The sequence below is a fragment of the Pantoea sp. nfd-35 genome, assembly GCF_056892255.1.
In genome coordinates, this window is the sequence record NZ_CP122403.1 from 230,686 (window position 1) to 346,028 (window position 115,343).

Sequence of the window (115,343 nt, forward strand, 5' to 3'; positions counted from 1 at the left end):
AGCGTTGTGATGAGGGGCTCTAAAAGGCCGCTTACGCCATCGCAGATGCAACGGAGATGTCTGGCTCAGGCTGGCGATGGCGGCGCACTCCAGGGCTTCCTGATCGCTTAACGGCGGCATGATACCGGGTAAGCGTGTGGCGAGCATGGTCTTACCGGTTCCCGGCGGACCGATCAGCAACAGATTATGTCCACCTGCAGCGGTAATCTCCAGGGCACGCCGTCCCTGCTCCTGACCCACAATATCGCGAAGATCTTCGGTAATGCCGTCATCATCTTTAACATGAGCGGTTGCGGTCGCTAACTCACACTTACCGTGCAAAAAGGCACAAATCTCGATCAAATGTGCGGCGACTAAAGTCGCGCCCTGACGTATCAATCCCACATCAGGCTGGTTTTCAGCAGAGAGCACCAGCTGCCGGCCGGCTCCTGTCGCAGCCAGTGCCGCCGGAATGGCGCCTTTAACGCCACACAGGCCACCGTTAAGCGCCAGCTCACCCAGAAACTCGTAGTGGTTGAGCCTGTCCGCAGGAAGCTGCTCAGAGGCCACCAGAATGGCGATAGCCATAGGCAAATCATAGCGGCCGCCTTCTTTGGGTAAATCTGCCGGGCCTAAGTTGATGGTGATACGTCGGGCAGGGAAGTCAAAACCGCTGTTGATAATGGCACTGCGTACGCGTTCACGCGCCTCTTTCACGGTCGTTTCAGGCAACCCTACCAACGTGAGGGCGGGCAATCCGTTACTGATATGCACTTCAATCGTCACCAGCGGCGCTTCAACACCGATGGCTGCCCGTGTCAGCACCTTTGACAATGACATAGCGGCCCCCAAATGCGGCCATTCTGTACGCGGAATTCAGGTGTAGCGAAGCCCAGAACAAGGAAATGTATGTCGCCCCGCAAACTTTTTATCTGCCATACATCGGGTTTCACATTTTGCAGAAGCAGAGTGTGAAATCGTCAAAATGCAATGAGCGGCCTTTTTTTTGTCCGGAACCCCGGATGATAAAATAATCTTTTAATAACAATTCGATAATGAATACGGTAAACCTGCGTGATTAAAAAACCTGATAAAAAATATTGTAATTAGAGAGGTAACTATGATAACTCTGTAGGCATTACTTCGAACGAGTCAAAGAATCGAATACGTTATGAAAGCCCTTCTACTAGTGATTAGCCTTGTCGTGATTAGCGTGGTGGTGATTATTAACCCACTGTGCGGGGCAACGCTTGGAGCAAGAAAGGCTTAAAAATCAAGCCAGAACTCTAAAAAACCCCCCGCACCGAAAGGTCCGGGGGTTTTTTTTTGACCTGGCAAAAACTTAGTAAATCTGCAAGGAACAAACAATGAACAGTAGCATAAAATTCTGTTGTTCCCCTCGGAATACAGGAGAATAGCGATGACAGGTGCACAATGGGTAGTTCAGGCTTTACGCGCACAGGGCGTTGATATCGTATTTGGCTATCCTGGTGGCGCGATCATGCCAGTATACGATGCGCTATACGACGGCGGCGTAGAACACCTGTTGTGCCGTCATGAGCAGGGCGCGGTAATGGCCGCAATCGGCTATGCCCGTTCAACCGGCAAAACCGGCGTTTGCATCGCAACCTCTGGCCCCGGCGCGACGAATCTGATCACCGGTCTTGCCGACGCCATGATGGACTCTGTTCCGGTCGTCGCCTTAACCGGGCAGGTCGCCTCTGCGTTCATCGGCACGGATGCATTCCAGGAAATCGATGTTCTTGGCCTGTCATTAGCCTGCACGAAACACAGCTTTATGGTTGAGTCTCTGGACGAGTTGCCTTCCGTCATGGCCGAAGCCTTCGCTATTGCCCAGTCAGGCCGCCCCGGTCCTGTATTAGTGGATATCCCGAAAGATATCCAGATGGCAAAAGGCGAGCCTTCGCCGCAGTTGATGCCGGTCGAAGAAGTGATGTCGATGCCGCACCAGGCCATTGTTGAAGCGCGCGCCATGATGGCTCAGGCTAAAAAGCCGATATTCTATGTGGGCGGCGGTGTAGGGATGGCGCAGGCCGTGCCGGCGCTGCGCGCGCTGATGCAGGAGACCGGCATCCCTGCTGTCGCCACGCTGAAAGGCCTGGGAAGTGTTGACGCCCACAGCGAAGGCTATCTGGGCATGCTGGGCATGCACGGTACTAAGGCCGCAAACCTTGCCGTGCAGTCCTGTGACCTGTTGATTGCCGTTGGCGCGCGTTTTGACGACCGCGTCACCGGTAAACTGGATACGTTTGCCCCGCTGGCCAGCGTGATTCATCTGGATGTTGATCCCGCAGAACTGAACAAGTTGCGCCGTGCGCATGTTTCACTGCAGGGCGATCTTAACCATGTCCTGCCAGCCTTGAGCCAGCCTTTACAGATTCAGACATGGCGTGACGAAGTCGCCGCCCTGAAAGCCCAGCATGCATGGCGCTACGATCATCCCGGCGAAGCGATCTATGCGCCGTTATTATTGAAACAACTGTCCGACCGCAAGCCTGCTAACACCGTGATCACGACCGACGTCGGCCAGCACCAGATGTGGGCGGCCCAGCATATCTCCTGTGACGCGCCTGAAGATTTCATCACCTCCAGCGGATTAGGCACCATGGGCTTTGGGCTGCCCGCGGCGATCGGTGCGCGGGTTGCGCGTCCCAACGATACGGTTATCTGCGTCTCGGGCGATGGCTCGATCATGATGAACATTCAGGAGCTGGGCACCATCAAGCGTGGCAAGCTGCCTGTAAAAATTCTGCTGCTGGACAACCAGCGTTTAGGCATGGTGCGCCAGTGGCAGCAACTGTTTTTTGATGGTCGCTACAGTGAAACCATCCTGACCGATAATCCCGACTTCCTTACGCTGGCCAGCGCGTTTGATATCCCTGGCCAGCGAATCACCCGTAAAGATCAGGTCGACGCCGCACTCGATGCTTTGCTGAGCAGTGAAGGACCTTACTTCCTGCATGTTTCAATCGATGAGCATGAAAACGTCTGGCCATTGGTACCGCCTGGTGCCAGCAACGCCAACATGATGGAGAAAACCGTATGAACCAGCATCAATTGTCTATCGAAGCGCGCTTTCGACCTGAAATATTGGAACGTATTTTACGTGTGGTACGCCATCGTGGTTTTCAGGTGTGTTCCATGAACATGGCCACCGTGGCTAACACTGAAAACATTAATATCGAAATGACCGTTGCCAGCCAGCGCTCTGTCGATTTACTGTCTTCCCAGCTAAGAAAACTGATGGATGTCGCCTGCGTCCAGACTCAACAACAGACATCACAACAAATACGCGCGTAGTCGCTATAGGAAATAATAATGAGCACGAAGAAAGCAGACTTTATTTGGTTCAACGGCGAAATGGTTAAGTGGGAAGAGGCAAAAGTCAGCGTGATGTCTCACGCTTTGCACTACGGCACATCGGTATTTGAAGGCGTTCGCTGCTATGACTCCCATAAAGGGCCGGTTGTATTCCGTCACCGTGAGCACATGCAGCGCCTGCACGATTCCGCCAAAATCTACCGTTTCCCAATCAAACACAGCGTTGATGAACTGATGGAAGCCTGCCGTGAAGTCATTCGCGTCAACAACCTGAAAAGCGCCTATATCCGCCCGCTGGCTTTCGTCGGTGATGTGGGACTGGGCGTGAACCCGCCGGATGGCTTTACGACCGACGTGATCATTGCGGCCTTCCCGTGGGGCGCTTATCTGGGTGCTGAAGCGCTGGAAAACGGTATTGATGCGATGGTTTCTTCATGGAACCGTGTTGCGCCCAATACGCTGCCAACCGCGGCGAAAGCAGGCGGCAACTACCTTTCCTCACTGTTAGTGGGCAGCGAAGCGCGCCGCCATGGTTATCAGGAAGGCATTGCACTGGACACCAATGGCCTGATCTCAGAAGGCGCAGGCGAAAACCTGTTTGAAGTGAAAGACGGTGTGCTGTTCACCCCGCCGTTTACCTCATCTGCACTGCCGGGCATCACCCGCGATGCCATTATTACGCTGGCGCGTGATATGGGCATCGAAGTACGTGAACAGACGCTGTCCCGTGAGTCGCTCTATCTGGCTGATGAAGTCTTTATGTCTGGCACCGCAGCTGAAATTACCCCAGTGCGTAGCGTTGACCGCATTCAGGTTGGCGCAGGCAAATGCGGCCCCGTTACCAAACGCGTTCAGCAGGCCTTCTTCGGCCTGTTCACCGGCGAGACTGAAGACAAATGGGGCTGGCTGGACCCGGTTAACGCATAACCAGACCTGCGCGGATGTCGCTGGATGTCCGCGAACTTATTTTCACTGGAGTAAAGAGCATGCCTAAGTACCGTTCCGCTACCACCACCCACGGCCGCAACATGGCCGGTGCCCGTGCCCTCTGGCGCGCAACAGGAATGACCGACGATGATTTCGGCAAACCGATTATCGCCGTCGTGAACTCCTTCACCCAGTTTGTGCCGGGCCACGTTCACCTGCGTGATCTGGGTAAGCTGGTTGCCGAGCAAATCGAAGCGGCTGGTGGCGTGGCCAAAGAGTTCAACACGATAGCGGTGGATGACGGTATTGCCATGGGCCATGGTGGCATGCTGTATTCTCTGCCTTCCCGGGAACTGATTGCTGACTCCGTCGAGTACATGGTGAATGCGCACTGTGCCGATGCCATGGTCTGCATCTCTAACTGCGACAAAATCACCCCCGGCATGTTGATGGCGTCACTGCGCCTTAACATTCCGGTTATCTTTGTGTCCGGCGGCCCGATGGAAGCCGGTAAAACCAAGCTCTCCGATCAGATCATCAAGCTGGATCTGGTGGATGCCATGATCCAGGGCGCTAACCCGAACGTCAGCGATGCCGACAGCGAGCAGATTGAACGCTCCGCCTGTCCGACCTGCGGCTCCTGTTCAGGCATGTTCACTGCAAACTCCATGAACTGCCTGACCGAAGCGCTGGGCCTGTCGCAACCGGGTAACGGTTCCCTGCTGGCCACTCACGCCGACCGTAAAGAACTGTTTATCAACGCCGGTAAGCGCATCGTGAGCCTGACCAAACGCTATTACGAGCAGGACGATGCCAACATGCTGCCGCGTAACATTGCCACTAAGGCAGCGTTTGAAAATGCCATGACGCTGGATATCGCCATGGGCGGCTCCACCAACACCGTGCTGCACTTGCTGGCTGCCGCGCAGGAAGGCGAGATCGACTTCAATATTTCTGATATCGATCGCCTGTCGCGCAAAGTGCCTCAGCTGTGCAAAGTCGCACCCAGTACCCCGAAATATCACATGGAAGATGTGCACCGCGCCGGTGGCGTGATCGGTATTCTCGGCGAGTTGGATCGTGCCGGACTGATTGACACCAGCGCACGCAACATCCTGCAGCAAAGCATGCGTGAAACGATCGATCAGTACGACATCATGCTGACCCAGGACCAGGCCGTGAAGGACATGTTCCGCGCGGGCCCGGCCGGTATCCGCACCACCCAGGCGTTCTCACAGAATTGCCGTTGGGATACGCTGGATGATGACCGTACTGAAGGCTGTATCCGTACGCGCGAAAACGCCTATTCTCAGGATGGCGGTCTGGCCGTGCTGTACGGCAACATCGCCGAAGATGGCTGTATCGTGAAAACGGCGGGCGTCGATAAAGAGATTCTGACCTTCAGCGGCCCGGCCAAAGTGTATGAAAGCCAGGATGACGCAGTAGAAGCCATCCTCGGTGGCAAAGTGGTGGCAGGTGACGTGGTTGTGATTCGCTACGAAGGGCCAAAAGGCGGACCGGGCATGCAGGAAATGCTGTATCCCACCACCTACCTGAAATCGATGGGGCTGGGTAAGAGCTGTGCCCTGATCACCGACGGTCGCTTCTCTGGCGGTACCTCTGGCCTCTCCATTGGTCATGCCTCACCCGAGGCAGCTAATGGCGGCACCATCGCGCTGGTTAAAGATGGCGATACCATTGAAATTGATATTCCTAACCGCGGCATCAAGCTGGCCGTGCCGGATAATGAACTGCACGCGCGCCGTGAAGAGCAGGAAGCACGTGGCGATGCCGCTTACACGCCGATGAACCGTCAGCGCGAAGTGTCGTTTGCCCTGCGCGCCTATGCATCGCTTGCCACCAGTGCCGACAAAGGTGCCGTGCGCGATAAGAGTAAGCTGGGAGGCTAAAATGGCTGAGGCTCAACCGCTACCCGAGGCGCCCTGCGGCGCCGAGTATTTGCGCGCTGTATTGCGTTCACCGGTATACGAAGTGGCACAGGTTACCCCACTGCAGAAGATGGAAAAAATCTCTGCGCGACTGGGCAATACCATTCTGGTCAAGCGAGAAGATCGCCAGCCGGTGCACAGTTTTAAACTGCGCGGTGCTTACGCGATGATTGCCGGACTTAACGAAGAGCAGAAAGCACGCGGCGTCGTCACCGCGTCTGCGGGTAACCATGCTCAGGGCGTTGCCTTATCCGCCACGAAGCTGGGCATCAAGTCGCTGATCGTGATGCCGCTTGCCACTGCCGACATTAAGGTGGATGCCGTGCGTGCATTTGGCGGAGAAGCCTTTCTGTTTGGTGCCAACTTTGATGAGGCAAAAGCTAAAGCTATCGAGTTAGCGACGCAGCAGGGTTACACCTTTGTCCCACCGTTTGACCATCCGGCGGTTATTGCCGGACAGGGTACGCTGGCGATGGAACTGCTGCAGCAGGACGCCCATCTCGATCGGGTCTTTGTCCCGGTGGGCGGCGGCGGTCTGGCTGCCGGTGTGGCCGTCCTGATCAAACAGCTGATGCCGCAAATCAAAGTGATTGCCGTAGAGTCAGAGGATTCAGCCTGCCTGAAGGCAGCGCTGGACGCCGGTGAGCCGGTAGATTTACCGCGCGTGGGATTATTTGCCGAAGGTGTGGCGGTGAAACGCATCGGTAATGAAACCTTCCGCCTGTGTCAGGAATTTCTCGACGATATCGTCACCGTGGACAGCGATGCGATCTGCGCGGCCATGAAAGATCTGTTTGAAGATGTGCGCGCCGTGGCGGAGCCTTCAGGGGCGCTGGCGCTGGCAGGCATGAAGAAATACGTTCAGCAGCATGACATCAAAGGCGAGCGCCTGGCGCACGTGTTGTCGGGTGCTAACGTTAACTTCCATGGCTTGCGCTATGTTTCTGAACGCTGCGAGCTGGGTGAACAACGTGAAGCGCTTCTGGCCGTCACCATACCGGAACAGCAGGGCAGTTTCCTGAAGTTCTGCCAGACGCTGGGTGGTCGCTCGATTACCGAATTCAACTATCGCTATGCCGACACCGACAAAGCCTGCATCTTTGTGGGGGTGCGCCTGACGCGCGGGATGGAAGAGCGAGCAGAGATCATTAGTCAGTTAACGGAAAACGGCTATCAGGTGGTGGATCTGTCTGACGATGAGATGGCGAAGCTGCATGTGCGTTACATGGTGGGCGGACGGCCTTCCAAGCCGCTGCGTGAGCGTTTGTTTAGCTTTGAATTCCCGGAAGCGCCCGGTGCGTTGCTCAAATTTCTGCAAACGCTGGGCACGCACTGGAATATCTCGTTGTTCCATTACCGCAGCCACGGCACGGATTATGGTCGGGTGCTCACGGCGTTTGAGCTCGGCAGCGATGAGCCACGTTTTGAAGAGCACCTTACCGACCTGGGCTATGATTTCCACGACGAAACCCATAACCCGGCGTTCCGCTTTTTCCTGGCCGGTCAGTAACTACAACTGATGCCAGAACGCACTGATAAGCGGCTCCCCGAGCCGCTTTTTTTGTACGCAAACTCCCAGCTCCAGTGGTGCAACGGACTCCACGTTCTCCAGCGGTAACACCCGGTTACGTACCGGCTCAGGGCTGTTTTCCAGCACCACATCCGGCAACAGGGCAATGCCACAGCCAAGCGCCACCATGGAAACGATCGCTTCATGGCCCGCAACCGTGGCGTAAATCAACGGGTTAACAATGCGGTGACGACGAAACCACAGCTCAATGGCCCGACGAACCGGCCCCTGCTCGGGCAAAATAAACGGAATCTGCGTCCAGTCAGGTGCCTCTTCCGTTGCCTGACTGCGTACCGGGCAGGGCAGCGCAGGCGCAATCAGCCCCAGCGGCAGCAGCCCCAGCGTGGTGAAGTCGATGCTGGCCGGTAGCGACTCAGGCCGGCCCGCGATAGCCAGGTCTGCATTGCCCGACTGCACCGTTTCAATCGCATCCGCCGCATCGCCGGTGGTGAGTTTGATTTCGACCTGAGGATGCTCGGCGCGAAAGCGATCCAGAATAGGGGGCAGATGGCTGTACGCGGCGGTCACCGAGCAAAACAGGCGCAGTTCACCACTAAGTGAAGGACCATTGAGATCCATAGCATGGCGCAATTGTTGATACTGCAGTAAGGTTTGTTGGGCAAACAGCTTAAGTCTTTCGCCCGCTTCGGTGAGCGCCACGGTGCGGTTATCGCGCAGAAATAAGGCGTGGCCCACATCCTCTTCCAGGCGTTGGATCTGGCGCGACAGCGTGGAAGGGCTGACGTGCATGGCGCGTGCGGTGCGGCCAAAATGGCAGCTTTCTGCCAGATGCAAAAACAATTTGAGATCGCGTAAATCCATAGGGGGTCCACCTCAGGACGGCATTGCAATTATTGCAATGTAACGTTGTTAATATATCAATTTAAGCAACAGAAATCCTGTCATATGATGGGGTCATTCGCGGCGCTGAACCTTATGCCGTCATCAGACAAAAGCAAACACAACATTTAACCGGAGTACCCATGGCTAATTACTTCAATACACTGAATCTGCGCAACCAGTTAGCGCAACTGGGCAAATGTCGTTTTATGGGGCGTGACGAATTCGCGGATGGCGCCAGCTTCCTGAAAGGCAAAAAGATTGTGATTGTGGGCTGTGGTGCTCAGGGTCTGAATCAGGGCCTGAACATGCGTGATTCGGGTCTGGATGTGTCCTATACGCTGCGTGCAGAAGCCATCGCTGAAAAACGTGCCTCATTCCGTAAAGCGACAGAAAATGGTTTTAAAGTTGGCACTTACGAAGAACTGATTCCACAGGCGGACCTGGTGGTCAACCTGACGCCGGACAAACAGCACTCCGCCGTTGTTCAGGCTGTACAGCCACTGATGAAAGACGGTGCCGCGCTGGGCTATTCACATGGTTTCAACATTGTTGAAGTGGGCGAAACCATCCGTAAAGACATCACCGTCGTGATGGTTGCGCCGAAGTGCCCCGGCACCGAAGTGCGTGAAGAATACAAGCGTGGTTTCGGTGTTCCGACGCTGATCGCGGTTCACCCGGAAAACGATCCAAAAGGTGAAGGCATGGCGATCGCCAAAGCCTGGGCTTCTGCCACCGGTGGCGACCGTGCTGGCGTGCTGGAATCCTCTTTCGTTGCGGAAGTGAAATCTGACCTGATGGGTGAGCAGACCATTCTATGCGGCATGCTGCAGGCCGGTTCTCTGCTGTGCTTCGACAAGCTGGTGGCAGAAGGTCACGATGCGGCATACACCGAAAAACTGATTCAGTTTGGCTGGGAAACCATCACCGAATCCCTGAAGTTTGGTGGCATTACGCTGATGATGGATCGCCTGTCGAATCCGGCCAAACTGCGTGCTTACGCGCTGTCTGAGCAGCTGAAAGGCATCATGGCCCCTCTGTTCCAGAAGCACATGGATGACATCATTTCCGGCGATTTCTCTGCGGGCATGATGGCCGACTGGGCTAACGACGATAAGAAACTGCTGACCTGGCGCGAAGAGACCGGTAAAACCGCGTTCGAAACCGCACCTCAGTTCGATGGCAAAATCGAAGAGCAGGAGTATTACGATAAAGGCGTTGTCATGGTTGCGATGGTCAAAGCGGGCGTTGAGCTGGCATTTGAAACGATGGTTGATGCAGGCATCATCGAAGAGTCGGCTTACTACGAATCGCTGCATGAGCTGCCGCTGATTGCCAACACCATTGCCCGTAAGCGCCTGTACGAAATGAACGTGGTGATTTCTGATACCGCTGAGTACGGTAACTATCTGTTCTCCTTCGCGGCCGTTCCACTGCTGAAAGAGTTCATGACCACGCTGCAGCCGGGCGATCTGGGCAAAGCCATTGAAGGCACTCAGGTGGATAACGCACAGCTGCGCGACGTTAACGAAGCCGTTCGTCAGCATCCTATCGAGCAGGTAGGCCGCAAACTGCGTGGCTACATGACGGATATGAAACGCATCGCGGTTGCGGGCTAAGCCGCACCGCCACTGTTTTCAGCAAAACAGCACATGCAAAAAGGGCGCAGCCATCTGGCTGCGCCCTTTTTATGTATTAAGCCTGCGGCTTGTTATGAAAATTCAGGTATGAAAAAAGTTAACAGGATGGCTCTGACACGATCACTGGGGGTAATAAACTTTTATAGCCAAAGACACGGCGCCCGAAGAAAATCAAAAGCAAGCCAAACACTAATGCGGCAACCAGAATAATGCTAATGATTTGCAGCGGCATAAAATGCCCGGACAGCAGCGATACCACAGCCCCACTCGCCGGTACTGAACACATGTTCATCAAGCCAATAATTCCCATGGTTTTCCCTAAATGTTCTTTAGGAATGACCTGGCTTCTCAACGTGCGCAAATAAACACTGAATGCACCGTCAAAAGCCATCAGCACAGCATAGCCTGCCAGATACATTGCGTAATCAACGGACAGCGACATTATGGCACCCGCAAGAATCATGGCGCAAAACGAAAATGTTCCCAACGTGGACAAACCAAAGCGGCTGGCAAACCTGGGAACAAAGAAGAATGCCACGATAGTGACGAGAGCTGCTGTTGTCTGCAAGGCGCCAAAGTAGCGATCGGACAGGTTGAACTCTTTTAAAATGACCGCTGCGCTCACGACCAGCGCCGCGCCGTAAACCAGATTCACGACCCAGGTCAGGGCGCAAAGATGCAGCAGTATTTTGTTTTTCTTGAGCACGTGCAATGCCGTTCGGTTAGATGCCAGTAAGGTATGAAACCCTAGCTTTTCTGTCACCTCTAGATCGTGTGTTTCCAAAAAAAGATAATTAATAGCCGAAATGGCAAACAGAACAGCTGCGACGATCAAAATGCTGTCGATGCCGCCCCACGAAGAAATCGCAACCGCGATAGCAGGCCCCAATACCATAGTGATTTGATCGACGCCCTGGAGCATGGAGTGGGCTTTCGGCAAGGCTTCACTGGACAAATGACGAGGCAAGAGGGCATCCGTGGCCACAAAGTTGAGTACATAGGCTACAGACAACAAAGCCATCATCGCGGCCAGGGCCGGAAAAGTTGACCCCGGATACCAGTAAAGAAGGGCGAAGACGGCCCCCATCAGTAAGGCACGAAGAGCATCGACATTGAAAAAGATGAAACGGGGCTTGATGCGGTCAGCCATAAATCCCGATAACGGGAAGAAAATAATGCGTGGCAGCCATTCAATGACAAAGGCCAGGGATGAAAGCGTAAGCGACCCTGTCGCCTTGAGAATAGCCAGAGGAACAGCAAACAGTAAGAACTGATCGCACAACGCGCCGACAAAACGGGAAAAAACGAAGCGCTTTAAACCGAAGTTTTCAGCAGACATAAGGGTACTCCTGCTTGAAAGCCGCTTTGCAGCGGCTCAAAAATAATTACGCCTGGCGTAAGGTAAAGAGCGTAGTCGCCAGGTCATCCGCTGTGCGTAGATGCTCATTAAAACCGGTTTCCGGTTTCCGGCTGGGCCAAAAAAACTCTACCGATCCCTCACGTGTTTTCCAGGACTCGAGCTTCTTCGATGTATCCAGCGGTTTTGCGGTGATCTGCATATTCACAATGTGATCAGGAAGGCTGGCAGGAAGCGTCACTTTCTCAATTGTGCCGACAGGCGCTTTTATAAAGGCCACTGCACTCAGGCCTTTCGGCACTAAAGGTTCTGCAAGGGGTTTAAGCGCGTTTAAATGGCTTGCTACATGCAGCTCATAAGGATTAATGCCATAGCTCCGTTCAACCAGATCCATAATCGTGTCGCCGCCGGTGCGGGCACCCACTTCAATGATTTTGATCTCTCCGGCGGGGGTAATTCGCGCTTCAAAATGCGCCACGCCATAATGAATGCCCAGGGCATGACAGGCGCGCTCCGCGATATCCCGCAACTGTGGGTTACTGGCATGAACGGAAGGGACACTGTGCCCCACTTCAACAAAATGAGGTTCCTCGCCCAGGTATTTATCCGTTACCGCAATAGCTTTGTGGTAGTCACCTTGATTTATTACCTCGACGCTGACTTCCTGAAGGGAGGGAACGTACTCTTCCACCTGGAACAGGTCTTCGGGAGCATAGGATTCACCGTTAAGTGAGATGACGTCAGCCACACTTCTGGCAAAGCTCGGTTCAATCTCCTCTTCACGGGTAATCTTCAGAACACCAAGACTACCTGCCATTTCACGGGGCTTAATAACGACAGGCAGCCCAATATCACGAATATGGTGTCTGAGTTCTTCCAGCGTACTGAATGCGGCAAAACGTGGCACCGGTAATCCGGCCTTCTCCAGCAGTTGCTTCATGACAAACTTGTCACGGCAATTATGAATAGTCTGACGACTATTGCCATGAAGCTGATAATGTTCAGCCACCAGACTGGCGGCGCGGACAGTGAAATCATTCATGGGGATAGCCGCGGCGGGTTTGCATCCGGTTGAGGCTTCATGGGCTTTTACTGCATCCAATACGGCGTTTTCATCGGCGACATCACCTGACAAATAGCCGTCAAAAAATTTGATTGCGGCATTGGTACGATTTTTTGCCATGGTGAGCACCTGCATTCCGCCTGCTGCGCGCAGTGCACCTGCTAATACACGTTCACGAAGGGAAAACTCACCGCCTAAAATTAATATATAACGCTTATCCATGTTGCTTCTCCTGCAAAGAGGTTGGGCCGTTTATCTGACCCAAGAAAGTTAAAGATCTTTTCCCAGCGTCCAGCCACCATCGATGACCAGTGTTGAACCTGTGACAAAACGATTCTCCGGGGCGGTCAGATAAAGTGCCGCTTCGGCAACGTCACCTGTCTCACCCAGTACCGGTAAAAACTGGCCACGCTTAATTTTTTCAAGCTGCGAGTCATCGTGGTAATAAGACTCCGTCAGTGGCGTACGAATAACGCCGGGCGCAATCGCATTGACACGAATACCGTGTTTGCCGTATTCGAGTGCCAGTTGTTTCGTCAGTCCAATGACGGCATGTTTCGATGAGACATAAGCCGTTCGATCAGGCTCGCCCATCAATCCTGAAACGGAGGCCAAATTAACCATATTTCCGGGGCGGTTCTGGTTTACCAACTGTTGGCAAAAAGCACGACCTGCTATAAAACTGGCTGTCACGTTAAGGGCAAAAACGGATTCCCACTGCGCCAGCGTTAAATCCGCGATACTGCAAATTTCACGCGTACCGGCACAGTTAATCAGAACATTATTAGCCTCGCCGTACTCCAGAGTTTCGAAAAGTGCAGCCAGGCTGACTGAGTCAGTCACGTCCAGCTGATGATGGCGATAGGCTGACGTATCGTTAAATTCCGATGATGAACGATCGATACCCTCAACCTGATAACCTTTGTCCAGGAAAGCCTTGACCAGCGCGCGGCCAATTCCGCTGGATGCCCCCGTGATAATGGCTTTAAGCTTCAGACCGGACATGCTGTCTTCTCCTCGTTTTTCTGAAACGTGATCAGAATGATGTCGCGTTGAGCAGGGCCACTGTTTTCACGTGCGCCAACGGGAGTGACGGCATGAAGTTTGTCGTGATTAACCACTAAGGTGTCAAAAAGCTGTTCCAGACGCAGCACGCGATCAATGCTGCGAGGATGGCTGGCAATCAGACTGTCTCCGCCCAGCATATTCGGTGAGGCATTAATCATATGCACAAACACCACGTCTTCATCGTCTTTATGCAGCCAGACGGGCGAGCTATAAGCAGGCTCATTTTCCGTGGCCTGATAACGAAAAAAATGAATGCCAATGGTCAGGCTGTCGACAGGGCCAATGCTTTCATAAGCGTCTACTAACGATAAATCATCGTGCAACAGCGTTTGAAACAGACGATTGCGGGTGATCGCTTCAGGCAATAGCGGATAATCGCGAACAATATCACCAGTATCAGGATTAAAAGCTTTTGTTTGTTTATAAGGGTTGAATTTTCCAAAGGTTAATTCGCCCTTTTCATTTTTTTTGCATTGAGCATAACCGCGCCAGCGGTTTCCTGGCGAATAAGGATCAAGAAGTAAATTCTCATAGCCTTTTTTTAATTCTTCCAGCTCATCTAAGAAATCTTCTTTATTCGAAAACTGCATGGCTTCAGTTGAACGATAATAATCACCGGGAATAAAGGCATAGCCTTGCCTGGAGAGATGCGTTGCATATTCCATCATTTATTTATCTCTGCATTAAAAGGATAGTTTTAAATACATTCCATAAGCTATGTCCAGTAAACCACCTTACGGTCATTCAGTTTTCCAATAAATCGTCCAGCAGTAAGTCGGCTTCCTTCACTTACACTGCTTACGCCGTGTAAGTGACAAGCATTCATAAAGTAAAGATCGCCAGCATTAAGCTGAACAGAAAGGGATTCGGTTTCATTTAACAGATGGGGTGGATAAGGATAACCTGTTCGTGTTACGCCAAGTGTTTCACGGCACACCTGGTCGGGAATGAGATTCCAGATTTTAAGTTGGCCACCACCCTGCGCAGCTTCCAGACAAACATTATAGGCTGTTACAGTTTGAGTATTCGCAATCTCAAAGCCGTCTTCTTTTGCAAAGTCAACCTGTGCCATATCTTCATGTGGCATAAGTGACATCACACCGTTATCAAGCCAGCGACGAAAGGTTGCAAAACAGGCATAGCCGTTTTTGAATCGTGCCGGACCAAAATGAATACCTCGTTCTAAAAATTCTTTTTCCAGCGTCAGGTTGAGGAAAAGTGATTCACTATCTTCTGCGCTGGTTGCTTTCATCAGGTCGGCGACGCTTTGGTTCACACGATTGACCTCATGAATATATTGTTCACCATTACGCGAAAACTGCGTTGCACCGATCTGATTGGTTAAAACAAAGCCATCGTCAGCGCGATTCCCTCCACTTTGGGTGACCCTGTAATCAAAGTTTTTTGCAAGTTTTTCGCACACGGCTTTTGATGCGTAATTACGAATAACATATAAAACATTGCCATGATGATGGCCGTTAAGAATAATGTTTTTAACAATGGAGAAGTTAATAACGCCATCTGTTGATTCCAGATAGCCAAAGTTTGTTTTTTTTGAACCCGTTAATATTGTTTGCGTAGGTTCTAAGGTCAGTAAATCAGTCATAATGTTTCCATGCCATTGAATTTAAGAAATCAAATAAAAAGAGGTGACCAGAGCATTCCGCCTTCCGCCCAAGGTTTATTGTCGCGGCGCTGTTGTTTTAATTCTGAGTTTTTACCCAGGTTACGCTCAAAAATCTCACCATAGTTGCCAATTTTACGTATTATCTCTCTAATAAAGTCAGGTTGTAGACCGAGTTGCGAACACAAATTCACATCGGGATAGAGAAACGTTTTTAAATAACCCTCAGGATTATCACTTTTTTCTAAAATGTTTTTTTGGGTAATACCCAGATTCTCAGCTTCAATCAGTGCGCGCATAACCCATTTTGTCGCAATATACCACTGTGAATCACTGGCGCTAACGGCGGGTGCCATTGCCTCAAGTGAAATGCGATCGTCCAGGATAAGATGTTGGCTGCTGTCTGTTAACTGGTGATGTTCACCCGCTAGCAGATAACCATCCAGACAGTAGATATCACATTCTCCTGATTCGTAGGCTTGCCTCGCTTGCTGCGGAGAGTCAAATAGCAGAATCTCACAGGGCAGGTTAAGTTCATCAAAATAGCGAGTGAGGTTCTCTTCAGTTGTTGAGCCACGCATCGCAGCAATACGACGCTGACGAGTGAACCTGGCTTGTGGCGTTTCTTCAGTGAGGTTACTGCGCGGAGTCATCAGCACTTCCCCATCAAACAACATCGGATGTAGGAAATTAATGCCGTACTCCGCTTCGCGCTGAAAGGTCACGCTAGCGTTAAAGGTGCCAAGATCGATGACGCCATCACGTAGGGCCTGGAAGCGATCAGCCGATTGCAAAGGTATAAAATGGATTTTGCCGCCGTCTCCCAGTACGCTGATAGCCACAGCGCGTGCCAAATCAATATCAAATCCATTCCAGCTGTTGTTGAGGGGGTCGCGCTGCGAAAGGCCTTTAAAACCTAAACTCACACCAACATTTAATACGTCATGTTGTTCAATGCGTTTGATTACTGCATGTTCAAACATAGCTAGCCTGTAATTAAAGTATTAAGAATAATAAGGTTTCACGGATGTAAACCTCTGTTGAACATCATACTGTTCAGTGCTAGCTTGGCTAGATAGTTGAGATGCAAAAGAGCTGTGCGTGAAGAACATAAATGAATTAACGGAAGTCTTGCCTGGATTGGTTTTGTTTGTTCAGGTGGTTGAAAGTGGTAGCTTTTCCTCAGCTGCCAGAGCGCTATCCATGACGCCGTCTTCAGTGAGTCGTATGATAGACAGGTTGGAAAAAAGGCTAAATGTTTTACTCTTTACCCGCTCGACGCGCGCGCTCGCTGTGACCGAGGCCGGGCAGGAAATATATCACCAGGCTTTATCAGTTATCGCCGCAACTAAATCCCTGTTTTCTCAGGCAGACAGTTACAGCGATGTCCCTAAGGGGTTACTGCGTATTACTGCGCCGACAACGCTTGGGAAGATTTTACTGACGCCGTTCCTGCCTGGTTTTCTGCGACGCTATGCTGAAATCAATATTGAGCTCAATCTCACTGACCATCTGATTAATCTCACGCATGAGTCGTACGACCTGGCATTGCGCGTCACGGATACGCCACCCATCAATATGGTAGCGCGGGCATTAATGCCTGTTGACTATGTTTTAGTATGTGCAGAGCACTACGATCAAAGGCTGCCTGATATGCCGGGCGACCTCAAACAGCATAATATTTTCTTCCCTGACGACGCACAGTTTCGCGGTGAATGGCGTTTCTGGTTAAACGACACGATGGAGAGCGTTACACTTACGCCCCGGCTGATGATAAATAACAGTGATGCCATGATCGATGCGATATTGCAGGGTGTGGGTATTGCGTTAATCCCCACCTTTATTGCAAATGGTTATTTGCTCAACGGGCAGTTACGCCGCGTGTTACCAGACTGGCGGATTGAAAATACGCTCTCAATGACCACTTACGCCATTACCTTACCCAACCGTCTGTTACCACTAAAAACCCGTGTCTTTATCGACGATTTTATGGCCTGGCTTAAAGCGAAATAGCGTGATCGGAAACGATAAAAAACCCGGCCTGAGCCGGGTTGAGTGTCTTTAACGTTATCGGGTATCACACTTCATACAGCGTTTGATGCCGGGTTTCTTTGCAGGCAATCAGTGCAATCAGCGTCAGAAAAGCCATGGAAGCCAGGTACAATCCGACAGCATATAGGCCATAGTGCGCGTTCAGCCAGGTCGCAATATAGGGCGCAACCGACGCACCTAAAATCGACGACAGATTATAGGAGAAGGATGCGCCGGTATAACGCACTTCCGTCGGGAACAGCTCAGGCAGCAGCGCACCCATCGGGCCAAACGTCAGCCCCATAATGCTCAAGCCCAGCAGCAGGAACGCCATCACCAGCGCCTGAGAGCCGGATCCCAGCATGGCCGGAAACAGGAATGAAAAGCCAATAATCATCAGCGTAATGACGATCATGGTTTTACGGCGACCAAAGCGGTCAGCAAGCAGGCCCGCAATCGGCACCATCACGCCAAATCCAATCACCGCCATCATCAGCATCCACAGCATACTGTTACGGGATATCCCCAGTCCGGCTGGCGCGGCGGCGGTGCCGTAACTCATTGAGTAAACGGTCATGATGTAAAACAGCGTATAGGTGGCAAGCATGATAAAGGTGCCAAGTATCGTTGCCGTCAGATGTTTGCTCAGGAGCGAGGCAATCGGCACACGTACCTGTTTCTTCTCTTTCTGTACTTTGGCGAATACCGGGCTTTCATGCAGCGATACGCGTACGTACAGACCAATCAAGACCAGTACGGCAGACAGAACAAAAGGGACGCGCCAGCCCCATTGCATAAATTGCTCATCGGTCAGCAGCCAGGAGAGCAGTAGAAAGGTGCCGTTGGCAAAGAAAAAGCCAATCGGTGCGCCCAACTGCGGGAAGGAGCCGTACAGCGCCCGCTTTTTGGCAGGTGCATTTTCCGTCGCCAGCAGGGCTGCGCCGCCCCACTCACCGCCCAGGCCCAACCCCTGACCAAAACGCGCCAGCGCCAACAGCAGCGGAGCCAGAACGCCAATGCTCTGGTAGCTGGGTAATAAACCGATAACCACGGTCGAGATCCCCATCGTCAGCAGTGAGGCAACCAAGGTGGCTTTACGGCCTACGCGATCGCCAAAGTGACCAAACAGGGCAGAGCCGATGGGACGGGCGATGAACGCAATCGCAAAGGTGGCCAGCGACTGCAACGTCGCGACGGTCGCATCACCCTGAGGAAAGAAGATATGAGGGAAAACGATGACGGCTGCGGTGGCATAAATATAGAAATCGAAGAATTCGATAGCGGTGCCAACCAGCGAGGCGATAACCACTTTACTTCGTGAGTTTACTGGCGTGGGATCGTTTTGCTGATCGAGCGGTTCTGAGATGGAGGCTTGCATAAATGTTTCTTATTTTTAATGACAGATAGGGAATCTTACGCACCTGTATAACGGCATTCAATGGCGGAAAGCCGCGTGGTTAGCGACGTTGCGCCGGCAAAAGTGGAAAATTTTTGTGATGTGTTAAATGCCGGAGAATGGCAGCGTTAAGTGACGCAAATATGGCGAGATACTCTAAGAAAGCGCTGAAGAAAAGTGACCCCTCAGTTATTCATCCTGTAAGTTGATGAATAAATAACCGGAGGGGGATATTTTACGCTGGTTTAACGCAGTATTGTCATTTGTGAGTGGTTAGCGCGCCTTTTTCCGGCATACGCGGATCGTCTTTGTATTTCGCGGTGGCAATCCATGCGGCGCAAAACAGCGTCAGACGAGCAAAGAAATAAAAGAAGGCCATTAATCCCAATACCGACCCAAATGCGGCACCTGAGGGCGAGGTGGCCAGTTTTGGTAAGGTCAGCGTCATGACAAACTTGATGATTTCGAAACCCACTGCCGCCAGCAGCGTACCGCGCAGCAGCGCCTTCTTACGGGGCTTATGGCGAGGCAAAATCCAGAAAATCCACAGGAACAACAAATAGTTTGCCATTACGGAAATCGAGGTCGCGATAATTGTCAGCGCAGGACGTAACCATTCGATGCCATCCAGACCTAACGCGCTCACGATCATCGCCTGGGCAGAGCCTGCGACAGAGGTTAACGACAGGGTAATGACCAGAGCCAGCATCAATCCTGTCAGCGATAAGAAGTCGCGAATATAGCGTTTCCAGATTTTCTCTTTATCGTCGGGCTGGCGTTCCCAGACGTCACGCGACTGAGCGCGAATCGCTTCCCGCAGGTTGCCCATCCAGTTCAGGCCCGAATATAGCGCCAACAGCAGACCCGTAATCCCCACGGTCGCGCGCTGTTGAATGGCCGTGTTGACGGTATTTTTCAAGGTCGTTGCCAGTGAGGGATCGCTGATGCTGCTGACGATTTTGTTGATGATATCGGTCAGCAGATCCTGATTCGATGCCAGCACAAAACCCACGGCGGCAAAGGACACCATTAAAATCGGGATTAATGATAAAAATGAAAAATAGGTAATGGCTGCGCCAAACTGGCTACCGAGACGATCGTTAAACCGGTCAAGCGCACGAATAAAATGGGCAACGGCGGGTATGGCCTGAAACCAGGTGGCAAAACGTGAAACCCGCACGATCGAACGATCGACAGACTTGTTACCTGTTTTGATATCAATCAGTGGTTTGGGTGACTGTGCGTCTTTTGCGTTGTCCTGTTCGTCTGTCATAGACATTCACTTCCTGTTAAACGTAAAAAACACATTATAGCCTCTCAGGTGACATACTCCTGAAGCACCTGACTTAACCACTCCATAAATACCCGAACGCGACGGGCGACGTTACGGCGATGGGGATAAAGTAAATGAATCGGCATCGGTTTTGCCGGGAAGGCATGCAGCACCTCCACCAACTCACCGCTTTCCAGATATTTGTGAATCCCCACGGTCGGCACCTGTATAATGCCCAGCCCCGCGAGGCAGGCCGCGCGATAGGTTTCGGTGCTGTTGACGGTGACAACCCCGCCGGTGTGCACATAGTGGCACTGCTTGCCATCGAAAAACTCAAAGCCCTGGGCAGGCTGGCCGAGCTGCTGACTGTAATGCACCATGGCATGCTGCGACAGCTCTTCAAGCCGAATCGGCCGGCCAAAACGTGAAAGATAGCCAGGGCTGGCGCAGTTAATTAAGGTGTGGGTGCCGATACGGCGGGCGATGAGGCCCGAATCCTTCAGCTCGCCAACGCGGATCACGCAGTCAAACCCTTCGCGGATAACGTCAACCTGGCGATCGTTGCTGCTGAGCTCGATTTCAACGCCGGGATAATGCTGCAAAAATTCTGGCAGGCGGGGCAGGATCAGATCGGTCGCCATCGCGGCGGACATATCCACCCGTAGCTTACCGCTTAAAGTGGCGGGATCGTGCTGGAACAGGCTATCCATATCACTAATCATCGACAGCAAATCCAGACAGCGGTCGTAATAAACTAAGCCATCCTGGGTAAGTTGCACCCGACGAGTGGTGCGGTGCAAAAGACGCGTTCCCATCTGATTTTCCAGCGCCTGAATTTGTCGCGAGACGCTTCCTTTTGGCAGCCCAAGACTTTCTGCTGCTGCCGTAAAACTGCCCATCTCTGCAACTCTGACGAAAACCTGCATTGCATGAATTTTATCCATATGGCCTGCCGATTGTTGTTGTAAGTGGAACAGTGCTGCTCGTTCTTAAGCGTTTATAGAACAATTATTAAAGAATATCTTCAACCTGTGTTCAATTTTGCAACAGGAAATCAACATGAATAGTAAAATCGTCTTGATCACGGGCGCTAATCGCGGTTTAGGCCGGAATGCAGCGGTAAAACTGGCGGCTAAGGGCCGGGATATCATTCTGACCTACCGCAGTCATCAACATGAAGCGCAGGACGTGGTAAGGGAAATTGAAAGCGCAGGCGGCCGCGCAGTGGCGCTCCAGCTGGATGTCGGCGACCTGAGCCAGTTTGATCGTTTCATGTCTGAAGTGAAAAATGCACTGCAACAGCACTGGCAGCGTGAGACATTTGATTATTTAGTGAACAATGCCGGCCATGGGCACTATAAACCTTTTATTGAGACCACCGAGGCTGAATTTGATGCGCTGATGAATGTGCATTTCAAGGGGCCTTACTTCCTGACTCAGACGCTATTGCCTGCGATAGCAGACGGCGGGCGCATTCTGAATATCTCCAGCGGATTAACCCGCCTGACGTACCCCGGTTCCGGAACCTATGCCTCAATGAAGGGCGCGATGGAAGTGCTGACGCGCTATCAGGCTAAAGAACTGGGCGAGCGGCGCATTCGCGTTAACATCCTGGCGCCGGGTGCCATTGAGACCGACTTTGGCGGCGGGCGCGTGCGTGATGATAAAACGGTCAATGACACTATCGCCGCATTAACCGCCCTGGGCCGGGTGGGCCTGCCAGACGATATCGGCGATGCCGTTTGCGCCATCCTCAGTGAGGAAACCAGCTGGATCACTGCGCAGCGTATCGAAGCATCGGGTGGTCAGGCGCTGTAATTTTAGGGCGGCTTCCGGGTTAGCGCCTGATGGTGCCCTCTATCACCGTCACGGTTTTCCCCCCGATCCAGATCGTATCGCCCTGATATTCCACCGTCACGCGTCCCTGTCGGTTTACCTGAGTACCCTGACGGACGCGATAATCCTGCGTTTTGCCCTGAGCGGCGAAGTAACGTGCCAGACAGGCATTGGCGCTGCCGGTGATCGGATCTTCGGTCAGGCTTCCATGCTCAATTATCAGGCCGCGAACCTCGTACTGTTCCGCTTCTCCTGCGGGCAGTGGGCCGAATGGCATAATGCCAGTGACGTTGGCGTGATGGACAAGCCGCTGTAAATCCGCAATATCAGGCTTAATTGCCAGGACCGCATCGGCACTGATCATCGGGATCAGCAGCCAGCGGATGCCCATATCGACCACCACGGCATCCTGCGCGGTATCGAGCGCATGGCTGTTGAGCGCCGCGCTGATAAGCGCATCATGAAACGGTGTTAAGGTGGCTTTTGGCGCGGCAAAGGCCAGCGTGCTGTCGTCGGCAATTTTTATCTTCACGTTGCCCACGCCGCATTCCTGAATTATTACCCCCGGCGTTTTTGTCTGGAAGCCCGCTTCCAGTAAAGCATGAGCGGTACCGAGCGTCGGATGGCCGGCAAAGGGCAGTTCGCCCTCTACGGTGAAGATACGCACGCGGTAGTCGGCCTGATTATCCTGCGGCGGCAGGACAAAGGTCGTTTCAGATAAGTTAGTCCAGCGTGCGATGGCCGCCATCTGGCTGTCGTCCAGACCTTGTGCATCCATGATGACGGCCAGGGGATTGCCGTTAAACGCGGCCGAAGTAAATACATCTACTTGTTTAAACGCAACGTGCATTTTGACTCCTTGTGAATGAGGTAAAGATGTTTTTTCTTGCTCCGGCAATTGCTTATGTCAGTTAACAGGGCTATGAATAAGTTAAGCAACTGGATGGAGCCTGCTATGTTAAAAATTCTTGGACGCGCCTCCTCAATCAACGTGCGCAAAGTACTTTGGCTGTGTGACGAACTGGACCTGCTCTACGAACGTGAAGAGTGGGGAGAAGGGTACAAATCCACGCACTCTCCTGAATTTATCGCGCTTAATCCTAACGCCATGATCCCGGTGTTGATTGATGAAGACCTGACGATGTGGGAGTCCAACGCCATTCTACGCTATCTGGCCACCGCCTACGGTGGCGACTGGCTCTATCCCGACAATCCGCGTGCGCGTGCGCCGGTGGATCAGTGGATGGACTGGCAGTCGACGGAACTTAACACCTCATGGCGCTATGCGTTTATGTCACTGGTGCGTAATTCGCCCGCCCATCAGGACCCAAGACTGTTGGCCGCCGCCTGTAAAGGCTGGTCCCACACCATGGGCATCCTCAATCAGCAGCTGGAACATACCGGTCGCTACGTTGCCGGGCGTAACTTCAGTCTGGCGGACATCCCTATTGGGCTGGCCGTTAACCGCTGGTTTGAAACGCCGCTTGACCATCCTGATTTACCGGCCGTGCGGACCTACTACGAACGCCTCACTGAACGGCATGGCTATACCATTTGGGGACGTAATGGCACGCCCTGATCCTGGCCCGGCGGCAGGCCAGCGAGTTCGCAGGCAACCGCCCCCGCGCGGATGATGGCGCGAACATAGCGCTGATCAAACGGATAGCAGCATGAGAGGCGCAATGCATGGTTATAGCGCTCGCTCAGCGAATACAGTGCACCTGGCGTGACACAAATCTGCTCTTTCAACAGACGGGTAAACATCTCTGTGGTATTCACATTGCCGGGCAGTTCGACCCAAAAAACGAAGCCGCCGCGCGGTAACGTAGCCCGGGTACCCTGAGGAAAATGCTGCGCAATCAAACCGCGCGCTTCATCCAGATTGCTGGCATAGCTACGGCGCAGGCTGCGCAGATGGTGGTCATAGCCTCCGTTGGCAAGAAATTCTGCCAGCGTTTCAGACAGCAGGGCCGATTCCGCCATGGATGACACGGCTTTAAGGCGTGCAATGGAATCATGAAAGCGGCCGGCTGCAATCCAGCCGATGCGAAAATCGGGTGCAACGGTTTTCGTGAAACTGGTGCAGTAGAGCACCCAGCCATGCTGATCGAATGACTTCACCGTAGGAGACAGCGGCCAGTCAAACTGCAACTCATCGTAAAGCCCGTCCTCAATCAAAGGAACGTTGTAAGTGTTCACTAACTTTGCGAGCCTTTTCTTGTCGGGCAACGACATTCCAAAGCCCAGCGGGTTCTGCGCAGAGGGCATGGCAACCAGCGCCTGAATACGCTTTTCCTGGAGCAGCATCTCAAGTGCATCCAGCGACAGGCCGCGCTGAGGATCGGTAGGAATCTCCAGTGCCTTTAGGCCCAGCGATGCCAGCAGGGGAAACAGGAAGAAATAGGTGGGGGATTCCAGACCGACACAATCACCCGGCCGGGTCACCGCCCTGAGTGCCAGCTGAAGTGCCTCCATGCAGCCATGGGTAAGGGTGATCTCATCGGCGGCGAGCGACTGGCCACTATGCAAGGCACGTCGCGCAATCTCCTCCCGTAAGCGCTCACTACCCGGCGGAAGCGCGTAGCGACCAATAAGTTGTGGATCGCGACGTAGCAGAGAGGCCGTAATGCGCGCCAGTCTGGCTGACGGAAACAGGTCACTGTCCTGCGGACAGGCCAGCGAAATATTGGTGTAATCCGGATGATTTTGTGCGGCGAAAACCTTATCAATCAAGTCCAGCTTCTCGTTGCCTGGATCGCGAACCACCCGGGCAGAGTGCTGGGCATCTCGCGTCACCACCGGCAGCACGCCGCGCACGTAGTAGCCCGATTGCGGGCGCGCCTCAATCAGACCGCGATTCTCCAGCAGCTGCCAGGCATTCAGCACGGTGTTCACGCTGACCTGATGTGACTGAGCAACGCGCCGGATGGCGGGTAAGCGCTTGCCCGGTTTTAGCGTGCCCTTGTGAATGGCCTCGGCAAAGCTGTCGGCCAGTTGCTGATAAAGCCTGTGCTCGGACTGAGTTTCAGGGGACACAATTGCCTCCGCAGGTAACAGGTACAGTTGGAATCAGTTCTGATTGTACCCATCAAAATAGCGATTTCTTGTCTCTGTTACCATAGCTTTTCTGATCGTAGCATGGTGTTCTCTCTTTCATCAGGAACGCCACTATGCTCGATCCTTCCTTCTTTAGTTATGTCACCGTGATGTCGATTACGCCGGGGCCAAATAATCTGTTGCTCGCCACTTCCGGTGTTAACTTTGGTATGCGCCGGACGTTACCGATGGTGTTTGGCATTTTGATTGGCTGTGCGCTACAAACCGTCATTGCGGGGCTGGCGCTGGAAGTCCTGCTGCACTGGATGGCATCTGTGCGTCTGCCGCTGACGCTGGTGGGATGTGGTTATTTGTTATGGCTGTCATGGAAAATATTTCGGGCGAATGCCCCCGAAGCGCGTGCAAAGCCGCAGCCCATGACCCTGGTGGGTGGGGCCTGTTTTCAGGCTATCAATCCAAAAGCCTGGTTAATGGCCAGCAACGTGGCACTGCTCTACAGCGCCAGCAGTGGCGTGCTGACCGTGATGGGGGCTTTTATGTTGCTCAATCTGCCGTGCATTTTATTGTGGGCTGCGCTGGGTGACCGCCTGCGCGGTCACCTGCAAATCAACTGGAAACGCCAGCTGTTTAACAGCCTGATGGCGCTGTCGTTAGTGGCGACCACGATCTGGATGCTGGTCGATGCCTTCAGGCTTCTCTAGTCCGGTGGGCCTGACGCGGTCGTCAAGGGCGACGTTTCGTTCTGGATTTCCGGCACATCATCGCCACGAATGCGCACGTAGCGATGATGTTTTGCGAGCTGCCGTGGGTTATTTGCCTATGACATAGGCGGTTTCACGGCCTTCATCGTTGGCAGCCACTGGCGTAACCGGCGTATATTTGAGCTGCAGGATACGGCTGGTTTCTGCCAGTACTTTTTCAGTCAGCGCCACATCGCCATTCAGCTTACGGCCCCAGGACGGCACCACGGCACGGATTTTATTTTGCCACTCCGGCGACGCCATCTGCTCCGGATAGACCTTATGCAGCAGCTCCAGCATAATCGGCGCGGCGGTCGAGGCACCTGGCGAGGCACCCAGCAACGCAGAGACAGAGCCGTCTTCGGACGACACCACTTCCGTGCCTAAACGCAGCACTGCGCCTTCTTTCTCATCTTTCTTGATGATTTGCACGCGCTGCCCGGCCGTCACCAGGCGCCAGTCTTCCTGTTTCGCCTGTGGCACATAAGCACGCAGTGCATCCATACGATCGCGGTCACTTTGCAGCACCTGATCCATCAGGTATTTCACCAGATCAAAGCTTTTCAGTCCGACCTTGATCATGGGCATTACGTTGGTGCTGTTGAGTGAGGCAAACATATCCAGCAGCGAGCCCTGCTTCAGGAATTTGGTCGAGAAGGTCGCAAAGGGACCAAACAGCAGCACCTGCTTGCCGTTCAGCACACGCGTATCGACATGGGGCACGGACATCGGTGGCGCGCCCACGCTGGCTTTGCCATAGACTTTCGCCATGTGCTGTTTTACGACGTCTGGATTCTCGGTGACCAGGAAGGAACCGCCAACCGGGAAGCCCGCATAGCCGTTGGCTTCCGGAATGCCGGCTTTCTGCAGCAGCGGCAGCGCCGCACCGCCCGCGCCAATAAAGATCTTTCCAGCCGTCAACGTGCGGCGTGTACCCTCTTTCATGCAGACGAGCGTCACCTGCCAGCGGCCATCATTAAGGCGGGTAATCTCGCGCACTTCCTGATGCATCCGTAAACGGAAGTTGGCTTTTTGCTCCAGGGAAGCAATCAGCTGGCGCGTTACTTCACCGAAATCGACGTCGGTACCCATGTCTGTCCAGGTTGCTGCCACTTTCTGATTCGACGCACGGCCTTTCATGACCAGCGGAATCCACTGTGCGATTTGTTGCGGATCTTCAGAGTAAGCCATGCCGCGGAACAGCGTGCTTTTCTGTAAGGCAGTAAAGCGCTTGCGCAGGAACGAGACATTATCATCGCCCCAGACAAAGCTCATGTGCGGAGTACTGTGAATAAAGCTTTTCGGCGTATGCAGGTTGCCTTTCTGAACGTGATAAGCCCAGAACTGGCGAGAAATTTGGAATGACTCGTTAATCGCAACGGCTTTGGCGATATCGATACTGCCATCGGCTCGCTGAGGCGTATAGTTCAACTCGGCCAGCGCCGCATGGCCTGTACCCGCGTTGTTCCAGCCATTTGAAGACTCTTCCGCTACGTGTCCCAGCCGCTCCACCATTTCGATGGACCAGTCAGGTTCCAGATCCTGAAGCCAGGTTCCTAACGTAGCACTCATGACGCCTGCGCCAATAAGCAGTACATCAACGTCTTTACGCTCCTGCGCCCTGGTGGTGTCCTTTCCGCTAACACTCATCATGAGCGCAAGATTTACAGCTGATTTGCACATGAGGCGACATCTCCTCTTCTGTTGACCTGAAGCTCAACAGCGTTGCAGGCGAAATAGTCACGCTTCTGATGAGCGCGTTGCGCTATTTCCGGGTTAAGACTCAGGTATGGGTTAAAGCGACGATAACGAGTTAACTCAACGTTATGCTTTGTTGCCCAAATATAACATTCTCGTATCGGATTTAAACATTTGTTTATTTTTTAAATGCAGAAATGATTCAGCATAAGAAATAATCATAATGCCTGGCTGGGTATAAGGGAGATTTTTCTTTTAACTCAGTGAGTTAAGTTAAAATGGATGTTGCGAGATTGCCTCTTTATGGTGCAGGGTGAAAATGTCACCCAAGGGAAGGAATAATTTAAACTTATGAAAAATGGCGTTTATTTAATTTTATTCTTTGAGGTGAATTTTTAATCGTTGGTGTATCTGGCCCATTTGTGTAAAACAAATGTTACATTTTTGTGACCTCAGGAGTTGCCCCATGCAGGATGCCAGCACGGTTGCGACGCCTCAGGAAATACGCGTGACAGCGCAATTTTAAGATTTTCTTCAGAACAGAAAACCGGCCAGGGCCAACCGCCCGGCAGCCCTGTATCCAGGCCGCTTTTGCAGGACAGCGTTGTCACACCTTGAACCAGCGACGCCAGACAAAGCGGATAACAAAAAACTCCAGCGCGCCCAGCACCAGGAACCACAGGCAGAACACCAGGGTGTACAGCTGGCTCAGATCCTGTAAATGAAACAGCTGCTGCAAATGCTGCGCCACCGTCAGGCTAAAAGCCGGTGCGGGTAGCAGCAGGGCAGACAGAAAGCCCAGCAGTAAAATGCCACCGGGAAGGATTAAGGACTCGAAAGGGTTATTCATGAGCAGTGTTCTCTGTTTATCAGCCGGACATTTTCCGGTATTCCGTGCAGAGGTTCAATCATGCTCTGCCGCTACCTGTCATTCCCGGAGGAAAGCTGTCGAGAAAAGGCTTAAATGACATTAACTTAGCGGCATTCATAGCGACTGTTATGAGTTATAGCCTTTGCTATACTTAAATCCCTGATTTTATTGTCTTTTTATATCTATTATCGCGTGATAGACTGCGCGCACTTTTTAAATAACCGAGCAAATTGTGTGATGGATTTAGCATGAAGCCGTGCTTTTTCATCCCAAGTGAACGAATCATGACCTTTATTGCCACGCTTATTCTTGCTTTTGGAATGTCAATGGACGCGTTTGCCGCCGCACTGGGCAAAGGTGCAACCTTGCATCGTCCTGGCCTGAAGGAAGCCGTGCGGACCGGTCTGATTTTCGGTTGTATCGAAGCCCTGACGCCGCTTATCGGTTGGGCGCTGGGCCTGGCAGCCAGCCAGTACGTAGCGGCATGGGATCACTGGATTGCCTTTTTCCTGCTGGCCTTTCTTGGCGCGCGTATGATGATGGAAGGCTTCCGCAAAACAGCCACAGAGCCTTGTGAAGCACCGCAGAGTCACGGCTTCATGGTACTGGCCACCACGGCGGTCGCAACCAGTCTTGATGCCCTGGCCGTCGGGGTTGGACTGGCGTTCCTGCAGGTAAATATCGTGACCACGGCCCTGACTATCGGTGCGGCAACCACCGTAATGGCCACCACCGGCGTGCTGATTGGGCGTTTTATCGGACCGGTGTTGGGCAAATGGGCTGAAGTGCTGGGCGGCCTGGTCCTGATTGCTATTGGGTCAACCATTCTTGCAGAGCACCTGGCCCTGTTTCAGTAACGCAGTTAAAAGTGAATTTTGTGATCTGGTTCAAAATTTATTGATGCTTTAAACAGCAGGAGCTATACTTTTGCTGTAGATATTCAACAAAATTTTAACCGGATGATGTATGAAACGTTTTTTTAAGTACGTGTTCCACGCTTATGTCGAAACCTTTAAACACGTACCGCCAGGCGCGCTGAACTAAGCGCCCACCGAATACCCTCGATAGTCGCGGTCAGGGATTGACCGGTGATTATCACCTCGTTATCTCGCCCCCCCTTTTGATTGTCCCCTGTCATAACGACACCCTTATCTGCGTGACCTTCCTGACATCCTCCTGTTGACACAACGTGATACATCTGGACATCCGATGTGCCAAACGAGGTACGATTTTCATCGCTATTTTTGCTACTCTGCGCGCCAATTTCTTGTAAAACATGCGGTTATAACCCGTAATCATCATGAGGCGGTCATGCAGCTATGCAGTTTTTACCTTCCTGAACAGGGGAAGAAAAGCTTTGGTATCGTTAAGGCTCAGGGCGTAGTGGATGTCGGTATGCGCCTGGGAAAAGCCTGCCCGGATTTAAAAACCTTCCTGACGCGCTCGTCACTGGCCGACCTGACTGCTTTTGAGGCGATGCCCGCCGATCATGTTTGGTCAACTGTGCAGTTTCTGCCCGTCATCGAGCAGCCTGGTAAAGTGTTTTGCGTGGGCATGAACTATGCCGATAAACGCCAGGAATTCGCCGCCACGCTGGATGCCCCCACGTTATTTGTACGCTTTGCTGACTCCCTGGTCGGCCATGAGCAACCGTTGCAAAAACCCACCACCACCCAGGAGTTTGATTACGAGGGGGAACTGGCGGTGATCATCGGCCAGCCTGCGCATCAGGTTAAGGCGGAAGAGGCGCTGAGCGCGGTGGCAGGATACAGCTGCTTTATGGATGCGACGGTGCGCGACATGCAGTTTACCTGGTTTACCGCAGGGAAAAACTGGCCGCAAACCGGAGGCTTCGGGCCCTGGATGACTACCGCCGACGAGATCCCTGATCCGCAGCAGTTGACCATTAAAACGGTGCTGAACGGTCAGGAAGTACAAAACGATACCACCGGCAGCATGGTGCATCCGGTAGCCAACATTATTGAATACGTTTCCGCCTTTAGCCCGCTGTCGCCAGGCGATGTGATTATCACGGGTTCACCGGGCGGCGTGGGTAAAAAACGCACGCCGCCGCTGTTCATGTTCAGTGGCGATGTGGTTGAGGTTGAGATCGAAAAAATCGGCCGCCTGCGCCATACCATTGCCTGACCCAATGCATTAACCGCCTGCCTCTGCCATTCCCGTCCTACACTCAATGGATACCCAGGAACAGGAGCAGCTGATGAGGCGTACCATCCAGTGTAGAAAGCGGCAGGGCATGGCGCTTGCCGCCGGGATCGGCTTAGGTGTCGCGGCGGTCATGTGGGGCACGAAACGCTGGCAGCAAATGAAGCAAACGCCGCCGGTTTCACCACGCAGTCATCACGCGGGATTGGCGGGTTATTATCAACAGATCGGTGACTGGCGCATGTTTACCCGCGTCACGCCTGAGGAACCTCAGGGGTTGCCCGTGGTGCTGATTCACGGCCTGGTAATGTCGGGGCGGTCGATGGAATCACTGGCACTGGCGCTGGGACGGGATTATCACGTTCTGGTGCCCGACCTGCCAGGCTTTGGCGGTAGTGCGTTGCCCGCATCCGCACCGGTTCTTTCGGTGAAAGCGCTGGCCGATATCCTGTGGCAATGGTTACAGCATAACGGATTTCAGCGGGCGATCTGGGTTGGGAGCGCTTTTGGCTGCCAGGTGCTGGCGGCTCTGGCGGATAAATACCCCGAAGCGGTGGCAGGCCTGGTATTACAGGGGCCCACCGCCGATCGCCACGCGCGCAGCGTGGTTCGTCAGATATGGCGAGGCTGGCGTAACAGCCGAATGGAAGCGCATCGATCGCCCGACTCGCTGGCCCGAATTGACTGGGCGAAAGCCGGTTTGCCGCGAGCCTTTGGCACCCTGCGCGCCATGCTGAACGATCCTATCGAACACCACCTGACCTATCTCACCGCGCCAACCCTCTTGCTGAGAGGCTCGCGCGATCCGGTTTGCCCGGCGCGCTGGCTGGATGAGCTGGCGGGGCTGCTGCCGCACAGTGAAAAAATCACCCTGCGCGGCGGCACGCACCGGCTGCACTATGTCTATCCGTGGAGTTTCTGCCACGCCATCCGACCTTTTTTGGCGCGTATTCAGCAGGAGAGCCAGCATGAGTAAACCTCCCAAGGGCATTGCCCGGTTTGATTCAGCCGCCACGATGCTGCTGGCCTTAGCGAATGCGCTGCACGATCGGCCTTTTGCCAGTCCAGGCCAGTCGCCCATGTTAGACCGCTTACTGCCTTCACTTGATCGGTTACCGACCCGGCTGCGTGAGTGGGGCTATGCGGTCAGTGGCCTGGCCGAGGGCATCAGTCACAAACAGGCCAGTGAACTGGACGTCGAAGGCATCGCCGAATGGATGGTCAGTACCTATCCGCAGCGCGATTATCCGGCTGCGTTTGTCGGTGCCACTAACGGTGCCATGGTGCATCTGGCCGCGGCGATGGGAACGCCGTGGCTACCGCAAACGTTTTTGTGCCCGGTGCGGGTACAGCAGAGCGATCCGGATGACGCCCAGTCCGAATTTGAAAACGGCAAGGCCGTGGCAGCAGCGTTGCTGGCGACCTGGCCTAAGCTTGCCGTGCACCACATGCAGGATCCGAGTCAGGATCGCCTCCTGCTGGAAAAAATGCACTATTTCCGCCTGAAGCTGCGCGACATGCCGCTGGCCTTCAATGAGTTTCTGCTGGGAGGATTACCGGCGGGATCAACACTGTTCATTAATCACTGTACGCGACAGTGGCCGGTAACGCGCACCAGTGACCGCTCTTTCTTTCAGTTTGGCGCCCCCGGCGGCGCAACCGAAAAGGAGTATTTGCAGGGCGGGCCGAGAGTGGCGGAATATCTGGCGCGGGCAGGCGTGGATCGGGCGCGTTGGGAACCGCCTGCTATCACCGACCACGTCCCTGAAGCCGAATGGGGGCTGGATGGCTACCTGATTTCGCCACTGAAAAAGCTGGCAGAAGCCCAGCGCTGGCGGCTGATGGAGATTCGCTACGACCATCCCGAAGCGCTGAGTTTCGTGGTCGCTGAAATTTATCGCGACTGGTATCTGGCGGCGGGCATATTGCCTGCCCGGCTGACGGTAGACAGCTTTTTACTTATGGATCCCTGGTGCAGCATGCAGCAGCACGCAATTCCGTTCTGGCTGATGTTTCCATCCGTGCCGTCGGCTGATGCGCTACAGCGCTTTCTTGAAAAGCAGCCGCCTTTCAACCATATCGATATGATGCTGTATTCGCACGGCACCGACAGCATTGGCCTGGCGGACGTCGATCGCTGGAAACAGCTGTTGGCCTTCGCCAGGGAAGAGGGCGCATTAGTCGGGGTAGATGAAACGCGCTTCCCCCACGATTTTGCCACCTTTTCCCGGTTCGATTCGGCGCTCCGGGAGCGCGCCCCGCTACTGCCTGCGCCGCCGCCGCTCAGTATTGATAAAGCGATTGCGGGCATTCAGCGTTATGGTGCGCGCCATGGCGTGACCCTCCACCCGCTGACCTGAATCGGGGATATCAGGCGCCGTCCGTGATGGGTTTGCGCACCAGCAGCAGGTACGCCAGGGCGCCAACCAGGGTGACGCAGGCGCAAATCATCAGCGCCAGGCTGAATGATTTGGTGGTATCCAGCACCCATCCGGTCACGACCGGCGCAAACGAGGCAAAGATAAAGCTGGCGAAGTTTTGAATGCTGCCCACGGACGCCGTCATACGCGCGGTGACGTTGGCATGAATCAAACCCCAACAGGAAGTACCGGCAAAGTGGATGCAAAACAGCGCCATCCCAATCAGCGTCACGGCGCTGGTGGTGTCGGTCGCGCGCGTCACGATAGCGGTAAACCCGGCAGACAGAATCATACCGCTGACAATGCAGACTTTACGGGTTTTTACCGCATCCCAGCCGCGCCTGACCAGCGCATCAACCACATAGCCATTTAACAGCATGCCTGCGGCACCGAACAGGAAGGGAATGGCCGCCAGTAATCCCGTGCTTTTCAGGTCGAGATGATAGGTGGATTGCAGATAGCCCGGCAGCCAGGCGATATACAGCCAGGCGGTATAGTTGATGCCGCTGAAGCCAATCATCATGCCCCACATGGTGCGTTGTTTAAACAGCCCACGCCATTCTTGAAAGCTGATCGGCTCTTTACGCGATGCCACGCTGCCTGCCTGCAGGTAGTGGATCTCTTCAGCGCTTAGCTGTTTGTTATCGCGATCGCGGTAAACCAGGTACCAGCCGATGGCAAGAAACACACCCAGAATCCCGATGGTGACAAACATGCCGCGCCAGCCCAGAACCAGCATCATGGCCGCCAGGATGGGCGGCGCGATGGATAAGCCAATCATCGAGGCGGCGTTAAACATCCCCATCGGCATACCGCGATCTTTAATGTTAAACCAGTCGTTGATGACCTTGACCCCGCACGGATTCATGGGGGCTTCACCAATGCCGAGCCCAATACGCACCAGGACAAACTGCGTAAAGTTATGCACCAGTCCGGACGCGGCCTGGAACAGGGACCAGATAAACATTCCCAGGCCCAGCATAATGCGCGGTCCTTTACGGTCCAGCAGCGCACCGGCGGGCAACTGCGCCAGCCCATAGGCCAGCGAAAACGCAGACAACAGCACGCCGATCTCGGTGGCGCTCAGCCCCATTTCATCACGAATGGTCATGTTGGCCACAGACAGCGAACTGCGATCCAGGTAGTTAATGACGGCAGCAAACAGCAGCAGCAGCATGGCGGTAATCTGGACTTTACGAATGCGCGGCGAGCGCACGATATCACTGCGCCACGGCACAAACGCCTCATCGGGCGAAGTGTCGGACGGGTTCGCGTGATCAACAACCGATCTGTGTTCCATGGCAATCTCCCCGGGCAGGCGATTCATCATTATTGTGAGTATTACGGTCGCCCGGCGGTACAAGGCCGTCGGGGCGTTGCGCTGAGAGTAGGGGGAATGAACAGGATATGTTGTAAAGTTGTTTCAAAATCGTGCGGGAGCTAATGCTTTGTGGTTTTTAATCGGGTTTTAATTGTACTGATTAATGCTCCGTACCATAGAGCGCTTGGCGGTAGCCAGGTGGTTATGCAATGCGCACAGCGCATCCACATCCCGGCGGCCAATCAGGGCGGACAGAATCGCCATATGCTCTTCCAGCGCGACGATATTGCGCTGCTTAAGATCGCTTTCATCCCACTGATAATGCGAATGAAAAATCACTGAAATAATCTCCAGCGACTGATTAAAAAAGGGGTTGTTGGCGGCAGACAGGATCAGCCAGTGCAGCTCTTTATCGAGGGCAGCAAAATGGCGATAGTTGCTGGCGATCGTTTCGCGCATCGATCGGTGGCGATCCAGTAGATCTCTGGCCTGGATCCAGCGTTCATCCTCTCTGGGCAAATTTAGAAAGCGGGTAAGCGCATGAGTTTCCAGCATCTCGCGCAGCTCAAATAACTTTTCGGCGTACTCCTGTGAAAACTTTTTCATCTGCCAGTGGCCGCGTTTAACCGGTTCCAGCAGGTTATAACGCATAAAATGCAGCAGGAATTCCCGTACCGCTACCGGGCTGACGTTGGCCTGTTTTGCCAGTTGCAGTTCGCTGAACGTGTCACCGGGCTGCAGCAGTCGCTGATTAATCATATCAAAAAAGCGTTTTTCCACCTGGCTGGCCTGCAGCTCAATGGCTGGCGTGACGGCGCTGAGGCTGTCTTGCTCTTCAGGCTCGCGCACGATGACCCAGCTCTCTTTTACGTTCTCCAGCACGCCGCGTTGGTGCAGATAACGCAGAGCATGCCGCACCGTAGTGCGGCTGATATTAAACATTTCAGCCAGGGCGGCCTGTGGCGGCAGGGGCGACTGAATATGACCCTGGGCAATGCTTTCCAGCATATGGTTGATCACGTTATGACGTAAATTCTGACTACGGCTCATGAGCGGCTCCGGTTTTTTATGCATTAAAAACCATTGAAGGCCCAAAAAAACCGTCACGCTTCACAGAACGCGCAAAGGAAATGCCTTGTCACGGCAAGATTAGCCATAACTGCGCTAACGATAACGGGAGTCTTACCATGACAACAATGAAAGCATTAGTCATCGCCGAACCACGCAATATGGTCTGGACCACGCGCGCAACGCCTCAACCCGCGCCAGGGGAGGTGCTGATTAAAATTGTCAGCGCGGGCATCTGCGGCACGGATATCCATGCCTGGGCGGGAAACCAACCTTTTTTTAGCTATCCACGGGTACTCGGGCATGAACTCTGCGCAGACATTGTTGAAATAGGCAGCGCCGTGGAGGGGTTTGCCGTTGGCCAGCGCGTGGCGCTGATCCCCTATCTCTCCTGTTATCAGTGCGATGCCTGCCAAAGCGGTAAAACCAACTGTTGTGAACATATCTCAGTTATTGGCGTACATCAGGATGGCGGCTTTTGTGACTATCTGAGCGTGCCTGCGTCAAACCTGTTGGCCGTGGACGCGCTGGCACCTGAGGCGGCGGCGCTGATTGAACCCTTTGCGATTAGCGCCCATGCGGTAAGGCGTGCGGCAGTGGCACAGGGCGATGCCGTGCTGGTGGTGGGCGCTGGCCCTATTGGGCTGGGGGCGGCGGCCATCGCGGCGGCCAATGGCGCGCAGGTCATCGTGGCGGACACCAGTGAATACCGCCGCCAGCACGTCAGTCAACAGCTGGGTCTTCCCGCGCTTAACCCGGCTGACGCCGATTTCATCGCCAAGCTGCGCGCTGGATTTAACGGTCAGCTGGCGTTAACCCTGATCGATGCCACGGGCAACCCGGCGGCCATGAACGCGGCGGTTAACCTGATTCGGCATGGCGGTACGGTGGTTTATGTAGGCCTGCACAAAGGCGACCTGGTCATCCCCGACAGTGAATTCCACAAAAAAGAGAGTACGTTGATGGGCAGCCGGAACGCTACGCGCGAAGATTTTGACCGGGTGCGTGAACTCATGGCCGCCGGGAAACTGCGAGCAGAAATGATGCTGAACCGCCATTTCGCCTTCTCTACGCTGGCAGAGCACTTTGAGGAAGCGGTTATCAACAATCGTGAGTTGATTAAAGGCGTTATCGATTTTGATCGCTAACGGTGGATGACAGGAGCCGTCTCGCCGCCAGGCTTATCGGCTGAGCAACTGAAAAAAGTGTTTCCGCACGGCCTCCGCATCAACCCCCAGTGCGATGCGCTGTCGAGGCAGATTGCGGAAGGGATCATGCCGGGACGCCAGGGCACTCAACTGACGCACCGTCTGGCCGCAGGCAATGCCTTCCGTAATGACACGAAGCGGGCTTTCCACCAGCGTGAACGCGTCAGGCAAACACAGCCAGGATATCGTCAGCGTGTCATGCAGCGCCATACCAGAAAAGCCTTCCTTCTCAAGGCTGTATGCCAGATAGGGGCGGCAGATCGCATGCAGGACGGGTTGATGAAGTCGATCGACCTCATCGCTGTGGATCAAGACGTTATGCGTGACATCGAGCGGGATCACCACGATCGGCAAGGTGGAAGAGAGAACCTGATCGGCGGCGTGAGGATCTTTCCAGATATTAAATTCGCTGAAGGGCGTGACATTCCCGCTGTGCCCATCCGTGCCAAATGCGCCGCCCATTATGACCAGCTCTTTCACCAGCGGAATAATATCCGGCGCCTGATTGATTGCGCTGGCGATATTGGTCAGCGGACCTATCGCGACAAGCGTGATTTCACCCGGACGGGCCCGCACGCTGTCGATAATAAACTGAACGGCACCGGGTGCCTCATCGCTGAAGGGATTATCAAACGCGTCCCCTAAACCATCTTCGCCATGCAGTCGGGCAGGCGCGCTCGGCGCCTGGGCTAATGGACGTGAACAGCCCCGGTATACCGGCACCTCAATCGCCATTTTGTGGCAAAACAGCCGGGCGTTTTTCACGGCCTGTCCCACGGCAACGTTGCCAAACACCGTAGTAATGCCCAGCAAATGTTGGGTGCGGGCGGCATAAGCCAGAGCAAAGGCATCGTCTACGCCGATATCAGTATCTAAAATGACAGTTCGCACAGGCCGCTCCAGAACAGGCTCATCCCTTCGCTATGCGTGAAGGGCATTAAACGGCCCTTTAAGGCCGCTGGCAGGTCACCATTTAAGCGGAAAACGGCTCAAGAGGAAACCTGAATTGTGTGGCCCAAAACCGTCTGCTTTGCGGCAGCCTGAGCGGGGGCATCTGTCCAGACGGCGTCGGTTGGCATTGCTGATTTCCCCGCTCAACTGTGGTTGCCAGTCAGAAAAAGGCGTCGTATTATGGCGCGCATAAGGTGATGGCGTTCCACCTTTCCCAACCGCCTGCAGGCGTAACCTGCGGCTGATGACGCCTGACATTATCCTTAATCCTTTCGCGGGAGCTGGAGTGTCAGGTGCATGCATTTTTTCTGGCCCTCCACCCTCTTCTGCGCAAATCCTGAAATGGAGTCTGTGATGTTAAAACCGCTATTGGCTGTGATTTTGGGCGGCAGTGTGGGCTGTGTACTGCGTTGGTGGTTCGGTATGCGTTTTAATGCGTTTTTCCCCAATCTGCCACCGGGGACTTTGCTGGTGAATTTGATTGGCGGATTCGTGATTGGCGGTGCAATGGCCTGGTTTATCAAAAATCCCTCACTCGATCCCGCCTGGCGGTTACTCATCATTACGGGCTTATGCGGCGGGCTTACCACGTTTTCCACGTTTACAGCAGAGTTAATGACCTTATTGCAGACCGGCAAATACCTGTGGGCGATGAGCAGTGCGCTGGTGCATGTCATTGGCTCGTTACTGATGAGTTTTGCCGGTTTCGCGCTCATTAACCTGTTGGGCTAGCCTGAGGGCCAAACCGGCATGTCTGCGGTTTAGTCCTGCAAGCACTGAGCAATAAACCCGGCGGCGTGCATCGCGCCCTGACCCGAAATCGTGTGACCGGTCTGCGGCTCAAATACCGCTTCGACCAGGACGCCAGCCGCCTTCAGGCGAGTGGCCGCCGACTCGCTTTCACTGGCCGGTATGACCGTATCAGCACGACCATGAATTATCAGGGCTGGCGTGTGAGGTGCTGGCGTCAGCGGGCCGTCAAAGGCCAGGCGTCCGGAAAACGCCACCACGCCCGCGAGCGGATAACGCCCGGAAGCCAGCAGATCCAGCGCCATAATTGAGCCCTGCGAAAAGCCCACCAGAATGACGTTTTCCCAGCGATCTGCCATTCCGTGCTGCGCCATCAGATGACGAATAACGCGGTCAAAGGCCTCGCGGGCTTCACGCACCCGACCCGGGCGATTTTCCGGCGTAATCCCGGCCAGGCTAAACCACTGATAGCCCGCGCCATGCTCAAAGACGTAAGGCGCATCCGGTGAGGCAAAGGCCACATCCGGGAGCAGGGTTGCCCAGTCGTCGCCAATGGGGGCCAGATCGTCGCCGTTACTGCCCACGCCGTGTAGGAAGATCACCAATGCTTTTGCCATGTCCGTTCCTTCGCTGTTTTGTCAGATTCTGCAGGCATTTGAACAGCTGGCGGGATTAACGTCAAAACCTAACGACGCTTCAGGTCGCGCGTTGGCATGAGGCATTCCGTGCCGTTCTGCTTTCCCTGAACCCTAAAACCTGCTTGACTGACGTGTCATCGGTTGCTGTCTGGAGTTATGCATGTCGTTGTTCCACCTGAGTTCGCTTTCAGATATCTCTGCCGCTGAATGGGATGCGCTGTTACCCGATCAACAGCCTTTTTTACGCCACGCGTTTTTGCTGAGCCTGGAAGAAAGTGGCAGCGTCCGGCCGGAAAGGGGCTGGCAGCCCGATCACCTTCTCTGGCGTGAGGCCGGTGTGCTTCGCGCCGCGCTTCCCGGTTATCAAAAGTTTCATTCTCAGGGTGAATACGTTTTCGATCACGCCTGGGCAGATGCCTGTCAGCGCGCCGGGATTCCGTACTATCCGAAATGGCTGGGCGCGATTCCTTTCAGCCCGGTCACAGGGGCACGCGTACTCGGCGCAGCGGATGCCGCCGCCCGACTGCTTGCTGCTCTCCCGGACGCGCTGGCTGAACAGGGGCTGAGTGGTGCGCATATCAACTTCACCGACCCGCAAGCGAACGCCTTGCTGGCGGCGCAACCTGACTGGCTGTCACGCCTGGGCTGCCAGTATCACTGGCACAATCGAGGCTATCGCGACTTTCAGGATTTCCTGGATACGCTGATGTCGCGTAAACGTAAACAGCTGCGAAAAGAGCGCGAGCAGGTGGTGCAGAGCGGTTTTGAATTTGACTGGTATCGCGGCGATCAACTGCGCGAGGATCAGTGGGACTTTGTCTATACCTGCTACGCCAATACTTATGCAGTGCGCGGCCAGCGGCCCTATCTGACCCGCGCCTTCTTCAGCCTGCTGGCTGAGAGGCTGCCGGACAATATTCGCGTGGTCATTGCCCGTCTGCAGCAACAACCGGCGGCGATGGCCTTTTACCTCAAGGACGGCCAAAGCCTGTATGGCCGCTACTGGGGCTGCCTGGCGGAATTTGACCGGCTTCACTTCGAAACCTGTTTTTATCAGGGGATGGATTTCGCCATTGCGGAAAGGCTGCAACGCTTTGATGCGGGCGCGCAGGGCGAGCACAAACTGGTACGTGGTTTTGAACCCCAGATGACCCACTCCTGGCACTATTTGTGCCATCCCGGCCTGCGCGCGGCCGTGGATGACTTTCTGCAGCAGGAGCGGCAAGGCGTCCATCTCTGGGCCGAAGAAGCCCGTGACGCCCTGCCATATCGACGCGGCGATTAATCTGCGCCAACAAATCCTCCCGTCTGATGCTGCCACAGACGGGCATACAGGCCATTTTGAGCCAGTAGCTCAGAGTGACTACCGATTTCCACAATCTGGCCTTTTTCCAGCACCACCAGACGATCCATTTTGGCAATGGTGGACAGGCGGTGGGCGATGGCAATCACCGTTTTGCCCTGCATCAGGGATTCCAGGCTTTCCTGAATCGCGGCTTCCACTTCGGAATCGAGCGCGGACGTCGCTTCATCCATAATCAGGATCGGCGCATCTTTCAACAGGACACGGGCGATAGCTACGCGCTGGCGCTGCCCGCCTGACAGTTTCACGCCGCGTTCACCCACATGTGCATCCAGGCCAAACCGGCCCTGAGAATCCGACAGCAACGGGATAAACTCATCGGCGCGGGCGCGATGAATGGCTAACTGGAGTTCTTCTTCGCTGGCATCTGGCCGCCCGTACAACAGGTTTTCGCGAATAGAGCGATGCAGCAGCGAGGTATCCTGGGTGATCATCCCGATTTGGCTGCGCAGGCTCTCCTGCGTCACTTCAGCAATATTTTGACCGTCAATCAGGATACGACCGCCGTTGAGGTCGTACAGGCGCAGCAGCAGGTTCACCAGGGTGGATTTACCCGCACCGGAAGGCCCAATCAGGCCAATTTTTTCACCGGGTTTGATGGTCAGGTTCAGGCCATCAATGACCTGACGGCCGCCGCCATAGTCAAAACGGATAGCGTCGAAACGAATCTCGCCCTGCGTCACCTTTAGCTGTGTTGCCTTTGAGGAATCCTGCACGCTAAGCGGTTGTGAAATGGTATTCAGTCCGTCCTGCACCATACCGATGTTTTCAAAAATCCCGTTTACCACCCACATCACCCAGCCGGACATGTTGACCAGGCGGATCACCAGGCCGGTTGCCAGGGCAATGGCGCCAACGCTGATCAGCGACTCGCTCCACAGCCACAGCGCCAGTCCTGACGTTGAGACAATCAGGATTCCGTTCAGCGTTGATAAGGTGAGGTCCATGCTGGTCACCATCCGGTTAGCATGCTGCGTCTTATCCGTCTGCTCCTGAATCGCTTCGCGGGCATACTGACGTTCAAGATCGCTGTGCGCGAAAAGCTTGATGGTGGCGATGTTGGTATAGCCGTCAACAATGGTGCCCATCAGCTTCGAACGGGCCTCCGATGACACCACCGAACGGGCTTTTACCCGGGGGACGAAAAAGCGCAGCGCGGCAACGTAGGCCACAATCCAGATTATCAGCGGAATCATCAAACGCCAGTCGGCTTCTGCAAACAGGACCATCGCCGTTGCGGCATAGATCAGCACATGCCAGATCGCATCCACCAACTGTACTGCCGAGTCGCGCAGCGAATTACCGGTTTGCAAAATACGTTGCGCAATCCGCCCGGCGAAGTCGTTCTGAAAAAAGTTCATGCTCTGCCGCAGGACATAATTATGGTGCTGCCAGCGGATCATACTGGTCATGCCGGGGTTAATGCTCTGATGGACCAGCATATCGTGCAGTGCAATAAATACCGGGCGCAGTATTAGCGCAACACAGCCCATCCATAACAACGTTTGCCAGTTATCCCTGAACAACGTTGCTGGCGTAGCGTGATTCACCAAATCGATAATGCGGCTCAGATAACTGAACAGTGCAACCTCAATCAGTGCGCCAATTAATCCCACCACCAGTAGTGCGGCGAAGCTCGGCCACACCTGACGCAGATAGTAAAAGTAAAATGGCCAGACCCGTGAAGGCGGCATATCGGTTGGCGCATCCTGAAAAATATTGATAAAACGTTCGAAACGACGATACAACATAGAGTCACTCTTTCCGTTCGGGAAGAGTTACAGCTTAGTGCATGTGTACGCCCGATTAAAAAGGATTAAATATGGATATCACTCTGCGCGGCCGCGAGCCTGGCGATGCTGCGGCATACCAACGTCTTTACGGTCATCCGGCGGTTTATCCCTGGACGCTTCAGTTGCCTTTCCCCAGCGTCGCGACCTGGGAAAAGAAGTTTGCAAAGATGGATGCGGAAGGCTTTATCAATTTTATCGCCGAAGTTGAGGGGGAAATGGTGGGCGAACTCACGCTGTTTACCAATCATAATCCGCGTACCCGCCACTGCATCAGTTTCGGTATTGGCGTCGATCCCGCCTTCTCTGGTCGGGGAATCGGAGAGCATTTGATTCGTAACGCCATGGATTATGCGCGCAACTGGCTGGGCATCACCCGTATGGAACTGGAGGTGTTTCACGATAATCACCGGGCGCTGGCGCTGTATGAGCGACTGGGTTTTGAACGCGAAGGCATCCGCCGCCAGGCGTCACTGCGTGAAGGCAAATTTCACGATGTGGTGATGATGGCAAAATTGCTCACTGAGACAGCCTGACCACGCTCTTTTTTACCGGTTAACAGGAAAAATCTCCCTTCGACGGCTAAAATTTGTGCTGTGCCACAGTTCGCACAAAATGACCTGCACAAAACCGAGTGCCTGCCGATATCACGATATCACCCGCTGATACTCTGGAGGGAGATTGTGATTAAACTCATCACCATTGACGAACTAAAACCGGGTATGTTCGTCCACAAGCTTGAAGTCTGGTGGTTTAAAGACAAACGCATTCGTAATCAGATGTTGATCACCGATCAACGTCAGGTTTCGATGTTTCGTCATGAGGGCATACAGCGTTTATGGATCGATATGGAGAAATCGATTTCAGTGACGCCATCTGTGCCGAAAAAGGTCGATTCAGGCCTGCGTGCGCCTTTTTCTCAGGAAATGGAGCAGGCGCAGCATATCTTTGAACAGGGAAAGCCAAAAGTGCTGGCCATGTTCAGCGAGGCACGCCTGGGCCATGGTCTGAATCTCAATGATATGATTGCCATTGTCGATCAGATTGCGGGCTCTATTGAGCGTGAGCCCTCCGCGCTGTTACGCGTTGCGCAGCTAAAGGATCATGACAATTACACCTACCTGCACTCCATGGCGGTCTGTGGGCTCATGATCGCCTTTGGAAAAAAACTGGGGCTGGATGCTCAGCAGCTTCAGCGGGTGGGGATGGGCGGATTACTGCACGACCTGGGTAAGGCAGCCGTACCACTCGCTATCCTCAACAAACCGGACACGCTCAACGACGAAGAGTTTAAGATCATGTGTGAACATCCGATTGCAGGTGCGCAAATGCTGATGGATGCACAGGCAGGCGATGATCTTGTGGATATCGCGCTGCATCACCATGAAAAATATGACGGTAGCGGCTATCCCTATGGCCTGAAAGGCCATGAGATCAGCGTGTATTCCCGCATGGCGACGATTTGTGACGTTTACGATGCGCTGACCTCAACGCGGCCTTACCGTAAAGGCTGGACCCCAGCCAAAACCCTGCAAATGATGTTGAGCTGGCCGGGGCATTTCGACAGTACCTTACTGCACGCTTTCGTCAGTACGATAGGGATGTATCCCGTCGGTTCCCTGGTTCGCCTGGCGTCTGGACGCATTGCGCTGGTGGTGAAGGGCGGCGATAAGTCATTACAGCGACCTACGGTGCATGTCTTCTGGTCACTGCATGCGCAGCGGGAAATCAAACCTGAGGTGCTGGATCTGGGCGACAGTTTTTGTACTGACAGCATTGTGTGTGCCGAAGATAACGGCCGTTGGGACAACGTCGATCTGCGCCGAATCTGGTTGCTGGACGCCGCCTGATATTGCGGGTCGTTTTTATACATTTTTTACATCCCTGACCCGCATTTTAACCCTTTCTTTATGTGCGCCAGCGCAAGCTACTCAGCAAATCCAATCCTCTGGAGGTTGCTGTGAGTGCAGGCGTAATAACCGGCATTGTGCTGGTAGTGTTGTTGCTGGGCTATCTGATCTATGCCCTGTTAAATGCGGAGGCTTTCTGATGGCGGCCAATGCGTTTTTACTGATCGCGGTTTATCTGCTGTTGCTGATGGTGATGGCGCAACCGCTGGGGCGTGGGCTGGCCGCGCTGGTTGCCGATAAACCCCTCTTTGCACGTGCTGAAGCCCTGCTGTGGCGTTTTTCGGGTGTACAAGAAGGCGGTATGCGCTGGCAGCACTACCTGCTGGCAATTTTGGTGTTCAACCTGCTTGGCTTCGTGGTGCTGCTCGCCATCCTGATGTTTCAGGGAGCGTTGCCGCTCAATCCGCAACATCTTCCCGGACTGAGCTGGGATTTGGCGCTGAATACCGCTATCAGTTTTGTCACCAACACCAACTGGCAGTCTTATGCCGGTGAAAGCACCCTGAGTTACTTCAGCCAGATGGTCGGGCTGACGGTGCAGAACTTCGTTTCCGCCGCCACCGGCATCGCCGTGGCGTTTGCGCTGATTCGCGGTTTTGCTAATCGTTCGGTGGCAACCCTGGGGAACGCCTGGCGCGATTTAACGCGCATTACACTCTATGTCCTGTTGCCGATCAGCCTGCTGATGGCGCTGTTTTTTGTCAGCCAGGGCAGCATCCAGAACTTCCTGCCGTATCACAACGTCACCAGCCTCGAAGGTGCGCAGCAAACGCTGGCAATGGGGCCGGTTGCCTCTCAGGAAGCCATCAAAATGCTGGGCACCAACGGCGGCGGCTTTTTCAACGTCAACTCTGCGCATCCGTTTGAGAACCCTACCGCGCTGAGCAATTTCGTACAGATGCTTAGTATCTTCCTGATTCCGGCGGCTCTCTGCTTTGCCTTTGGCGAAAGCGTAAAAGATCGGCGCCAGGGCTCAATGTTGCTGTGGTCCATGACGCTGATGTTTGTCGTGGCTGCTGCGCTGGTGATGTGGGCTGAACTACGTGGCAACCCGCACTTTCTGACGCTAGGGGCTGACAGCGCCATCAATATGGAAGGCAAAGAAACGCGCTTCGGCATTCTCAACTCCAGCCTGTTTGCGGTGATTACGACGGCGGCGTCCTGCGGTGCGGTAAACGCGATGCATGACTCGTTTACGGCGCTGGGCGGTATGGTGCCGATGCTGCTGATGCAACTGGGCGAGGTGGTGTTTGGCGGCGTGGGTGCCGGTCTGTACGGGATGCTGCTGTTTGTCTTACTGGCGGTGTTTATTGCCGGGTTGATGATTGGCCGCACACCGGAATTCCTCGGCAAGAAAATCGACGTATGGGAAATGAAAATGACGGCCCTGGCGATTCTGGTCACGCCCGCGCTGGTGTTGATCGGTACGGCGATTGCGATGATGACCGACGCCGGACGCGCAGGTATGGCAAACCCCGGAACGCATGGCTTTAGTGAAGTCCTGTATGCCGTTTCGTCGGCCGCCAATAACAATGGCAGCGCCTTTGCGGGCCTGAGCGCCAATACGCCGTTCTGGAACCTGCTGCTGGCGGTGTGCATGTTCGTGGGTCGCTTCGGCATCATTATTCCGGTCATGGCGATCGCGGGGGCAATGGCGGTGAAAAAAGTGCAGCCGGTAGGTAACGGCACGCTCCCTACGCACGGTCCGCTGTTTATCGCACTGCTGGTCGGTACCGTCTTGTTGGTCGGCGCGCTGACCTTTATTCCTGCTCTGGCGCTGGGTCCGGTCGCCGAGCATCTGCAACTTATTCAGGGACAATAATCATGAGTCGTCAACAACAGGTGTTTGACGCAGCGCTGTTACGTACCTCAGCGATCGATGCGGTAAAAAAACTCGATCCTCGCGTGCAGTTTCGCAATCCGGTCATGTTTGTGGTTTACCTGGGCAGTATCCTGACCTCGATTCTGGCCATAATGATGTTTACCGGACACCAGAGCGGCAGCGCCAGCTTTACCGGCGCGATTGCCCTGTGGCTATGGTTCACCGTGCTGTTTGCCAACATGGCAGAAGCCCTGGCGGAAGGGCGCAGTAAAGCCCAGGCAAACAGCCTGAAAGGCGTTAAAAAGACCAGCTTCGCCAAAAAACTGTCGGCGGCGCACTACGGTGCAGCGTGGCAGCAGGTGGCGGCCGATGCGCTGCGTAAAGGGGATGCCGTGCTGGTAGAGGCCGGTGATGTGATCCCCTGCGACGGTGAAGTCGTGGAAGGGGGCGCATCGGTAGACGAGAGCGCGATCACCGGTGAATCGGCACCGGTGATCCGTGAATCGGGCGGGGATTTCGCCTCGGTGACCGGCGGGACACGCATTCTGTCTGACTGGCTGGTCATTACCTGCAGCGCCAACCCAGGCGAAACCTTCCTGGACCGGATGATCGCCATGGTCGAAGGCGCACAGCGTCGTAAAACCCCGAATGAGATTGCCCTGACCATTCTGCTGGTGTCGCTCACCATTGTGTTTCTGTTAGCCACCGTCACGCTGTGGCCTTTTTCAGCCTGGGGCGGCACGCCGGTCACCATCACCGTACTGGTGGCGCTGCTGGTATGCCTGATCCCGACCACCATTGGCGGTCTGCTGTCCGCTATCGGCGTGGCCGGGATGAGCCGGATGCTGGGCGCTAACGTCATTGCCACCAGTGGCCGCGCTGTTGAAGCCGCTGGCGACGTGGATGTGCTGATGCTGGATAAAACCGGCACCATCACGCTGGGTAACCGTCAGGCAACGCAGTTTTTACCGGCTCCCGGCGTCACGGAAGAACAGCTTGCCGATGCGGCGCAGCTGGCGTCCCTGGCGGATGAAACGCCGGAAGGGCGCAGCATCGTGGTGCTGGCGAAGCAAAAGTTTAACCTGCGTGAACGTGACCTGAGCAGCATGGGCGCCAGCTTTATTCCCTTCTCGGCTCAAACCCGTATGAGCGGCGTCAACGTACAGGACCGCCTGATCCGTAAAGGTGCGGTCGATGCGGTGCGCCGTCATATTGAAGCCAGCCACGGTGCCTTTCCGGCTGAGGTGAACGCCCGGGTTGAAGAGGTGGCGCGGGCCGGTGGCACACCGCTGGTGGTGGCGGAAGGCGCAAAGGTGCTGGGCGTGGTGGCGCTAAAAGATATCGTTAAAGGTGGCATCAAAGAACGTTTTGCGGAACTGCGCAAGATGGGCATTAAAACCGTGATGATCACCGGTGATAACCCGCTCACCGCCGCCGCCATCGCGGCAGAGGCGGGAGTGGATGACTTTCTGTCAGAAGCGACGCCGGAAGCCAAGCTGGCACTGATTCGTCAGTATCAGGCGGAGGGGCGCTTAGTCGCGATGACCGGTGACGGCACCAATGACGCGCCAGCGTTGGCCCAGGCGGACGTGGCGGTTGCCATGAACTCGGGTACTCAGGCGGCGAAAGAAGCGGGCAACATGGTCGATCTGGACTCGAACCCCACCAAACTGCTGGAAGTGGTGCACATTGGTAAGCAGATGCTGATGACGCGCGGTTCCTTGACCACCTTCAGTATCGCCAATGACGTTGCCAAGTATTTCGCCATCATCCCGGCCGCCTTTGCGGCAACCTATCCACAGTTAAATATGCTCAACGTGATGCAGCTGCACTCGCCCGCATCGGCCATCCTGTCGGCCGTGATTTTTAACGCCCTGGTGATTGTATTCCTGATCCCTCTGGCGCTTAAAGGTGTCAGCTATCGCCCCTTGAGTGCCGCATCGCTGTTGCGCCGTAATTTACTGATTTATGGGTTAGGTGGGCTGCTGGTGCCCTTTGTCGGCATCAAAGCGATTGATATGTTGCTCGTGCTGTCTGGTATGGCCTGAGGAGATTAAAATGAGTCAGTTACGTCCGGCGATTTTCCTGCTTTTGCTGCTAACGGTTGTGTGCGGCGTCGTTTATCCTTTGCTTACCACGGGACTGTCGCAACTGCTGTTTCCCTGGCAGGCTAACGGGTCAGTATTGAATGTCGATGGCGAAGAACGGGGATCAGCGCTGATTGGTCAGAATTTTAGCCAGCCCGGTTATTTCTGGGGGCGTCCTTCTGCAACCGGTGATAAGCCTTATAATCCTCTGGCCTCCAGCGGCAGCAACCTGGCGGCCAGCAACCCGGCGCTGGATAAGGCTGTAGCCGAGCGCGTGGCGGCTTTGCGCACGGCGAATCCGCAGGCTAACGGGGCGGTACCGGTCGAGCTGGTAACCACCTCGGCCAGTGGACTGGACCCGGAGATTTCGCCTGAGGCTGCGCTGTGGCAGGCACCGCGTATCGCGGCGGCACGTCAGCTGCCGCTGGCGAAAGTGGATGCCCTGGTAGACAGCATGACGCAGCGCCCGCTGCTGCCCTTTATCGGCGAACCGACTGTCAATGTGCTGCAGCTTAATCTGGCGCTGAACGACCTCAAATAACTGTAAGGACGCTATGAACCACGAACCGCTGCGCCCCGATCCGGATGCGCTGCTGCAGACCAGCAGCGACAGCCATCGCGGCAAACTGAAAATCTATTTTGGCGCCTGTGCGGGCGTAGGAAAAACCTATGCCATGTTGCAGGAGGCGCAGCGGCTGCGTGCCCAGGGGCTGGATGTGCTGGTGGGCGTAGTGGAAACGCACGAACGTCCGGAAACAGCGCAGCTTCTTAACGGACTGGTGCTGTTGCCGCGCCGGGCGACGGGCCGTTCGCGGCATGCGGAGTTCGACCTTGATGCCGCGCTGGCGCGCCATCCGGCAGTAATTTTGATGGATGAGCTGGCGCACACGAACGTGAAGGGCTCACGTCATCCCAAACGCTGGCAGGATATTGAGGAACTGCTGGAAGCGGGCATTGATGTCCTGACGACAGTGAATGTTCAGCATCTGGAAAGTCTGAATGATGTGGTCGGTGGCGTCACCGGCATTCAGGTGCGTGAAACCGTTCCCGATCCCTTTTTTGACGCTGCCGACGAAGTGGTACTGGTTGATCTCCCGCCTGACGATCTCCGCCAGCGCCTGAAAGAGGGCAAGGTCTACATTGGCGATCGTGCCGAACGCGCCATCGAAAATTTCTTTCGTAAGGGCAACCTGTATGCCCTGCGTGAGCTGGCGCTGCGCCGCACTGCCGACCGGGTCGATGACCAGATGCGCGCCTGGCGCGACAGTCAGGGCCGCGATCGGGTCTGGCACACGCGTGATGCCATTTTATTGTGTATTGGGGACGATACCGGCAGCGAAAAACTGGTGCGGACGGCGGCGCGGCTGGCCGCCAGGCTGGGCAGCGAATGGCATGCCGTTTACGTGGAAACGCCCCGGCTTAACCGGCTACCGGAAGCGCGGCGTCGGGCCATTTTACGCACGCTGAAGCTGGCGCAGGATATGGGGGCGGAGACGGCGACGCTGTCCGACCCTGATGAGGCGCAGGCGGTCCTGCGTTACGCGCGGGAACACAATCTGGGTAAGATTGTGACAGGCCGACGCCCGGCGCGCCGCTGGCGGCGTGACAGCTTTGCCGAGCGGCTGGGGCAGTTGGGTCCCGATCTGGATCTGTTGGTCGTGGCGCTCAATGAGCCTATCCAGGATGCGCCCCATCCGTTAGCCGAGGATCGGGTTAACAGCGACAAATGGCGGCTGCAGCTGCGCGGCGTACTGATGGCGCTGGTGCTGTGTATTGTGGTCACCGCCGCAGGGCAGTCGGTGCTGATCAGCTTCGATCCGGCCAACTGTGTGATGATCTATTTGCTGGCGGTGGTGATCGTCGCGTTGCGCTATGGACGATGGCCCTCCGTTATCGCCACCGTTATGAACATCATTGCCTTTGACCTGTTTTTCGTCGCACCTACCGGCACGGTCGCGGTCTCGGATTTGCAATACCTGGTGACCTTTGGGGTGATGCTGGCGGTCGGGGTTATTGTTGGCAACCTGACGGCCGGCGTCCGCTACCAGGCGCGGGTTGCCCGTTACCGGGAGCAGCGCACGCGGCAGCTTTACGAAATGGCCAAGTCGCTGGGAAGCGGCCTGACGCCTGAAGATATCGCCGCAACCAGCCAGCGGGTGCTGGAGGCGACCTTACAGGCGCGATGCCTGCTGCTGCTACCCGATGAGCAGGGCGAACTGCACACGCTGGGCAACGCGCTGCCGGGCAACGAACCGGATTGGGCTATCGCGAAATGGAGCTTCAGCAAGGGCCAGCCAGCAGGCGCAGGCACGGACACCTTACCGGCGGTGCCCTACCAGATTCTGCCGCTGAAAGTGGGCGATCTGTGTCGCGGATTGCTGGTGGTTGAACCGCAGAATGTGCGTCAGCTGATGGTGCCGGAACAGCAACGGCTGCTGGAAACCTTCACCGTGCTGATTGCCAATGCCCTGGAGCGGATGGCGCTGTCCCAGAGTGAGGCGGCTTCCCGGCTGTCAGCTGAACGTGAGCAGCTGCGTAATGCTTTGCTGTCGGCGCTCTCCCATGATTTACGTACCCCGCTGACGGTGCTGTTTGGTCAGGCAGAAATGCTGATGCTGGACCTGGCCAGCGATAACTCAAAGTATGTGCCCCAGGCCAGCCAGATTCGTGAACAAACCCTGAGTACCATTCGTCTGGTCAGCAACATGCTGGATATGGCGCGTATTCAGTCAGGCGGCCTGAATTTACGCGAAGAGTGGCTGGCGCTGGAAGAGGTGATTGGTGGCGCGCTCAGTAGCATGGCGCCGTCGCTCAAGGGAAGAGAGGTCGAACTCGATCTGCCTGAAGATATTGTCCTGATCAAAGGCGACAGTACGTTGCTGGAGCGGGTATTTACCAACCTGATTGAAAACAGCCTGAAGTACGCTGGCAACTGTGCGCCCCGCGGCATACGTGCCTGGTGTGAAAATACCCGGCTGGAAATCGCCATCTGGGACGGCGGGCCGGGCATCGCCCAAAACGACCTGACGCGGATTTTCGACAAATTTTCACGCGGTGATAAAGAATCGGCCGTACCGGGCGTTGGGCTGGGACTGGCGATTTGTAAAACGATTATCGAAAGCCACGGCGGTCAGATCTGGGCGGAAAATCGTGCTGAAGGCGGTGCCTGCTTTCGTCTCTCTTTACCACTTCCACCCGTTCCTGAAATTTCTCCTGAAGGCTTGAAATAACTTCACAGATGATCGGTTATAATGCGCGACCTTACTGATTATGATTGGGAAATTATGGAACGTTTTACCGAAAACCTGATGTATGCATCGCGCTGGTTGTTGGCTCCGGTTTACATTGGACTTTCGCTGGGACTGCTGGCGCTCACCGTCAAATTTTTCCAGGAAATTTTTCACCTGTTGCCCAACATTTTTAGCATTGCAGAAAACGATCTGATTTTGCTGCTGCTGTCGCTGGTGGATATGACGCTGGTGGGTGGGCTGCTGGTCATGGTTATGCTGTCAGGCTACGAAAACTTTGTGTCCAAACTCGACATTGACGAGGGCAAAGAGAAGCTGAGCTGGCTGGGCAAGATGGATTCCGGCTCGTTGAAAAATAAAGTCGCGGCCTCGATTGTGGCAATTTCCTCCATTCACCTGCTGCGGGTGTTTATGGATGCGCGCAATGTCGAAAACGACAAGCTGATGTGGTACGTCATCATCCACCTGACCTTTGTCCTGTCCGCCTTCGTGATGGGCTGGCTGGACAACATGTCGCGAGCGGAAAAGAAAAACGTCTGATCGACGGCAACCCCCGAACGCCGTCCGGTGACACGGCTTCCCCGGTGGGGGAGGCCTGTTTCAGCCTGAAGCGGGCCGCGCGCCCGTCAGATGCGGAAATACCGCTTTGATCATGGCAAAGAAGGCGGTCAGCCTGGCGGGATAATAGCTCGCCCACGGATAGGTCAGCCAGACTGGCAACGGGGGAGCCTGCCATTCCGGCATAAGCTGAATCAGATTGCCCTGTGCCAGATCCTCCTGAATGACCCATGTCGACAGAATAGCGGTTCCCAGCCCCGCCAGCGCAGCTTTGCGCACGGCGAAGAGGCTGTCGCTGCTGAGCAGGGGAACGATAGGCAGATTCATCGGTTCCCCCTTGTCTTTATGTTGTAATGCGATCTCGTTACGGTAGAAACTCGTCAGCGCCAGCCACGGCAAATCGCCCAGTTGCGCCACCTGGTTAATCGGGGGATATTGCTGAAGCAGCGCGGGCGCAGCGACAACAATGCGCGGCACTTCGGCCAGCAGCACGGCTACAACAGAAGGGTCGGTCAGCGCCCCCACCTGAATCGCACAGTCCACGTTCTCGGCGACGAAGTCTGGCGTCCTGTCGTTCAGCATCCATTCAATGCGCAAACGCGGATAGCGGCGCATAAAGTTCACCAGCGGTGTGACCAGCTGATCCTGGCCAAAAGCGTGGGGCGCGCGCACCCGCAAAATGCCAACCGGATCGCTGCCGGCGCCGGTCAGTTCATCTTCCAGCGCGTGCCAGGTTGCCAGGAGCTGCCGGGCCTGTGCATAGCAACGCTCACCATCATCAGTCAGCTTTAGCGCATGGGTGGTGCGCAGAATCAGTTTCAGCCCCAGCCCCTGCTCAAGAGACTGCAACCGGCGACTGATTGTCGGTTGCGTAATACCCAGTTGCAACGCTGCGGCAGACAAACTGCCGCTTTCGACAATTCGAATAAAGGTGTGCATCAGTTCGATACGATCGCTGTTACTGAAATTGCTCATGCGTTCCACGTATAACAGTTTTGCTTTTTATTAGTCTACCGCGTATGTCAAAAACAGGCTTTACTTGCCACACTATTTTTTGAGGATGTAACCATGTCAGCGGTAAAAACTATGACTCCCCACTCAACTGAACGCCTGCCCGCCCCCCTGGTCTTTACGCTGGCTGCCGGCGCGGGCCTGAGCGTGGCCTCGATTTACTACAGTCAGCCGATGCTGGATATCATCGGTAAGCAGTTTCAGGTCAGTGTGAGCACCGTAGGCATGGTGCCGATGCTAACGCAGGCCGGGTATGCTTTAGGTATTCTGCTGCTGGCCCCGCTTGGCGATCGCCACGATCGCCGCACGATAATTTTGATCAAAGGGCTGCTGTTGGTGATGGCGCTGCTGCTGTGTGGGTTTTCCGGCGGTATCAGCGCGTTGCTCATCGCCAGCTTTGTCACAGGCCTGACGGCGACCGTGGCGCAGGATATTGTTCCGGCATCGGCGGCGCTGGCACCGGCGCACAGCCGGGGTAAAACCGTGGGTACGGTAATGACGGGATTACTGGTAGGCATTTTACTCTCCCGGGTCGTCAGCGGCGTGGTGGCAGAGTATTTTGGCTGGCGCACCATGTATATTATCGCGGCTCTGGCTGTGTTTCTGATTAGCCTGACGTTGTGGCGTGTACTGCCGCGCTTTACGCCCGGCACGTCGGTAAGCTATCCCCGCCTGCTTTTATCGCTGGTTCACCTGTGGCGCGAACACCAGACCCTGCGGCGCGCGGCCCTGGCTCAGGGACTGCTTTCTGTCAGCTTCAGCGCCTTCTGGTCTACGCTGGCGATCATGCTCAGCGAACGTTTTCACTTTGACAGTGCCATCGCCGGTGCCTTTGGTCTGGCAGGGGCGGCGGGTGCACTGGCCGCGCCGCTGGCGGGTAACCTGGCCGATCGACTCGGCCCGGCACGCGTGACCCAGTTTGGTGCCGGCCTGGTCACGGCGGCCTTCGCCCTGATGTTTTTGCTGCCGCTGCTGTCGCTCCCCGGTCAGCTGGTCGTCATCGTTATCAGCACGCTTGGTTTCGACTTAGGCGTGCAGGCCACGCTGGTCGCCCATCAAACGCTGATTTATGGTCTGGTACCCGATGCACGTAGTCGTCTTAACGCCCTACTGTTTACCATCGTGTTTATCGGCATGGCCAGCGGTGCGGCGCTGGGCAGCCTGGCGCTTGCCCACTGGGGCTGGAATGGCGTTGTGGTGTTGTCCACGCTCGCCGCCGCTGCCAGCCTGATGGTGCGGCTCGCCAGTCGTCATCTCAAGGACTGATCCTTCCGCCCGTCAGCAAATGTGCCAGGCTTAGTCATAAACTCAATTAAAACGGTGCGTTATGAACTTTATTGCCTGGACAGCTGCGACGGGCTGTCTTCTGTTATTAATGTCACTGGCATCAGGGTGGATCCACCGTGGCCCAGTGACCTCTTTTGGTCTTTTCTTGTTAGCCGGGATCGCCTGTGGGCCGTGGATGTTTGATGTTATCGAGATTGATATCATTCGCCATGCGGAACTGGTGACGCACATTACCGAAATCACGATGGCTGCGTCACTGTTTATTACGGGGCTCAAATTACGCTTGCCGCTTAAAGCGAAAAGCTGGCGAGCCGGAGGCTTACTGGCCTTTCCGGCGATGTTGATGACGGTGGCGGCCATGACGCTGCTGTCTCATTGGCTGGTCGGGTTGTCCTGGCCCGTTGCACTGGCGTTTGGCGCAATTGTTGCGCCCACCGACCCGGTACTGGCTAGCCTGATTTCGGTGAGCGACGCGCAGGACGATGACGCCTTGCGCGTCGCCATTTCTAGCGAGGCGGGCATGAATGATGGTTCAGCGCTGCCGTTGCTGGTGCTGGCTTTGCTGCTGTTCAACGGCGAAAACCTCAGTGCAGGCATGCTGGCGCACTGGGCTGCTGTCGACGTCGTGTGGGCCATCGGCGGCGGTATCCTGCTGGGATTTGGCCTGGGCCGACTCGTTGGCTTACTGGCCACCCGGCTTCGCAATGCGCATGGGGATTGCGCCCCCAACGACTTTCTGGCGCTGGCGTTGATCGCGCTCAGCTACGCCCTGGCGGAATGGCTGGGTGCTTCAGGCTTTCTGGCCACCTTTGCCGCCGGTCTTGGGCTGCGCCGTGCTGAGCTGGGCGTCTTTAAGCGTTACCAGCCAGACGATATGTCGGACGACGATCGGTTACTGCCTGCAGAGGCATTGGTCAATCCCAACAAGCGCCTGCAGCAACGCAGCAGTGGCATGGTGAAATCCGTTGGTTTAGTAGTAGGCGACGCGCTTTCTTTTGGCGATACTATTGAACGTTTGCTGGCTGCCATCATGATGGTGGTACTGGGCGTAACCATGGCATACCACTGGAACATTCAGGGCATCTTCCTTGGACTGCTGCTGTTTATCGTGGTGCGCCCCCTGGCGGTATGGTTGGTTACCCTCGGGACGGGCATGCCGCTTCCTCAGCGGTTGCTGATTGGCTGGCTGGGTATCCGCGGTATTGGGAGCCTTAACTATATTGCGTTCGCCTGGGTCCATGGCATGGGGGGCGCAGAAGCAACGATAATGGCTGATATGGCGCTGACGCTGGTGGTGTGCAGTATCGTGGTTCACGGTATTTCGGTGACGCCGCTGCTCAACTGGCGCCAGGCCCGACTGGAGGCGAAACAACGCCAGTCATGAGAGTGAATTAACTGATAACGGGAGTAGATGATGAAGATATCTCAGATACTGTTGCTGAGCATGCTGGCGTCGGGCAGCGCGCTGGCGGAAGACAATAGTGAAGAAAGCGTGTATGCAAGCCAGCTGTGTCACATTGTCAGCAGTGAAAAAAGCGTTTCGACAGCCGACCAGTATGTGGAAAAAATGAAGGCCAGCGTGGCAGGATCGCAGTCCTCCTCTGCCGTCAGCAAGCCTGAATTTGATGAAGAGCTGGCCAATGAAGTGGCCAGCGCCTGGCTGCAGCTGGGTGATGAAGAACGCGCCAAACTCCGCACCAATACTCAACAGTGTGAACAAACGGTGATGACGCAGTTTCAGCAGGAAGATTAACCGCAGTTAATTCGCCAATAAACGCGCTAAAATGGCGCGTTTTTTAATGGATTTTCCCTACCGATTGCGTACATAATCGCCAGCGTCTTAACCAAATGTGCGATACATAATAAAAACGCAGCGGGCCAAAAGGGTCGGCTGACCTTTATGGCATTGATTTAACAGGCATCATGATTACGCGTCGACGCTTTATTTTCGGCACAGGAGCGCTTGCGCTTTCACTGGCTACCAGCAAACTGTTTGCCCGCGATGATATTATTCCTCTCTGGCCGGACGAACCGCCCGGCGGCGGTGGGCCGTCTGGAACATTGCGCGTGGACGCCTGGGGTTCATGGTCGAATATTGTCAGCCCGGCGATTCAACGCTTCAGGCCAGAAAATCCCAATGGCGAAGCGGTGCTGATTGCGGCCGGGGGAGGCTATCGGTGGATTGGTATGGGACGCGAAGCCTGGCCCGTCGCGCACTGGTTAAATGCTAACGGTTATACCGCCTATGTGCTCAGCTACCGCTTACCGCGCGAGAAATGGCAGGCTGGCAACCTCGCGCCCTTACAGGATGCACAGCGCGCGCTGCGCCTGATACGTTCGTTTGAACGAAAAGTGCATGTCCTGGGGTTTTCGGCTGGGGGGCATTTACTGGGCATGGCGGCGGCGCGCCCGGAATTTCAGTCATATCCGCCGGTGGACAGGCTGGATCAGGAAGTCCCTAAAGCCGACAGTGTTGGGCTGATTTACCCGGTGATTACGCTTGAAGCGCCCTATCAGCATACCAACACGCACCTGATGATGGTGGGCAATGACGCCAGTCCGCAAGAAGAAGCCAGCTGGTCAGTACAAAACTATGTGACGAATCTCTATCCGCCCACGTTCCTGGCTCAGGCCGGAGACGATCACACCTCAAAACCCTTTAACACCCAGCTCATGCGTGACACCTGTCGCCGCAACCGCGTACCGGTGCAGCTGATTCAGCTGTCCAGCGGGGGGCATGGTTTTGGACTCGGCAAAGCGGGTACACCTGCCGCGCTGTGGGATCAGGCCTATGTTAAATGGCTGGAAAACCTCAGTCAGGGCGCATTGGCGGTCAGGCACGCCTCCGTTCTGTCCTGACTGACGCTTCCTGCGGCAGGCGTAAAAAAAGCCGGCATTTGCCGGCCTCGCTAAATGAGCGATGATCAGGATTGAAGCAACACAGGACGAAGCAGCAACAGGCGGATCAGAATTGATAGGTCAGGCCCATACCGATACTGTTTTTCGTCGTAATGCCGGTGGCGCGCGTAAAATCGTTTTCCTTCAGTAAGTTAATGCGGTAGTCCACGTAGGTCAGCATGTTCTTGTTGAAATAGTAATAGGTGCCCACCGCAATATATTTCTGCATCGTCTGGCTGCCCCCGGCAAAATTCCCAGCGCCCTGCAGGTTTTCGCCACGCTGCGTGACAAAACCGACAGAAGGGCGCAAACCGTTCAGGAACTGGTACTGTGCAATCGCCTCAAAGTTATGGGTTTTGTCGGCGACCTGTGCCAGCTGTCCATAAGGCGTAACGTCATTGGCTTCGCCATACATGGCGGCCAGATAGATCTGGTTGGCGTCATATTTTGCAGAGGTTACCCAGGCGGTGGCATCGTCTCCCTGACCGTCAGCTTGCTGAGTCAGTGTCCGTTTTGCTTTCATCCCTGCTGCCGCAATGCTCAGCCCATCGGTAATGCTGTAAGTCAGGCCAGCACCGTAACCATCTCCGTTAGCCAGTTTGGCGGTTGAGCGGTCATTTTTCCCTTGATACTGCAGGGTTAACTTTAACCCGCCCCAGTCCGGAGAGTGCCAGGTCGCGAGGCCGGTTGAGCGTTTTGACAGGAAATTATCGTTGGTGGTCATGGTGCCGGAACCGTAGATCGGTGCCATATCCGTATAGGCAGAGGCAACATACAGTACCCCAAAGCTACGGCCATAATCGAACGAGCCGAAGTCGGCGAGTTTCAGACCGGCAAACCCTAAGCGTGTGGCATTACCCGTTTGCGCATCGCTACCGCCTTCACTGTGATTCAGCTGGAAATTATATTCCCATTGACCATAACCGGTAAGCTTATCATTAATTTGCGTCTCACCTTTAAAACCCAGGCGTGCATAAGAGTTGTCGCCATCTTCTGCAATATTATCTGAGAAAACATGGCGCGCATCGACTTTACCGTACAGGTCGAGCTTATTTCCACTTTTATTATAAATCTCGGCGGAGCATGCAGAAAATGAGACCAGAAAACACATTGCATACGGCGCGACTGTTTTTATTTTATTGTGCATATCATCTACCCTTATCAGTTAACTGAAGCATGAGGATGTTACCGCTCAGGGCGGTATTTATTTCAATATCACTTTCGTCTTATTTAATGACTAAATAATAAAATAGGTATAGCGGCCATAAAGTTTATGGCCATTTTTTATAATGGCTTTCCCTGGTGTTATTGCATTCAGGCAGAGAACATCCTGATGAACTTTTTATTCAAAATGCCAAGTCGGGTATATCGCTTAATACCGTTTGTGCGCCCGCATCAATATATTTTCGGGCAAGCACCGGGTCGTTGATCGTGGCAATCGCGAATTCAATACCTGAACGGGCCAGGCGCGTCAGGTCTTCGTCCGTTGCGAAGTCACCCAGGAAATGCAGGATCTGGCAACCTGTTCTGGCGAGGAGCGCCGCCGGGTCTTTTGGCGGGACGCAAACCGCCAGCCCACGCGGTACGTCAGGCATCAGCCTGGCGGCAACCTGCAGCGAAATCTCAGAGAAGCTACTGATAAATAACTTCTTCTCGCTCGCTGGCCACAGCGACTTCAACTGAGCGATCGCAATCTCCGCCGTTTCCACTTCCTGCCCGGAGGTGGGTTTGATTTCCAGTTGCAGCCCGACGCCTTTATCCAGTACAAAGCCCACAGTTTCAGCCAGCGTAGGCACTTTCACGCCTTTAAAGAGGTGGCCGTAACACACGCCAGCCTCCAGCGACCGGATCTCATCCAGGGTTAAATTTGCCACATAGCCTTTGCCATTCGTTGTCCGGTCTACGGAATCGTCATGAATAATGACCGGGTGCATATCTTTGGTGAGTTTGACATCCACCTCTATCCACGTCGCTCCGCGTTCAACCGCCGCCTGAAACGAAGGCAGCGTGTTTTCCGGTGCCAGCAGCGGTGCTCCCCGATGGGCAATCAGGCGGGCGTTCACTACGCGTGCAGGGTGTTTTTTGGTCGACATTCTTGGCTTTACCTTCTGTTAGGGTTTTATCGCAGGTCTACTTAAGCAAAACCTGGTTAGAGAATTCGGTCCTGACTTCATCACCCAGCGGTTTAGGCATGAACTGAGTGCCATGAACGCGCTCTTTGCTATTGATCAGCCCGGCATCACGATTCACTTCTTTGTTTTGAGGCGTAATGCCATAAACCTGCTGGAACAGCCGTTGGGTGGTGGGCAGCGTCAACCAGTGGATAAACAGCAACGCTGCCGCTTTGTGGGGCGCGTTTTTAGGTATCGCCACCATATTTCCGCCGCCGGGCATGCCGAAATCGGGGATATACAGCCGGATAGTTTTCGGGACTTCACCGTGGTTTTCTAATCCCACCAGGTAATCTTCCCAGGCGGGGACCAGCAGGAACTCACCGCTGACCAGTCGGGTGACGCTGTCGGCGTTGGAGGCCGTAATGATGTAGTTGGGGCGCTGCTGTTTGAACCAGTTCCAGGCGGGCTGCAGAGCCGTCAGGCTTTTTACATCAGCGTCGCCTTTGGTGAAATCAAAACCCGGTACCAGCGTGCGCGTTACCGATTCAATAAAGGCCGGGCCGGAACCGCCGTTTTCAACGTTGAAGCCAAATTCCTGAGGATGACTTTGCAGGAAGGACGTAATCTGCGGCAGGGTTCGTGGCAACTCACTTTCTTTCAGGCGGCGCGAATCGTAGGCCAGACCGGTCTGGTTGCCCCAAAATGCCACGCCATAGCCTTTACTGTCCGTTCCCTCAATGGTGTAGTTCAGGGTTTTGCCTTCCGGCAGCAGTGTATTAAGCGGGCCAAAAAACGTTTGCTGAGGCGATACGGTACCGAATGCGCCCCCGCCAATCGAAAACACATCAATATCGCCCGTTTCCCGTCCCCGGTCAGCCATGAGTTTATTAATGTTGCCCTGCAATGTGCCTTCAGACAGGGTAACGTTAATACCGTACTGTTTTTCAAACAGGCTGACCTGCTCTTTTAAACGGTCCTGGTAATACCATTGATACCAGGTTAATTTCCCTTCTTTTTTCGCCTGTTCGACAATCTGTTCCCAGTTCATCGAGGTTAAATCCTGAGCCTGGCTACAGAAAGCCCCGGCCAGCAATAATATTGCAGCAACGAGTCTGAACATATTTTTCCCCAATAACGCGTGTTAAAGACTGTCAGCCTTTTCCTGCAAAGGAGGCGACAGGATTTTTTGTCAGTAATTTTTCTGCAATCAACATCAACATGACATTTGGCACAACCAGCATTAAAGAAATAACCGCCGCATTGGGTCGAATAAAGTTATAACCCAGATAAGAATACAGAATGGTAGGGACGGTAATAAAATCGGGTGAGCCAACAATGAAACTTATGGCGAACTCTTCTATTGATAACGTAAAGACAATAATTAATGCAGCAAATATTCCCGGTCTGATGGTGGGCAGGCAGGCCACTAAAAAACGGTTGATCACCGAAGCGCCCATATCTCGTGCTGCATCGAGCGTGTCCTGGCGTATCTGCGAAAATGACAGGGTCAGAATGCGCACGGCATAAGGCATCAAGATAATAATATGCCCCAGCAAAATGCCACCAAACCGGCTGTGAATGCCCGCCACGTTGAGCAACATGGAAAAAAACAGCGCGACGACAAAGCCCGGAACGATAAGCGGCAGTAAGATCGCATTCTGTAAAAGGTGTTTGCCCGTAAACGACATTCTGCCAAACGCCCACGCGGCAGGCAGAGCCAACATCAGCGTGCAGACGGAGACGGTTGCCGCCAGTAAATAGCTGTTCCTGAGCGCCTGGGGTAACGCGGTCGTGGTCCATACCTCCACCCAGCGTCCCAGTGAGAGAACCGGCGGCAGGGCATCTGGCCATGCCCACGGATGGGTTTTATCGACCAGTGACCACAGGACGGTCAACATAAAGGGAATAACCAGCCACAGCATAAACAGGGCGGTGATAAGGATCATCATGACGATTCGCAGCGGGGATAACGTCTCTCTGGCTTTCATTATCTCTGTTCTCCGGCTTGTTGTAGCCACTTCGCCAGGGTGGCAAGCACCACTGCACCGATAAAAGCCGCCAGCATCAAAATTACCGCGACAACGGCCGCAAGATTCCAGCCCTGCGCGCTGATTTCAGGGAAGCGCAGCATGTATTGCGAAAGAGAGAACACGCTGGTTGGCCCCGCAACGACCTGAAATGAAAAGTCACCCAAGGCGCCGATGAAGATCAGCACCAGCGATACCTGAACGGACTTGATAGATAAGGGCAGGATGATCTGTAACAACCGGGCAGTCTTGCCGGCGCCTAAATCCCGCGCGGCATTAAAAATTTCGTCACCAATCGCGCGCAGGCTGCCGGTAATGATAAGCAGCGCATAGGGAAGCTGTTTCCAGACCTGCAAAATAATCACGCCAATTCCCCAGCGGTCATTCTGCATTCTGATGGGGTGCGAGATGATCCCCAGCTTGAGCAAGCCCAGGTTAATAAAGCCCTGCCAGGAAATCAGGTTGATAAACAGCAGCGCAGCCACCAGTCCGTGTACCATCAGCGGGGCTTTGAGTAAGCCGCCCATCAGCATCGAGCCGGGAAACGGCTTTCTCAGCCACAGTGCCAGCGGAAGCGCCAGGGCAACGGACAGCACTGCACTGAGCACGCCGATTCTGAGCGAATAGCCTGTCGCGCGCCACAGCTGGCTGTCATTCAGAATGGTTTGCCAGTACTGAAGCGTGAAGTGCGCCGGTGCGCCAAAATTAAACAGGCCAACGGATTGCGCCAACGCCATGATCACAATCAGCACCAGAGTGATGATGACCGGCGCGACCGCAGGCAGGACCAGCAACCAACAGAGCCTGTTCCGGTTGCGCGTTTTCATGAATAGCTTTCCCGTAAAAAGCGGATCTTGTCTGGCGCAATAGAGAAATTAACGTTGTCACCTTCGCGAATGTGGTTTTTACCGACCAGCTGGATACACCACTGATATTCCGTTTCTTCATGGCCCAGCGGATGAACCTGGAGTTCAGAAAGGTTGCCCAGAAAACTCACCGCACCGATCTCGAAGGCCAGCGTGTTTTTCCCGGCACTGTGTTCGCTGAGTAAGGCATCCTCAGGGCGCCAGAAGGTATAGACCTTGTCCGAGACGGGCGGCACATGGCTATGGATCTCCATTTCGCCCAGTACGCACGCAATGCGATAAATACCGGTGCTGCTGTCGCTATCCACTACGCGGGCTTTCATGACGTTAGCCTGACCGACGAAACCGGCGACAAAGCGGTTTACCGGGGAATAATAGATCTCATCCGGCGTACCGGTTTGCTCAATTTTTCCGGCATTCATGACCACTACAATGTCAGACATCGACAAGGCTTCTGCACGGTCGTGGGTAACATAAATGGCGGTAAACCCATGGGAGCGCTGAAGCTGTCTGATCTCCAGTCGTACCTTGTCGCGTAATTTGGCATCCAGATTTGACAGCGGCTCATCAAACAACACGATTTCCGGACGCACGGCCAGCGCTCTGGCAAGCGCCACGCGCTGCTGCTGACCGCCGGATAACTGCGCGGGCAGTTTAGGCAAATGCGCATTCAGCGATACCTGAGCGGCGGTCTGCGCGACGCGATCGTGAATGTCCGTTTTCGCCATCTTCATTTGCTTGAGGCCAAACCCGATATTTTCAGCAACGGAAAGGTGAGGAAAAAGCGCATAGGACTGAAAGCACATCGCCGTGTCGCGATGTTCAGGTTTTACATGATGCATGTCCTGCTGGTGGATCAGTACTTCGCCACTATCAAGACTGTAAAAGCCGGCAATAACTTTAAGCAGCGTGGTTTTGCCACAGCCAGATGGGCCAAGCAGGGAAACAAATTGTCCTTTTTTGGCCTGCAGTGAAATGCCGTTCAGCGCGACAAAATCGTCGAACGTCAGCATGGCATTGTGTATTTCTAGCGTGTTCACGTTGGGCTGCTCCGTCATATAATGCCAGGGACTTCTTAATTAATGCGAGACGCATAATAATTTGCTGTAGTGAATTTAAGCAATTTCAGACAGGTTAAGAATTTATTAAGTTTTTAAAACCTATATATAACAGCTAAATGAAGGATCACTTTGAAATCGTACGTTTAACGTGCTAACCATTTTAATGCGTTGTGATTAATATTTGAGGCGAAGGACAAGGTTGTTGTATCAGCAAGCGCACAGAGGGCAGGACAGCGGGGGAACGCTGTCCTGAAATGCAGTGATGAGGTAAGCCGGGGGCAATGCGTGGTCAGGCGGGAGTAAAACGAGGGTGAGGGATAAACTGAGCGGAAAGGCGGTTCATTTCAGCCGTACCGACACTAACATGTGTACTGCTTTTTTCCTGTGTGCCGGCAAGATGCGCATCCAGTCCGGCCGCTTTACAGAGTGCATAACCCGCAGAAACGTCCCACATGCTGCTAAAACATTCCTGATAACCGTCAACGTAACCCAGCACGCTAAAGGTTAAACCTACGGTGGCACAGCGATAGCGCACCACATTCCAGCCGTCGTCCCGATAGACCTTTTCAATACAGAGCTGATGGGTGAAATCCCATGATGGACTGTCGCCAATCGCCACGGTTTTCAGCGCCTCGGCAACCACTGGCCGTTCAAAGGGTTCACCATTCAGATAAACCCCTGTCTCTTTGCCGCCGCTCACCATGAGGTTTAATACCGGATGGACGATCACGCCCATAACCGGCTCGCCATTGTGCACATAGCCAACAGAAATCCCCCACAATGACGAGCCGCGCAGGAAGTTACTCGTACCATCGATAGGATCAACAGACCAGTAGCTGGCGCTGAGCTCACCGCCATGCTCTTCCCCAACAACAGAATCCTGTGGGAAATGGTGTTCCAGGCGCTGCCGAATCAGATTTTCCACTTCCCGATCGGCTTCACTGAAGACATCCTGCGGCCTTTTTTCGCAGATCGCTAATTCACTCAGCTGTCTGAAATAGTCAAGAGCCAAAAGTGAAGCCTCTTGTGCGATGCGTTCAGCAACCTTTAAGCGCGTTTCCATTGTTTACCTGATGTATAAGAAGAAGCATGTGAATGAAGACAGAACCCTACGCACATGAAAGTGCCCATCCGGACATAAGGCTCGCTTTTAATATAATGCTCATTGCATGATATTAGAGTGTCTCTCCGTTATGTTTCACTATTATGATGCTTTTATGATCGGGAAAAACCGGGCCGGAGAAGCTGAAAATCAGCACATTTTATTAAAACGTAAAGGCAGGGGCCTTTACTATTCGTCCTGCATAAAAGCATGCTAGGGTATTAACAGAACCCATTATTTAATACGGTGAGGACAACGCTGTGGTTCATGGATATTCCGCTGGTCATGAAGTCGAACTTAATCGCAGTGAAAAACTCATTCTTGAGCTTGTCCGCCGCAACGATGGCATTTCCCGCTCCTCGCTGGTTTCGCAAACCATTCTGAATCAGTCATCTGTTCACCGCATTGTTGATACGCTGACCGAAAACGGCTTTCTCAGCCTGGGGGAATCACCGTCCCAGGGAAGAGGCAAGCCCAGCCCATCGTTATCACTGAATGCGAATGCGCGTTATGGTTACGGCATCTCTATTAACTCAGACAGCGTTGCCGCCAGCCTGATTAATTTCCGGGGCGGTATTACAGAATACTGCGTACTGGATACGCATCCGCGCGATCCTGCCCGTACCTTACTCAATATCAAACATCACTATCTGGATACCTTAAAACAATACGGTATTTCGCCGGACAAAGTCTGTGGTGTGGGATACAGCATGGCGGGCTTTCTTTATGAATCACGAAAGTATTTCAATCCGCCTGAACCTTTAAAAAACTGGATGGGCATCGATCTGCGCCGTGAAATTACCATGTTATTTGATCGACCAGTATGGATTGAAAACAACGCCACTACGGCGGCGCACGCTGAAGCCTTTTTAGGCGCCGGGCTGAAATACGATACCTTTGGCTATCTCTCTTTTAATTATGGTTTTGGCGGTGGCATCGTGATTAACGGTAAACCGTTCCAGGGTGCGTTTGGAAATGCGGGGGAGATCAGCCGTATTTTTACGCCGGAAGAGGGCAAGCTGCGCCCGGCCCTGGGGATCTTGATCGATCGGTTACGTAACGGTGGTATTGAAATTAAAGATATTCGCGATCTCAATCATAAATTCGATCCGGCCTGGCCGATTGCGCAACAGTGGGTAGAAGACGTCACGCCAAACCTGCATCGGGCAATGGATGCCATGAATGCGGTGATCGATCCCGGAGCCATCATATTAGGGGGCGAGATTCCCCGTAAGCTGGGCGAAATGTTTTTAGCCATGCCGCGCATCAGTTCGGGTAAACGCTGGAACATTTCTGCGGAATATCCGGATATTCTGCTGAGCGAGATCGAAGGGGACAGTTCGGCGCTGGGCGCGGCGTTGACGCCGCTGCGGGAGACCTATTTTAATTGAGGCTGCTGCCCGCAGACCACAGGGTCAGCGGGCAGCGCTACGTTATGCGCGTAAGCGGATTAACGCATCGTCACAAACTCTTCTGCCGCCGTCGGGTGAATCGCCACGGTGTTATCAAAGTCTTTCTTGGTCGCGCCCATTTTCAACGCCACCGCAAAGCCCTGCAGCATCTCGTCCATTCCGCCGCCGATGCCGTGAATACCCACAATCTTCTCCTCCGGGCCGACGCAGACTAACTTCATGCGGCACGGCTGGCGATGTTGGGTCACCGCGGTATACATTGCGGTAAAGGACGATTTGTAGACTTTTACCTGGTCATCACCGTACTGCTCGCGAGCCTGCGGTTCCGTCAGGCCCACGGTGCCGATCGGCGGATGGCTGAACACCACGGTAGGAATATTGCTGTAATCCAGGTGCTCATCGGGTTTGTTATTAAACAACCGCTCAGACAGGCGACGACCTGCCGCCACCGCTACCGGCGTCAGCTCAACGGCGCCGGTGTTATCACCAACGGCATAAACGCCTGGCACGTTGGTATTCTGGAATTTATCGACCTTGATATAGCCTTTTTCATCCAGCGCAACGCCCGCTGCCTCGATATTCAGGCTGTCGGTTTCCGGCACCCGGCCAATCGCCCAGACCAGGCAATCCACGGTGTATTCACTGCCGTTTTCCAACTGCAGCGTCAGGCTACCATCGGAATTTTTCACGACGGCTTTTGGTGTCGCCTCGGTATGCAGCATTGGGCCTTCCGCGTTCATGACCTCAACCAGCGTATCGGTAATCAGCGGATCAAAGCTGCGCAGCGGGGCATGTTTACGGACGAATAAATGGGTTTCCGAGCCCAGCGCATTGACCACGCCTGCCAGCTCAACCGCGATATAACCGGCACCGATCACCGCGGTCCGTTTTGGCAGCGCATCCAGTTCAAAGAAGCCATCTGAATCAATTCCGTATTCCGCTCCGGGGATAGAGGGATGGCTCGGACGTCCCCCGGTGGCGATCAAAATATGGTCGGCCGTAATGGTTTCGCCATTGACTTCAACGGTATGCGCATCAATAAAACGGGCAAAACCGGTGATGACATCGACCTTATTTTTCCCCAGAACATTGTCGTATGATTGGTGAATACGGTCGATGTAGGCGCTGCGGTTTTTGACCAGCGTGCCCCAGTCGAAGCGGTTTACCGTGGTATCAAAACCATAATCAGGCCCGTAAAGATGAATGGCCTCGGCGATTTGCGCGGCATGCCACATGACTTTTTTCGGCACACAGCCTACGTTGACGCAGGTTCCGCCCAGCGCTTTGGCTTCTATCAAGGCACACTTCTGGCCATAGCTTGCTGCACGGTTAATCGAAGCAATACCGCCGCTGCCGCCGCCGATGGCGAGATAGTCATAATGTCGGGTCATTGAAGTATCATCCGGTTACATGGAAATTGATATAGAGTGTAACGCCGCAGGGCACGGTGTCGCAAAAATTGCGCCTATGATTGTAACAGGCCATATTTTTCCACTACTTACAGAGAAGCATAGCATGCACCTGACTTTTCTTGGCACGGGCGGTGGCGCGCCCAGTTTGCAGCGTAACGTCACCGCCATTGCCTTCACCCGGGCAAGCAGTGGCGACACCTGGCTGTTTGACTGTGGTGAAGGCACTCAGCTTCAGTTTATGCGATCCGATCTTAAACCCGGCAAGCTCGATAAAATCTTTATTACCCATTTGCACGGTGACCATATTTTTGGCCTGCCGGGCCTGCTCACCAGCCGTTCAATGGCCGGGCTGACCACGCCGATGACGGTTTACGGCCCAAAAGGACTGAAAGCCTTTGTCGATAGCACACTTTCCCTGTCCAGCTCGTACACCGACTATCCGCTTGAGGTGATCGAGATTGCGGCGGGCGAGGTGCTGGATGATGGCGAGTTTCGTGTCACGGCCTGGCCGATGAATCACACTATTGACTGCTTTGGCTATCGTATTGAACAGCGAGACAAGCCCGGCTTTCTGGATGCCGCACGTCTCAAAGCGGAAGGTGTGCCCCGTGGCCCTTGGTATCAACAGCTGAAGCAGGGAGAACGTATTACGCTGGAAGATGGACGCACCATTGATGGCGCGGCGTATTTGGGGCCGTCCACCAAAGGAAAAACCCTGGCGATTTTTGGCGATACGGCACCCACCGAGGTGGCGTTACAGTTGGCGGCCAATGTGGATGTGATGGTGCACGAAACCACGCTGGAGGATGCGCTGGCGGAAAAAGCTAACGGGCGCGGTCACTCAACTACCGTGCAGGCCGCCACAGTAGCAAAGCAGGCCGGTGCAAAACGGATGATCGCCACGCATTTTAGCTCACGCTATCTCGCCAGAGACATGACGCGTTTGCTGGCAGAGTGCCAGGCCATTTTCCCCGAAACCGAGATGGCGTATGACCTGGCCGTCTTTACGCTGTAACGACTAATGCATCAGTGCCGGGTAGGTAAACAACAACAGATGAACCATGTTGAGTGCAAAATGGCAGGCTGTTGCCAGCCAGAGCCGGCCGCTCCAGTGCCAGACCAGGCCATAAATTAGCCCGGCTAGTCCGGCAAATATCATCAGCAGTACGCCGCCGGACGCATGCGCCAGGCCAAACAGCAAGGCGGTGGCCACCAGGGCGATTGTGCCGCCCCATTTCTGGCGCAGCCGCTGCTGTAGATAGCCACGAAAAAATGCTTCTTCTGCCAGCGAGACAAAAAACAGGTTGGCCAGTGCGAACGCGCCCAGCCAGTCAGGCAGGTGTGGCTCAAACGCCAGGCCACCCAGCCCTACCGCGCTGACTAACAGCAGCGGAATCGCCGCCACGGGTACCACCCATAACAGAGGCGTGCGCGGTGGGTGCGCCTCGGCTTTGAACAGCGTCGGCATACAGGCCAGCAACAGGAAGGGGATCAGGGCTTTGTCAAAATTAAACGAAAAAGAGAAGGGCAGGCTGCGTGCGCCTACCTGAACGGCATCGATTTGAGGCGGATTGTTAAAGCCGGGAATAAGATGCAGCAGCAGCGCAGCGGCCATCACGACCAGGAGCACCTCGCTTATGCCCTGCCACACGCGACTGCGGCGATCGTAAATACGAAACGCGACCAGCGCTGCCACCGCAGCAAAAACGAGGGTAACGGGCCAGTCCAGCACGTTCTGGTACACACCCAGAGCCGTTGCCAGTGCCAGCAGTAACAGAGAGAGGCGTTTCGCCGGTTGCAGAGCCGCCAGGGCGCCTGCCAGAATAATCCACATAAAAATGACCTGCGATATCACGCCGCCGTAACTGAACCGGCGACGCTAAACGGGAAAGGCGTTATTCAGGAACGATCTGGTTTACGCTGAAATGACCTGTACCTGCCGGTACCAGTTTCTGGTGTAACCACGGCAGCAGCGTATTCATCTGATCGGCCAGCTTCCAGGGGGGATTAATCACAATCATGCCGGAGGCGGTCATCCCGCGCTGATCGCTGTCAGGACGCACGGCCAGTTCAATTTGCAGGATATTTCGAATGCCGGTCGCCTGCAGATCGCGCAGCATATGCTTGATTTGCTGACGCATGACAACCGGATACCACAGGGCATAAACGCCGGTGCCAAAGCGCTTGTGGCCTTCCTGAATGCCTTTGACGACCGCCTGATAATCACTCTTCATTTCATAAGGTGGATCGATCAGCACCAGCCCACGGCGTGAAAGCGGGGGCAGCTTTGATTTTAACTGCTGATAGCCATCGGCCTTTTCAACGCGCGCGCGGCTGTCTTTACTGAACTCAGTGCGCAGCATGGGAAAATCGCTGGAATGCAGCTCGGTCAGTTGAATCTTATCTTCCGGGCGAAGCAAGTGGCGGGCGATCAGTGGTGAGCCTGGGTAGTAACGCAGCGTTCCACTGCGGTTCAGGGCATGAATCGCATCAAAGTAGGGTTGCAGCAGTGCGGGCGCATCCGGCTGCTGCCAGATGCGTCCAATGCCTTCCAGATATTCGCCGGTACGCTCTGCATGCTCGCCGCTCAGTTGATAACGTCCTGCGCCTGCATGTGTATCAAGATAGAAAAACGGTTTTTCTTTCTCTTTCAGGGCGGTGATGATGAGGCTTTGTACGGTGTGCTTAAGCACATCGGCATGGTTGCCGGCGTGAAAACTGTGGCGATAACTCAGCATAAAAAAGGGGATTTCCGCGGTTGAAGCTAAAAATAGTGATATTGGCCCGATTATACCGACTGACGGGAATAATTGCTGGCATTTCGCGCATCCGTCGCCCGTGAAGCCGGTTTTCCCTGTTCAGACCGCTTTACACTTTGCATAGCAATCTGCCACAGGCTGTTAACCTCCGTTACGTATTCAGCGACAGGAAAGTGATAGCCTGTTTTGGCGTCAGCTATGATTGATCTCATTGTCAGAAGGATCACTATTCGCACCATTGTTGAAATCACCGCCGGTCGCGCCATTGATTTTCGTGATATCCGACCGCATGTTAATTAAATTGCGTCGCGCGAGCCGTCGCGCCCCACACATTGTTAAAGGACTGCGCTATGACCAATCCGTTACTCACCTCGTTCACACTTCCCCCATTTTCAGCGATTAAGCCTGAACATGTGGTGCCCGCCGTAACCGACGTTTTGAATGAATGCCGCGCAATGGTGGAAAAAGTGGTGGCGCAAGGCGCACCTTACACCTGGGATAACCTGGTTCAGCCGCTGGCAGAAACCGATGACCGCCTGAGCCGTATCTTTTCACCGGTCAGCCATCTGAACTCGGTTAAAAACAGTCCGGAACTGCGCGAAGCCTATGAACAAACGCTGCCGCTGCTGTCTGAGTACAGCACCTGGGTGGGCCAACACGAAGGGCTTTATCAGGCCTACCGCGATCTGAAAGAAGGCAGTCATTATGCTTCGCTGGATCAGGCAAAGCAGAAAGCGGTCGATAACGCACTGCGTGATTTTGAGCTTTCCGGTATCGGTCTGGAAAAAGACAAGCAGCAGCGTTACGGCGAAATTGCCGCGCGTCTTTCCGAGCTGGGTTCGGCCTACAGTAACAACGTGCTTGATGCCACAATGGGCTGGAGCAAGCTGATTACGGACGAAAGCGAGCTGGCGGGCATGCCGGAAAGCGCGCTGGCCGCAGCGAAAGCCCAGGCGGAAGCCAAAGGGCAGGAAGGCTGGTTACTGACGCTGGATATCCCCAGCTATCTGCCGGTCATGACCTATTGCGATAATGCCGCGCTGCGCGAAGAGATGTACCGCGCCTATTCGACCCGCGCCTCCGATCAAGGCCCTAACGCGGGTAAATGGGATAACGGTCCGATTATGGCGGAAGAGCTGGCGCTGCGGCACGAGCTGGCGCAGCTGCTGGGCTTCGACTCCTTCGCGGAAAAATCCCTGGCCACCAAGATGGCACAGAGCCCGGCACAGGTGATCGATTTCCTGAACGATCTGGCCGATCGCGCCCGTCCACAGGGTGAGAAAGAGCTGGCGCAGCTGCGCGCTTTTGCGCAGAAAGCGTTTGGCGTAGAAACCATGAACCCATGGGATCTCAGCTACTACGGCGAAAAGCAGAAGCAGCATCTTTATACCATCAGCGATGAACAGCTGCGCCCTTACTTCCCGGAGTCGCGTGCAGTGTCCGGCCTGTTTGAAGTGGTGAAGCGCATTTACGGTATTACTGCGAAAGAGCGCACTGACGTCGATGTTTACCATCCGGATGTCCGCTTCTTTGATCTGTTCGATGAAAGCGGCGAGCTGCGCGGCAGTTTCTATCTCGATCTCTATGCTCGCGAACACAAACGCGGCGGCGCATGGATGGACGACTGCGTGGGCCAAATGCGTAAAGCGGACGGGAGCCTGCAAAAACCGGTGGCTTACCTGACCTGTAACTTCAACCGTCCGGTAAGCGGCAAGCCTGCGCTGTTTACGCATGACGAAGTGATTACCCTGTTCCACGAGTTCGGTCACGGCCTGCACCATATGCTGACGCGCATCGAGGCAGCGGGCGTGTCCGGCATTAATGGCGTGCCATGGGACGCCGTGGAACTGCCTAGCCAGTTCATGGAGAACTGGTGCTGGGAGCCGGAAGCACTGGCGTTTATTTCGGGGCACTACGAAACCGGTGAGCCACTGCCTAAAGAACTGTTGGACAAAATGCTGGCGGCGAAAAACTACCAGGCGGCGCTGTTTATCCTGCGCCAGCTTGAGTTCGGCCTGTTCGACTTCCGCCTGCATACCGAATTCAATCCGGAAAAAGGTGCACAGATTCTCGAAACCCTGCGCGAAGTGAAAAGCAAAGTCGCCGTGGTCCCCAGCCCGGAGTGGGGACGTTTCCCTCATGCCTTCAGCCATATCTTTGCGGGTGGCTATGCAGCGGGCTATTACAGCTATCTGTGGGCCGATGTGCTGGCAGCAGATGCCTATTCGCGCTTTGAAGAAGAGGGGATTTTCAACCGGGAAACCGGGCAGTCCTTCCTCGACAATATTCTGACGCGCGGCGGGTCAGAAGAACCTATGGAGCTGTTTAAACGCTTCCGCGGCCGTGAACCACAGCTGGATGCCATGCTGGAACACTACGGTATTCAGGGATAAGCCGTACGTGAAAATCTGTTTGCTTGATGAGACAGGCGCCGGTGACGGCGCCTTACCTGTTTTAGCCGCACGCTGGCAACTGACGCACTGTGATGACGCCGCGCTGGCGCTGGTGAAGACCGCCACACATCTTGAACTGCGCAAACGGGATGAGCCCAAACTGGGGGGCATCTTTGTGGATTTCGCCTCCGGTGCCCTGGCACATCGACGTCGTTTTGGCGGTGGCCGCGGTGAAGCCGTCGCGAAAGCGGTGGGGATAAAAGGGACCTACCTGCCCGATGTGGTGGACGCCACCGCCGGATTAGGACGGGATGCTTTTGTGCTGGCCGCGCTGGGCTGTCGGGTTCGCATGCTGGAGCGCCATCCGGTGGTGGCCGCACTGCTGGAGGACGGGCTGACGCGTGGCTATGAAGATGCAGAAATTGGCGGCTGGCTGCGCGAACGCCTGACGCTGATTCATGCTTCCAGCATTCAGGCTCTGACCGATATTACCCCGCAGCCGGACGTGGTGTATCTCGATCCTATGTATCCCCATCGGCAAAAAAGCGCCATGGTAAAAAAAGAGATGCGGGTCTTTCAGTCGCTGGTGGGGGCGGATGAAGATGCCGACGCACTGCTGGCACCGGCTCGCCGTCTGGCAAAGAAACGTATTGTGGTGAAGCGTCCCGACTACGCGCCACCGCTGGCCGGTGTTGCCACGCAGTCTGCGGTGGTCACCAAAAGCCACCGCTTCGATATCTATCCGCCTCTGTCTTAATCGTGGTTTTAAGCCGGTCGGCACCTCAGTCGCACCGGCTTAACGCTCGCGAATTATTCATCCTCTTCGTCACGCAGCGGCACAATCAGCATGTCGATGTGCACGGTATTGATCAACTGGCGGGCAGACGACATCAGCTTGCTCCAGAAGTCCTGATGATGACCGCACACCACCATGTCCACATCGTATTTCTTAATCGCATCCACCAGCACCTGCCCCAGGTCGCCACTGCCGCTCAGGGTTTCGGTGATAGGGTAGCCCGCGGCATCGGACAGGCTTTTTAGCGCCAGATGCGTTTCCTCAGAAATACGCTTTTGCATATCTCCCAGGTTGACATCAATCAGGCCGGTGTAGAGATCCGAGTAATTAACATCGACATGAATCAGCGAGATTTTTGCGTCGTAAGGGCGCGCGAGTGAGACAGCTTTATCCACTAACAACTGGCTTTCTGGCGAAAGATCGACTGCAATCAGGATATGTTTATAAGCCATGATATTACTCCTTCCACGAGATTCAGAATGGCAGCGGTTTCCAGACGCGTCACAGTTGCGAAATCCATTGCGCGAACGGGCGATGAGCGCCACCGAGATGATTAATGTACAGCACAGGCGATGATGTTGTTATACCTCAAAGTATAGCCCTGTGTGTTAACAAATGCTTCTGAAGCCGCCTGGGTTGTGAATAAGATCAATGATGAACGATTTTTACTCGTATAAAACGAAAATCCTCGCTGGTAAAAAATTGAACATTTCTCCTAAACTGAAAAAAGCAGCCTGCGTCACACGGTTGCTACTTTTCTGATGATTCAAAAATAAAACTACAAATCGCTTTATGGGGTTGTTGGCTAATTCTGCAGGGACTGTTCAACAGGGTGCGCGCTCAGCACCCTGCTGCGGTGCCGGTAAGGAGGATGACATGATCAGCACTATCGCGCTTTTTTGGGCTCTTTGTGTGGTATGTATTGTGAATATGGCGCGCTATTTCTCATCGCTGCGTGCGCTGTTGGTGGTTCTGCGTGGCTGTGATCCGCTGCTCTATCAGTATGTTGATGGCGCGGGATTTTTCACATCCCATGGTCAGCCCGGCAAGCAGGTGCGGCTGGTGCGTTACATCTGGGCTAGGCGCTATCTTGATCATCATGACGACGAATTCATTCGCCGGTGTGAGCGGGTGAGAGGTCTGTTTATCTTAACCAGTTCACTGTGTGGATTGGTGATTATCAGCCTGATTGCGCTGGCCATCTGGCATTAAAAAGGGCGACCGAAGTCGCCCTGGTATGCCGCCGAATCAGATGAGTTTCAGCGCTATCCAGTAGAGCGAACCCGATAACAAAATACAGACCGGCAGGGTAAATACCCACGCCATGGCGATGTTTTTGATGGTTTTGCCCTGCAAGCCGCCGCCGTCAACCAGCATGGTGCCGGCAACGGAAGAAGAGAGGATATGCGTGGTGGAGACCGGCATGCCGGTGTAGCTGGCGATGCCTATCGACACGGCCGCCGTCACCTGCGCAGACATGCCCTGCGCATAGGTCATGCCCTTCTTACCAATTTTCTCACCGATGGTGGTGGCCACGCGACGCCAGCCGATCATGGTGCCGACGCCTAATGCCAGCGCAACTGCCATGATGATCCATACCGGCGCGTACTCAATGGTGTTCAACAGATCGCCTTTGAGCTTGCCCAGGAAACGTTTATCGTCTGGAGAGGTTTCCGGCAGCTTCGCCGCTTTATCGGCGGTGTCGGAAATACACAGCAGCAGGCGACGCATCTGACTACGCTGCTCGACGGACAGATCGCTGTAGCTTTGCAGGTTATTCAGCAGCAACTGAGCACGTTGCACGGCCTGCAGCGCACGAGCACTGTCGCAATGAAACTCTGTCGATGATACCGGCGCCACTTCTTCCGGGGTGGGCAGCTTAGGCGGCGCCATCTCGATGATGTGGTTCAGTGAGGCCTGGTGCTGTTGATAATACTGCTCAAGATGATTGACCGCATCCCGTGTACGCGTAATGTCGTAACCCGATGCGTTCATATTCACCACGAAGCCGGCTGGCGCAACGCCTATCAGAACCAGCATGATCAGGCCAATGCCTTTCTGCCCGTCGTTCGCACCGTGTGAATAACTGACACCAATGGCGGAGATAATCAGTGCCGTGCGCGTCCAGAAAGGCGGTTTTTTCTTGCCATCAATCTTCTCGCGATCGGCGGGCGTCATATGAATACGCGCACGCTTTTTGGTGTTACTCCAGTAACGGCGGAGAAGAAAAATTAGGCTGCCCGCAATCACCAGTCCGACAATAGGGGAAAGAATCAGAGACAGGAAAATATTCAGCACTTTCGGGATGTTAAGCGCATCAACGACCGATGTGCCGCTCATCAACGCGTTCGTCAGGCCAATGCCGATAATCGCGCCGATTAAGGTATGGGAACTGGACGCGGGCAGGCCCAAATACCAGGTACCCAGGTTCCAGATAATCGCCGCCAGCAGCATGGAAAAGACCATGGCGAGACCGTGGGCCGATCCGACATTCAGCAGCAGATCGGTAGGCAGCATATGCACGATAGCGTAAGCCACGCTTAATCCGCCGAGCAATACACCAAAGAAGTTGAAGACGCCTGCCATTAAAACGGCAAGCTGCGCCCGCATGGCACGGGTGTAGATGACCGTCGCAACCGCGTTGGCCGTATCATGAAAGCCGTTAATTGCTTCGTAAAACAATACAAACAGCAGAGCAAGTATCAGTAACAGGCCGGTGCTAAGATCGAGACCAGCAAACAGATGTAGCATAGACGTTACGCCATTTTTGGAGGACATGAACGCGGCGCATTATCCGCGACAACATGCTGTCTGGGAAAGGAAAATATAGTCATGATTTGGACTAAAAGTGTCAATTAACCCGGTGAAAAGATACAAAAGCTATAAAAATTAGCTGGTTACATTGTGACATATTTACGGCAAAATTTTGACACTGGCATCCACAGGAGCAGATCACTACAATCTGCCCCTCTCTTACCTGGTGGGCAAAAGCAGTGGAACAGTTTGACGTTATCGTAATTGGGGCAGGCGCTGCCGGGCTTTTTTGTGCTGCGCAGGCCGGACAGCGTGGTCGCCGCGTATTACTGCTGGATAACGGCAAGAAGCCGGGACGCAAGATTTTGATGTCGGGCGGTGGGCGCTGCAATTTCACCAATCTCTACACTGAACCGGCCGCTTACCTGTCGAATAATCCCCACTTTTGTAAGTCGGCTCTCGCGCGCTATACCCAATGGGATTTTATCGATCTGGTGAATCGCCACGGTATCGCCTGGCATGAGAAAACCCTGGGGCAGCTGTTTTGCGATGATTCTGCCCAGCAGGTGGTCGATTTATTAATGGCCGAATGTGACAAAGGTGGCGTCACCGTTCGGCTGCGCAGCGAAATACTGAGCGTAACCCGGGATGATGCGGGCTACAGCCTGCAGCTCAACGGCAGCGCGGTTCAGGCTGAGAAGCTGGTCATTGCCAGTGGCGGCCTTTCCATGCCGGGCCTGGGTGCATCACCGTTTGGCTATAAAATTGCTGAGCAGTTTGGGCTGAAGGTGCTGCCCACGCGCGCGGCGCTGGTGCCCTTTACCTTACATAAACCACTCCTGGAACAGTTGCAGACGCTGTCAGGCGTTGCGCTGGATACGACCATTGCGGCAAAAGACGGCACCCTGTTCAAAGAGGCGATGTTGTTCACCCACCGCGGCCTGTCCGGCCCGGCAATATTGCAGATTTCCAGCTACTGGCAGCCGGGCGAATACCTCACTGTGGACCTCTCTCCGGCCACCCGTCTTGAGGATTTCCTGACGATTCAACGTGAGGCGCATCCGAATCTGAGCCTGAAAAACAGCCTGGCGAAAATTCTGCCCAAGCGCCTGGTGGAGGTCCTACAGGATATGAACGTCGTGCCGGATGTGACGCTGAAGCAACTTAACCGCAAGCAGCAAACAGAGCTGGTGCAGACGCTGCACGGCTGGCAGGTTCAGCCTAACGGCACCGAAGGTTATCGCACCGCCGAAGTGACCCTCGGTGGCGTTGATACTACTCAACTGTCATCGAAGACAATGGAAGCGCGGGACGTACCGGGGCTGTATTTTATCGGTGAGGTGGTGGACGTGACCGGCTGGCTCGGCGGCTATAATTTCCAGTGGGCCTGGAGTTCGGCCTGGGCCTGTGCCCAGGCGCTGTAAGGTCGCCATCTCGCCCTGCACTCAGGCATAACGCGAAACCGCATAGTCCGCATGGGCAATCTCGGGCGGTTTGCCTGAAATCACATCACTCAACAGCTGGCCGGAGCCGCAGGCCATCGTCCAGCCCAGCGTACCGTGGCCGGTATTCAGCCACAGGTTGCTGAAATGTGTATGGCCGACGATGGGCGTGCCGTCAGGCGTCATGGGACGTAACCCGGTCCAGAAGGTTGCCTGCTCAACGCGACCGCCACGGGGATAAAGGTCGTTCACTACCATTTCGAGTGTTTGCCGTCTGGCAGGCAGCAGGGTGTTGCTGTATCCCACAATTTCCGCCATACCGCCCACGCGAATGCGATCATCAAAGCGCGTAATGGCAATTTTGTAGGTTTCATCCAGCACCGTGGACACTGGCGCGGCGGACGCATCGGCAATGGGGATCGTCAGCGAGTAGCCTTTGAGTGGGTAAACCGGAACAGACATGAGTGGCCGGAGTAATGGCGTGGAGTACGAACCCAGCGCCATGACGTATCCGTCCGCCGTCAGCGTTTCGCTGCCACAGGTCATACCGCTGATCCTGTCTCCCTGTGTCAGCAGCGCATCCACGGTTGTGTTAAAGCGAAAGTCGACGCCCGCCTCGCGCGCCATTGCCGCAAGCCGCTGGGTAAATAACTGGCAATCGCCGGTTTCGTCATTAGGCAGTCGCAGCCCGCCGGTCAGCTTATGCTTAACCGCCGCCAGCGCCGGTTCAACCTCGGCCAGTTGTGAGGCTTCCAGCAGTTGATAAGGAACGCCGGCGTCCTGCAACACGGCGATATCGCGTGCCGCATTGTCAAACTGCTGAGCGGTGCGAAACAGCTGCAGCGTGCCGCCCTGACGCCCTTCATATTCAATGCCCGTGCTGGCCCGCAGTGCTCTGATGCAGTCCCGGCTGTACTCTGCCAGCCTGACCATTCTGGCCTTATTTTCGGCGTAACTCTGCGGATTGCAGTTTTTCAGCATTTGCATCATCCAGGCAAGCTGAAAACGTGAGCCATCCGGGCGCACGGAAAGGGGAGCATGACGCTGTACCATCCATTTCACCGCCTTTAAGGGAACGCCCGGCGCGGCCCAGGGCGCGGCATAGCCTGGGGAAATTTGCCCGGCATTGGCCGCGCTGGTGCCTAATGCCGGACCGGCTTCTTTATCAATCACGGTCACCTGATGTCCGGCCTGCTGCAGATACCAGGCGGTTGTTACGCCCACGACACCACTGCCGAGTACAATAATTTTCATGTTGATCGTTATCCTGCATGCGTTATCGCTCAATGGCGCAGGCGTTGCCTGGGCCATCTGTTCTCGTTGTGGCTTATGCCTGAACCCGGTTTTGTGCCTGCCAGCATCGCACCGCGCTGCCTTTTTCCTGCGACAGAAGTAACTGAGGCGCCTCGCAGCCGCTGGTGGCTTGCGGACAGCGGTCGCGGAAATAGCATCCCGTTGGCAGGTGGCGGTTACCCGGTAGCTCGGTGTTCACCGGCGCGCCATCCAACACTGCGCCGATGCGCGGCACGGACGCCATCAGTAGCTGGGTATAAGGATGTTGCGGGGCGTCAAGGACGCGCTGTGTTTCACCCAGCTCCACAATTTGTCCCAGATACATGACTGCAACGCGATCGCTCATATGGCGCACGACCGACACGTTGTGCGATATCAGGATATAGGTCAGGTTTTGCTGTTTTTGCAGTTCTACCAGCAGATTCAGAATCTGCGCCTGAACAGAAATATCCAGTGCCGAGGTCGGTTCATCCAGCACGATAATATCGGGCTGCGATGACAGGGCCCGGGCAATCGCGATGCGCTGACGCTGGCCGCCGGAAAACGCATGCGGCGGACGGCCCAGGTATTCGGGGCGAATACCGACCTGGTGAGCCAGTGATTCCGCCAACGCGCGCCGCGTTTTTTCTGAAGCACGCGACTGAATCCACACCGGCTCGGTGATAATGCGCCAGACGGGCAGGCGGGGGTCGAGTGAAGAGAGCGGATCCTGAAACACCATTTGCATGCGACGTCCCCGGTTATCGGCAGGCGCTGTTGTCAGTTCGAGCTGGCCTGAGGTTGGGCTGAGCATGCCCATCAACAGTTTCGCCAGGGTGCTTTTTCCACAGCCGGATTCGCCAACAATCCCCAGCGTTTCTCCCTGTCTGACCTCCATATCCAGGCCATTCAGCGCATGGACCTGTTCCGTGACTTTGCCGCGCCAGTTCTTTTTGGCCGGGAAGGTGACATGTACGTTTTGCAGCGTAAGCAGAGCGTCAGACATGCTGCGCCTCCTGTTGTGGATACCAGCAGGCAACCTGCTGCGCGGCGTTGTCGGTAGTATGCAAGCGCGGGGTGGTGGTGCAGCGTTCTCCTGCCGCAAAACAGCGATCGCGAAAGGCACAGCCTGCGGGTAAACAGGCCAGATTAGGCACGGTGCCGGAAATGGATGCCAGCGGAGCACGCGGTTCAATCGCGTCAGGCGAGCAGGCCAGCAGACCAATGGAATAGGGATGGCGCGGTGAACGCAGCACGGTTTCAGTGACGCCGCTTTCAATGACGGACCCGGCATACATAACGTAGATCCGATCGCACAGCTGTGAAACCACAGCCATATCGTGACTGATAAACAGCACGGCGGTGCCGGTCGCTTCGGCTTTTTGTTTCAACAGGCGCAGTACCTGCCGCTGAACGGTAACATCCAGTGCGGTCGTGGGTTCATCCGCAATCAGCAGGTCTGGCTCACAGGAAAAGGCCAGGGCAATCATGACGCGCTGACGCATTCCGCCTGACAGTTCAAAGGGATAGCGCTCCATAACGTTCTTCGCATCCGCAATTTGCATATCGCCCAGCAGCGTAAGCGCCCGGGCTTTTGCCTCACGGACAGACAGAGGACGATGCTGTCTGATCACATCGACCATCTGTTTGCCAATGCGGCGGGTCGGATTCAGCGCGGTCATGGGCTCCTGAAAAATCATGGCAACACGATTGCCGCGCATTTTGCGCATGTCCACTTCACTGGCGGCGAGGACATCCTGACCCGCCAGCTCCAGCCTGCCGCCTTTGATGTGATAGCTGTGTTCCGGAATGAGCCGCATCGCCAGCATGGCGGTGACGGATTTCCCCGAACCTGATTCGCCGACAACGCCCACAATCTCGCCGCGATTGATGTGCATTGATACGCTATTCAGCACGTTCACCTCTCCCTGATAAACCGGGAAGCTGAGACGTAAATCCTCGATCGTCAGAATTCTTTCTTGCATCAGTTACGTCCTCCCGCTTTGGGGTCCAGCAGGTCCTGGATGCCATCGCCAAACAGATTGAATCCCACCGCTGTGATCAAAATCGCGGCCCCGGGAAAGGTGCAGTACCACCACTGGTCAAGAACATAGTTACGTCCGTTAGCCACCATTGCCCCCCATTCCGCCGTCGGTTGCTGAGCGCCCAGCCCGATAAAACCCAACGTGGCCGCCATCAAAATGGCGCTGCCAATATCCAGGGAGGCCTGCACCACCAAGGGCGGCAGAGCATTGCGCAGGATATGCCAGCTAATCAGGTGCCAGCGCGAAGCACCGAACGTTTTTGCCGCTTCAACAAAGGTATGCTGTTTGACGATTAACGTCTGACCGCGCGCCAGCCGGACATAGAAAGGGATGCGCACAACGGCGATAGCCAGCATGGCGTTGAACAGGCTCGGCCCCAGCGCGGCAGCCAGCGCCATGGTCAGTACCAGAGAAGGAATAGACAGCATGATGTCCATCAGGCGCATAATTATCGCATCGCTGCGGCCACCTAATACGCCGGACAGACAGCCCAGTAACGAGCCGCTTATGCCAGCCAGCAGCACGACCGCCAGCCCTGCTGCGACCGACTGCTGGCTCCCCACCAGGACACGGCTGAACAGATCCCGGCCCACCTCATCAGTCCCGAACCAGTGCGCGGCACTGGGTGGCTGGAGGCGATCGGTCAGGCTAATGGCGTTGGGATCGTGCGGCACAATCCACGGTGAAAACACCATTAATCCCAGCATCAGCGTGATGATGGCGGCACCCAACAGGGTCAGAGGGCTTTTACTTAGCATCCACAGGCGGCGTTTCCAGGCGAACAGGCTGGGTTTTACCTGACGCACGGCGGGCTGCTCTTGCGTTATCATCATGTTCTACGCTCCCCGACCCATTCGCGGGTCAATCCACAGATAAAGAAGATCCACGAACAGGTTTACCAGCACGTAAGCAAAGGAAACCACGATGGCGAAGCCCATCACCGCCGGGAAATCAAGCGCCTGAATAGAAGACACCACATACGCGCCCATACCTGGCCAGGCAAACACGGTTTCGGTTAATACTGCACCATACAGCAGGTCGCCTAATGCCAGGCCCAGTACGGTTACGGAGGGAATCAGGGCATTGGGCAGGGCATAGCGCACGACGATAGTCCATTTCGGCAGCCCGCTGGCCAGCGCGGTACGAATATAGTCTTCGCTCAACTGCTCCAGCATGGCCGAGCGAATCTGGCGCGCCACAATGCCAAGGTGAACAAAGGCCAGGGTGGTGGCAGGCAGGATCAGATGCTGAAGCGCATTAAAGAAGACTTCGATGTTGCCTTCCAGCAGGGCATCGATCAGATAGAAGCCGGTAACGCGCGTAGGGGGATCGAGCCAGTCATCCAGCCGTCCGCCGCCGGGCAGCAGGTTTAACTTGCCATAGAACAGCACGATCGCCCCCAGGCCCAGCCAGAAGGCCGGTGTGGAAATCCCGGTCAGCGCCAGCAGACGAACCAGATGATCGAGCCAGCGGTTACGATACACCGCAGAGAGCACGCCCAGCGGCACGCCAACGAGCAGGGCGATGGTCAGGGCACAAAAGGCCAGTTCCAGAGTCGCGGGAAAAAACGCCCGCAGATCGTCCAGGACCGGGCGACCTGTCCGGATAGAGGTGCCCAGGTCGCCATGTAACAGCTGCTCCACATAACGGATAAATTGTTGCCATAACGGTAAATCCAGCCCCAACTGCTGACGGATGTGCTGGACGATTTCATCACTGGCGCGGTCGCCCGCCAGCAGCCTGGCAGGATCCCCGGGAATAAGATGCGAAATAATAAATGTAATGACGCAGACGCCGGCGACCACCAACAGCAGTCCCCAGCTACGCTGTCTTAATAAACTCCAGTAACTCATCATGTCTTCCTCAGCAGGGCCAGGCAGGCCCTGCATGAACGGGCGTGAGCGGTGTTATTCTTTATGCATGGTGGCGATGTTAAATATTTGCTCGAGCATCGGGTTAAACACGTAGCCTTTAACCGATTTGTTCATCGCAACCTGATAATTTTTCTGGAATAAGTAAACGTAAGCTGCATCGTTAATCACGATATTTTGCGCTTGCTGGTAATCGGCAGTCCGCTCAGCCTGATTCGTGGTCGATACCGCTTTTTTCAGCAGCGCATCGACTTCAGGGTTGGAATAAAAGGAGCGGTTACCCGGCAGGCCTTTTTTGTCTGACGCAAACCAGTAATTCATAAACATGTAGGGATCGGCGAAGTCCGGGCTCCAGTTACCAATCGCGATGTCATAGTCTGCTTTACCGATGCGCTCACGCATGGTGGCGTTGGCCAGTTTTTCCAGCTTCACATTGATGCCAATAGCCTGAAGGTTGGCCTGCATCGACAGGGCAATCGGCTCCCAGTTGGGATCGTTGTCAGAATAGAGGAACGACAGCGACTGCGGTTTAGTGGCCACTTTATCCATCTCCGCTTTGGCTTTCGCAAGATTAAAGCTGTACTGCATGGCCTTGGCATCGTAGCCCCACATGCCTTCCGGAATCGGTCCACGCATCTGTTTACCGTTGCCGCCCAGAATGCCCTGCACCATTCCCTGATAATCGGTGGCCCAGGAGATCGCTCTGCGCAAATCGGGCTGGTTCAGTGGCGGTTTACTGTTGTTGAGATAGAGATAGGTCACGCGCAGAGCGGGATAATCCCGCACTGCCACCTCATTTTGCTTTTTCAGGGCGGCAAACTGGTCCATCGGCAGGGCGTCCGCAATGTCCACATCACCTTTTGCCAGCTGCAGGCGTCGGGCCGAACTTTCACTGATAATCTTTACGGACACGCGCTTAAAGGCAGGCTTAGGTCCGGAGAAATGTGGATTCGGCACCAGCACGAGCTGCTGACCTTTCTGCCAGCGCTGCAGCATGTAGGCGCCAGAGCCCGCGGTATGGTCGGCCAGATAACTGCGCGCGTCGTCAGCGGCATTCGCTTTCAGCACGGCAGGGTTGATGATGGAAGCGCCGTCGTTAGCGAGAGTGTAAAGGAAAGGCGCAAACGGCGTTTTCAGTGTGAAGCGCACGGTAAGCGGGTCCACGACCTCAACGTTGAGATCGGACGGGAACGCTTCTGAAGGCCCCTGCTTAATGCGCAGCAGGCGCTCAAACGACAGCTTAACGGCCTCCGCGTTAACGGCTGACCCATCCGCAAACGCGGCGCCGGGACGTAATTTAAACGTCCACACCTTTCCGTCCTCGCTGCTCTGCCAGCTTTCTGCCAGATCGCCTTCAACGTCTGTCGAACCCTTCCCGTCCTCGGTTTTGTATTTGATCAATCGTTGGTAGGCAGGATAGGTAACGGTCCAGTCGTTATTATCGATAGTCACGGCAGGATCAAGCGTCTGGGGATCGGCAGCTTTACCTATCACCAACATGTCTTTGGGAACCGCCGCCAGGACGGATGTCGTGGTGGCTGCAAGGGTCATGGCCAGTAACAAAGGGCGAAAATAGCCGGGTGCTGTGTGCGTCATTTTCATGGTAATACTCCGTCAGTCTGGGCTGGGGATATGCAGGTAAAAACATCATTGAGCAGCGGATAACGGGCCGCTTCCGGTAATTCGAAATGCCACCATTCCGTGGCAATGCCAGTGAAGCCGCCGCCAAACATCACGGCATTAAGCAGCAGCCTGTTACGTTGGGCGGTTAGCGGTACGTCGGGATGATAGGGATGGGATAACGCCTGCATTTCATCGAATCCGGTGCCCATATCCAGGATCTGCCCTTCGGCATCGACCAGCGTGACGTCAATGGCGGTACCACGACTATGGTTGGATCCTTGCGATAAAGGCACCACGTAATTCTGATCGGGGCAGGCGTGCCACAGCAGCTCCTGGGCTTTTTGCGGGCGATAGGCGTCCAGCACCAGCAGACTCAATCCGGCCACTTTTGCGATCGCGATGCTTTTCGCCAGCGCGCTGACCGCATCGGGGTGCAGCAGACAGCGGGCGACGCTGTAGATGGGCTGTCCCGTGATGTTATCGGCGGTGGCATATTTCAGGTCGATAGTGAGCGCGGGAAAGGCCGCTGCAATATCGACCAACTCTGTTTCCTGCATCATGCTGTAATCCCTGTTTTGTTAATGTTCAAACTGGCCAAATTCCTGCTGCAACAGTCGGTTCTGTGCCAGACGCTCAGAAAGCGCCGGGCCAAGTCGTTCCACGATGGCAGACAGCAGCAGGTTGAAAAGGCAACTGATGGGCGCAAGAGAGTCCCAGAAATTGGCGGTATCCGTTTTTACCTGAAGCAGATCAACCGGGTAATCACGCGCCCATGGGCACCAGATATCGGTGACGAGCGCCATCGCGACCTGGCGCTCGGTGGCAATCCGGCAAAACTGCCTTGCTACGGTGGAATAGGCCCGGGTATCGGTAAGAATGACGTAAGGCCTTGAAGACTCGGAATTCAGCGACTCCAGCCAGCTGCCTGAGCTGCCATCGGCGTAGGTAACGCGCGGGCGCAAATATTCCAGATGACTGAAAAAGGTGTTGGCAATGCCGCGTGTAGACTGAATACCCAGCACGATAACCGTGTCGGCATCCGCGATTTGCTGGCTGATATGGCGGAAAGTATCCGTTTGGGCCAACTGATAGACATAGCGAATGGCATCCAGCTCCATCTGCAGGGACTGGCTGGACAGGTCGGGCAGGGTGCGTTGCTGCTCCCAGGAATCAAGACGGTCAATAACGCCCCATTGCTTGTAGGGCGTATTGGGGACGTCGCGCAGCAGGTTTTTCACATCATCAAGGTTTTTAAATCCCAGCTTACGCAGGTAACGCCCTACGGTTATACCGCTGGTACCGGTCGCCTGGGCGATGCTGTCAGCCGTTTCAAACGGAATTTGCTCGGGATGACTTAACAGCCACGAACTAATCCGCTTTTCGCTTGGCGTTTGCAGGCTAAAAGCGGCTTCGATTTTTTTGAACAGGGCTTCGTTCGCGCTCATGTTGTCCTCAATGTTACCTGGCTGTCATTGTACGCTGCGTTGTTAGTCAGGTAACAAGCACAATGCATGCCATATTTCTGAGGTGCATGAAAATAAGCCGCACGTCAGAGGATTCAGTAAAGGGAGTGAGAGGAGTGAATAGCCTGTCCATCAATCTGGCGCAATTAGGGTGCAACATATTTGAAACCTGCATCACATTGGGGCAACAAAATCGGCGGGAAATGTGATGCAGGTGAAGAAAACGGTTCAGCACGGCGCGGACCCGGTCAGCGCGGTTAAGGCCGTTGCGCTACGAGGTCTGAGGACAAGGCCTGAGTGGCCTGAACGATGCGGAGACATTACTCGTCATGCTGAGGGCCAGCCAGAGACGATCGGTTTTTCAGGTCGCGTTTTGAACCCCAGGGAGTGAGGTAAAGCAAAAATCAGCGGTGGCCGCGAAGGGGAAAATTCAGCGTTAAAATAACCTGTTTCTGGCGTGATTTTTTAAAAACGGCGGCCTTTTGCATGCAGAAAAAATTATGGCTGATTACCGCTTCGCTAAAGTGACTTTTAAGAATGTTTACCGGCAATAAAATGGCAGTAAACACGATTCAGTCACATACTTGCTTTTTTGACTCGTTAAGTGACACATCATGATTAGCTTCGTTCGTTCTTTGTTCGCCAGCCCGGATAAATTCCTGCAGATAATGAGCCGCCAGGACATAAACGACTCCATTGCGGATGGTGAGCGCATAATTATTGATGAAAATGGCAATGCTGCCGTCAATATTCTCAGTGATGAAGTAAAGGAAGATTTTAATCGGCACGTCAATACCTTAAAGGGAGTTTGAGGTGGGAACCGCAATTTTTATGGTACTGATGGTGAGTGGTTATTGGTACACCAGCCGGGATCTGTCCAGCCGTTTCAAAATGCGTCGTTCTTCAGGATGGGATGTCTATTTTCTTGTCGCACTTTACGGCTGTATTTTTGTACTGCAGGGCGTTTTCGTCACCGCCCTTATCTGGTTTATCTTGTTTATTATTTCAAGCGTTTCCAATTTCCTGTATGCGTTTCCTGGCGATCATTTGCAACTGCAAATGAAGTTCATGAACTGGAGTTTTCTCGGTATTCAGGCCCCAGTGGTAATCATGCTGGGCTTTGCCATCCTCTTCTGTCTCTACCGGTCAAACTGGGCAGGCAGCGCACAACTGAACGTGTCAGGTCGCAAAGATCTTTATCAGAAGCTTTCACGATCCAATGGTGTTGAACAGATGCTGTTCCAGTGCATGGAAGAAGGAGAGCTGGCGTGGATCACCTTAAAATCCCGTCGTATTTATATCGGCATGGTACACGCTGCCACCTTTGAATATGAGCGCACGGCCAATATCGTGCTCATCCCGATGCTGAGCGGCTACCGCGACAGCCATACGCTGAAACTGTCGGTCGAGCATAACTACAGCAGTTGGTATGCCGAGCACGACATCACACTGGATTCTGAGCCGAAAAACGCGATGGCATTTCGAAAAGTCATCATGGTGGATCAGATTGAAAGCTTCTCACTGTTTGATCCCGCCAGCGCAACTGCACTGTCAATGGGCGAAGACCATCCGCAGAGCGTTGAGAAAAGTCGTGAAGGTGACCATTCATCCCCGCCAGACCAGCAAATTGAATAATACAGCAACACCTCTGTCCGTAAGTATTCACTGCCCCATCAATGCTGTCTGAATGCAAAATAGCATTGATGATGCAGTGTGTTTGCCAATACGTATCTACGCTGTTTACTGCGTTCATCAACGAGGAAACTCTATGGCTTATCAAGGCAAAGCGTTAGTGATTGGTGCATCACGTGGCATTGGACTGGCGGTCGTCAAGGCGTTTGCGGCCAACAACTGGCAGGTCACGGCAACCCATCGCAGTGAAGTCCCCCCGCAGGGGGAAATCCCGCAGGTTGACTGGCGTCGGCTCGATATGACGCAGACCGAGGCGGTCAAGCAATTTGCGGTTGGGCTGAGCGGGCAGCCTTTTGACGCGATTTTGATCAACGCCGGCATTTACGGGCCTGCGCATCAGAAGCTGTCAGAGAGCAACGATGCTGAGCTAATCCAGCTGTTTATGACCAATGCCGTTGCGCCGATACGAACCGCAGAAATTTTGCTGCCGTTACTGAACCAGCAACACGGCGTACTGGCGTTAACCTCATCTCAACTTGCCAGCCTGAATGAGAATCGACATGCAGAAGCGCCACTTTACTCAGCCAGCAAAGCGGCTCTTAATATGCTCACGCGCTCGCTGGCCAGACCGGTGGCGGCGCAAAACGGCACGCTACTAACCCTGCATCCCGGTTGGGTCAAAACGGATATGGGAGGCGATGCGGCACCGCTCACGCCTGAAGAAAGCGCCAATGGGATTGTCACGCAGTTAACCGCCAGTCGGGGACGTGGCGGCCACCACTATCTGGACTACGCGGGCAAAACGCTTCAGTGGTGAGGTAAAGGTTGCAGCAACGCTGACGGGCTGACAGGGATAATGGCAGCCCGTCAGCGTGAAATTTTGCAACATCCACGCCCCGGCATTACACTGCGCTTTTGATTACATTGATTGAAGGTGCTTATGTCTCAGCCCTACGAGCGACAACCGCTACCCTTACCGGGTGGCCATAAAAAAGTGCTGTTGCACTCCTGCTGCGCGCCCTGTTCGGGAGAAGTCATGGAGGCGATGCTGGCATCCGGCATTGAATACACCATCTATTTCTATAATCCGAACATCCATCCGCTTAAAGAGTATGAGCTGCGCAAAGACGAAAATATCCGCTTTGCCGAAAAGTTTGGCGTGCCGTTTGTCGATGCGGACTACGATCGTGACGACTGGTTTAAACGTGCCAAAGGGATGGAGTGGGAACCGGAGCGCGGTGAGCGCTGCACCATGTGCTTCGATATGCGTTTCGAGCGCACGGCGCTGTACGCCCATGAAAATGGTTTCCCGGTGATCACAAGTTCACTGGGGATTTCCCGCTGGAAGAACATGCAGCAAATTAACGACTGCGGCGTCCGTGCTGCCGCACATTATCCCGATCTGTCCTACTGGGAATTCAACTGGCGTAAAGGCGGCGGATCGGCACGCATGATTGAAATCAGTAAGCGTGAGAGTTTTTATCAGCAGGAATATTGCGGTTGTGTTTACTCCCTACGGGATACCAATCGTCATCGCGTTGCCAGTGGTCGCGAGCGGATCCAGATTGGCGTACAGTACTATAAGCCTGATGATAACTAGTTTTTTGCTGCCACGGTTAAAGCAAGCGGACTAAATGACCAACCCCGAAGGTTTCGTTTATTCCGCTAAATAACTTCTTTTTTGGGTGGTTTTCAGCCTTACTACATACGCTGCAAGGATGGGCGTTGCTGTCGGTAACGTTCAGTCGCTGGCTTTTACGGCATACGCTAGGCGTACAGCCCATCATCTGCTTAAAGGAGCGGGTAAAAGACTGCTGACTTTCAAAGTGGTATTTAACTGCCAGGCTGATAATGGGCGCATGGCTGTATTTTAAATCATTAATACAGGCAATTAATTTCTTTCTACGGATGTAATGGGCCAGCGTTTCATTATGATAACGGGAAAATAACTTTTGTAGATACCATTTTGAATAACCCGCCTTTTCAGCAATGTCGTCAATGCTTAAGCGCTGGTCCAGATTCTTATTAATCCAGTCAGTAACAGAAATAATCACGCTCTCATTGTATTTGTTCTCATTCATAACACCCCCTTAAATTTCGAAGGTGATTGTAAATTATCCTGTGTTTCTCAAAACATTACATACGTAAAGATTCTTAAGGAAGTGAATGGTTATTTCCTGCGATGTGGAAGTAAAGGCTAAAAAATTATATTACGTTGCGATTTGTGTATTATTTGTTTACTGAATAGAGGGCGTAATGAGTGATGTGATTAATTCACGCCAATAAGCATCGCGTTCATTTCCCCGTTTACCGGACAGGAATAACGCCTTCTGCGAAGGTGCAGGCACCGTCGCAGAAGGGCCATGGCTCAGAGCAGGTTGTTCTCGGCCAACTCAAGTGCAAAATAGCTGAAAATCAAATCTGCGCCAGCCCGCTTGATCGCGCCAAGGCTTTCGAGCACGACATTACGCTCATCGATGGCGCCCGCCTGGGCCGCGAATTTAATCATCGCGTACTCACCACTAACCTGATAGGCCGCCAGCGGAAGTTCGGTGCGCTCGCGGATATCGCGCAGAATGTCCAGATAGGCTCCGGCCGGTTTAACCATCAGTGCATCGGCACCTTCAGCCGCGTCAATTAGCGACTCGCGAATAGCCTCACGACGGTTCATCGGGTTCATCTGATAGGTTTTACGATCGCCTTTCAGGGCCGTACCTGCCGCTTCCCGGAAGGGGCCATAGAAGGATGATGCAAACTTGGTGGAATAAGACATGATCGCTGTCTGGGTAAAGCCTGCGGCGTCCAGCGCCTGGCGTATCGCCTGAACCTGGCCATCCATTGCGGCAGAAGGCGCGATAAAGTCGGCCCCCGCCGCCGCCGCCACAACGGCCTGCTTGCCCAGATTGATCAGGGTGGCATCGTTATCGACGCCGTGGTCACACAGCACGCCACAGTGGCCGTGGCTGGTGTATTCGCAGAAGCAGGTATCCGACATCACGATCATTTCAGGCACGGTGTCTTTGCAGATTTTCGACATACGCGCCACCAGGCCGTTTTCATTCCACGCATCGCTGCCGGTCGCGTCGGTATGATGGGAAATCCCGAAGGTCATGACCGAGCGAATGCCCGCCTTAGCGATACGTTCAATTTCATAGGCAAGATGTTTTTCAGGAATACGTCTTACGCCAGGCATGGCCTGAATATCTTTATAGTCATCAACACCTTCCTCAACAAAAATGGGCAGGGCCAAATCGTTCAGGCTAAGGCTGGACTCCTGAAACATTGCACGCATTGACGCGCTGGCGCGCAATCTTCTGGGACGTTGGGTAAGGGAAAAATCAGACATAGACACTCACGTAGCCAGTTTAAATAAGACGCACAGTCTACTCCGATTAGGTGCAGGCGATGAAGGTTTGTGTGCGGTGTGCAGAGGCAGCAAAAGATTCTCCCGCCTCAGGGGCGGGAGAGAGGGGCGTTACTCGTTGATATTTGGGTGCTGTTCAACCAGATTTTTACGTTTGGCTTCCAGGCGGGCCATCTCGGCGTCGATATCTTCGATTTTCTGCTCGATGTTATCGTGATGCTCCTGCAGAATTTCGCGCGCTTCTTCCATGTCAGAGGCGGCGGGAGTTGCACCTTTCAGGGGCTTATTCGCCGTCTCTTTCATGTAGAGGCCGGTAATCAGGCCAATGACTGCAACCACCATCAGATAGTAAGCGGGCATATAAAGGTTATTGGTCGATTCTACCAGCCAGGCCGCTAACGTTGGCGTCAGGCCTGCAATCAGTACCGATATGTTGAAGGCGCTGGCTAATGCACTGTAGCGAATGTGCGTCGGGAACATAGCAGGCAGTGACGAAGCCATCACGCCGGTAAAGGCATTAAGGATAACGGCCAGCAGCAACAACCCAGCGAAAATCATTCCCAGCATGCCACTGTTGATCATCATGAAGGCCGGAATGGCGAAGATCATCAGGGCGATACTGCCGATAATCACAAACGGACGACGGCCAAAGCGGTCGCTCAGCAGCCCCATCACCGGCTGGACAAACAGCATGCCCATCATGATGGCGATGATAATCAGCACGCCATGATCTTCAGAGTAGTGCAGGTTGTGCGACAGGTAACTTGGCATGTAGGTCAGCAACATGTAATAGGTCACGTTGGTTGCAATAACCAGACCGATACAGGCTAGCAGGCTACGCCAGTGTTTCGTGGCGATTTCTTTGAAAGAGACTTTCGGACCGTCACGCAGGCCTTCGCGATCGCCTTGTTCCAGTTTGTCGACGTGCTGCTGGAACGCGGGGGTTTCTTCCAGGGCATGGCGTAAATACAGGCCAATAATACCCAGTGGCAGGGCCAGGAAGAACGGAAGACGCCATCCCCACGCAAGGAAGTTCTCTTCGCCGATGATGGTAGAGATTAAGACGACGACGCCCGCGCCCAGCACGAAGCCGGCGATAGAACCGAAGTCCAGCCAGCTTCCCATAAAGCCGCGCTTACGGTCAGGCGAATACTCGGCCACAAAGATAGAGGCACCGGTATATTCCCCACCGACTGAGAAGCCCTGGGCCATTTTGGCCAACAGCAGCAGAACCGGCGCCCAGATGCCAATGGAGGCATAGGAGGGAATCAGGCCGATACAGAAGGTACTGACCGACATAATGACGATGGTAATCGACAGGATTTTCTGACGACCATATTTATCCCCCAGCATGCCGAAAAACAGGCCGCCTAAAGGACGAATCAGGAAAGGAACGGAGAAGGTTGCCAGTGCGGCAATCATTTGAATCCCTGGAGAGGCATCCGGAAAAAACACCTTACCTAAGGCATAAGCCACAAAGCCATAAACACCAAAATCAAACCACTCCATGGCGTTACCCAAAGAGGCGGCGGTAATGGCTTTACGTAAACGGGAATCATCAATGATGGTGACATCATCTATCCCAATCGGTTTTACACGCTTCCTACGCAATTTCATAGAATTACCCTGTAATGGAACATGAAAGTCCTCAACGGCGCGAACCGAAAACAGCGTTCAGACCGCTGCGTTGAGGAAATTTAAGCATAGCCGTAAAACAGCATTATCTGTCGATCCATCAAAACAACAAATACTGTTGTTATCTGATTTATCGGCCGCAGAGTATAACGTTTTTGTGTGATATTTGTCATGTTTGACCTGAAAACGAACAATTTTACCGGTGGTTTATAGCAGCCCCTGAAGCGAAAAAAAGTCAGGTTCTGCACGCGTTTGCGTGTTAAGTGAGCGCTGCGGTTTGAGCTCACTCAGCCGTCTGGCTTAAAGCTATTAATAAAGATTAAGGATTGGGCGGGTTAAGGTTTGAGGCTTGCCTATCAGAACGCCTTCGGCAATACTCTTTCACCTTGATTTGGAGGAAGAATGTCAAGGAAAACACCCCTTACTTGCCAGAGCCCTTGGGTGGCGCAGATAGATAGTGTAGAAAGAAAATTAATGAATTCTTCTGAGGTGCCCACGGCTTCCCGGTCTCCTGAGGCGCAGCTCAGTTCTGGATGGCTTAGCTGCCGCACGAAATACTGGATCGACCGCCTGGCTCAATTGAGCGAAGCACTACAAACACCGACCGTGACAGGTAAGCAACGCTCGGAATACGAGGAGTGCCAGCAACTGTTGCAGCAGTCGATGCCTACGCTGCAACGGCTGAATCAGCGCGCCAGTGCGCCTGTTGAGCACGTCATTCAACAGGAAGAGGCCATTGCGGTGGCAATGCGGGCGGCGAGTAAGCAGCGTGCAGCACAGCGAAAAGCGCGTTGATTTAGCGCTTCTTCGCCGTCATTGTGCCGCGTGCGTCAGTAAGTTGCGGCTCAGGTGTTTTCAACCTCAACCGGCAAATGACCATATTGTTTCATCCACGCCACGATCGTGGGGTTATCCATGGGCCTGGCGTAAAAATAGCCCTGGATAAAGGTGACTCCATGCTGCTGTAAATAGCGGAACTGCATTGCCGTTTCGACGCCTTCTCCCAATACCTGCAGCTTCAGTTTATGGCTCAGACTGATAATGGCGTCCAGCACCGGCGTTTCCCCCTCCAGGGATTCGATGGCATTGATAAAACCCTGATCGATTTTTAGGTAGTCCAGCGTAAAAGTTTGCAGGTAACTCAGAGAGCAGTGCCCCGTACCAAAGTCATCAATAGCGACTTTCATGCCTGCCTGACGCAGTTGCGCCAGCTTAGCCGCGACAAGGCTCCCTTCTTTGATCAGGCTCCGCTCCGTCAGTTCCAGAGTAATGTTGAATTCGGTTCTCGCCATCCTGTCAGCAAAATTAAGCATATCGTCAACAAAATCCGGGTGCTGAAGATGCTCGGCAGCCACGTTAATCGCCAGATGAAAGCCGGGGTTAGGCGCCCAGCTTTGCGTGTCTTCAACGATCAACGCCATCAAATGATGGGTAATCGGGATAATCATCCCTTCCGCTTCTGCGGCGGTAATAAAGGTGTCCGGGCGCACGCTGTTACCGTTGGGCAGAGTCCAGCGCAACAGGGCTTCTGCGCCCGTGCAACGTTGCAGCGTGCAGCTGTAGGTAGGTTGATAATGCACGCTGAACTGACGGGACTGAATGGCGCGACGAATTTCATCTCCCCAGGAAAAACGTCTGCGAAGCCAGGAGGCGGTAAGAATCATAAACAGCACGGAAAAAATCGCCGCCATCGGCATAAACACGAAAAGAAGCTGCGTCCATGTTTTAACCAGCTCAGCACCGGGCGCTATCAGGGTGACCTTGATGCTATAGCGGGAAGAGGTGGCATGATAGACCTGAGGCTTAAGCCACCTGTCGTCGGCCATTTCACGATCGCCTGACACGATTGGCGCACCGTTACTAAAACGCATGGTTATCTGATAATGATGCGTACTGCCCAGCGCGCTCATAAAATCAATAAGATACTGCCCTTCAACCATCACCCAGAGGGCTCTGCCAGCTGCCAGCTGGCGCACAAATATCACGGCAGGTCGGTCTGGCACGATGTAAGAACCCGCGATGGACAGGCTCCACCAGTCTTTGCCGGTCACGGGCGGGGCGACGCCAATCATGGCTTTAAGCGTAGCGGGCTTGTTACCGTAGGCAGAAGAGCAGCTTACCGTGTTACTTTCCAGTTTGCCGATACCGCGAAAATAGGGATGGAGAGTGCTATTAATCCGCAGCGTATTTTCTATCTTTTCACAGGGTTGGTACTCATACTGGCGCAGCCAGGCGATCATGCTCCAGGCGTTATCGCTGATTTTTTCTGCCTGAGACAGTAAGGTCGCGGCCGTATCAATTTGCTGTTCTTTTACTGTTTTTCTGGCATCAATTATCGTGAACAACAACCCCAGGAGCAGCGGCAATAGTCCTGCGAGGACAATGAGCGATTTGGCATGCTCATGTTTTCTTTTTATTAGCGGCACCGTAAAAACCTCTGAATCGTGATCGTGTTTTGAGAGGTGCTAAGGGTTAATGCAGCATAGCACGCCAGTTCACGCCGCTGGTGAACGGTCGGAAATCCCTTATTCTCCGATATGGTCAATTATCGACCTGGCAGGCAATTAATTGACAAAAAATTCATGCTATTAGTGAATGCTCACACATTAGTTTGATGGCGGCTGTAAACCGGTCGTGGAAAAGGTGAGCTTGGGGGCGTCCTGAAAAGGGTGCCGCAGCGAAGCCGTGGGAGGAGTAATCCAAAACACGGCAGCCAGAAGGGAGAGAAATGAGAACCCTCTTGTTACCTGGAAAGCGCGGCTGACCAACTGATGACGCGCCATAAATATGAGTACAGCAACCTGTCTAAACTACCCTTTGCCCCGACAGCATAACGACGTCGGGGCAACAACGTTTAGTCCTGGAAATAGATCTGCTTCAGGGCAACTTCGACGCCGCGCAGTTCTGCAAGCCCTTTAAGGCGGCCAATGGCGGAATAGCCTGGGTTGGTGCGCTTACGCAAGTCATCCAGCATCTGGTGACCATGATCGGGGCGCATCGGGATGGCTCGCTGTTCGCCCGCCCTACGGCGACGCTGCTCCTCGGCCAGGATCACTTTGATGACGCCAACCATATCCACATCGCCTGTCAGATGGGCCGCCTCGTGGAAGCTGTTGGGGTTCGTTTCTCGCTTTGTTGCCCGCAGGTGCACAAAGTTAATGCGGTCGGCATAGGTTTCTGCCATCTCGATAAGGGCATTATCCTCACGTACGCCGTAGGAACCGGTACAGAAACAGAATCCGTTATGCAGGCTGTCTACCGTTTCTTTCAGCCACTGCATGTCCTCTTGCGTGGAGATAATGCGCGGCAAACCAAGAATTGGACGGGGAGGATCATCAGGATGGACGGCCAGCTTAATGCCGACTTCTTCCGCCACCGGCACGATGGCGCGCAGAAAGGTGGCCATATGCTCGCGCAGCCTGGCTTTATCAATACCGTCGTATTGCGCCAGCTGTGCCTGAAATTGTTCGAGCGTATAACCCTCTTCTGCACCGGGTAAGCCTGCGATGATGTTGCGCACCAGCGTTGCTTTCTCTTCCTCGGTCATGGCGGCGAAACGCGTTGCGGCGGCCTGTTGTTCGGCGGCGCTGTAATCTTTTTCCGCGCCGGGGCGTTGTAACAGATGCAGTTCAAACGCGGCAAAGGCATCGGCATCAAAGCGCAGCGCTTTAGCGCCGTCCGGCAGTTCCCAGGCCAGATCGGTACGCGTCCAGTCAAGAACCGGCATAAAGTTATAGCATACGGTATCAATCCCGCAGGCTGCCAGGTTGCGAATTGACTGCTGATAATTGGCGATGTAGTGCTGATAATCGCCGCGTTGGGTCTTAATCGTTTCGTGCACAGGAATGCTTTCAACGACTGACCAGGTAAGACCTTTTTCCGCCAGCAGCGCCTGACGCGCTTTGATTTCGGCTACAGGCCACACTTCTCCGTTAGGGATGTGATGAAGTGCTGTGACAATTCCTGTTGCACCTGCCTGGCGGGCATCGTCAAGTGACACAGGATCGTTCGGGCCGTACCAGCGCCATGTATGTTCCATTATTGCTCCTTGTTGGACGTGTGGCCCAGTGGTCAGGCCGCTGGACCAAGAGTAAGATAGCGCGTAAATTAAGGCCGTGATCCGGATCGCAGCAATATAAATACGTATCATCTGATGCCCGAAAGGCGGCCTGCAACAGGAGAGAGTTATGGGGTTAGCGGTACTGAAAACTGAGCGGCTTTATCGGCAAATTGCTAATGCCATCATTGCGGGCATTCATGGCGGCGATTTCGTGCCGGGCGGGGCGCTGCCGCCCGAACGGGAACTGGCCCGACAACTGGGCGTCAGTCGTTCATCGGTGCGTGAAGCCCTGATAGCGCTGGAGATGAGGGGTTACGTCAGCATCCACACCGGTACGGGGGTTTTTGTCGCTCAGACCTTACCGCAACCTTCAGCAGGCAAAGAAACCGAGAACTTCAGCCTGCAGGATCTGCTACAGGCGCGCGAAGCCTATGAGAGCATGCTGGCGGGCATGGCGGCGCGAAACGGCAGTGAGGCCCAGCGTCAGCAGCTGCTGTCCCTTAGCGCAGCGCTCCAGGCATTTAATGAAAACGACGCGGCTTTCATCGAGCAGGATAAAGGCTTTCATCTGCTGATTAGCGAGATGAGCGGCAATGATCTGTTGCGGGAAATGATGGAAAATCTGTGGAACAAACGCGACAGCGCCCATTTCCGCCGGCTGGAACGTCATTATGCCGACAATACCTTTGCAGATGAAATGAACGCGGACCATCAGCGCATCGCCGAGGCAATTGCGTCCGGTGATGAGCAGGCTGCACAGGCGGCGATGAGAGATCATCTGCAGCATGTGCAGCAGCGTTTACTTGGTTAACAGCCGCGAAGGCTTGGGGCGGCCGGTTCCCAGCATAATGGCCAGACGGCTCCCGCCCGGGGTAGTTTCCATTAAAATTTTAGTGATGCTGGTCAGAGGAACGGACAGCAGCATGCCGACCGGGCCCAGCAGCCAGCCCCAAAATATCAATGACAGAAACACCACCAATGTTGATAAGCCCAGACCGCGCCCCATGATGCGTGGCTCAAGCATATTGCCGAAAACCATGTGAATGGCAGTAAACAGCGCCGCCACCATTGCCGCGTCAAACACGCTGTTGAGCAGCAGCGCCTGCAGGAAAGGAGGAATACCGGCAATAATCGGCCCGATATTGGGAATAAAGTTAAGGATAAAGGCCACCACGCCCCACAGTAACGCAAATTTCACGTCCAGCAGGTAGAGCGTCAGCCAGACCGCGATGCCGGTGATCAGGCTGATTAGCGTCTTCAATGCCAGGTAATGCGTCACCCCTTTTAAGGCCTTGTGTAAACCGGCGATACGAATTTTGGGGTTCACAAACGAGTTACGCATTTTATAAGGCAGATGGTGCACCTCAAACAGCATAAAGACCACGGTGAGGATCAGTAACACGGTATTGGTCATCGCGCCTGAAAAGCCACTCAGCGCCACACTGGCCAGATTCATAACGGTATTGGGGTCGAAGCGCTGAACCAGGGCATCGGTTGAGATATTGAGATGGATGCTGGCTGCCAGATGCTGAACCACCGCCATTTTCTTTTCCATAATGGTGCGCAGTTGAGGATAGAGGTCGGAAAACTCACTCATCGAGCTTGCCAGTATGGCTCCCAGCAGCAGAATCACGATAAAAATCACCGTAATCACCAGGGTAATCGCCAACCCCCGCCGCAGCCCGCGCCGCATCAGTATCGTGACTAACGGATTCAGTACGATGGCAAAAAAGGCCGCCAGAAGTAACGGGACCAGAATGTCGGAGGCCGCTCTTATCCCGGCAAGGATAATCACCAGCATCGCGAGTTTGATTAAGATATTTTGTCCAATTTTTTCCTGCTGTAACGCGTTCATTCTGTATCTCTACGCATAAATAACTGATGAAAGTGTAGTTGAAGGAAAAGTAACGGTCTGATTTGTTAAGGGAAACGGTAAATCAGGCGAGTTTTTTACCTGATAAATGGCGGAATAAGCCGGATTTCCTGCTGTGTTGCCGTCTGGGTGTTAAAGGATTCTGGGGCGGATCCAGCGAGAAAGCTGTCGGAGACATCAAGGACAGGGGGCCTGAGCGCACAGGCGGTCACCCGCAACGACTGCGTCGCGGGTGAATGTGGCAGGATTACAATGACTGTGCGGATTCTCCCTCTTCTACTTCTTCACGTGCCGGCTTGTCTGCGCCAGGAATGAGAAGATTCAGGACAATGGCGACCAGGCCGCCGGTGGTGGCCGCGGAGCCAAACAGATTCTCAAACATGGGCGGCAGATGGGAAAGCGAAGCGGGAACGGATTCGATTCCCAGCCCGAAACTAAACGCCAGACCGACAATCAGTATTTCCCTGCGCGTTAGCGGAGCCTGGCTTAGGATGCGAATCCCCGCCGTGACGACGCAGCCGAACATCACCATTGTGGCTCCCCCCAGCACCGGTGTGGGAATCTGACGCAGCGCTTCGCTGAAAGGTGGAAACAGCCCCAGCAGGATAAGAATGACGCCGACGTAACGGCCGACAAAACGACTCGCCACGCCCGTCATCTGGATCACGCCGTTATTTTGCGCAAAGGTGGTGTTGGGAAAGGCGCTCAGCATCGCCGCAATCATGCAGCTCAGTCCGTCTGCCAGAATGCCGCCCTTGAGACGGGCGCTAAAGGTCTTGTCGGTAATAGATTTACCGGAAATCAGGCTGTTAGCAGTAAGATCGCCCACCGCCTCGATGATGCAAACCAGAGAGACCAGCACCACCGGAATGAAAAGCGTACTGTTGAAGTGAAAGCCAAACGGAAACAGAGAGGGTAAACGAAAGACGCTCTCGCCCAGATCGTGAACCTGAAATTTGCCACTCAGTGCAGCGGCAATACAGCCTGCTGCAATGCCGGCCACGACCGATGAAAGGCGTAGCCAGCGGTTACCGGAGCAGCTCAGCACAACGATGACGCCAAGCGTTAACGCACCCAGCGCCAGGTTACTGAGGCTGGCAAAATCCTGGGCTTTCTCACCGCCGCACCAGTTAATCACACTGACTTTGATCAGGCTGATACCAATCAGCGCAATCACGCTCCCCGTCACCACCGGCGTAAAGACCCGCTTTAAGGTATCGATGAAGCGGCTGACGATGACCGGCACCAGCGCCGCGACAAAGTTGACGCCAAACAGCATCGCCATGATGTCTTCTGGACTGCCGCCCTGTGCTTTGACCCACAGGCCGCCGGAGATGGCCACACCAAGAAAGGCAAAACTGGTGCCCTGCATGCATATCATGCCGGCACCTATGCCCCATACCCGGTTTGACTGCAGAAACGTCCCGATGCCGGAGGCAAGGAGCGACATGCTGATCAAATAAGGCAGCCACGCATCCAGACCCAGCGCCGTGCCGATCAGCAACGGGGGCGTAATAATGCCAACCAGGCCCGCCAGCACATGCTGTAAAGCGCTGAAGAAAGCCTGGAGTGGTGGGATTCGCTGGTCCAGTCCGTACAGTAAGCCGCTGTTTTTTGGGTCAGACATGATTATCTCTTTCGGGTGCAGGGAGGTCCGACGATATTGCATAAAGCAGGCCAGGTTTTGCGTTGTGTCGAGGGATCTCATAAATAATGCTAATAATCATACAGATAGACCGTTACTCTGCGATGCAGGAAAGGCGGTAAGCTGTGAAACACATGATTCCTGATTTGCAATCAGGAAATTATTGGTTCAGAAAATGGCCGTGGTTGAGGGATTTTGCACCACTGTCGTGCACCAGTTTGGCTTAAGGGCGTTGCGCCAGCAGAGTGAACCTTGTCAAAGGCAGGCTGAGGGCAAGAGGTGCGTAAAAAGAAATATTCATTTCACTATGCGATTTAATGAAACTTAAAAGGAAGGCGGTGTTTTGTCTCTCCCTGCTTATTTTGACGCCTGACCGGGAAGGGACGACCGCATCAGTGCAGGCTTCACGCTGGCGCTTGTCGTCACAGCATACAGGCACTAACTTCCCCCCAGACAAGTCATGTACAGCCATTGCTGGCGAGCCGTTCAGAGCGACATGCAAAAATGCGATCTGCCCCGCTAAAAAGTAATTTTTCAAAAATATTTATTTGAAAAATTTATTCCATTGTAATAGCTTCTCAGCATGCTTTTGGCTTTTCCTGCCCAGCCAGCATGCCACTTCTTGTGCTTTGCCTGCTGGAACCGTACATACCAAAGAGGCAACATCATGACTATCGTAGGAAATTTTATTGGCGGTAAAACCACGTTCAGTGCCAGCAACGAAACCATTCCTGTGTTCGATCCGGCAACCGGCAAGGTGATCCGTGAACTTACCCAATGCAGCGCAGACGAAGTGGCCCAGGCAATCGACGTGGCGCATGCAGCCTTTCCTGCCTGGTCCAAAACCGCCCCGCTGCGCCGCGCACGCGTGATGTTCAACTTTAAAGCCTTAATGGAACAGCATCGTGATGAGCTGGCGGCGCTGATCGTGTCCGAGCACGGCAAAGTCTGGTCTGATGCGTTGGGTGAACTGACGCGCGGGATTGAGGTGATTGAGTTCGCCTGCGGCATTCCTCACCTGCTTAAGGGGGAGAACTCGCCTAACGTGGGCGGCGGCGTAGACAGCTACTCGCTCATGCAGCCGGTCGGCGTGGTTGCAGGGATTACCCCCTTCAATTTCCCCGCCATGGTGCCACTGTGGATGTTCCCTATTGCCCTGGCCTGCGGCAACACCTTTGTACTTAAACCCCCGGCGCTGGATCCGTCTGCCGCCGTGCGCATGGCGGAGTTACTGAAAGAAGCGGGCCTGCCGGATGGCGTTTTCAACGTGGTACACAGTTCGAATGAGAATGCAGAACAGCTTTACAAAGATCCCCGAATTGCGGCCGTTAGCTTTGTGGGTTCGTCGGGTGTGGCTGAGCACATTTACAAAACGGCCAGCGCGCACGGCAAACGCGTGCAGGCATTTGGCGCGGCCAAAAACCACGCTATCGTCATGCCTGATGCTGACCTGGACGCCACGGTCAATGCCATCATGGGGGGCGCATTTGGCTCGGCGGGTGAACGCTGCATGGCGTTGCCTGTCGTGGTCGCAGTAGGCGATGACACCGCCGATAAACTGATTTCGCGCCTGACGCCGCTGATTAAAGCATTACGCGTCGGGCCGGGCATGAGTAAGGGCAGTGACGAGAATGAAATGGGGCCTGTCGTTTCGGCCGCCCATCAGAAGAAAGTGCTGGGTTATATCGACATCGGCGAGCAGGAAGGGGCAACGCTGGTTGTGGATGGTCGTCACCAGAAGGTTGCAGGCTATGAGGACGGCTACTATGTCGGTGGAACGTTATTCGATCACGTAACCCCAGAGATGGTGATCTGGCGTGAAGAAATCTTTGGCCCGGTGCTGAGCATCATGCGCGCGCCGGATTACGACAGTGCGCTGAAACTGGTTAACAGTCACGAATTCGGCAACGGCAGCGCCATTTTTACCAGTAATGGTCACACGGCGCGTGAATTTGTCCAAAACGTCGAAGCCGGAATGGTCGGCGTCAACGTGCCCGTGCCGGTGCCAATGGCATTCCACAGTTTTGGTGGCTGGAAGCGCTCGGTGTTTGGCGCACTGAATGTCCACGGTCCGGACGGCGTACGTTTTTATACGCGCATGAAAACAGCGACCGTCCGTTGGCCGAGCGGCCAGCAAACGGTTTCTGAATTCAGTATGCCGACGTTGGGTTGAGTGGGCGCTGAGTGACAGCGTATTGACGATAAAGGGCGATGGATTAGGAGACGGCGGATGTCATTACTCTCAAAGGTAAAACAACCCGATGAGCAGGGGCGCATACAGCAGGTAACGCCAGACAGTGCGGGCTGGCGCTATGTGGGTTTCGAGTCTTTCCTGTTAAAACAAGGACAGACGCTCGACATGGCCAGCGGTGACAGCGAGCTTTGCCTGGTGCTGGTGGCAGGCCTGGCCTCGATTAGCACGCGTCATGCAAACTTTCCGGGGTTAGGTAAGCGAATGTCGCCGTTTGAACGTACGCCGCCTTATTCCGTGTATGTCCCTCATGATGATGCAGTGACGGTAAGAGCGGACAGCGATCTTGAGCTGGCGGTCTGCAAGGCACCGGGGCAGGGCGACAACCTGCCCGCCCGACTGATTTCGCCAGAAGATGTCGGCGTTGAGCGGCGCGGCAAAGGCCACAACCAGCGACTTGTGCACAACATTCTGCCGGACAGTGAACCGGCAAATAGCTTGCTGGTGGTGGAAGTGTTTACCGATGAGGGCAATACCAGTTCGTATCCGAGTCACAAGCACGACCAGGAAAACAGCGAGAACGAAACCTATCTGGAAGAAACCTATTACCACCGTTTTGAACCCGAACAGGGCTTCGCGATGCAGCGCGTTTATACGGACGATCGTTCTCTGGATGAGTGCATGGCTGTTTATAACCGGGATGTCGTCACCGTACCGCGCGGTTACCATCCTGTAGCAACCCTGGCTGGCTATAACAATTACTACCTTAACGTTATGGCAGGGCCGGTTCGCCTGTGGAAATTCAGCTGGGAACAGGATCATGCCTGGATCAACAGCGATCGCTATCCGTCACGTTAATCACGGCTGAAAGCAAAACGGCAGCCTGAGGGCTAATGCGGGTCATTTAAGGCCCGGTTGACCGATCCAGTGGCAGGGATCAAAGGGGTTCATGTTCATCATGAACCCTTTTTTATGGAACTCTCACAGGCTCTGGGCATCATTCATTCCACTTCTCCCGAACGCGCCCGTTCGCTCTCTGATCTTATTCCCGCTGAGCCTCAGCAGAGCCATCAGTGAGATATCGCGGCTCCTGATGAGTTACCCCGGGCACGGTTCCGGGCGAACTGAGAACGCCGTATAAAAAGGCGAGATGGCTGATACTGCCGGGGCGAAGAGAACGAAACTTTCCGCGGGAGCTGCGAATAAGATCCCGGAAATATGCCGATAAAAAAAAGCTGGTCACCTAAGTGACCAGCATTGAGCCTGAGGACTGCGTTTTTGTTGCTGCAGAGGGCGTTTCTCGCCGGGACGCGCGGGGGCGTCATGCTCCCGGCTTTACTGAGGGCGCGTGTATCATGTGTTCAGGTATGACGTGTAAGCAGTGCCGCCGCAGCTGGCGGCATGTCAGGAGAGCTGACCGGACTGCGCATTCGCCAGCGCCAGGGATACGGCCAGCGTTTGTGCCAGGCACAGCGAGGCAACCTGAGAGCGAAAACCGTCAACCTGGGCTTCGCGTACAACGAAACAGACGTCACTGAAGGCGGCAAGTGGGCTGACCTGGCTGTCAGTGATCGCGATTAAGCTGGCACCGCGTTTGGCCCCCAACTCGACCACTTCTACCGCCTCCCTTGCATAGGGTGAACAGCTGATGGCAATCACCACATCTTTGGGCGTAACCAGATTAAGCTGTTCTGTAAACATGCCGCCCAGCCCGTCAATCAGGAAGGCACGGCGTTCCAGATGGCGCAGGGCATACACTAGATAGGAGGCAACGCTAAACGACCGCCGCAGGCCGATTACGTAGACATTTTCGGCTTCGTTCAGAAGCTGCACGGTTTTGTCTAACTGGTCCGGGCTCACCTGCATGGCCAGCTGCTGCAGGGCCTGACTGTTGACCATGGTGAAAACATTGAGAATTTCAGCCGGACTTTCGGGCGAATTCGCAGCATCGTCCGCTGCTGTCTGACGAAACAGCCGCGCTCGTTCTGTATAGTTGACGGTCTCTTCCATCAGATGCTGACGAAAAACCTGTTTCATTTCATTGAAACCGCTGAAGCCAAATGCATTAGCAAAGCGAATCAGCGTAGATGGCGGAACGTCGGCCTGCTGCGCAATAGAGGCCACGGTGTCAAAAGCAATACTGTTACTGTTATCAAGGATATAACGAGCCACCTGCTTCAGGCGCTTGCTCAGCGTTTCGTAGCGACGGCGAATCTCGTCCTGCAGCAGTGAAAGTTGGGAGGGATTATTACTCATGACATCTGCTCATTTGCGGAAAACGTGGCTGGATAATGAACGCTATGATATCAGATGGTTGGAAAATTTCATTTTTTTGTTATGTATGCAGCTTTTATTTCATTGGTTTATGAAATGACTCACAGATTCACCGCGACAGGGGCGACGCGCGGGCGAGCTGGCCACTAAAACAGGCTGCATCCGATGAGGGCACAGCCTTACACAAGACCTGATCATTCTCTTCAGGGCGGATAACAGTCTTACAGTCCGGTATTCTCCCGAATATATTTTCTTGCCTTTACCGCGTACTCGAACGGATTGGCCAACGCAGGATCCTGTTCAGCCTCAACCACCATCCAGCCTTGATAGCCGTAGTCATCAAGAATTTTGAAAACCGGTTTAAAATCAATCACGCCGTCGCCTGGAACGGTGAAGGTGCCCTTTTTCACACCGTCCAGAAACGACAGGTGCTGGTCACGCACTTCTGCGACAATCTCATCCCGCACGTCTTTCAGATGAACGTGGAAAATGCGCGGCAGATGGGTTTTCAGCACTGCCAGCATCACGTCCTGTGAGCCTTCAGAATAATAGATGTGGCCGGTATCATAGAGTAAACCGACATTGTCATGCGTGAGCGCCATGAAACGGTCGATTTCCGCGGGCGTCTGAATGCCGGTGCCCATATGGTGGTGCAGGCAAACGCGCATCCCTTTCGCGGCGGCAAGGTCGGCAAGCGTATTGTAGCCTTCCGCCGTTCTCTGCCACTCGTCATCGTTAAACACCGGTTTGTGATCGAACACTGCCCGTGCTGTGCCCTGAATACTTTTACTCTGCTCTGAACAGCCGATCACCCGGGCACCCATTTCATAGAGAAAATTCATGTGCGCCGTAAAACCCTCAAGGGTCTCGTCTTTGTCACCCTGCGCAAAAAATGTGCTGAACCAGGCGTTGCAGATCTGAATGCCGCGAATATCGAGCATTGGCTTGAGAATGGCAGGATCGCGTGGGTATTTGCTACCCACTTCACTTCCTGAGAAGCCCGCCAGTGCCATCTCGCTGACGGTTTGCTGAAAAGTATTCTCGCTGCCCAGCTCGGGCATATCATCATTTGTCCAGCCAATGGGCGCTATCGCCAGCTTTACGTTATCGTTGTTCATTGTTTACCTGCCAAAGGCGAGAGATTTAGTTATAGAATGCCGGACGAGCGGGCATTTCAATCGGTTCAATGGCACCGCTTTTCTGCGCCTTGATACAGGCGTCAGCGGCGACGGAGGCGGCAAAACCATCCCAGGCAGACGGACCGGTTAACTGCCCGGCTTTCACGTCGTTGATAAACGCCTGCAGTTCGACGTCGTAAGCCTCGATAAAGCGGTCTTTCCAGTCGACTAAAATGGTGTTGGAAAGTTTGGCCTGTTTGCGCAGCTGCACTGACGAAGGCTCCGGCAGTCTGGCGATGCCTTCTTCACCCACTACCTCACACTGAATGTCGTAGCCGTAGGTACAGTTAACAAAAATTTCTACATCGATGCGCACGCCTTTTTGCGTTTCAAACAGGACGATTTGCGGATCTTTCAGATGCGGACGCGCTTTGGAACTGACGCGCGGGAAAACCACCTGCACGCTTTTGTAGTCGTCACTCGTCAGCCAGCGCAGTACGTCAAGTTCATGAATTAACGTATTGGTGATCGCCATTTCCGTATTGTAATTTTCGGGCACCGTCGGATTGCGATGCGCGCAATGCAGCATGAGCGGCTCGCCGATTTCACCGTCGGTAATCACTTTTTTCAGCGCCCGGTAGCCGGCATCGTAAGGCCGCATAAAACCCACCTGAACCAGTCGCTTACCATGCTGAATTTCTGCTTCGACTACCCGACGGCAACCCTCTGCGCTCATGGCCAGCGGTTTTTCACAGAACACCGGCTTACCCGCCGCGATGGCCGCCAGGGTAAACTCTTCATGCGTCGGATCCCATGAGGTCACCAGCACCGCATCCACATCAGGTGACTGAATCACCTCATAGCCATCCTTGCAGACTTGCGCATCACTATTCAGCCGTTGCAGTGCAGCCTGCGCGCCTTCAACGTTGATATCGGATACCGCGACCACTCTTGCCCCTTGTAAGACATTGTTGCAGCGGCGAATGTGTTCCTGACCAATCGCGCCTGTTCCAATCACACCAAGTTTCAATGTCATAATTACACCTGTAGGGTTAAATCGAAGAGAAGAAACAAGGGCCGTCAGACGGCCCGGAAATCAGTATTTGCGGGCCTGTGCCAGATGCGCATTCAGTTTGTCCGCCACATCCTGCGTGCGCGCCGATTGGGCAGTTTGTGCAACGCCAACGTGCCACCAGCTGAAATATTTATGAATCATGGTCTTGGGCAGTACTTTAATATCTATCAGCGTAGAAACCTGCTGTGTTTTCGCATCGTCCAGCGCAGCCTTAAGCTGTTCCAGCGTGCTGACGCGATAGGTCTTGCACCCATAACCGGCAGCAATTGCGGCAAAGTCTACCGGCACCAGGCTGCCGTTTAGCTTACCGCTGTCCGTATTGCGGAAACGAAACTCGGTAATGAAGCTGTCCATACCGTGCTCCATTTGCAGGTTGTTAATGCAGCCATTGCTCATGTTATCCAGCAGCACCACGTTGATTTTGGCACCCTCCTGAATGGAGGTCACCAGCTCGGAATGCAGCATCATAAAAGAGCCGTCGCCGACCAGGGCATAGACTTCCCGCTGGGGCTCCGCAAGCTTAACGCCTAACGCCGCATTCACTTCATATCCCATACAGGAATAGCCGTATTCGAGGTGATAGCCGTTATAGCCGCGCGTGCGCCAGACGCGTTGCAGGTCGCCGGGCAGGCTGCCTGCAGCACCGACGATGACGGCATCGGCAGGCAAATTTTGGTTGAGAGTACCCAAGACACTGCTCTGGGTCAGCAGAGACTGCGTCAAGCGATTGAATTCGGCGTAGACGGCGTCCCGGTCCAGATGGTCGGCAATCTCGGGCACAAATTCAGCATCGTTATGTGTAACGTGATACACGCGCTGTCTTTCTTCTTCTAACTGGTGCCGCGCCTCGGCAACCTGCGTGCCCCAGTCGTTGCCGTAGTGCTGCGAAACCAGCCCATGACTGAGCGCCAGCAGGGCTTCACGCGCATCGGCAAGCAGCTGCACGCCGTCCAGTTTGTAGCTGTCAAAATTGCTGACGTTGATGTTAAGAAAGCTCACTTCCGGATGCCGGAAAATCCATTTCGATGAGGTGGTGAAATCGGTATAGCGTGTGCCAATCCCAATCACCAGATCGGCGTCTTTTGCCAGCAGGTTTGCCGCCAGACAGCCGGTTTCACCTACGCCGCCAACGTTGAGCGGATGATCGGACAGCAGCGTCCCTTTTCCGGCCTGCGTTTCAGCGAACGGAATCTGATACCGTTCAGCGAACGCCTGCAGCGCCTCGCCCGCCCCCGAATATTTGACGCCACCGCCGCAGATAATCAGCGGCTTACGTTTGCGGATAATAAGCTTCAGCGCATCTTCAAGTTGGGCCACGGTGGGCTGACGACGGTCCAGTCGGTGCACGCGTTTCTGGAAGAAATAGTCGGGGTAATCCCAGGCTTCGCCTTGCACATCTTGTGGTAAAGAGAGCGTGACGGCCCCGGTTTCAGCGGGGTCGGTGAGCACGCGCATCGCATTAATACAGGCGCTCATTAACTGTTCAGGGCGGCTGATGCGATCCCAGTATTTACTGACCGCTCTGAAGGCATCATTGGTGCTGATGCTCAGATCCCAGGATTGCTCAATCTGTTGCAACACCGGGTCAGGTTGTCGGGTGGCAAAAACGTCACCGGGCAGCAGCAGCAGGGGAATTCGGTTCGCCGTCGCCGTGGCCGCCGCCGTCAACATGTTGGCCGCACCCGGGCCAACAGAAGAGGTGCAGGCGATGATCTGACGCCGCAGGGATTGTTTGGCAAAGCCGGTTGCAGCGTGCGCCATTCCCTGCTCATTGCGTCCCTGGTATACCACCAGATCCCCACTGTCCTGTTCCAGTGCCTGGCCCAGACCCAGTACATTGCCATGGCCAAAAATGGCAAAAATGCCATGGACAAACTTCGTCTCATGCCCGTCTACGTCAATGTATTGATTATCAAGAAATTTAACTAATGCCTGTGCGGTAGTCAGTTTGATGGTGGCCATAAACTTTCCTCAACGTGCTGGCTGTAGCGGCGTCCGGCCCCGCGTATAAACGGCGTGACGTAACGGAGAGAGCTACCGGGATAACTGAAATGTCAGAGGATTATAAACAAATGCATTTTTCATTAAATACAATTACAGAAGAAATATTTCATTTTGCGAGGGGGATCAAATTTACATTCCTGCCGATCCCACGTAATACGCAGGAAAGGGGGGAACTGGAATGATTGGTGAGAGTTGCCGTTTTTTAAGATATTTCATTTCATTGTCAGGTCAGCCCTAAAAGACGGGCGGTGAGTCTGCCGCCTTGTGGTACGCGGTGCGCAGGGCATGGCGATAAAGTACCGGGAGCGACAGATTTTTAACTGGTTCACATAATTGCATTGTAAGTTTCATTTTGAATTGAGTTTGGAATATTTGTTCCTCATACTGTGTTTATCGCTAATCAGACACCTTCAGACCCCGATATCCAACTTGTCCACAGTGTCTGCTCATCACAGAAGGAAACCAGAAGCATGAGTACACAACAGAAGCGTCTTGATGTGATTTGTATTGGACGCATCGCCGTAGACTTCTATGGTCAGCAAATTGGCGCGCGACTGGAGGACACCACGTCCTTTGCCAAATATCTTGGCGGTTCATCGGGTAACGTCGCTTATGGCACCGCTATTCAGGGGTTGCGTTCAGCCATGCTGGCGCGCGTGGGCGATGAGCATAACGGCCGTTTTTTACGTGAAAGCCTGCAAAGGGTTGGGTGTAATACCGATGCGCTGATAACGGATAAAAAACGCCTTACTGCCCTGGTGATTCTCGGCATCAAAGACGACGAAACGTTCCCACTCATTTTTTATCGTGATAACTGCGCCGATATGGGGCTGGTGCCAGAGGATATCGAGGAGTCCTTTATCGCCTCCTCCCGCTCGGTAGCGGTCACCGGCACGCACTTGTCACATCCCCAGACCCGGGCGGCTGTGCTAAAGGCGCTGGAGCTCGCCCGCAAAAACGGCCTGCGAACGGCGCTGGATATCGACTACCGGCCAGTATTGTGGGGATTAACCTCGCTGGGTGACGGTGAAACACGTTTCATTGCATCGTCAGAGGTAACGGCGCAACTGCAGCAGGTCGTCCACTATTTCGATCTTATCGTAGGCACCGAAGAAGAATTCCATATCGCGGGCGGCAGCACCGATACGCTGACGGCGCTGAGAAATGTCCGTGAGGTCAGTAAGGCTACGCTGGTCTGTAAGCGGGGTGCAATGGGATGCGTTGTCTTTGAACATGAGATTCCGGAAAGCTGGGAGCAGGTAACGCTGCACAGCGGCGTGCGCGTCGAGGTGTTAAACGTGCTGGGCGCAGGTGACGCGTTTATGTCGGGCCTGCTGCGTGGCTGGTTAAATGATGAAGGCTGGGAGCAGGCCTGCCGTTATGCCAATGCCTGCGGTGCGTTGGTGGTTTCACGCCACGGTTGCGCGCCGGCGATGCCGACCCGAGAAGAACTGGACGATTTTCTGAGCCGCGAAAACGCCGTCAAGCGTCCGGATCTGGACAGTCGATTAACGCACCTGCACCGCGTGACCACCCGGCAGCGTGCCTGGCCGGAACTCAATATCTTTGCCTTTGACCATCGTAAGCAACTGGTCGATATGGCCAAGGCAGCGGGGGCTGACGTCAGCCACATTCCTCAACTCAAGCTCCTGCTGCTCCAGGCCGCAGAGCAGGCGGTACAGCAGGCAGGCATTGAAAGCAAAAGCGGCATTCTGGCCGATACCACCTTCGGGCAACGGACGCTTAACGCCATTACCGGCAAGAACAGATGGATTGGGCGGCCGATAGAGTTACCGGGATCCCGACCGTTACGCCTTGAACACGGCAATATCGGCACACAGCTTGCCAGCTGGCCAATGGAGCACGTGGTAAAATGTCTGGTGTTTTATCACCCGCATGACAGCGCCGAACTGCGTGAAGAGCAGGATGCCGTGTTGCTGGATGTCTGGAAAGGCTGTAACAAAAGCGGGCATGAACTGCTGTTGGAAGTGATTCTGCCAGAGGGGCAGCCAGACCGTAACGAAGCCTGTTATCTGGCGGTTCTGAGCCACTTTTATGCGTTGGGAATCAAGCCGGACTGGTGGAAATTACCGCCCCTGTCAACAGCGAGCTGGCAGGCCATTGGCACCCTGATTGAGGCGCAGGATCCTCACTGTCGCGGTATCCTGTTGCTCGGGCTGGATGCGCCAGAGGAGACGCTGAAACTCGGTTTCGCTGCGGCTGCGGCTGCGCCATGGGTGAAAGGCTTCGCGGTGGGACGGACGATTTTTGCCCAGCCTTCAAGTCAGTGGTTGCAGGGTGAAATTGACGACGCGGCGCTGGTAACGGCTGTAAAAGATAACTATCTGCGTTTGATTGATTACTGGCGCACGGCACGTGAGCAGGCGTGAAAAGAACCAGAATCGAGCCGTGTGGAGACGTGCTTTTCCACGCGGCTCGCTGTTTTCAGGGCGGGAACCTGAAATAACACCCATATCAGGCAAGGGCCTGTTGCGGTTATTTCAGTTTAATGCTCTTCACTACCGTTTCAGCATCGCTTTGCGCCTGCTGCTGGTTCTGGCCCGGCAGCGTGATCTGCATGGTCATCAGCTTACCATCCACCTTTGCCAACACGACGGAAGACCAGGAGGTCTGGTTATTGGCTGAGATCACGGTGTCCAGCTGCTGTGCAGGTTCGCCACCCAGGGTGACCGCTTTGTTAGAGACAACCTGTAGCTGCGGATCGCGGTTACGCTGCTGTTGTTCCATGCGCTGTGATAAAACATCCAGCCCTTCGTTAGTGGGATCACCTGCAATGACGATAATCGCCCGCGCGCCGCTTTCATCAGCATACACGTGCATATTGGTGCTTTGTGAGCCCAGCTTGCCGCTCTTATCGGACATGCCCGGCGGTAAGGCGAAGCTTAACTTGCCATCCATCAGCGTCACGGTTTGTGCCGACTGACTGGCAGATGCGCCGTTGTCGTTTGCCGCGTCATCTTTCTTTTGGTCACAGGCGGCAAGGCCGAGGACCAGCAAACCAATTCCCGCATATTTCACTAAATTACGCATCAGAATCCCTTTTTAAATTTCCACTCAGGCGTTTATACAACAGGAATCAGGCTGCAAACGCAACCTGAGTATTGTCAGAAGATTTTAGCGGATTGTCAGGAAAGGCTGTATTGCCGGTTAGCCGAAATGTATCTGTGGTTGAGCCTGGCGTTCGGCCAGACGTTTCAACGCCGCATTGAGCAACACACCATAGGCAGGCAGGAAGAACACCATGCAGATCAGCACCTTAAAACTGTAATCGACCAGGGCGATTTCCACCCAGTGCTGCGCCATAAACGCATCGGAGCTTTTATAGAAGGCGATAAAAAAGAACGCCAGCGTGTCGCTGATATTACCTAAAAACATGGCACAGCCGGGCGCTATCCACCACTGCGGCAGGCGACGCAGGCGGTTAAAGACATGCACATCCAGAATCTGGCCCAGCGCGTAAGCCATAAAGCTGGCGCAGGCGATACGGGCGACAAACAGGTTCACCTGCTGCAATGCCTGCCAGCCTTGCCACTCGCCCTGATAAAACAGGCTGGAGATGGTATAGGAGATAAACAACGCCGGCACCATGACCGCCAGAATAATCCGCCGTGCAAGCGGCGCGCCAAAAATGCGGACGGTGAGATCGGTTGCCAGGAAGATAAACGGGAAACTAAAGGCGCCCCAGGTGGTATGGAAACCAAAAAGGGAGACGGGCAACTGCACCAGATAATTACTGGAGGTAATCACCAGCAGGTGAAACAGGGACAGCCAGAAAAGCGCATAAGTGCGCTGACGCGGAGTAAATGCGAGCATAGTTAGCCTTTTTAATCGTGGGGTGAGGGAACCCATTGCAGGGCGCAGAACGGTCCGCGCACTACGGTTTCATGAACAAAAAACGGCCGCATCTTACCCTGGTGTGCTATTAATGCAATGGCTAATTTTAACGCAATCGTTATCGCCTTGCGTCAAAGGGCTGACGCGCTAGAATAAGCGCCCGCCAACCTGAATTGAGATCGTGATGAGTGATGCATTTTCTTCCGCCGACCATCAACTGGATGCGTTAGGCCTGCGCTGTCCCGAACCGGTCATGATGGTTCGCAAAACCGTGCGCGGGATGCAGGATGGTGAAACGCTACTGATCGTGGCTGACGATCCGGCGACCACGCGGGATATTCCCGGTTTTTGCCGCTTTATGGAGCATCGCCTGTTGGTCGCGCAAACCGACACGCTGCCTTATCAGTTTTTGATCAGAAAAGGGATGGGCGAATAACGGCGGCACCTGCCGCCGTCAGGTTGTTAATCCCGCGTGCGCAGCAGCCGCAACGCGTTCGCCGTGACCAGCGCGGTCGCGCCAGAATCAGCCAGCACCGCCAGCCACAATCCGGTCAGTCCGAGAAGCGTGGTAACCAGAAACAGCGCCTTAAGCCCTAACGCAATGCCGATATTCTGACGAATAATTGCCCGGGTGCGACGCGCCAGACCGATCATTGGAGCCAGATGGCTGAGCTGATTGCGCGTCAGAGCCGCATCGGCTGCTTCCAGCGCGACATCGGTGCCGCTGCCCATGGCGATGCCCAGCGTGGCCGCCTTCATGGCTGGCGCATCATTGATGCCGTCGCCCACCATTGCCACAACCTGATGCTGACTGAGCTGGCGAACCCGCTCAACCTTGTCGGCGGGTAATAAGCCTGCGTGCCACGCGATATCCAGTTGTTGCGCCACCACAGCCGCCGCTCGCGGGTTATCCCCTGTGAGCATAATGCTGTTGATGCCGAGCGCCTTTAACGCCTGCAACGCGGCAGGCGTTTCACTGCGCAGCCGATCGCGCAACGCGAGCGCACCCAGCGCATCACCATTACGCAGCACAATCACCAGGGTTTCGCCCTGGGCTTCCTGCTCGCTAATCATGTCCAGTTGCCGGGCGTTCAGCGCGTTGACGTAAGCCGGTGCCAGCAGTTCAATGCGCTGGCCTGCAACCTCGGCCCTGATGCCGCTGCCGGCGATGGCCTGTTGATGCGCGGCTGCCGGAATTGTCAGGGATTTCGCCTGGGCCGCAGCCACAATTGCCGTAGCCAGCGGATGCGTGGAGCCTTGTTCAACGGCGGCGCCCAGCAGCAGAATCTCGTCTTCACTGAGATCGCCGAATGACAAAATGCGGGTTAACTGCGGTTTGCCTTCCGTGAGCGTCCCGGTTTTATCGAACGCAATCGTCTGCACCGTACTCAGGCGTTCCAGGGCTGCACCGCCCTTGATTAAAGCGCCGCGCCGCGCCGCGGTCGCAAGGCCAGACGTAATGGCCGCTGGCGTCGAGATCACCAGTGCACAGGGGCAACCGATGAGAAGTAACGTCAGCCCTTTGTAGATCCACGGTAGCCATGGACCCGCGCCGAGCAGCGGCGGTATGACCATGACCAGCAGCGCCAGCAGCATGATTGCAGGCGTGTAAATGCGGCTGAAATTATCGATAAAGCGTTCCACCGGAGCACGATGGCTTTCGGCTTCCTCAATCAGCTGCAAAATGCGGTCAATCGCGCTCTCGCCGGGTTTTGACACCACGTCCAGCGTCACCAGCCTGTCCACGCTGGTGGCGCCAGCAAGCACCTTATCGCCCCGCATGCGAAGAACCGGCAAAGACTCGCCGGTTAAGGCGCTTTCATCGAAGCTGGCGCTTTCCGCGACCAGGCATCCGTCAACCGGCAGGCGACCACCGGCGGCAACCTCTATACGGTCGCCTGGCTGCAGCGCCGCCAGTGGAACCTCACTGCGAACGCCATTTTGCAGGCGCACGGCCGATTCGGGACGGATCGCCATCAGCTGACTCACGCCACTGCGCGCACGGATTGCCGCATAGGCCTCCAGGCGTTCACCCAGTTGGAACAGCAGCAACACCATGGCTGCTTCCGCATGGGCGCCAATCAACAGCGCGCCCGCCGACGCCAGCGTCATCAGGGTTTCAATCGTAAAAGCGGAGCCGGTTCGTAGACGTTGCCAGGCTTTACGCGCGACCGGTGCCAGACCAACCAGCGTGGTGAGAATAAATAATCGATCGCCCCACACAGCATTGACCTGGCTGAGCGCAACGCTGGCCAGCATTAACCCGGCGAGCAGAAAAAGGGGGATATGTGTTTGCCAGGGGGCGGGTGAAGAAGCGGAAGCAGCGGCGGAGGAGAGTTGAAATCCGGCTTTTCTGACGGCGTCTTCTATCGCGCCTTGAACCGGTGCGCGGGCGTCAACAATCAGCTTCTCACTGGAGAATACGACGCGGGCCTGGGTGACGTCAGGAAGCTGACGAACGGCCGTTTCGATAGCGCGGGCACAGCTCGGGCAGTCCATGCCGCTGACCAGCCAGCTGAACTGAAAAGCATCTGAGGACCGTCGTCGGTCACCTTCGTCATTGGCTTCACTGCTGGATGAACTGCCGCACGCGCAGTCACCACCGCAGCCATTGCCGTCAGAAATTTCAGGCGTTGCCGCAGTAACAGACAGCGTACCGGAACGAACAGGGCGGATTGCACAAAGCGGTTTTGCGGCACGGTGCGTACCGCAGGGCTTACCGCAGCCACAAGCATGATGTTGATGCATATAACCTCCGGAAAACGTGGGCACCATGCCCACGCCTTATCTTACACCCGACGGTTTATTCCATCTTCAGATTTATTGTGACGCTTTCTTAGTAAATCCACAGGGAGCGGACAATCATAAAGTGGCCCGCAAAATAGCAGGCTGCGACAATGGCGCTGTCTGCGCTAAAGCGGCGACGGTAATGGCTGATAAACCACACAATATTGGCCAAAAGAAGCAGGGCCGAACCGACGAGAATCGAAAAGCTGTAATCGCTGGGACGGAAAAAATATTGCTCTGCCGCCATCCAGTTCATCACCAGCGTCATGCCGATAAGCGTACAGACCGGCCAGCGTAGCGTTTCCAGCTTGCTCCACAGAATGCCAATCACGACAACCCCGATGATCAAAAAGGTCAGCGGAATGGGCCAGTAGAAACTCATCGTCATGTTGGCGGCGAAGCACAGCGTATAGAGCAGATGCGACAGGAAAAACGCGCCCAGCGCGTAGAGCGTCTGCTGACGTGGAAGCAGCGTCAGCGTATCGCCGACAAGTGTGGCGACCAGCCCGGCCACAATCAGATAGTCTGACGTGTTGCGCGTGGGGGCTTGCCAGGCGAGGCCGACTAACAGCAGTAAGGTTACCGGCTTGAATAACCAGCGTTGCCATTGAGGTCCCCGGTAAGAGGCATCCACATACAGCCAGCCGGAGAAAAGTACCGC

103 protein-coding genes and 1 riboswitch (2 of these 104 only partly in view) are annotated in these 115,343 nt (G+C 54.5%); of the genes, 47 read left to right on the top strand and 56 right to left on the bottom strand.

Translation table 11 applies throughout. The features are described from left to right. Window positions 1-819 carry the 5' portion of a YifB family Mg chelatase-like AAA ATPase gene (locus P9J57_RS01065; RefSeq protein WP_483279368.1) on the bottom strand. Its footprint begins 702 nt before the window's first position, so the window shows 819 of its 1,521 coding nt (coding positions 1-819); the start codon lies at window positions 817-819; its stop codon lies off the left edge, out of view. A gap of 331 nt (window positions 820-1,150) precedes the next feature. Between P9J57_RS01065 and ilvL the strand changes: the two genes are divergently transcribed. The 6 genes from ilvL (at window position 1,151) to ilvA (ending at window position 7,707) form a co-directional block, all read left to right on the top strand. Continuing rightward, a complete protein-coding gene (ilvL, locus tag P9J57_RS01070) occupies window positions 1,151-1,249 on the top strand; it encodes an ilv operon leader peptide (RefSeq protein ID WP_071785161.1) in 99 nt (32 codons plus the stop codon). 150 nt (window positions 1,250-1,399) lie between these two features. Continuing rightward, window positions 1,400-3,046 (top strand): acetolactate synthase 2 catalytic subunit, encoded by a 1,647-nt coding sequence (gene ilvG / locus P9J57_RS01075; RefSeq protein WP_483279369.1) that lies wholly within the window; start codon window positions 1,400-1,402, stop codon window positions 3,044-3,046. Then, on the top strand, window positions 3,043-3,300 hold the full coding sequence (gene ilvM / locus P9J57_RS01080) for an acetolactate synthase 2 small subunit (RefSeq protein ID WP_013027665.1): 258 nt from the start codon (window positions 3,043-3,045) through the stop codon (window positions 3,298-3,300). Before ilvG ends, ilvM begins: the two co-directional genes overlap by 4 nt. 18 nt (window positions 3,301-3,318) lie before the next feature. After that, on the top strand, window positions 3,319-4,248 hold the full coding sequence (locus P9J57_RS01085) for a branched-chain amino acid transaminase (RefSeq protein WP_014604777.1): 930 nt from the start codon (window positions 3,319-3,321) through the stop codon (window positions 4,246-4,248). A 59-nt stretch (window positions 4,249-4,307) separates the two neighbouring features. Then, window positions 4,308-6,158, top strand: coding sequence for a dihydroxy-acid dehydratase (gene ilvD / locus P9J57_RS01090; RefSeq protein WP_014604778.1), 1,851 nt, complete (start codon window positions 4,308-4,310; stop codon window positions 6,156-6,158). A 1-nt stretch (window position 6,159) separates the two neighbouring features. Further along, on the top strand, window positions 6,160-7,707 hold the full coding sequence (gene ilvA, locus P9J57_RS01095) for a threonine ammonia-lyase, biosynthetic (protein WP_014604779.1): 1,548 nt from the start codon (window positions 6,160-6,162) through the stop codon (window positions 7,705-7,707). Here the strand turns inward: ilvA and ilvY are convergent, their stop codons facing one another. After that, on the bottom strand, window positions 7,708-8,589 hold the full coding sequence (gene ilvY / locus P9J57_RS01100) for an HTH-type transcriptional activator IlvY (RefSeq protein ID WP_013027661.1): 882 nt from the start codon (window positions 8,587-8,589) through the stop codon (window positions 7,708-7,710). Window positions 8,590-8,750: 161 nt separating this feature from the next. Here ilvY and ilvC point away from each other — a divergent pair, with 161 nt between their 5' ends. Next, on the top strand, window positions 8,751-10,226 hold the full coding sequence (gene ilvC, locus P9J57_RS01105; RefSeq protein ID WP_013027660.1) for a ketol-acid reductoisomerase: 1,476 nt from the start codon (window positions 8,751-8,753) through the stop codon (window positions 10,224-10,226). Window positions 10,227-10,344: 118 nt separating this feature from the next. Here ilvC and P9J57_RS01110 read toward each other — a convergent pair whose 3' ends face one another. The 6 genes from P9J57_RS01110 to P9J57_RS01135 are packed head-to-tail and all read right to left on the bottom strand — an operon-like array spanning window position 10,345 to window position 16,342. Continuing rightward, entirely contained in the window at window positions 10,345-11,586 is a 1,242-nt protein-coding gene (locus P9J57_RS01110; RefSeq protein ID WP_013027659.1) for an MFS transporter, read from the bottom strand. A gap of 46 nt (window positions 11,587-11,632) precedes the next feature. After that, window positions 11,633-12,889, bottom strand: a complete 1,257-nt coding sequence (locus P9J57_RS01115) for an ATP-grasp domain-containing protein (protein ID WP_014594865.1) — start codon at window positions 12,887-12,889, stop codon at window positions 11,633-11,635. Between the two features lie 48 nt (window positions 12,890-12,937). Then, window positions 12,938-13,672: an SDR family NAD(P)-dependent oxidoreductase gene (locus P9J57_RS01120; RefSeq protein WP_013027657.1), complete on the bottom strand. Its 735-nt coding sequence runs from the start codon at window positions 13,670-13,672 to the stop codon at window positions 12,938-12,940. Next, a complete protein-coding gene (hilB, locus tag P9J57_RS01125) occupies window positions 13,660-14,403 on the bottom strand; it encodes a 3(1)-hydroxy-L-isoleucine 4-dioxygenase HilB (protein ID WP_116584964.1) in 744 nt (247 codons plus the stop codon). Before hilB ends, P9J57_RS01120 begins: the two co-directional genes overlap by 13 nt. A gap of 47 nt (window positions 14,404-14,450) precedes the next feature. Further along, window positions 14,451-15,341, bottom strand: coding sequence for an L-isoleucine 3(1)-dioxygenase (gene hilA / locus P9J57_RS01130; protein ID WP_014594863.1), 891 nt, complete (start codon window positions 15,339-15,341; stop codon window positions 14,451-14,453). Between the two features lie 29 nt (window positions 15,342-15,370). After that, window positions 15,371-16,342 (bottom strand): amino acid ABC transporter substrate-binding protein, encoded by a 972-nt coding sequence (locus P9J57_RS01135; RefSeq protein WP_014594862.1) that lies wholly within the window; start codon window positions 16,340-16,342, stop codon window positions 15,371-15,373. A gap of 118 nt (window positions 16,343-16,460) precedes the next feature. Here P9J57_RS01135 and P9J57_RS01140 point away from each other — a divergent pair, with 118 nt between their 5' ends. Continuing rightward, window positions 16,461-17,372 carry a LysR family transcriptional regulator gene (locus P9J57_RS01140; protein WP_013027653.1) on the top strand — a complete coding sequence of 304 codons (912 nt, stop codon included), beginning with the start codon at window positions 16,461-16,463 and terminating at the stop codon, window positions 17,370-17,372. A 64-nt stretch (window positions 17,373-17,436) separates the two neighbouring features. Here P9J57_RS01140 and P9J57_RS01145 read toward each other — a convergent pair whose 3' ends face one another. The 3 genes from P9J57_RS01145 to P9J57_RS01155 all read right to left on the bottom strand — a co-directional run bounded on the left by P9J57_RS01145 (window position 17,437) and on the right by P9J57_RS01155 (window position 21,003). Further along, complete coding sequence (locus P9J57_RS01145) at window positions 17,437-18,768, bottom strand: MFS transporter (protein ID WP_013027652.1); 1,332 nt, start codon at window positions 18,766-18,768, stop codon at window positions 17,437-17,439. A gap of 277 nt (window positions 18,769-19,045) precedes the next feature. After that, entirely contained in the window at window positions 19,046-20,065 is a 1,020-nt protein-coding gene (gene yhjD / locus P9J57_RS01150) for an inner membrane protein YhjD (RefSeq protein ID WP_014594860.1), read from the bottom strand. A 38-nt stretch (window positions 20,066-20,103) separates the two neighbouring features. Then, window positions 20,104-21,003: a LysR family transcriptional regulator gene (locus tag P9J57_RS01155; RefSeq protein WP_013027650.1), complete on the bottom strand. Its 900-nt coding sequence runs from the start codon at window positions 21,001-21,003 to the stop codon at window positions 20,104-20,106. A 115-nt stretch (window positions 21,004-21,118) separates the two neighbouring features. On the opposite strand from P9J57_RS01155, the gene P9J57_RS01160 reads away from it, so the two are divergent. Further along, entirely contained in the window at window positions 21,119-21,877 is a 759-nt protein-coding gene (locus tag P9J57_RS01160) for an SDR family NAD(P)-dependent oxidoreductase (RefSeq protein ID WP_019106339.1), read from the top strand. A gap of 19 nt (window positions 21,878-21,896) precedes the next feature. Here P9J57_RS01160 and P9J57_RS01165 read toward each other — a convergent pair whose 3' ends face one another. Beyond that, window positions 21,897-22,745 carry a PhzF family phenazine biosynthesis protein gene (locus P9J57_RS01165; protein ID WP_014594858.1) on the bottom strand — a complete coding sequence of 283 codons (849 nt, stop codon included), beginning with the start codon at window positions 22,743-22,745 and terminating at the stop codon, window positions 21,897-21,899. A gap of 105 nt (window positions 22,746-22,850) precedes the next feature. Here P9J57_RS01165 and P9J57_RS01170 point away from each other — a divergent pair, with 105 nt between their 5' ends. Next, window positions 22,851-23,474, top strand: a complete 624-nt coding sequence (locus P9J57_RS01170; RefSeq protein ID WP_014604785.1) for a glutathione S-transferase family protein — start codon at window positions 22,851-22,853, stop codon at window positions 23,472-23,474. Here the strand turns inward: P9J57_RS01170 and P9J57_RS01175 are convergent. After that, window positions 23,441-24,931, bottom strand: coding sequence for an aminotransferase-like domain-containing protein (locus tag P9J57_RS01175; RefSeq protein ID WP_019106340.1), 1,491 nt, complete (start codon window positions 24,929-24,931; stop codon window positions 23,441-23,443). The genes P9J57_RS01170 and P9J57_RS01175 overlap by 34 nt on opposite strands. A gap of 134 nt (window positions 24,932-25,065) precedes the next feature. On the opposite strand from P9J57_RS01175, the gene P9J57_RS01180 reads away from it, so the two are divergent. After that, window positions 25,066-25,653, top strand: coding sequence for a LysE family translocator (locus P9J57_RS01180; RefSeq protein WP_019106341.1), 588 nt, complete (start codon window positions 25,066-25,068; stop codon window positions 25,651-25,653). A gap of 108 nt (window positions 25,654-25,761) precedes the next feature. On the opposite strand, the gene mqo is transcribed toward P9J57_RS01180, so the two are convergent. Together mqo and P9J57_RS01190 are read right to left on the bottom strand one after the other, a co-directional pair. Next, window positions 25,762-27,375, bottom strand: coding sequence for a malate dehydrogenase (quinone) (mqo, locus tag P9J57_RS01185; protein ID WP_105079953.1), 1,614 nt, complete (start codon window positions 27,373-27,375; stop codon window positions 25,762-25,764). A gap of 622 nt (window positions 27,376-27,997) precedes the next feature. Then, window positions 27,998-28,240, bottom strand: coding sequence for a DUF1158 family protein (locus P9J57_RS01190; RefSeq protein ID WP_013027643.1), 243 nt, complete (start codon window positions 28,238-28,240; stop codon window positions 27,998-28,000). 305 nt (window positions 28,241-28,545) lie between these two features. Between P9J57_RS01190 and mntP the strand changes: the two genes are divergently transcribed. From mntP to P9J57_RS01215, 5 genes are all read left to right on the top strand, one after another. Next, a complete protein-coding gene (mntP, locus tag P9J57_RS01195; protein WP_024472222.1) occupies window positions 28,546-29,118 on the top strand; it encodes a manganese efflux pump MntP in 573 nt (190 codons plus the stop codon). Between the two features lie 109 nt (window positions 29,119-29,227). After that, window positions 29,228-29,305: a stress response protein AzuC gene (gene azuC, locus P9J57_RS01200; protein ID WP_112900613.1), complete on the top strand. Its 78-nt coding sequence runs from the start codon at window positions 29,228-29,230 to the stop codon at window positions 29,303-29,305. Window positions 29,306-29,572: 267 nt separating this feature from the next. Next, complete coding sequence (locus P9J57_RS01205) at window positions 29,573-30,409, top strand: fumarylacetoacetate hydrolase family protein (protein ID WP_014604789.1); 837 nt, start codon at window positions 29,573-29,575, stop codon at window positions 30,407-30,409. Between the two features lie 73 nt (window positions 30,410-30,482). Next, complete coding sequence (locus P9J57_RS01210) at window positions 30,483-31,403, top strand: alpha/beta fold hydrolase (protein WP_015699334.1); 921 nt, start codon at window positions 30,483-30,485, stop codon at window positions 31,401-31,403. After that, window positions 31,396-32,787, top strand: a complete 1,392-nt coding sequence (locus tag P9J57_RS01215; RefSeq protein WP_015699335.1) for a hypothetical protein — start codon at window positions 31,396-31,398, stop codon at window positions 32,785-32,787. Before P9J57_RS01210 ends, P9J57_RS01215 begins: the two co-directional genes overlap by 8 nt. Before the next feature lie 10 nt (window positions 32,788-32,797). Here P9J57_RS01215 and P9J57_RS01220 read toward each other — a convergent pair whose 3' ends face one another. Further along, complete coding sequence (locus tag P9J57_RS01220) at window positions 32,798-34,147, bottom strand: MFS transporter (protein WP_015699336.1); 1,350 nt, start codon at window positions 34,145-34,147, stop codon at window positions 32,798-32,800. Between the two features lie 168 nt (window positions 34,148-34,315). After that, window positions 34,316-35,218 carry a GntR family transcriptional regulator gene (locus tag P9J57_RS01225; protein ID WP_015699337.1) on the bottom strand — a complete coding sequence of 301 codons (903 nt, stop codon included), beginning with the start codon at window positions 35,216-35,218 and terminating at the stop codon, window positions 34,316-34,318. A 137-nt stretch (window positions 35,219-35,355) separates the two neighbouring features. On the opposite strand from P9J57_RS01225, the gene P9J57_RS01230 reads away from it, so the two are divergent. Continuing rightward, the gene (locus tag P9J57_RS01230; protein WP_019106345.1) at window positions 35,356-36,384 is read left to right on the top strand and encodes a zinc-binding alcohol dehydrogenase family protein; all 1,029 of its coding nucleotides are present in this window, start codon (window positions 35,356-35,358) and stop codon (window positions 36,382-36,384) included. Window positions 36,385-36,417: 33 nt separating this feature from the next. On the opposite strand, the gene P9J57_RS01235 is transcribed toward P9J57_RS01230, so the two are convergent. Next, on the bottom strand, window positions 36,418-37,335 hold the full coding sequence (locus P9J57_RS01235; protein ID WP_019106346.1) for a nucleoside hydrolase: 918 nt from the start codon (window positions 37,333-37,335) through the stop codon (window positions 36,418-36,420). A gap of 244 nt (window positions 37,336-37,579) precedes the next feature. Then, a riboswitch (Fluoride riboswitch) is annotated at window positions 37,580-37,656 on the top strand. A gap of 93 nt (window positions 37,657-37,749) precedes the next feature. Here P9J57_RS01235 and crcB point away from each other — a divergent pair. Beyond that, window positions 37,750-38,127: a fluoride efflux transporter CrcB gene (crcB, locus tag P9J57_RS01240; RefSeq protein ID WP_015699341.1), complete on the top strand. Its 378-nt coding sequence runs from the start codon at window positions 37,750-37,752 to the stop codon at window positions 38,125-38,127. 29 nt (window positions 38,128-38,156) lie between these two features. Here crcB and P9J57_RS01245 read toward each other — a convergent pair whose 3' ends face one another. Next, window positions 38,157-38,762, bottom strand: coding sequence for an alpha/beta hydrolase (locus tag P9J57_RS01245; protein WP_014604794.1), 606 nt, complete (start codon window positions 38,760-38,762; stop codon window positions 38,157-38,159). Between the two features lie 181 nt (window positions 38,763-38,943). Here P9J57_RS01245 and P9J57_RS01250 point away from each other — a divergent pair, with 181 nt between their 5' ends. Continuing rightward, window positions 38,944-40,068, top strand: a complete 1,125-nt coding sequence (locus tag P9J57_RS01250) for a GNAT family N-acetyltransferase (protein ID WP_028715903.1) — start codon at window positions 38,944-38,946, stop codon at window positions 40,066-40,068. Here P9J57_RS01250 and P9J57_RS01255 read toward each other — a convergent pair. Continuing rightward, window positions 40,065-41,897: an ABC transporter ATP-binding protein gene (locus P9J57_RS01255; protein ID WP_013027631.1), complete on the bottom strand. Its 1,833-nt coding sequence runs from the start codon at window positions 41,895-41,897 to the stop codon at window positions 40,065-40,067. The genes P9J57_RS01250 and P9J57_RS01255 overlap by 4 nt on opposite strands. 71 nt (window positions 41,898-41,968) lie before the next feature. Here P9J57_RS01255 and P9J57_RS01260 point away from each other — a divergent pair, with 71 nt between their 5' ends. The 8 genes from P9J57_RS01260 (at window position 41,969) to P9J57_RS01295 (ending at window position 51,543) form a co-directional block, all read left to right on the top strand. Then, a complete protein-coding gene (locus P9J57_RS01260; RefSeq protein ID WP_024472226.1) occupies window positions 41,969-42,472 on the top strand; it encodes a GNAT family N-acetyltransferase in 504 nt (167 codons plus the stop codon). A 147-nt stretch (window positions 42,473-42,619) separates the two neighbouring features. Then, window positions 42,620-43,786, top strand: coding sequence for an HD-GYP domain-containing protein (locus tag P9J57_RS01265; protein ID WP_024472227.1), 1,167 nt, complete (start codon window positions 42,620-42,622; stop codon window positions 43,784-43,786). Window positions 43,787-43,896: 110 nt separating this feature from the next. Next, a complete protein-coding gene (kdpF, locus tag P9J57_RS01270; protein WP_015699348.1) occupies window positions 43,897-43,986 on the top strand; it encodes a K(+)-transporting ATPase subunit F in 90 nt (29 codons plus the stop codon). Beyond that, on the top strand, window positions 43,986-45,668 hold the full coding sequence (gene kdpA, locus P9J57_RS01275; RefSeq protein ID WP_013027627.1) for a potassium-transporting ATPase subunit KdpA: 1,683 nt from the start codon (window positions 43,986-43,988) through the stop codon (window positions 45,666-45,668). Before kdpF ends, kdpA begins: the two co-directional genes overlap by 1 nt. A gap of 2 nt (window positions 45,669-45,670) precedes the next feature. Then, window positions 45,671-47,716: a potassium-transporting ATPase subunit KdpB gene (kdpB, locus tag P9J57_RS01280; protein WP_013027626.1), complete on the top strand. Its 2,046-nt coding sequence runs from the start codon at window positions 45,671-45,673 to the stop codon at window positions 47,714-47,716. A 10-nt stretch (window positions 47,717-47,726) separates the two neighbouring features. Continuing rightward, window positions 47,727-48,296: a potassium-transporting ATPase subunit KdpC gene (gene kdpC, locus P9J57_RS01285; RefSeq protein WP_014594840.1), complete on the top strand. Its 570-nt coding sequence runs from the start codon at window positions 47,727-47,729 to the stop codon at window positions 48,294-48,296. A 13-nt stretch (window positions 48,297-48,309) separates the two neighbouring features. After that, on the top strand, window positions 48,310-50,985 hold the full coding sequence (kdpD, locus tag P9J57_RS01290; RefSeq protein WP_013027624.1) for a two-component system sensor histidine kinase KdpD: 2,676 nt from the start codon (window positions 48,310-48,312) through the stop codon (window positions 50,983-50,985). 54 nt (window positions 50,986-51,039) lie between these two features. Continuing rightward, window positions 51,040-51,543 (top strand): TIGR00645 family protein, encoded by a 504-nt coding sequence (locus P9J57_RS01295; protein WP_014604798.1) that lies wholly within the window; start codon window positions 51,040-51,042, stop codon window positions 51,541-51,543. A 60-nt stretch (window positions 51,544-51,603) separates the two neighbouring features. On the opposite strand, the gene P9J57_RS01300 is transcribed toward P9J57_RS01295, so the two are convergent. Then, window positions 51,604-52,536, bottom strand: coding sequence for a LysR family transcriptional regulator (locus tag P9J57_RS01300; RefSeq protein ID WP_014594838.1), 933 nt, complete (start codon window positions 52,534-52,536; stop codon window positions 51,604-51,606). Between the two features lie 93 nt (window positions 52,537-52,629). Here P9J57_RS01300 and P9J57_RS01305 point away from each other — a divergent pair, with 93 nt between their 5' ends. The 4 genes from P9J57_RS01305 to P9J57_RS01320 all read left to right on the top strand — a co-directional run bounded on the left by P9J57_RS01305 (window position 52,630) and on the right by P9J57_RS01320 (window position 56,718). Next, window positions 52,630-53,838, top strand: coding sequence for an MFS transporter (locus P9J57_RS01305; RefSeq protein WP_014594837.1), 1,209 nt, complete (start codon window positions 52,630-52,632; stop codon window positions 53,836-53,838). A 61-nt stretch (window positions 53,839-53,899) separates the two neighbouring features. Then, on the top strand, window positions 53,900-55,243 hold the full coding sequence (locus P9J57_RS01310; RefSeq protein ID WP_013027620.1) for a cation:proton antiporter: 1,344 nt from the start codon (window positions 53,900-53,902) through the stop codon (window positions 55,241-55,243). Window positions 55,244-55,273: 30 nt separating this feature from the next. Next, on the top strand, window positions 55,274-55,612 hold the full coding sequence (locus P9J57_RS01315; protein ID WP_015699351.1) for a hypothetical protein: 339 nt from the start codon (window positions 55,274-55,276) through the stop codon (window positions 55,610-55,612). Window positions 55,613-55,782: 170 nt separating this feature from the next. Then, window positions 55,783-56,718, top strand: a complete 936-nt coding sequence (locus tag P9J57_RS01320) for an alpha/beta hydrolase (RefSeq protein WP_013027618.1) — start codon at window positions 55,783-55,785, stop codon at window positions 56,716-56,718. A gap of 106 nt (window positions 56,719-56,824) precedes the next feature. On the opposite strand, the gene P9J57_RS01325 is transcribed toward P9J57_RS01320, so the two are convergent. The 7 genes from P9J57_RS01325 to P9J57_RS01355 all read right to left on the bottom strand — a co-directional run bounded on the left by P9J57_RS01325 (window position 56,825) and on the right by P9J57_RS01355 (window position 63,888). Beyond that, entirely contained in the window at window positions 56,825-57,904 is a 1,080-nt protein-coding gene (locus tag P9J57_RS01325) for a porin (protein WP_013027617.1), read from the bottom strand. 199 nt (window positions 57,905-58,103) lie between these two features. After that, window positions 58,104-58,850: a glycerophosphodiester phosphodiesterase family protein gene (locus P9J57_RS01330; protein ID WP_013027616.1), complete on the bottom strand. Its 747-nt coding sequence runs from the start codon at window positions 58,848-58,850 to the stop codon at window positions 58,104-58,106. Window positions 58,851-58,887: 37 nt separating this feature from the next. Beyond that, window positions 58,888-59,991: an extracellular solute-binding protein gene (locus P9J57_RS01335; protein ID WP_014594836.1), complete on the bottom strand. Its 1,104-nt coding sequence runs from the start codon at window positions 59,989-59,991 to the stop codon at window positions 58,888-58,890. A gap of 31 nt (window positions 59,992-60,022) precedes the next feature. Further along, window positions 60,023-60,859: an ABC transporter permease gene (locus tag P9J57_RS01340; protein WP_014594835.1), complete on the bottom strand. Its 837-nt coding sequence runs from the start codon at window positions 60,857-60,859 to the stop codon at window positions 60,023-60,025. Beyond that, window positions 60,859-61,725, bottom strand: coding sequence for an ABC transporter permease (locus P9J57_RS01345; protein ID WP_014594834.1), 867 nt, complete (start codon window positions 61,723-61,725; stop codon window positions 60,859-60,861). The genes P9J57_RS01340 and P9J57_RS01345 overlap by 1 nt, the downstream gene beginning before the upstream one ends. Beyond that, the gene (locus P9J57_RS01350) at window positions 61,722-62,822 is read right to left on the bottom strand and encodes an ABC transporter ATP-binding protein (protein ID WP_014604801.1); all 1,101 of its coding nucleotides are present in this window, start codon (window positions 62,820-62,822) and stop codon (window positions 61,722-61,724) included. Before P9J57_RS01350 ends, P9J57_RS01345 begins: the two co-directional genes overlap by 4 nt. A 292-nt stretch (window positions 62,823-63,114) precedes the next feature. Beyond that, the gene (locus tag P9J57_RS01355) at window positions 63,115-63,888 is read right to left on the bottom strand and encodes an inositol monophosphatase family protein (RefSeq protein WP_072139116.1); all 774 of its coding nucleotides are present in this window, start codon (window positions 63,886-63,888) and stop codon (window positions 63,115-63,117) included. A gap of 299 nt (window positions 63,889-64,187) precedes the next feature. Here P9J57_RS01355 and P9J57_RS01360 point away from each other — a divergent pair, with 299 nt between their 5' ends. Continuing rightward, window positions 64,188-65,318 (top strand): ROK family transcriptional regulator, encoded by a 1,131-nt coding sequence (locus P9J57_RS01360; protein ID WP_014604803.1) that lies wholly within the window; start codon window positions 64,188-64,190, stop codon window positions 65,316-65,318. 59 nt (window positions 65,319-65,377) lie between these two features. Here the strand turns inward: P9J57_RS01360 and gorA are convergent, their stop codons facing one another. Then, complete coding sequence (gorA, locus tag P9J57_RS01365; RefSeq protein WP_442850344.1) at window positions 65,378-66,730, bottom strand: glutathione-disulfide reductase; 1,353 nt, start codon at window positions 66,728-66,730, stop codon at window positions 65,378-65,380. 124 nt (window positions 66,731-66,854) lie between these two features. Between gorA and rnz the strand changes: the two genes are divergently transcribed. Then, window positions 66,855-67,766, top strand: a complete 912-nt coding sequence (rnz, locus tag P9J57_RS01370; protein ID WP_442850345.1) for a ribonuclease Z — start codon at window positions 66,855-66,857, stop codon at window positions 67,764-67,766. A 3-nt stretch (window positions 67,767-67,769) separates the two neighbouring features. On the opposite strand, the gene P9J57_RS01375 is transcribed toward rnz, so the two are convergent. Continuing rightward, the gene (locus P9J57_RS01375; RefSeq protein ID WP_078829314.1) at window positions 67,770-68,585 is read right to left on the bottom strand and encodes a CPBP family intramembrane glutamic endopeptidase; all 816 of its coding nucleotides are present in this window, start codon (window positions 68,583-68,585) and stop codon (window positions 67,770-67,772) included. Between the two features lie 61 nt (window positions 68,586-68,646). After that, window positions 68,647-69,489, bottom strand: coding sequence for a 23S rRNA (adenine(2030)-N(6))-methyltransferase RlmJ (locus P9J57_RS01380; protein ID WP_013027606.1), 843 nt, complete (start codon window positions 69,487-69,489; stop codon window positions 68,647-68,649). 371 nt (window positions 69,490-69,860) lie between these two features. Here P9J57_RS01380 and prlC point away from each other — a divergent pair, with 371 nt between their 5' ends. Together prlC and rsmJ are read left to right on the top strand one after the other, a co-directional pair. Beyond that, a complete protein-coding gene (gene prlC, locus P9J57_RS01385) occupies window positions 69,861-71,903 on the top strand; it encodes an oligopeptidase A (RefSeq protein ID WP_442850346.1) in 2,043 nt (680 codons plus the stop codon). Window positions 71,904-71,910: 7 nt separating this feature from the next. Continuing rightward, window positions 71,911-72,660: a 16S rRNA (guanine(1516)-N(2))-methyltransferase RsmJ gene (rsmJ, locus tag P9J57_RS01390; RefSeq protein ID WP_014604807.1), complete on the top strand. Its 750-nt coding sequence runs from the start codon at window positions 71,911-71,913 to the stop codon at window positions 72,658-72,660. A gap of 53 nt (window positions 72,661-72,713) precedes the next feature. Here rsmJ and uspA read toward each other — a convergent pair whose 3' ends face one another. Continuing rightward, window positions 72,714-73,151, bottom strand: a complete 438-nt coding sequence (gene uspA, locus P9J57_RS01395; protein ID WP_014604808.1) for a universal stress protein UspA — start codon at window positions 73,149-73,151, stop codon at window positions 72,714-72,716. A gap of 424 nt (window positions 73,152-73,575) precedes the next feature. Between uspA and uspB the strand changes: the two genes are divergently transcribed. Then, the gene (gene uspB / locus P9J57_RS01400; RefSeq protein ID WP_014604809.1) at window positions 73,576-73,911 is read left to right on the top strand and encodes a universal stress protein UspB; all 336 of its coding nucleotides are present in this window, start codon (window positions 73,576-73,578) and stop codon (window positions 73,909-73,911) included. A gap of 36 nt (window positions 73,912-73,947) precedes the next feature. Here the strand turns inward: uspB and pitA are convergent, their stop codons facing one another. Further along, complete coding sequence (pitA, locus tag P9J57_RS01405; RefSeq protein ID WP_128392450.1) at window positions 73,948-75,450, bottom strand: inorganic phosphate transporter PitA; 1,503 nt, start codon at window positions 75,448-75,450, stop codon at window positions 73,948-73,950. Window positions 75,451-75,692: 242 nt separating this feature from the next. Between pitA and P9J57_RS01410 the strand changes: the two genes are divergently transcribed. Next, window positions 75,693-76,877: a BaiN/RdsA family NAD(P)/FAD-dependent oxidoreductase gene (locus P9J57_RS01410; protein WP_013027600.1), complete on the top strand. Its 1,185-nt coding sequence runs from the start codon at window positions 75,693-75,695 to the stop codon at window positions 76,875-76,877. 21 nt (window positions 76,878-76,898) lie between these two features. Here the strand turns inward: P9J57_RS01410 and P9J57_RS01415 are convergent, their stop codons facing one another. The 8 genes from P9J57_RS01415 to P9J57_RS01450 form a co-directional block, all read right to left on the bottom strand. Next, window positions 76,899-78,149 (bottom strand): D-amino acid dehydrogenase, encoded by a 1,251-nt coding sequence (locus P9J57_RS01415; protein ID WP_022622536.1) that lies wholly within the window; start codon window positions 78,147-78,149, stop codon window positions 76,899-76,901. Window positions 78,150-78,222: 73 nt separating this feature from the next. After that, on the bottom strand, window positions 78,223-79,173 hold the full coding sequence (locus tag P9J57_RS01420) for an ABC transporter ATP-binding protein (RefSeq protein ID WP_241533567.1): 951 nt from the start codon (window positions 79,171-79,173) through the stop codon (window positions 78,223-78,225). Further along, entirely contained in the window at window positions 79,166-80,152 is a 987-nt protein-coding gene (locus P9J57_RS01425) for an ABC transporter ATP-binding protein (protein ID WP_013027597.1), read from the bottom strand. Before P9J57_RS01425 ends, P9J57_RS01420 begins: the two co-directional genes overlap by 8 nt. Continuing rightward, a complete protein-coding gene (gene ddpC, locus P9J57_RS01430; RefSeq protein WP_015699362.1) occupies window positions 80,152-81,045 on the bottom strand; it encodes a D,D-dipeptide ABC transporter permease in 894 nt (297 codons plus the stop codon). Before ddpC ends, P9J57_RS01425 begins: the two co-directional genes overlap by 1 nt. Window positions 81,046-81,048: 3 nt before the next feature. After that, entirely contained in the window at window positions 81,049-82,065 is a 1,017-nt protein-coding gene (locus tag P9J57_RS01435) for an ABC transporter permease (protein WP_026021054.1), read from the bottom strand. 54 nt (window positions 82,066-82,119) lie between these two features. Then, entirely contained in the window at window positions 82,120-83,685 is a 1,566-nt protein-coding gene (locus tag P9J57_RS01440) for an ABC transporter substrate-binding protein (RefSeq protein WP_013027594.1), read from the bottom strand. Continuing rightward, on the bottom strand, window positions 83,682-84,266 hold the full coding sequence (ddpX, locus tag P9J57_RS01445) for a D-alanyl-D-alanine dipeptidase (protein ID WP_013027593.1): 585 nt from the start codon (window positions 84,264-84,266) through the stop codon (window positions 83,682-83,684). The genes P9J57_RS01440 and ddpX overlap by 4 nt, the downstream gene beginning before the upstream one ends. A gap of 18 nt (window positions 84,267-84,284) precedes the next feature. Continuing rightward, on the bottom strand, window positions 84,285-85,151 hold the full coding sequence (locus tag P9J57_RS01450) for a MurR/RpiR family transcriptional regulator (RefSeq protein ID WP_013027592.1): 867 nt from the start codon (window positions 85,149-85,151) through the stop codon (window positions 84,285-84,287). Window positions 85,152-85,783: 632 nt separating this feature from the next. On the opposite strand from P9J57_RS01450, the gene P9J57_RS01455 reads away from it, so the two are divergent. The 4 genes from P9J57_RS01455 (at window position 85,784) to P9J57_RS01470 (ending at window position 88,401) form a co-directional block, all read left to right on the top strand. Next, entirely contained in the window at window positions 85,784-85,981 is a 198-nt protein-coding gene (locus tag P9J57_RS01455) for a hypothetical protein (protein WP_013027591.1), read from the top strand. Between the two features lies 1 nt (window position 85,982). Further along, window positions 85,983-86,804: a hypothetical protein gene (locus tag P9J57_RS01460; protein ID WP_013027590.1), complete on the top strand. Its 822-nt coding sequence runs from the start codon at window positions 85,983-85,985 to the stop codon at window positions 86,802-86,804. A 133-nt stretch (window positions 86,805-86,937) separates the two neighbouring features. After that, window positions 86,938-87,618 (top strand): SDR family oxidoreductase, encoded by a 681-nt coding sequence (locus P9J57_RS01465; protein ID WP_015699365.1) that lies wholly within the window; start codon window positions 86,938-86,940, stop codon window positions 87,616-87,618. A 123-nt stretch (window positions 87,619-87,741) separates the two neighbouring features. Continuing rightward, complete coding sequence (locus P9J57_RS01470; protein ID WP_014594818.1) at window positions 87,742-88,401, top strand: epoxyqueuosine reductase QueH; 660 nt, start codon at window positions 87,742-87,744, stop codon at window positions 88,399-88,401. Window positions 88,402-88,417: 16 nt separating this feature from the next. Here P9J57_RS01470 and P9J57_RS01475 read toward each other — a convergent pair whose 3' ends face one another. The 3 genes from P9J57_RS01475 to proP form a co-directional block, all read right to left on the bottom strand. Next, window positions 88,418-88,882, bottom strand: coding sequence for a helix-turn-helix domain-containing protein (locus tag P9J57_RS01475; protein ID WP_024472236.1), 465 nt, complete (start codon window positions 88,880-88,882; stop codon window positions 88,418-88,420). Window positions 88,883-89,169: 287 nt separating this feature from the next. After that, window positions 89,170-90,147 (bottom strand): porphobilinogen synthase, encoded by a 978-nt coding sequence (hemB, locus tag P9J57_RS01480; RefSeq protein WP_015699367.1) that lies wholly within the window; start codon window positions 90,145-90,147, stop codon window positions 89,170-89,172. A 129-nt stretch (window positions 90,148-90,276) separates the two neighbouring features. Next, on the bottom strand, window positions 90,277-91,782 hold the full coding sequence (gene proP / locus P9J57_RS01485) for a glycine betaine/L-proline transporter ProP (RefSeq protein ID WP_013027585.1): 1,506 nt from the start codon (window positions 91,780-91,782) through the stop codon (window positions 90,277-90,279). A gap of 492 nt (window positions 91,783-92,274) precedes the next feature. Here proP and P9J57_RS01490 point away from each other — a divergent pair, with 492 nt between their 5' ends. Further along, window positions 92,275-92,595: a hypothetical protein gene (locus P9J57_RS01490; protein ID WP_483279370.1), complete on the top strand. Its 321-nt coding sequence runs from the start codon at window positions 92,275-92,277 to the stop codon at window positions 92,593-92,595. Between the two features lie 50 nt (window positions 92,596-92,645). On the opposite strand, the gene P9J57_RS01495 is transcribed toward P9J57_RS01490, so the two are convergent. Both P9J57_RS01495 and uxuA read right to left on the bottom strand, forming a co-directional pair. After that, window positions 92,646-94,226, bottom strand: a complete 1,581-nt coding sequence (locus P9J57_RS01495) for an EAL domain-containing protein (protein WP_014604818.1) — start codon at window positions 94,224-94,226, stop codon at window positions 92,646-92,648. Between the two features lie 428 nt (window positions 94,227-94,654). Further along, a complete protein-coding gene (uxuA, locus tag P9J57_RS01500; RefSeq protein ID WP_014604819.1) occupies window positions 94,655-95,839 on the bottom strand; it encodes a mannonate dehydratase in 1,185 nt (394 codons plus the stop codon). Window positions 95,840-95,987: 148 nt separating this feature from the next. On the opposite strand from uxuA, the gene P9J57_RS01505 reads away from it, so the two are divergent. After that, window positions 95,988-96,671 (top strand): FadR/GntR family transcriptional regulator, encoded by a 684-nt coding sequence (locus tag P9J57_RS01505; protein WP_483279371.1) that lies wholly within the window; start codon window positions 95,988-95,990, stop codon window positions 96,669-96,671. Here P9J57_RS01505 and P9J57_RS01510 read toward each other — a convergent pair. Both P9J57_RS01510 and P9J57_RS01515 read right to left on the bottom strand, forming a co-directional pair. Continuing rightward, window positions 96,660-97,715 (bottom strand): AI-2E family transporter, encoded by a 1,056-nt coding sequence (locus P9J57_RS01510; RefSeq protein WP_013027580.1) that lies wholly within the window; start codon window positions 97,713-97,715, stop codon window positions 96,660-96,662. The two genes, P9J57_RS01505 and P9J57_RS01510, sit on opposite strands and share 12 nt — an antisense overlap. Before the next feature lie 265 nt (window positions 97,716-97,980). Then, entirely contained in the window at window positions 97,981-99,360 is a 1,380-nt protein-coding gene (locus P9J57_RS01515; protein WP_026021056.1) for a nucleobase:cation symporter-2 family protein, read from the bottom strand. A 685-nt stretch (window positions 99,361-100,045) separates the two neighbouring features. Here P9J57_RS01515 and P9J57_RS01520 point away from each other — a divergent pair. Both P9J57_RS01520 and iolB read left to right on the top strand, forming a co-directional pair. Further along, on the top strand, window positions 100,046-101,551 hold the full coding sequence (locus P9J57_RS01520) for a CoA-acylating methylmalonate-semialdehyde dehydrogenase (RefSeq protein WP_014604821.1): 1,506 nt from the start codon (window positions 100,046-100,048) through the stop codon (window positions 101,549-101,551). A gap of 57 nt (window positions 101,552-101,608) precedes the next feature. Beyond that, window positions 101,609-102,427: a 5-deoxy-glucuronate isomerase gene (gene iolB / locus P9J57_RS01525; protein WP_483279372.1), complete on the top strand. Its 819-nt coding sequence runs from the start codon at window positions 101,609-101,611 to the stop codon at window positions 102,425-102,427. 546 nt (window positions 102,428-102,973) lie between these two features. Here iolB and P9J57_RS01530 read toward each other — a convergent pair. The 4 genes from P9J57_RS01530 to iolD all read right to left on the bottom strand — a co-directional run bounded on the left by P9J57_RS01530 (window position 102,974) and on the right by iolD (window position 107,998). Further along, on the bottom strand, window positions 102,974-103,825 hold the full coding sequence (locus P9J57_RS01530; protein ID WP_013027575.1) for a MurR/RpiR family transcriptional regulator: 852 nt from the start codon (window positions 103,823-103,825) through the stop codon (window positions 102,974-102,976). 239 nt (window positions 103,826-104,064) lie between these two features. After that, window positions 104,065-104,961: a myo-inosose-2 dehydratase gene (gene iolE / locus P9J57_RS01535; protein ID WP_013027574.1), complete on the bottom strand. Its 897-nt coding sequence runs from the start codon at window positions 104,959-104,961 to the stop codon at window positions 104,065-104,067. A gap of 25 nt (window positions 104,962-104,986) precedes the next feature. Next, a complete protein-coding gene (gene iolG / locus P9J57_RS01540; RefSeq protein WP_013027573.1) occupies window positions 104,987-105,997 on the bottom strand; it encodes a bifunctional inositol 2-dehydrogenase/D-chiro-inositol 1-dehydrogenase in 1,011 nt (336 codons plus the stop codon). 60 nt (window positions 105,998-106,057) lie between these two features. Continuing rightward, a complete protein-coding gene (gene iolD / locus P9J57_RS01545; protein ID WP_013027572.1) occupies window positions 106,058-107,998 on the bottom strand; it encodes a 3D-(3,5/4)-trihydroxycyclohexane-1,2-dione acylhydrolase (decyclizing) in 1,941 nt (646 codons plus the stop codon). Window positions 107,999-108,510: 512 nt separating this feature from the next. Here iolD and P9J57_RS01550 point away from each other — a divergent pair. Next, a complete protein-coding gene (locus P9J57_RS01550; RefSeq protein ID WP_014604825.1) occupies window positions 108,511-110,430 on the top strand; it encodes a bifunctional 5-dehydro-2-deoxygluconokinase/5-dehydro-2-deoxyphosphogluconate aldolase in 1,920 nt (639 codons plus the stop codon). A gap of 106 nt (window positions 110,431-110,536) precedes the next feature. Here P9J57_RS01550 and P9J57_RS01555 read toward each other — a convergent pair whose 3' ends face one another. Both P9J57_RS01555 and P9J57_RS01560 read right to left on the bottom strand, forming a co-directional pair. Further along, window positions 110,537-111,091, bottom strand: a complete 555-nt coding sequence (locus P9J57_RS01555; RefSeq protein ID WP_013027570.1) for a DcrB family lipoprotein — start codon at window positions 111,089-111,091, stop codon at window positions 110,537-110,539. A 117-nt stretch (window positions 111,092-111,208) separates the two neighbouring features. After that, window positions 111,209-111,874, bottom strand: coding sequence for a 7-cyano-7-deazaguanine/7-aminomethyl-7-deazaguanine transporter (locus P9J57_RS01560; protein ID WP_014604826.1), 666 nt, complete (start codon window positions 111,872-111,874; stop codon window positions 111,209-111,211). Between the two features lie 205 nt (window positions 111,875-112,079). On the opposite strand from P9J57_RS01560, the gene tusA reads away from it, so the two are divergent. After that, the gene (gene tusA / locus P9J57_RS01565; protein ID WP_014604827.1) at window positions 112,080-112,331 is read left to right on the top strand and encodes a sulfurtransferase TusA; all 252 of its coding nucleotides are present in this window, start codon (window positions 112,080-112,082) and stop codon (window positions 112,329-112,331) included. A 26-nt stretch (window positions 112,332-112,357) separates the two neighbouring features. Here the strand turns inward: tusA and P9J57_RS01570 are convergent, their stop codons facing one another. Both P9J57_RS01570 and P9J57_RS01575 read right to left on the bottom strand, forming a co-directional pair. After that, complete coding sequence (locus tag P9J57_RS01570) at window positions 112,358-114,643, bottom strand: zinc/cadmium/mercury/lead-transporting ATPase (RefSeq protein WP_210476302.1); 2,286 nt, start codon at window positions 114,641-114,643, stop codon at window positions 112,358-112,360. A gap of 88 nt (window positions 114,644-114,731) precedes the next feature. Then, window positions 114,732-115,343: the 3' portion of a lysoplasmalogenase gene (locus P9J57_RS01575; protein ID WP_013027566.1), read on the bottom strand. It continues 18 nt past the right edge of the window; 612 of the gene's 630 nt are visible here — the last part of the coding sequence; the start codon falls outside the window, past its right edge; it ends in the stop codon at window positions 114,732-114,734.

What these genes read in the sequence shown, in the direction of transcription:
- P9J57_RS01450 (WP_013027592.1), bottom strand. Translation starts at nt 85,151, where the DNA reads ATGAGCGCGAACGAAGCCCTGTTCAAAAAAATCGAAGCCGCTTTTAGC.
- P9J57_RS01375 (WP_078829314.1), bottom strand. Translation starts at nt 68,585, where the DNA reads ATGTGGATTATTCTGGCAGGCGCCCTGGCGGCTCTGCAACCGGCGAAA.
- P9J57_RS01415 (WP_022622536.1), bottom strand. Translation starts at nt 78,149, where the DNA reads ATGAAAATTATTGTACTCGGCAGTGGTGTCGTGGGCGTAACAACCGCC.
- P9J57_RS01380 (WP_013027606.1), bottom strand. Translation starts at nt 69,489, where the DNA reads ATGCTGAGTTATCGCCACAGTTTTCACGCCGGCAACCATGCCGATGTG.
- ilvY (WP_013027661.1), bottom strand. Translation starts at nt 8,589, where the DNA reads ATGGATTTACGCGATCTCAAATTGTTTTTGCATCTGGCAGAAAGCTGC.
- kdpC (WP_014594840.1), top strand. Translation starts at nt 47,727, where the DNA reads ATGAGTCAGTTACGTCCGGCGATTTTCCTGCTTTTGCTGCTAACGGTT.
- ilvD (WP_014604778.1), top strand. Translation starts at nt 4,308, where the DNA reads ATGCCTAAGTACCGTTCCGCTACCACCACCCACGGCCGCAACATGGCC.
- P9J57_RS01255 (WP_013027631.1), bottom strand. Translation starts at nt 41,897, where the DNA reads ATGTTGTATCGTCGTTTCGAACGTTTTATCAATATTTTTCAGGATGCG.
- kdpD (WP_013027624.1), top strand. Translation starts at nt 48,310, where the DNA reads ATGAACCACGAACCGCTGCGCCCCGATCCGGATGCGCTGCTGCAGACC.
- P9J57_RS01345 (WP_014594834.1), bottom strand. Translation starts at nt 61,725, where the DNA reads ATGAAAACGCGCAACCGGAACAGGCTCTGTTGGTTGCTGGTCCTGCCT.
- P9J57_RS01215 (WP_015699335.1), top strand. Translation starts at nt 31,396, where the DNA reads ATGAGTAAACCTCCCAAGGGCATTGCCCGGTTTGATTCAGCCGCCACG.
- proP (WP_013027585.1), bottom strand. Translation starts at nt 91,782, where the DNA reads ATGAAATTGCGTAGGAAGCGTGTAAAACCGATTGGGATAGATGATGTC.
- azuC (WP_112900613.1), top strand. Translation starts at nt 29,228, where the DNA reads ATGAAACGTTTTTTTAAGTACGTGTTCCACGCTTATGTCGAAACCTTT.
- iolG (WP_013027573.1), bottom strand. Translation starts at nt 105,997, where the DNA reads ATGACATTGAAACTTGGTGTGATTGGAACAGGCGCGATTGGTCAGGAA.
- P9J57_RS01155 (WP_013027650.1), bottom strand. Translation starts at nt 21,003, where the DNA reads ATGGATAAAATTCATGCAATGCAGGTTTTCGTCAGAGTTGCAGAGATG.
- P9J57_RS01555 (WP_013027570.1), bottom strand. Translation starts at nt 111,091, where the DNA reads ATGCGTAATTTAGTGAAATATGCGGGAATTGGTTTGCTGGTCCTCGGC.
- ddpX (WP_013027593.1), bottom strand. Translation starts at nt 84,266, where the DNA reads ATGATGCAGGAAACAGAGTTGGTCGATATTGCAGCGGCCTTTCCCGCG.
- P9J57_RS01305 (WP_014594837.1), top strand. Translation starts at nt 52,630, where the DNA reads ATGTCAGCGGTAAAAACTATGACTCCCCACTCAACTGAACGCCTGCCC.
- iolE (WP_013027574.1), bottom strand. Translation starts at nt 104,961, where the DNA reads ATGAACAACGATAACGTAAAGCTGGCGATAGCGCCCATTGGCTGGACA.
- P9J57_RS01515 (WP_026021056.1), bottom strand. Translation starts at nt 99,360, where the DNA reads ATGTCTGACCCAAAAAACAGCGGCTTACTGTACGGACTGGACCAGCGA.
- P9J57_RS01190 (WP_013027643.1), bottom strand. Translation starts at nt 28,240, where the DNA reads ATGAATAACCCTTTCGAGTCCTTAATCCTTCCCGGTGGCATTTTACTG.
- yhjD (WP_014594860.1), bottom strand. Translation starts at nt 20,065, where the DNA reads ATGTCTATGACAGACGAACAGGACAACGCAAAAGACGCACAGTCACCC.
- ddpC (WP_015699362.1), bottom strand. Translation starts at nt 81,045, where the DNA reads ATGATGATAACGCAAGAGCAGCCCGCCGTGCGTCAGGTAAAACCCAGC.
- kdpB (WP_013027626.1), top strand. Translation starts at nt 45,671, where the DNA reads ATGAGTCGTCAACAACAGGTGTTTGACGCAGCGCTGTTACGTACCTCA.
- gorA (WP_442850344.1), bottom strand. Translation starts at nt 66,730, where the DNA reads ATGACCCGACATTATGACTATCTCGCCATCGGCGGCGGCAGCGGCGGT.
- ilvG (WP_483279369.1), top strand. Translation starts at nt 1,400, where the DNA reads ATGACAGGTGCACAATGGGTAGTTCAGGCTTTACGCGCACAGGGCGTT.
- P9J57_RS01310 (WP_013027620.1), top strand. Translation starts at nt 53,900, where the DNA reads ATGAACTTTATTGCCTGGACAGCTGCGACGGGCTGTCTTCTGTTATTA.
- iolB (WP_483279372.1), top strand. Translation starts at nt 101,609, where the DNA reads ATGTCATTACTCTCAAAGGTAAAACAACCCGATGAGCAGGGGCGCATA.
- P9J57_RS01225 (WP_015699337.1), bottom strand. Translation starts at nt 35,218, where the DNA reads ATGAGCCGTAGTCAGAATTTACGTCATAACGTGATCAACCATATGCTG.
- P9J57_RS01510 (WP_013027580.1), bottom strand. Translation starts at nt 97,715, where the DNA reads ATGAACGCGTTACAGCAGGAAAAAATTGGACAAAATATCTTAATCAAA.
- P9J57_RS01340 (WP_014594835.1), bottom strand. Translation starts at nt 60,859, where the DNA reads ATGAAAGCCAGAGAGACGTTATCCCCGCTGCGAATCGTCATGATGATC.
- P9J57_RS01520 (WP_014604821.1), top strand. Translation starts at nt 100,046, where the DNA reads ATGACTATCGTAGGAAATTTTATTGGCGGTAAAACCACGTTCAGTGCC.
- P9J57_RS01470 (WP_014594818.1), top strand. Translation starts at nt 87,742, where the DNA reads ATGTCTCAGCCCTACGAGCGACAACCGCTACCCTTACCGGGTGGCCAT.
- rnz (WP_442850345.1), top strand. Translation starts at nt 66,855, where the DNA reads ATGCACCTGACTTTTCTTGGCACGGGCGGTGGCGCGCCCAGTTTGCAG.
- P9J57_RS01110 (WP_013027659.1), bottom strand. Translation starts at nt 11,586, where the DNA reads ATGTCTGCTGAAAACTTCGGTTTAAAGCGCTTCGTTTTTTCCCGTTTT.
- P9J57_RS01205 (WP_014604789.1), top strand. Translation starts at nt 29,573, where the DNA reads ATGCAGCTATGCAGTTTTTACCTTCCTGAACAGGGGAAGAAAAGCTTT.
- ilvA (WP_014604779.1), top strand. Translation starts at nt 6,160, where the DNA reads ATGGCTGAGGCTCAACCGCTACCCGAGGCGCCCTGCGGCGCCGAGTAT.
- P9J57_RS01335 (WP_014594836.1), bottom strand. Translation starts at nt 59,991, where the DNA reads ATGTTCAGACTCGTTGCTGCAATATTATTGCTGGCCGGGGCTTTCTGT.
- ilvM (WP_013027665.1), top strand. Translation starts at nt 3,043, where the DNA reads ATGAACCAGCATCAATTGTCTATCGAAGCGCGCTTTCGACCTGAAATA.
- P9J57_RS01465 (WP_015699365.1), top strand. Translation starts at nt 86,938, where the DNA reads ATGGCTTATCAAGGCAAAGCGTTAGTGATTGGTGCATCACGTGGCATT.
- P9J57_RS01455 (WP_013027591.1), top strand. Translation starts at nt 85,784, where the DNA reads ATGATTAGCTTCGTTCGTTCTTTGTTCGCCAGCCCGGATAAATTCCTG.
- prlC (WP_442850346.1), top strand. Translation starts at nt 69,861, where the DNA reads ATGACCAATCCGTTACTCACCTCGTTCACACTTCCCCCATTTTCAGCG.
- hilB (WP_116584964.1), bottom strand. Translation starts at nt 14,403, where the DNA reads ATGATGGAATATGCAACGCATCTCTCCAGGCAAGGCTATGCCTTTATT.
- P9J57_RS01355 (WP_072139116.1), bottom strand. Translation starts at nt 63,888, where the DNA reads ATGGAAACGCGCTTAAAGGTTGCTGAACGCATCGCACAAGAGGCTTCA.
- hilA (WP_014594863.1), bottom strand. Translation starts at nt 15,341, where the DNA reads ATGACTGATTTACTGACCTTAGAACCTACGCAAACAATATTAACGGGT.
- crcB (WP_015699341.1), top strand. Translation starts at nt 37,750, where the DNA reads ATGTTAAAACCGCTATTGGCTGTGATTTTGGGCGGCAGTGTGGGCTGT.
- P9J57_RS01350 (WP_014604801.1), bottom strand. Translation starts at nt 62,822, where the DNA reads ATGACGGAGCAGCCCAACGTGAACACGCTAGAAATACACAATGCCATG.
- P9J57_RS01425 (WP_013027597.1), bottom strand. Translation starts at nt 80,152, where the DNA reads ATGCAAGAAAGAATTCTGACGATCGAGGATTTACGTCTCAGCTTCCCG.
- P9J57_RS01300 (WP_014594838.1), bottom strand. Translation starts at nt 52,536, where the DNA reads ATGAGCAATTTCAGTAACAGCGATCGTATCGAACTGATGCACACCTTT.
- P9J57_RS01260 (WP_024472226.1), top strand. Translation starts at nt 41,969, where the DNA reads ATGGATATCACTCTGCGCGGCCGCGAGCCTGGCGATGCTGCGGCATAC.
- P9J57_RS01135 (WP_014594862.1), bottom strand. Translation starts at nt 16,342, where the DNA reads ATGTTTGAACATGCAGTAATCAAACGCATTGAACAACATGACGTATTA.
- P9J57_RS01230 (WP_019106345.1), top strand. Translation starts at nt 35,356, where the DNA reads ATGACAACAATGAAAGCATTAGTCATCGCCGAACCACGCAATATGGTC.
- P9J57_RS01245 (WP_014604794.1), bottom strand. Translation starts at nt 38,762, where the DNA reads ATGGCAAAAGCATTGGTGATCTTCCTACACGGCGTGGGCAGTAACGGC.
- P9J57_RS01115 (WP_014594865.1), bottom strand. Translation starts at nt 12,889, where the DNA reads ATGGATAAGCGTTATATATTAATTTTAGGCGGTGAGTTTTCCCTTCGT.
- hemB (WP_015699367.1), bottom strand. Translation starts at nt 90,147, where the DNA reads ATGTCTGATTTTTCCCTTACCCAACGTCCCAGAAGATTGCGCGCCAGC.
- P9J57_RS01250 (WP_028715903.1), top strand. Translation starts at nt 38,944, where the DNA reads ATGTCGTTGTTCCACCTGAGTTCGCTTTCAGATATCTCTGCCGCTGAA.
- P9J57_RS01420 (WP_241533567.1), bottom strand. Translation starts at nt 79,173, where the DNA reads ATGTCTGACGCTCTGCTTACGCTGCAAAACGTACATGTCACCTTCCCG.
- P9J57_RS01435 (WP_026021054.1), bottom strand. Translation starts at nt 82,065, where the DNA reads ATGAGTTACTGGAGTTTATTAAGACAGCGTAGCTGGGGACTGCTGTTG.
- P9J57_RS01440 (WP_013027594.1), bottom strand. Translation starts at nt 83,685, where the DNA reads ATGAAAATGACGCACACAGCACCCGGCTATTTTCGCCCTTTGTTACTG.
- ilvL (WP_071785161.1), top strand. Translation starts at nt 1,151, where the DNA reads ATGAAAGCCCTTCTACTAGTGATTAGCCTTGTCGTGATTAGCGTGGTG.
- P9J57_RS01475 (WP_024472236.1), bottom strand. Translation starts at nt 88,882, where the DNA reads ATGAATGAGAACAAATACAATGAGAGCGTGATTATTTCTGTTACTGAC.
- P9J57_RS01560 (WP_014604826.1), bottom strand. Translation starts at nt 111,874, where the DNA reads ATGCTCGCATTTACTCCGCGTCAGCGCACTTATGCGCTTTTCTGGCTG.
- P9J57_RS01210 (WP_015699334.1), top strand. Translation starts at nt 30,483, where the DNA reads ATGAGGCGTACCATCCAGTGTAGAAAGCGGCAGGGCATGGCGCTTGCC.
- uspA (WP_014604808.1), bottom strand. Translation starts at nt 73,151, where the DNA reads ATGGCTTATAAACATATCCTGATTGCAGTCGATCTTTCGCCAGAAAGC.
- uxuA (WP_014604819.1), bottom strand. Translation starts at nt 95,839, where the DNA reads ATGGAACATACATGGCGCTGGTACGGCCCGAACGATCCTGTGTCACTT.
- P9J57_RS01220 (WP_015699336.1), bottom strand. Translation starts at nt 34,147, where the DNA reads ATGGAACACAGATCGGTTGTTGATCACGCGAACCCGTCCGACACTTCG.
- mqo (WP_105079953.1), bottom strand. Translation starts at nt 27,375, where the DNA reads ATGTGCAAATCAGCTGTAAATCTTGCGCTCATGATGAGTGTTAGCGGA.
- P9J57_RS01165 (WP_014594858.1), bottom strand. Translation starts at nt 22,745, where the DNA reads ATGCACGTTGCGTTTAAACAAGTAGATGTATTTACTTCGGCCGCGTTT.
- uspB (WP_014604809.1), top strand. Translation starts at nt 73,576, where the DNA reads ATGATCAGCACTATCGCGCTTTTTTGGGCTCTTTGTGTGGTATGTATT.
- mntP (WP_024472222.1), top strand. Translation starts at nt 28,546, where the DNA reads ATGACCTTTATTGCCACGCTTATTCTTGCTTTTGGAATGTCAATGGAC.
- P9J57_RS01120 (WP_013027657.1), bottom strand. Translation starts at nt 13,672, where the DNA reads ATGTCCGGTCTGAAGCTTAAAGCCATTATCACGGGGGCATCCAGCGGA.
- P9J57_RS01145 (WP_013027652.1), bottom strand. Translation starts at nt 18,768, where the DNA reads ATGCAAGCCTCCATCTCAGAACCGCTCGATCAGCAAAACGATCCCACG.
- P9J57_RS01320 (WP_013027618.1), top strand. Translation starts at nt 55,783, where the DNA reads ATGATTACGCGTCGACGCTTTATTTTCGGCACAGGAGCGCTTGCGCTT.
- P9J57_RS01505 (WP_483279371.1), top strand. Translation starts at nt 95,988, where the DNA reads ATGGGGTTAGCGGTACTGAAAACTGAGCGGCTTTATCGGCAAATTGCT.
- P9J57_RS01160 (WP_019106339.1), top strand. Translation starts at nt 21,119, where the DNA reads ATGAATAGTAAAATCGTCTTGATCACGGGCGCTAATCGCGGTTTAGGC.
- P9J57_RS01325 (WP_013027617.1), bottom strand. Translation starts at nt 57,904, where the DNA reads ATGCACAATAAAATAAAAACAGTCGCGCCGTATGCAATGTGTTTTCTG.
- P9J57_RS01570 (WP_210476302.1), bottom strand. Translation starts at nt 114,643, where the DNA reads ATGCATCAACATCATGCTTGTGGCTGCGGTAAGCCCTGCGGTACGCAC.
- P9J57_RS01180 (WP_019106341.1), top strand. Translation starts at nt 25,066, where the DNA reads ATGCTCGATCCTTCCTTCTTTAGTTATGTCACCGTGATGTCGATTACG.
- P9J57_RS01330 (WP_013027616.1), bottom strand. Translation starts at nt 58,850, where the DNA reads ATGTCGACCAAAAAACACCCTGCACGCGTAGTGAACGCCCGCCTGATT.
- iolD (WP_013027572.1), bottom strand. Translation starts at nt 107,998, where the DNA reads ATGGCCACCATCAAACTGACTACCGCACAGGCATTAGTTAAATTTCTT.
- P9J57_RS01550 (WP_014604825.1), top strand. Translation starts at nt 108,511, where the DNA reads ATGAGTACACAACAGAAGCGTCTTGATGTGATTTGTATTGGACGCATC.
- P9J57_RS01085 (WP_014604777.1), top strand. Translation starts at nt 3,319, where the DNA reads ATGAGCACGAAGAAAGCAGACTTTATTTGGTTCAACGGCGAAATGGTT.
- tusA (WP_014604827.1), top strand. Translation starts at nt 112,080, where the DNA reads ATGAGTGATGCATTTTCTTCCGCCGACCATCAACTGGATGCGTTAGGC.
- pitA (WP_128392450.1), bottom strand. Translation starts at nt 75,450, where the DNA reads ATGCTACATCTGTTTGCTGGTCTCGATCTTAGCACCGGCCTGTTACTG.
- P9J57_RS01530 (WP_013027575.1), bottom strand. Translation starts at nt 103,825, where the DNA reads ATGAGTAATAATCCCTCCCAACTTTCACTGCTGCAGGACGAGATTCGC.
- P9J57_RS01295 (WP_014604798.1), top strand. Translation starts at nt 51,040, where the DNA reads ATGGAACGTTTTACCGAAAACCTGATGTATGCATCGCGCTGGTTGTTG.
- P9J57_RS01170 (WP_014604785.1), top strand. Translation starts at nt 22,851, where the DNA reads ATGTTAAAAATTCTTGGACGCGCCTCCTCAATCAACGTGCGCAAAGTA.
- ilvC (WP_013027660.1), top strand. Translation starts at nt 8,751, where the DNA reads ATGGCTAATTACTTCAATACACTGAATCTGCGCAACCAGTTAGCGCAA.
- kdpA (WP_013027627.1), top strand. Translation starts at nt 43,986, where the DNA reads ATGGCGGCCAATGCGTTTTTACTGATCGCGGTTTATCTGCTGTTGCTG.
- P9J57_RS01315 (WP_015699351.1), top strand. Translation starts at nt 55,274, where the DNA reads ATGAAGATATCTCAGATACTGTTGCTGAGCATGCTGGCGTCGGGCAGC.
- P9J57_RS01490 (WP_483279370.1), top strand. Translation starts at nt 92,275, where the DNA reads ATGAATTCTTCTGAGGTGCCCACGGCTTCCCGGTCTCCTGAGGCGCAG.